This is a genomic window from Salmonella sp. SAL00672 (assembly GCF_046552175.1).
Classification (GTDB): Bacteria; Pseudomonadota; Gammaproteobacteria; order Enterobacterales; family Enterobacteriaceae; genus Salmonella; species Salmonella enterica.
In genome coordinates this window covers 115,220-229,260 of the sequence record NZ_JBGDUQ010000005.1, presented here as the reverse complement: position 1 = coordinate 229,260, position 114,041 = coordinate 115,220, and the positions used below count along the sequence as shown (strand labels likewise).

The 114,041-nt window shown below is 52.0% G+C and carries 112 protein-coding genes, 4 tRNA genes and 3 pseudogenes (1 of these 119 cut by a window edge); 52 read left to right on the top strand and 67 right to left on the bottom strand.

Features of this window, described 5'->3' with window-relative positions:
- A protein-coding gene (locus tag ACLJTG_RS15215) for a hemolysin family protein (protein WP_000934972.1) crosses the window boundary here: on the top strand, positions 1–997 show its 3' portion. Its footprint begins 347 nt before the window's first position; 997 of the gene's 1,344 nt are visible here — the last part of the coding sequence; its start codon lies beyond the left edge, outside the window; its stop codon occupies positions 995–997.
- 84 nt (positions 998–1,081) lie between these two features.
- Here ACLJTG_RS15215 and ACLJTG_RS15210 read toward each other — a convergent pair whose 3' ends face one another.
- Positions 1,082–1,288: a DUF1107 domain-containing protein gene (locus ACLJTG_RS15210; protein WP_000689229.1), complete on the bottom strand. Its 207-nt coding sequence runs from the start codon at positions 1,286–1,288 to the stop codon at positions 1,082–1,084.
- A 326-nt stretch (positions 1,289–1,614) separates the two neighbouring features.
- On the opposite strand from ACLJTG_RS15210, the gene ACLJTG_RS15205 reads away from it, so the two are divergent.
- On the top strand, positions 1,615–2,172 hold the full coding sequence (locus tag ACLJTG_RS15205) for a YtfJ family protein (protein ID WP_000175302.1): 558 nt from the start codon (positions 1,615–1,617) through the stop codon (positions 2,170–2,172).
- On the opposite strand, the gene cysQ is transcribed toward ACLJTG_RS15205, so the two are convergent.
- Positions 2,162–2,902 carry a 3'(2'),5'-bisphosphate nucleotidase CysQ gene (cysQ, locus tag ACLJTG_RS15200; protein WP_079951337.1) on the bottom strand — a complete coding sequence of 247 codons (741 nt, stop codon included), beginning with the start codon at positions 2,900–2,902 and terminating at the stop codon, positions 2,162–2,164. The two genes, ACLJTG_RS15205 and cysQ, sit on opposite strands and share 11 nt — an antisense overlap.
- A gap of 267 nt (positions 2,903–3,169) precedes the next feature.
- On the opposite strand from cysQ, the gene ACLJTG_RS15195 reads away from it, so the two are divergent.
- Positions 3,170–5,113, top strand: a complete 1,944-nt coding sequence (locus tag ACLJTG_RS15195; RefSeq protein ID WP_079951338.1) for a bifunctional 2',3'-cyclic-nucleotide 2'-phosphodiesterase/3'-nucleotidase — start codon at positions 3,170–3,172, stop codon at positions 5,111–5,113.
- Positions 5,114–5,170: 57 nt separating this feature from the next.
- Here the strand turns inward: ACLJTG_RS15195 and ACLJTG_RS15190 are convergent, their stop codons facing one another.
- Positions 5,171–5,557 carry a winged helix-turn-helix transcriptional regulator gene (locus ACLJTG_RS15190; protein ID WP_001201297.1) on the bottom strand — a complete coding sequence of 129 codons (387 nt, stop codon included), beginning with the start codon at positions 5,555–5,557 and terminating at the stop codon, positions 5,171–5,173.
- Positions 5,558–5,644: 87 nt separating this feature from the next.
- On the opposite strand from ACLJTG_RS15190, the gene ACLJTG_RS15185 reads away from it, so the two are divergent.
- From ACLJTG_RS15185 to ytfE, 3 genes are all read left to right on the top strand, one after another.
- Positions 5,645–6,493 carry an SDR family oxidoreductase gene (locus ACLJTG_RS15185; RefSeq protein ID WP_061379916.1) on the top strand — a complete coding sequence of 283 codons (849 nt, stop codon included), beginning with the start codon at positions 5,645–5,647 and terminating at the stop codon, positions 6,491–6,493.
- An 80-nt stretch (positions 6,494–6,573) separates the two neighbouring features.
- On the top strand, positions 6,574–7,539 hold the full coding sequence (locus tag ACLJTG_RS15180) for a DMT family transporter (protein ID WP_000623290.1): 966 nt from the start codon (positions 6,574–6,576) through the stop codon (positions 7,537–7,539).
- 102 nt (positions 7,540–7,641) lie between these two features.
- A complete protein-coding gene (gene ytfE / locus ACLJTG_RS15175; protein ID WP_000331471.1) occupies positions 7,642–8,304 on the top strand; it encodes an iron-sulfur cluster repair protein YtfE in 663 nt (220 codons plus the stop codon).
- 111 nt (positions 8,305–8,415) lie between these two features.
- On the opposite strand, the gene cycA is transcribed toward ytfE, so the two are convergent.
- Both cycA and fklB read right to left on the bottom strand, forming a co-directional pair.
- Positions 8,416–9,825, bottom strand: a complete 1,410-nt coding sequence (gene cycA, locus ACLJTG_RS15170; RefSeq protein WP_000228322.1) for a D-serine/D-alanine/glycine transporter — start codon at positions 9,823–9,825, stop codon at positions 8,416–8,418.
- Between the two features lie 295 nt (positions 9,826–10,120).
- On the bottom strand, positions 10,121–10,741 hold the full coding sequence (gene fklB / locus ACLJTG_RS15165; RefSeq protein ID WP_000235161.1) for an FKBP-type peptidyl-prolyl cis-trans isomerase: 621 nt from the start codon (positions 10,739–10,741) through the stop codon (positions 10,121–10,123).
- A 219-nt stretch (positions 10,742–10,960) separates the two neighbouring features.
- Here fklB and ACLJTG_RS15160 point away from each other — a divergent pair, with 219 nt between their 5' ends.
- Positions 10,961–11,596 (top strand): OapA family protein, encoded by a 636-nt coding sequence (locus tag ACLJTG_RS15160; RefSeq protein ID WP_001119448.1) that lies wholly within the window; start codon positions 10,961–10,963, stop codon positions 11,594–11,596.
- Positions 11,597–11,645: 49 nt separating this feature from the next.
- Here ACLJTG_RS15160 and ACLJTG_RS15155 read toward each other — a convergent pair whose 3' ends face one another.
- The 6 genes from ACLJTG_RS15155 to ACLJTG_RS15130 form a co-directional block, all read right to left on the bottom strand.
- Positions 11,646–12,572 carry a DMT family transporter gene (locus ACLJTG_RS15155; RefSeq protein WP_000381066.1) on the bottom strand — a complete coding sequence of 309 codons (927 nt, stop codon included), beginning with the start codon at positions 12,570–12,572 and terminating at the stop codon, positions 11,646–11,648.
- 147 nt (positions 12,573–12,719) lie between these two features.
- Positions 12,720–13,169, bottom strand: a complete 450-nt coding sequence (gene rplI, locus ACLJTG_RS15150) for a 50S ribosomal protein L9 (protein WP_001196059.1) — start codon at positions 13,167–13,169, stop codon at positions 12,720–12,722.
- Positions 13,170–13,210: 41 nt separating this feature from the next.
- Positions 13,211–13,438, bottom strand: a complete 228-nt coding sequence (rpsR, locus tag ACLJTG_RS15145; RefSeq protein WP_000135199.1) for a 30S ribosomal protein S18 — start codon at positions 13,436–13,438, stop codon at positions 13,211–13,213.
- Between the two features lie 4 nt (positions 13,439–13,442).
- On the bottom strand, positions 13,443–13,757 hold the full coding sequence (gene priB / locus ACLJTG_RS15140; protein ID WP_001519453.1) for a primosomal replication protein N: 315 nt from the start codon (positions 13,755–13,757) through the stop codon (positions 13,443–13,445).
- A gap of 6 nt (positions 13,758–13,763) precedes the next feature.
- Positions 13,764–14,159, bottom strand: a complete 396-nt coding sequence (gene rpsF, locus ACLJTG_RS15135; protein WP_001216673.1) for a 30S ribosomal protein S6 — start codon at positions 14,157–14,159, stop codon at positions 13,764–13,766.
- 70 nt (positions 14,160–14,229) lie between these two features.
- Positions 14,230–14,460: a hypothetical protein gene (locus ACLJTG_RS15130; protein ID WP_001600988.1), complete on the bottom strand. Its 231-nt coding sequence runs from the start codon at positions 14,458–14,460 to the stop codon at positions 14,230–14,232.
- Positions 14,461–14,629: 169 nt separating this feature from the next.
- Between ACLJTG_RS15130 and yjfY the strand changes: the two genes are divergently transcribed.
- Entirely contained in the window at positions 14,630–14,905 is a 276-nt protein-coding gene (yjfY, locus tag ACLJTG_RS15125; protein WP_001529484.1) for a DUF1471 family protein YjfY, read from the top strand.
- 128 nt (positions 14,906–15,033) lie between these two features.
- Here yjfY and ACLJTG_RS15120 read toward each other — a convergent pair whose 3' ends face one another.
- Genes ACLJTG_RS15120 through ulaA form a run of 6 tightly spaced genes read right to left on the bottom strand, consistent with a single transcriptional unit; the run spans position 15,034 to position 19,440 of the window.
- Entirely contained in the window at positions 15,034–15,720 is a 687-nt protein-coding gene (locus tag ACLJTG_RS15120; RefSeq protein ID WP_001170773.1) for an L-ribulose-5-phosphate 4-epimerase, read from the bottom strand.
- Positions 15,720–16,574: an L-ribulose-5-phosphate 3-epimerase UlaE gene (gene ulaE / locus ACLJTG_RS15115; protein ID WP_000949530.1), complete on the bottom strand. Its 855-nt coding sequence runs from the start codon at positions 16,572–16,574 to the stop codon at positions 15,720–15,722. The genes ACLJTG_RS15120 and ulaE overlap by 1 nt, the downstream gene beginning before the upstream one ends.
- 9 nt (positions 16,575–16,583) lie before the next feature.
- On the bottom strand, positions 16,584–17,234 hold the full coding sequence (gene ulaD / locus ACLJTG_RS15110; protein ID WP_000056761.1) for a 3-keto-L-gulonate-6-phosphate decarboxylase UlaD: 651 nt from the start codon (positions 17,232–17,234) through the stop codon (positions 16,584–16,586).
- Positions 17,235–17,247: 13 nt separating this feature from the next.
- Positions 17,248–17,712, bottom strand: coding sequence for a PTS ascorbate transporter subunit IIA (gene ulaC, locus ACLJTG_RS15105; protein ID WP_000776531.1), 465 nt, complete (start codon positions 17,710–17,712; stop codon positions 17,248–17,250).
- 9 nt (positions 17,713–17,721) lie between these two features.
- Complete coding sequence (gene ulaB, locus ACLJTG_RS15100; RefSeq protein WP_000218358.1) at positions 17,722–18,027, bottom strand: PTS ascorbate transporter subunit IIB; 306 nt, start codon at positions 18,025–18,027, stop codon at positions 17,722–17,724.
- A 15-nt stretch (positions 18,028–18,042) separates the two neighbouring features.
- Positions 18,043–19,440, bottom strand: coding sequence for a PTS ascorbate transporter subunit IIC (ulaA, locus tag ACLJTG_RS15095; protein WP_000404876.1), 1,398 nt, complete (start codon positions 19,438–19,440; stop codon positions 18,043–18,045).
- 362 nt (positions 19,441–19,802) lie between these two features.
- Here ulaA and ulaG point away from each other — a divergent pair, with 362 nt between their 5' ends.
- Together ulaG and ulaR are read left to right on the top strand one after the other, a co-directional pair.
- A complete protein-coding gene (gene ulaG, locus ACLJTG_RS15090) occupies positions 19,803–20,867 on the top strand; it encodes an L-ascorbate 6-phosphate lactonase (RefSeq protein ID WP_000049164.1) in 1,065 nt (354 codons plus the stop codon).
- A 104-nt stretch (positions 20,868–20,971) separates the two neighbouring features.
- Positions 20,972–21,727: an HTH-type transcriptional regulator UlaR gene (gene ulaR, locus ACLJTG_RS15085; protein ID WP_000133618.1), complete on the top strand. Its 756-nt coding sequence runs from the start codon at positions 20,972–20,974 to the stop codon at positions 21,725–21,727.
- Here ulaR and yjfP read toward each other — a convergent pair.
- On the bottom strand, positions 21,724–22,473 hold the full coding sequence (yjfP, locus tag ACLJTG_RS15080; RefSeq protein ID WP_000560304.1) for an esterase: 750 nt from the start codon (positions 22,471–22,473) through the stop codon (positions 21,724–21,726). The genes ulaR and yjfP overlap by 4 nt on opposite strands.
- Before the next feature lie 183 nt (positions 22,474–22,656).
- Here yjfP and bsmA point away from each other — a divergent pair, with 183 nt between their 5' ends.
- Both bsmA and yjfN read left to right on the top strand, forming a co-directional pair.
- Positions 22,657–22,986: a biofilm peroxide resistance protein BsmA gene (gene bsmA, locus ACLJTG_RS15075; RefSeq protein ID WP_000586836.1), complete on the top strand. Its 330-nt coding sequence runs from the start codon at positions 22,657–22,659 to the stop codon at positions 22,984–22,986.
- Positions 22,987–23,116: 130 nt separating this feature from the next.
- Entirely contained in the window at positions 23,117–23,392 is a 276-nt protein-coding gene (gene yjfN / locus ACLJTG_RS15070; RefSeq protein ID WP_001518964.1) for a DUF1471 family protease activator YjfN, read from the top strand.
- Between the two features lie 44 nt (positions 23,393–23,436).
- Here yjfN and ACLJTG_RS15065 read toward each other — a convergent pair whose 3' ends face one another.
- The 22 genes from ACLJTG_RS15065 to nnr form a co-directional block, all read right to left on the bottom strand.
- Positions 23,437–25,059 (bottom strand): isovaleryl-CoA dehydrogenase, encoded by a 1,623-nt coding sequence (locus tag ACLJTG_RS15065; RefSeq protein ID WP_000118979.1) that lies wholly within the window; start codon positions 25,057–25,059, stop codon positions 23,437–23,439.
- Between the two features lie 84 nt (positions 25,060–25,143).
- Positions 25,144–26,307: a glutathionylspermidine synthase family protein gene (locus tag ACLJTG_RS15060; RefSeq protein ID WP_000943930.1), complete on the bottom strand. Its 1,164-nt coding sequence runs from the start codon at positions 26,305–26,307 to the stop codon at positions 25,144–25,146.
- A gap of 2 nt (positions 26,308–26,309) precedes the next feature.
- Positions 26,310–26,948 carry a DUF1190 domain-containing protein gene (locus tag ACLJTG_RS15055; RefSeq protein ID WP_001085596.1) on the bottom strand — a complete coding sequence of 213 codons (639 nt, stop codon included), beginning with the start codon at positions 26,946–26,948 and terminating at the stop codon, positions 26,310–26,312.
- A 9-nt stretch (positions 26,949–26,957) separates the two neighbouring features.
- Entirely contained in the window at positions 26,958–27,356 is a 399-nt protein-coding gene (locus ACLJTG_RS15050; protein WP_000547737.1) for a DUF350 domain-containing protein, read from the bottom strand.
- A 17-nt stretch (positions 27,357–27,373) separates the two neighbouring features.
- A complete protein-coding gene (locus tag ACLJTG_RS15045) occupies positions 27,374–28,057 on the bottom strand; it encodes a YjfK family protein (RefSeq protein WP_000090294.1) in 684 nt (227 codons plus the stop codon).
- Positions 28,030–29,100: a potassium channel family protein gene (locus ACLJTG_RS15040; protein ID WP_000899675.1), complete on the bottom strand. Its 1,071-nt coding sequence runs from the start codon at positions 29,098–29,100 to the stop codon at positions 28,030–28,032. The genes ACLJTG_RS15045 and ACLJTG_RS15040 overlap by 28 nt, the downstream gene beginning before the upstream one ends.
- Positions 29,100–29,798: a PspA/IM30 family protein gene (locus ACLJTG_RS15035; protein WP_410959014.1), complete on the bottom strand. Its 699-nt coding sequence runs from the start codon at positions 29,796–29,798 to the stop codon at positions 29,100–29,102. Before ACLJTG_RS15035 ends, ACLJTG_RS15040 begins: the two co-directional genes overlap by 1 nt.
- A 14-nt stretch (positions 29,799–29,812) precedes the next feature.
- A complete protein-coding gene (locus tag ACLJTG_RS15030; RefSeq protein ID WP_064000621.1) occupies positions 29,813–30,217 on the bottom strand; it encodes a YjfI family protein in 405 nt (134 codons plus the stop codon).
- Between the two features lie 132 nt (positions 30,218–30,349).
- Positions 30,350–31,081 carry a 23S rRNA (guanosine(2251)-2'-O)-methyltransferase RlmB gene (gene rlmB, locus ACLJTG_RS15025; RefSeq protein WP_001293274.1) on the bottom strand — a complete coding sequence of 244 codons (732 nt, stop codon included), beginning with the start codon at positions 31,079–31,081 and terminating at the stop codon, positions 30,350–30,352.
- Between the two features lie 90 nt (positions 31,082–31,171).
- Positions 31,172–33,610 (bottom strand): ribonuclease R, encoded by a 2,439-nt coding sequence (gene rnr / locus ACLJTG_RS15020; RefSeq protein WP_410959013.1) that lies wholly within the window; start codon positions 33,608–33,610, stop codon positions 31,172–31,174.
- A 37-nt stretch (positions 33,611–33,647) separates the two neighbouring features.
- Positions 33,648–34,073, bottom strand: a complete 426-nt coding sequence (nsrR, locus tag ACLJTG_RS15015) for a nitric oxide-sensing transcriptional repressor NsrR (protein WP_001177632.1) — start codon at positions 34,071–34,073, stop codon at positions 33,648–33,650.
- 207 nt (positions 34,074–34,280) lie between these two features.
- Positions 34,281–35,579, bottom strand: a complete 1,299-nt coding sequence (purA, locus tag ACLJTG_RS15010) for an adenylosuccinate synthase (RefSeq protein ID WP_000527976.1) — start codon at positions 35,577–35,579, stop codon at positions 34,281–34,283.
- 102 nt (positions 35,580–35,681) lie between these two features.
- Complete coding sequence (locus tag ACLJTG_RS15005) at positions 35,682–35,879, bottom strand: DUF2065 domain-containing protein (RefSeq protein ID WP_001089290.1); 198 nt, start codon at positions 35,877–35,879, stop codon at positions 35,682–35,684.
- Between the two features lie 78 nt (positions 35,880–35,957).
- Positions 35,958–36,962, bottom strand: coding sequence for a protease modulator HflC (gene hflC, locus ACLJTG_RS15000; RefSeq protein WP_001232417.1), 1,005 nt, complete (start codon positions 36,960–36,962; stop codon positions 35,958–35,960).
- A gap of 2 nt (positions 36,963–36,964) precedes the next feature.
- Entirely contained in the window at positions 36,965–38,224 is a 1,260-nt protein-coding gene (hflK, locus tag ACLJTG_RS14995) for an FtsH protease activity modulator HflK (protein ID WP_000312505.1), read from the bottom strand.
- A gap of 214 nt (positions 38,225–38,438) precedes the next feature.
- Complete coding sequence (gene hflX, locus ACLJTG_RS14990) at positions 38,439–39,719, bottom strand: ribosome rescue GTPase HflX (RefSeq protein ID WP_198898282.1); 1,281 nt, start codon at positions 39,717–39,719, stop codon at positions 38,439–38,441.
- Between the two features lie 71 nt (positions 39,720–39,790).
- Positions 39,791–40,099: an RNA chaperone Hfq gene (gene hfq / locus ACLJTG_RS14985; RefSeq protein ID WP_001051875.1), complete on the bottom strand. Its 309-nt coding sequence runs from the start codon at positions 40,097–40,099 to the stop codon at positions 39,791–39,793.
- Between the two features lie 82 nt (positions 40,100–40,181).
- Positions 40,182–41,132, bottom strand: coding sequence for a tRNA (adenosine(37)-N6)-dimethylallyltransferase MiaA (gene miaA / locus ACLJTG_RS14980; RefSeq protein ID WP_001000734.1), 951 nt, complete (start codon positions 41,130–41,132; stop codon positions 40,182–40,184).
- On the bottom strand, positions 41,125–42,981 hold the full coding sequence (gene mutL / locus ACLJTG_RS14975) for a DNA mismatch repair endonuclease MutL (protein ID WP_001748746.1): 1,857 nt from the start codon (positions 42,979–42,981) through the stop codon (positions 41,125–41,127). Before mutL ends, miaA begins: the two co-directional genes overlap by 8 nt.
- Before the next feature lie 9 nt (positions 42,982–42,990).
- On the bottom strand, positions 42,991–44,310 hold the full coding sequence (gene amiB, locus ACLJTG_RS14970) for an N-acetylmuramoyl-L-alanine amidase AmiB (protein ID WP_079951346.1): 1,320 nt from the start codon (positions 44,308–44,310) through the stop codon (positions 42,991–42,993).
- Between the two features lie 16 nt (positions 44,311–44,326).
- Positions 44,327–44,788, bottom strand: coding sequence for a tRNA (adenosine(37)-N6)-threonylcarbamoyltransferase complex ATPase subunit type 1 TsaE (tsaE, locus tag ACLJTG_RS14965; protein WP_000981984.1), 462 nt, complete (start codon positions 44,786–44,788; stop codon positions 44,327–44,329).
- Positions 44,760–46,307, bottom strand: coding sequence for a bifunctional ADP-dependent NAD(P)H-hydrate dehydratase/NAD(P)H-hydrate epimerase (gene nnr / locus ACLJTG_RS14960; protein WP_000968670.1), 1,548 nt, complete (start codon positions 46,305–46,307; stop codon positions 44,760–44,762). Before nnr ends, tsaE begins: the two co-directional genes overlap by 29 nt.
- Between nnr and queG the strand changes: the two genes are divergently transcribed.
- Positions 46,306–47,445 carry a tRNA epoxyqueuosine(34) reductase QueG gene (gene queG / locus ACLJTG_RS14955; protein WP_001615111.1) on the top strand — a complete coding sequence of 380 codons (1,140 nt, stop codon included), beginning with the start codon at positions 46,306–46,308 and terminating at the stop codon, positions 47,443–47,445. The genes nnr and queG overlap by 2 nt on opposite strands.
- A 269-nt stretch (positions 47,446–47,714) precedes the next feature.
- Here queG and ACLJTG_RS14950 read toward each other — a convergent pair.
- From ACLJTG_RS14950 to ACLJTG_RS14940, 3 genes are all read right to left on the bottom strand, one after another.
- A tRNA-Gly gene (locus ACLJTG_RS14950) sits at positions 47,715–47,790 on the bottom strand.
- Between the two features lie 156 nt (positions 47,791–47,946).
- A tRNA-Gly gene (locus tag ACLJTG_RS14945) sits at positions 47,947–48,022 on the bottom strand.
- A 156-nt stretch (positions 48,023–48,178) separates the two neighbouring features.
- A tRNA-Gly gene (locus tag ACLJTG_RS14940) sits at positions 48,179–48,254 on the bottom strand.
- Between the two features lie 275 nt (positions 48,255–48,529).
- Here ACLJTG_RS14940 and ACLJTG_RS14935 point away from each other — a divergent pair.
- Positions 48,530–49,270: an arginine ABC transporter substrate-binding protein gene (locus ACLJTG_RS14935; protein ID WP_000727897.1), complete on the top strand. Its 741-nt coding sequence runs from the start codon at positions 48,530–48,532 to the stop codon at positions 49,268–49,270.
- Positions 49,271–49,331: 61 nt separating this feature from the next.
- Here ACLJTG_RS14935 and orn read toward each other — a convergent pair whose 3' ends face one another.
- Entirely contained in the window at positions 49,332–49,877 is a 546-nt protein-coding gene (gene orn, locus ACLJTG_RS14930; protein ID WP_001271546.1) for an oligoribonuclease, read from the bottom strand.
- Positions 49,878–49,983: 106 nt separating this feature from the next.
- Between orn and rsgA the strand changes: the two genes are divergently transcribed.
- From rsgA to mscM, 3 genes are all read left to right on the top strand, one after another.
- Entirely contained in the window at positions 49,984–51,036 is a 1,053-nt protein-coding gene (gene rsgA, locus ACLJTG_RS14925; protein WP_000041945.1) for a small ribosomal subunit biogenesis GTPase RsgA, read from the top strand.
- A gap of 91 nt (positions 51,037–51,127) precedes the next feature.
- Positions 51,128–52,096: an archaetidylserine decarboxylase gene (gene asd / locus ACLJTG_RS14920; protein ID WP_079951348.1), complete on the top strand. Its 969-nt coding sequence runs from the start codon at positions 51,128–51,130 to the stop codon at positions 52,094–52,096.
- Positions 52,097–52,114: 18 nt separating this feature from the next.
- Positions 52,115–55,441: a miniconductance mechanosensitive channel MscM gene (mscM, locus tag ACLJTG_RS14915; protein ID WP_001236749.1), complete on the top strand. Its 3,327-nt coding sequence runs from the start codon at positions 52,115–52,117 to the stop codon at positions 55,439–55,441.
- 66 nt (positions 55,442–55,507) lie between these two features.
- Here the strand turns inward: mscM and ACLJTG_RS14910 are convergent, their stop codons facing one another.
- The 3 genes from ACLJTG_RS14910 to epmA form a co-directional block, all read right to left on the bottom strand.
- Entirely contained in the window at positions 55,508–55,822 is a 315-nt protein-coding gene (locus ACLJTG_RS14910; RefSeq protein WP_000074655.1) for a YjeO family protein, read from the bottom strand.
- Between the two features lie 51 nt (positions 55,823–55,873).
- Positions 55,874–57,376 carry a glutamate/gamma-aminobutyrate family transporter YjeM gene (yjeM, locus tag ACLJTG_RS14905; protein ID WP_000149876.1) on the bottom strand — a complete coding sequence of 501 codons (1,503 nt, stop codon included), beginning with the start codon at positions 57,374–57,376 and terminating at the stop codon, positions 55,874–55,876.
- A gap of 225 nt (positions 57,377–57,601) precedes the next feature.
- Positions 57,602–58,579: an elongation factor P--(R)-beta-lysine ligase gene (gene epmA, locus ACLJTG_RS14900; RefSeq protein WP_000004794.1), complete on the bottom strand. Its 978-nt coding sequence runs from the start codon at positions 58,577–58,579 to the stop codon at positions 57,602–57,604.
- Positions 58,580–58,901: 322 nt separating this feature from the next.
- Between epmA and frdA the strand changes: the two genes are divergently transcribed.
- The 5 genes from frdA (at position 58,902) to ACLJTG_RS14875 (ending at position 62,840) form a co-directional block, all read left to right on the top strand.
- Positions 58,902–60,692, top strand: coding sequence for a fumarate reductase (quinol) flavoprotein subunit (gene frdA / locus ACLJTG_RS14895; protein ID WP_001192954.1), 1,791 nt, complete (start codon positions 58,902–58,904; stop codon positions 60,690–60,692).
- Positions 60,685–61,419 carry a fumarate reductase iron-sulfur protein gene (frdB, locus tag ACLJTG_RS14890; protein WP_000829509.1) on the top strand — a complete coding sequence of 245 codons (735 nt, stop codon included), beginning with the start codon at positions 60,685–60,687 and terminating at the stop codon, positions 61,417–61,419. Before frdA ends, frdB begins: the two co-directional genes overlap by 8 nt.
- Positions 61,420–61,429: 10 nt before the next feature.
- Positions 61,430–61,825, top strand: coding sequence for a fumarate reductase subunit FrdC (frdC, locus tag ACLJTG_RS14885; protein ID WP_000208749.1), 396 nt, complete (start codon positions 61,430–61,432; stop codon positions 61,823–61,825).
- A 10-nt stretch (positions 61,826–61,835) separates the two neighbouring features.
- Positions 61,836–62,195 (top strand): fumarate reductase subunit FrdD, encoded by a 360-nt coding sequence (gene frdD / locus ACLJTG_RS14880; protein WP_000609650.1) that lies wholly within the window; start codon positions 61,836–61,838, stop codon positions 62,193–62,195.
- Between the two features lie 111 nt (positions 62,196–62,306).
- Complete coding sequence (locus tag ACLJTG_RS14875; protein ID WP_001238396.1) at positions 62,307–62,840, top strand: lipocalin family protein; 534 nt, start codon at positions 62,307–62,309, stop codon at positions 62,838–62,840.
- A gap of 16 nt (positions 62,841–62,856) precedes the next feature.
- On the opposite strand, the gene sugE is transcribed toward ACLJTG_RS14875, so the two are convergent.
- A complete protein-coding gene (gene sugE / locus ACLJTG_RS14870) occupies positions 62,857–63,174 on the bottom strand; it encodes a quaternary ammonium compound efflux SMR transporter SugE (protein ID WP_000118469.1) in 318 nt (105 codons plus the stop codon).
- A 256-nt stretch (positions 63,175–63,430) separates the two neighbouring features.
- On the opposite strand from sugE, the gene ACLJTG_RS14865 reads away from it, so the two are divergent.
- Positions 63,431–64,018 (top strand): helix-turn-helix transcriptional regulator, encoded by a 588-nt coding sequence (locus ACLJTG_RS14865; RefSeq protein ID WP_000912957.1) that lies wholly within the window; start codon positions 63,431–63,433, stop codon positions 64,016–64,018.
- 30 nt (positions 64,019–64,048) lie between these two features.
- On the opposite strand, the gene ecnB is transcribed toward ACLJTG_RS14865, so the two are convergent.
- The 3 genes from ecnB to efp form a co-directional block, all read right to left on the bottom strand.
- Complete coding sequence (ecnB, locus tag ACLJTG_RS14860) at positions 64,049–64,195, bottom strand: lipoprotein toxin entericidin B (protein ID WP_000239598.1); 147 nt, start codon at positions 64,193–64,195, stop codon at positions 64,049–64,051.
- 107 nt (positions 64,196–64,302) lie between these two features.
- Positions 64,303–64,437, bottom strand: coding sequence for an entericidin A/B family lipoprotein (locus ACLJTG_RS14855; RefSeq protein WP_001595192.1), 135 nt, complete (start codon positions 64,435–64,437; stop codon positions 64,303–64,305).
- 60 nt (positions 64,438–64,497) lie between these two features.
- On the bottom strand, positions 64,498–65,064 hold the full coding sequence (gene efp, locus ACLJTG_RS14850) for an elongation factor P (RefSeq protein ID WP_000257282.1): 567 nt from the start codon (positions 65,062–65,064) through the stop codon (positions 64,498–64,500).
- 40 nt (positions 65,065–65,104) lie between these two features.
- Between efp and epmB the strand changes: the two genes are divergently transcribed.
- Both epmB and ACLJTG_RS14840 read left to right on the top strand, forming a co-directional pair.
- On the top strand, positions 65,105–66,133 hold the full coding sequence (gene epmB, locus ACLJTG_RS14845) for an EF-P beta-lysylation protein EpmB (RefSeq protein WP_000940484.1): 1,029 nt from the start codon (positions 65,105–65,107) through the stop codon (positions 66,131–66,133).
- 282 nt (positions 66,134–66,415) lie between these two features.
- The gene (locus ACLJTG_RS14840; protein ID WP_001229227.1) at positions 66,416–67,273 is read left to right on the top strand and encodes a YjeJ family protein; all 858 of its coding nucleotides are present in this window, start codon (positions 66,416–66,418) and stop codon (positions 67,271–67,273) included.
- A gap of 47 nt (positions 67,274–67,320) precedes the next feature.
- On the opposite strand, the gene ACLJTG_RS14835 is transcribed toward ACLJTG_RS14840, so the two are convergent.
- The 3 genes from ACLJTG_RS14835 to ACLJTG_RS14825 form a co-directional block, all read right to left on the bottom strand.
- Entirely contained in the window at positions 67,321–67,674 is a 354-nt protein-coding gene (locus tag ACLJTG_RS14835; RefSeq protein WP_000558210.1) for a DUF4156 domain-containing protein, read from the bottom strand.
- Positions 67,675–67,914: 240 nt separating this feature from the next.
- The gene (gene groL, locus ACLJTG_RS14830; RefSeq protein WP_000729126.1) at positions 67,915–69,561 is read right to left on the bottom strand and encodes a chaperonin GroEL; all 1,647 of its coding nucleotides are present in this window, start codon (positions 69,559–69,561) and stop codon (positions 67,915–67,917) included.
- Between the two features lie 43 nt (positions 69,562–69,604).
- Positions 69,605–69,898 carry a co-chaperone GroES gene (locus ACLJTG_RS14825; protein WP_000027827.1) on the bottom strand — a complete coding sequence of 98 codons (294 nt, stop codon included), beginning with the start codon at positions 69,896–69,898 and terminating at the stop codon, positions 69,605–69,607.
- A 275-nt stretch (positions 69,899–70,173) separates the two neighbouring features.
- Between ACLJTG_RS14825 and yjeH the strand changes: the two genes are divergently transcribed.
- Entirely contained in the window at positions 70,174–71,415 is a 1,242-nt protein-coding gene (yjeH, locus tag ACLJTG_RS14820; RefSeq protein WP_001670701.1) for an L-methionine/branched-chain amino acid transporter, read from the top strand.
- A gap of 58 nt (positions 71,416–71,473) precedes the next feature.
- Here the strand turns inward: yjeH and ACLJTG_RS14815 are convergent, their stop codons facing one another.
- Positions 71,474–71,950 (bottom strand): FxsA family protein, encoded by a 477-nt coding sequence (locus ACLJTG_RS14815; protein WP_001267291.1) that lies wholly within the window; start codon positions 71,948–71,950, stop codon positions 71,474–71,476.
- 340 nt (positions 71,951–72,290) lie between these two features.
- Between ACLJTG_RS14815 and aspA the strand changes: the two genes are divergently transcribed.
- The 6 genes from aspA to ACLJTG_RS14785 all read left to right on the top strand — a co-directional run bounded on the left by aspA (position 72,291) and on the right by ACLJTG_RS14785 (position 78,093).
- The gene (aspA, locus tag ACLJTG_RS14810) at positions 72,291–73,727 is read left to right on the top strand and encodes an aspartate ammonia-lyase (protein WP_000069440.1); all 1,437 of its coding nucleotides are present in this window, start codon (positions 72,291–72,293) and stop codon (positions 73,725–73,727) included.
- 114 nt (positions 73,728–73,841) lie between these two features.
- Positions 73,842–75,143 (top strand): anaerobic C4-dicarboxylate transporter DcuA, encoded by a 1,302-nt coding sequence (gene dcuA, locus ACLJTG_RS14805; RefSeq protein WP_000637595.1) that lies wholly within the window; start codon positions 73,842–73,844, stop codon positions 75,141–75,143.
- A 120-nt stretch (positions 75,144–75,263) separates the two neighbouring features.
- Positions 75,264–75,611, top strand: coding sequence for a divalent cation tolerance protein CutA (gene cutA, locus ACLJTG_RS14800; protein WP_000887832.1), 348 nt, complete (start codon positions 75,264–75,266; stop codon positions 75,609–75,611).
- The gene (locus ACLJTG_RS14795; RefSeq protein WP_000068893.1) at positions 75,587–77,290 is read left to right on the top strand and encodes a protein-disulfide reductase DsbD; all 1,704 of its coding nucleotides are present in this window, start codon (positions 75,587–75,589) and stop codon (positions 77,288–77,290) included. The genes cutA and ACLJTG_RS14795 overlap by 25 nt, the downstream gene beginning before the upstream one ends.
- 36 nt (positions 77,291–77,326) lie before the next feature.
- Entirely contained in the window at positions 77,327–77,902 is a 576-nt protein-coding gene (locus tag ACLJTG_RS14790; RefSeq protein WP_020839678.1) for a transcriptional regulator, read from the top strand.
- A gap of 115 nt (positions 77,903–78,017) precedes the next feature.
- A tRNA-Phe gene (locus ACLJTG_RS14785) sits at positions 78,018–78,093 on the top strand.
- Between the two features lie 79 nt (positions 78,094–78,172).
- On the opposite strand, the pseudogene ACLJTG_RS14780 reads toward ACLJTG_RS14785, so the two are convergent.
- Positions 78,173–78,250, bottom strand: a pseudogene (locus ACLJTG_RS14780) (helix-turn-helix domain-containing protein); the annotation flags it as partial.
- A 553-nt stretch (positions 78,251–78,803) separates the two neighbouring features.
- Here ACLJTG_RS14780 and ACLJTG_RS14775 point away from each other — a divergent pair.
- On the top strand, positions 78,804–79,556 hold the full coding sequence (locus ACLJTG_RS14775) for a non-specific acid phosphatase (protein WP_045900437.1): 753 nt from the start codon (positions 78,804–78,806) through the stop codon (positions 79,554–79,556).
- Between the two features lie 142 nt (positions 79,557–79,698).
- Positions 79,699–80,744: pseudogene (locus ACLJTG_RS14770) on the top strand (IS256 family transposase).
- Positions 80,745–80,832: 88 nt separating this feature from the next.
- Here ACLJTG_RS14770 and ACLJTG_RS14765 read toward each other — a convergent pair.
- Entirely contained in the window at positions 80,833–81,834 is a 1,002-nt protein-coding gene (locus tag ACLJTG_RS14765) for a DUF1202 family protein (protein WP_022544691.1), read from the bottom strand.
- Positions 81,835–82,171: 337 nt separating this feature from the next.
- Positions 82,172–83,054, bottom strand: a pseudogene (locus ACLJTG_RS14760) (IS3 family transposase).
- Between the two features lie 116 nt (positions 83,055–83,170).
- Here ACLJTG_RS14760 and ACLJTG_RS14755 point away from each other — a divergent pair.
- The 5 genes from ACLJTG_RS14755 to ACLJTG_RS14735 all read left to right on the top strand — a co-directional run bounded on the left by ACLJTG_RS14755 (position 83,171) and on the right by ACLJTG_RS14735 (position 85,332).
- Complete coding sequence (locus ACLJTG_RS14755; protein ID WP_021001044.1) at positions 83,171–83,392, top strand: hypothetical protein; 222 nt, start codon at positions 83,171–83,173, stop codon at positions 83,390–83,392.
- A 265-nt stretch (positions 83,393–83,657) separates the two neighbouring features.
- The gene (locus ACLJTG_RS14750) at positions 83,658–84,533 is read left to right on the top strand and encodes an AraC family transcriptional regulator (RefSeq protein ID WP_000921676.1); all 876 of its coding nucleotides are present in this window, start codon (positions 83,658–83,660) and stop codon (positions 84,531–84,533) included.
- On the top strand, positions 84,530–84,817 hold the full coding sequence (gene rtsB / locus ACLJTG_RS14745) for a transcriptional regulator RtsB (RefSeq protein ID WP_001269916.1): 288 nt from the start codon (positions 84,530–84,532) through the stop codon (positions 84,815–84,817). Before ACLJTG_RS14750 ends, rtsB begins: the two co-directional genes overlap by 4 nt.
- Before the next feature lie 22 nt (positions 84,818–84,839).
- Entirely contained in the window at positions 84,840–85,055 is a 216-nt protein-coding gene (locus ACLJTG_RS14740; protein ID WP_001595136.1) for a hypothetical protein, read from the top strand.
- 7 nt (positions 85,056–85,062) lie between these two features.
- A complete protein-coding gene (locus ACLJTG_RS14735) occupies positions 85,063–85,332 on the top strand; it encodes a hypothetical protein (protein ID WP_010989096.1) in 270 nt (89 codons plus the stop codon).
- A 293-nt stretch (positions 85,333–85,625) separates the two neighbouring features.
- Here the strand turns inward: ACLJTG_RS14735 and ACLJTG_RS14730 are convergent, their stop codons facing one another.
- Positions 85,626–86,531, bottom strand: a complete 906-nt coding sequence (locus tag ACLJTG_RS14730; protein WP_001268200.1) for an SdiA-regulated domain-containing protein — start codon at positions 86,529–86,531, stop codon at positions 85,626–85,628.
- A gap of 303 nt (positions 86,532–86,834) precedes the next feature.
- On the opposite strand from ACLJTG_RS14730, the gene ACLJTG_RS14725 reads away from it, so the two are divergent.
- Positions 86,835–88,235: a DUF1996 domain-containing protein gene (locus tag ACLJTG_RS14725; RefSeq protein ID WP_020839689.1), complete on the top strand. Its 1,401-nt coding sequence runs from the start codon at positions 86,835–86,837 to the stop codon at positions 88,233–88,235.
- An 83-nt stretch (positions 88,236–88,318) separates the two neighbouring features.
- Here ACLJTG_RS14725 and ACLJTG_RS14720 read toward each other — a convergent pair whose 3' ends face one another.
- From ACLJTG_RS14720 to ACLJTG_RS14705, 4 genes are all read right to left on the bottom strand, one after another.
- Positions 88,319–88,912, bottom strand: coding sequence for a molecular chaperone (locus ACLJTG_RS14720; RefSeq protein WP_020839690.1), 594 nt, complete (start codon positions 88,910–88,912; stop codon positions 88,319–88,321).
- 74 nt (positions 88,913–88,986) lie between these two features.
- Positions 88,987–89,760 (bottom strand): dimethyl sulfoxide reductase anchor subunit family protein, encoded by a 774-nt coding sequence (locus ACLJTG_RS14715; protein ID WP_020839691.1) that lies wholly within the window; start codon positions 89,758–89,760, stop codon positions 88,987–88,989.
- Positions 89,753–90,379 (bottom strand): DMSO/selenate family reductase complex B subunit, encoded by a 627-nt coding sequence (locus ACLJTG_RS14710; RefSeq protein ID WP_000816143.1) that lies wholly within the window; start codon positions 90,377–90,379, stop codon positions 89,753–89,755. The genes ACLJTG_RS14715 and ACLJTG_RS14710 overlap by 8 nt, the downstream gene beginning before the upstream one ends.
- 13 nt (positions 90,380–90,392) lie before the next feature.
- Entirely contained in the window at positions 90,393–92,822 is a 2,430-nt protein-coding gene (locus tag ACLJTG_RS14705) for a DMSO/selenate family reductase complex A subunit (RefSeq protein WP_021001041.1), read from the bottom strand.
- 355 nt (positions 92,823–93,177) lie between these two features.
- On the opposite strand from ACLJTG_RS14705, the gene ACLJTG_RS14700 reads away from it, so the two are divergent.
- The 5 genes from ACLJTG_RS14700 (at position 93,178) to fumA (ending at position 99,337) form a co-directional block, all read left to right on the top strand.
- Positions 93,178–94,809 carry a sensor histidine kinase gene (locus tag ACLJTG_RS14700; protein ID WP_000682894.1) on the top strand — a complete coding sequence of 544 codons (1,632 nt, stop codon included), beginning with the start codon at positions 93,178–93,180 and terminating at the stop codon, positions 94,807–94,809.
- A complete protein-coding gene (dcuR, locus tag ACLJTG_RS14695) occupies positions 94,806–95,525 on the top strand; it encodes a two-component system response regulator DcuR (protein WP_000611307.1) in 720 nt (239 codons plus the stop codon). Before ACLJTG_RS14700 ends, dcuR begins: the two co-directional genes overlap by 4 nt.
- 316 nt (positions 95,526–95,841) lie before the next feature.
- Positions 95,842–96,108: a hypothetical protein gene (locus ACLJTG_RS14690; RefSeq protein WP_001576548.1), complete on the top strand. Its 267-nt coding sequence runs from the start codon at positions 95,842–95,844 to the stop codon at positions 96,106–96,108.
- Positions 96,109–96,254: 146 nt separating this feature from the next.
- Positions 96,255–97,595, top strand: coding sequence for an anaerobic C4-dicarboxylate transporter DcuB (dcuB, locus tag ACLJTG_RS14685; RefSeq protein ID WP_000899149.1), 1,341 nt, complete (start codon positions 96,255–96,257; stop codon positions 97,593–97,595).
- A gap of 95 nt (positions 97,596–97,690) precedes the next feature.
- The gene (fumA, locus tag ACLJTG_RS14680) at positions 97,691–99,337 is read left to right on the top strand and encodes a class I fumarate hydratase FumA (RefSeq protein WP_000037202.1); all 1,647 of its coding nucleotides are present in this window, start codon (positions 97,691–97,693) and stop codon (positions 99,335–99,337) included.
- A gap of 97 nt (positions 99,338–99,434) precedes the next feature.
- On the opposite strand, the gene melB is transcribed toward fumA, so the two are convergent.
- Both melB and melA read right to left on the bottom strand, forming a co-directional pair.
- A complete protein-coding gene (gene melB / locus ACLJTG_RS14675; RefSeq protein WP_000028070.1) occupies positions 99,435–100,865 on the bottom strand; it encodes a melibiose:sodium transporter MelB in 1,431 nt (476 codons plus the stop codon).
- Between the two features lie 83 nt (positions 100,866–100,948).
- Positions 100,949–102,304: an alpha-galactosidase gene (melA, locus tag ACLJTG_RS14670; protein ID WP_020437593.1), complete on the bottom strand. Its 1,356-nt coding sequence runs from the start codon at positions 102,302–102,304 to the stop codon at positions 100,949–100,951.
- A gap of 268 nt (positions 102,305–102,572) precedes the next feature.
- On the opposite strand from melA, the gene melR reads away from it, so the two are divergent.
- From melR to pmrB, 7 genes are all read left to right on the top strand, one after another.
- On the top strand, positions 102,573–103,505 hold the full coding sequence (gene melR / locus ACLJTG_RS14665) for a transcriptional regulator MelR (protein ID WP_000106992.1): 933 nt from the start codon (positions 102,573–102,575) through the stop codon (positions 103,503–103,505).
- Between the two features lie 232 nt (positions 103,506–103,737).
- Positions 103,738–106,005 carry an arginine decarboxylase gene (gene adiA / locus ACLJTG_RS14660; protein WP_131044972.1) on the top strand — a complete coding sequence of 756 codons (2,268 nt, stop codon included), beginning with the start codon at positions 103,738–103,740 and terminating at the stop codon, positions 106,003–106,005.
- 296 nt (positions 106,006–106,301) lie between these two features.
- A complete protein-coding gene (locus ACLJTG_RS14655) occupies positions 106,302–107,063 on the top strand; it encodes an AraC family transcriptional regulator (protein ID WP_001217074.1) in 762 nt (253 codons plus the stop codon).
- Positions 107,064–107,202: 139 nt separating this feature from the next.
- Positions 107,203–108,540 (top strand): arginine/agmatine antiporter, encoded by a 1,338-nt coding sequence (adiC, locus tag ACLJTG_RS14650; protein WP_000093130.1) that lies wholly within the window; start codon positions 107,203–107,205, stop codon positions 108,538–108,540.
- A gap of 133 nt (positions 108,541–108,673) precedes the next feature.
- Positions 108,674–110,317 (top strand): phosphoethanolamine transferase EptA, encoded by a 1,644-nt coding sequence (gene eptA, locus ACLJTG_RS14645; RefSeq protein ID WP_000919290.1) that lies wholly within the window; start codon positions 108,674–108,676, stop codon positions 110,315–110,317.
- The gene (gene pmrA / locus ACLJTG_RS14640) at positions 110,314–110,982 is read left to right on the top strand and encodes a two-component system response regulator PmrA (protein WP_000697899.1); all 669 of its coding nucleotides are present in this window, start codon (positions 110,314–110,316) and stop codon (positions 110,980–110,982) included. The genes eptA and pmrA overlap by 4 nt, the downstream gene beginning before the upstream one ends.
- Positions 110,983–110,991: 9 nt before the next feature.
- A complete protein-coding gene (gene pmrB / locus ACLJTG_RS14635; protein ID WP_001212189.1) occupies positions 110,992–112,062 on the top strand; it encodes a two-component system sensor histidine kinase PmrB in 1,071 nt (356 codons plus the stop codon).
- 7 nt (positions 112,063–112,069) lie between these two features.
- On the opposite strand, the gene pmrR is transcribed toward pmrB, so the two are convergent.
- Both pmrR and proP read right to left on the bottom strand, forming a co-directional pair.
- Complete coding sequence (pmrR, locus tag ACLJTG_RS14630) at positions 112,070–112,159, bottom strand: LpxT activity modulator PmrR (RefSeq protein WP_000844399.1); 90 nt, start codon at positions 112,157–112,159, stop codon at positions 112,070–112,072.
- 69 nt (positions 112,160–112,228) lie between these two features.
- A complete protein-coding gene (proP, locus tag ACLJTG_RS14625) occupies positions 112,229–113,731 on the bottom strand; it encodes a glycine betaine/L-proline transporter ProP (protein ID WP_000919711.1) in 1,503 nt (500 codons plus the stop codon).
- Between the last annotated feature and the right edge of the window lie 310 nt (positions 113,732–114,041).

The following is a 114,041-nucleotide window of genomic DNA, read 5'->3' as shown; positions in this document are numbered from 1 at the left end:
CGCGGATTTAACCCCGAAACGCATCGGTATGATTGCGCCAGAAGCTGTGGCTTTGCGTATCATCAACCCGATGCGCTTCTGCCTGTTCGTTTTTCGCCCGCTGGTGTGGCTGTTTAACGGCATGGCAAACAACATCTTCCGCCTGTTCAAAATTCCAATGGTGCGGAAAGACGACATTACTTCTGATGATATTTACGCAGTGGTGGAAGCCGGCGCGCTGGCGGGCGTCTTGCGCAAGCAAGAGCACGAACTGATTGAAAATGTGTTTGAACTTGAATCCCGCACCGTACCGTCTTCTATGACGTCGCGCGAAAGTATCATCTGGTTTGATCTGCACGAAGACGAACAAAGCCTGAAGAAAAAGGTCGCCGAACATCCGCACTCAAAATTTTTGGTGTGTAATGAAGATATCGACCACATCATCGGCTATGTAGACTCCAAAGATCTGCTGAATCGCGTGCTGGCGAACCAAAGTATGGCGCTGAATAGCGGCGTGCAAATTCGCAATACCTTGATTGTGCCGGATACGCTGACCCTTTCTGAGGCGCTGGAAAGTTTCAAAACGGCGGGCGAAGATTTCGCGGTCATTATGAATGAATACGCGCTGGTCGTCGGTATCATTACGCTGAACGATGTGATGACCACGCTAATGGGTGACCTGGTCGGCCAGGGACTGGAAGAGCAAATTGTGGCGCGCGATGAAAATTCCTGGCTGGTTGACGGCGGCACGCCGATTGACGACGTCATGCGCGTGCTGGATATCGATGAGTTTCCGCAATCCGGCAACTATGAAACCATTGGCGGCTTTATGATGTTTATGCTGCGCAAGATCCCAAAACGCACTGATTCGGTGAAGTTTTCCGGCTACAAATTTGAAGTGGTGGATATCGACAACTACCGTATCGATCAGTTGCTGGTGACGCGTCTCGACAATAAAAGCAACGTACCGGCGCCGAAACTGCCCGATGCAAAAGACAAAGAAGACAGCGCGGCCTGAAATCCGTTTGCCAGAAACATCAACGGCTCCTGATTCAGGAGCCGTTTTTTTTTACTTTTTTAACCTACTGCATAGCACTTTTGGTTACGCCATCTCAGTTTGCAGACGCATAACCTGACGGTTAACTTCAGACATCACAGACAAGTGCTGCTTGTCTCTCACTTTTGGGATAAGAATCTTACCCTTATCGAACTCAAAAGCGCCAACATCCTTGATATATAACCGTCCACGGAACAGGATCTTCACGTACTTCGCCACCTGTAGCGGGTTGTAGCGTTGGAAAATTTTCATTGTTGTCTCCTGCAGAGTATTACGCCCTTGCGGTGCCACAATCAGCCCAACAGTTTTAAGGCGCAAATTTTAATGCCATATGACTATAGACCATATCTACGTCGTTTCCAGTGTGCATAAGTATATTTACCTTTTGATTACAGTTATTCAGAATTATCTAAACATCAGCTCATTTTTCTCAGTATATGCCTTCATTTTTCACAGGAAGTGTGCGCCCGCCCGCAAACTGGCATCCCCTTTGCGGGAAAAAGCATCAATCGCACATATGATTAACTATCGGCCCAAAGTGGTCGGATCACCTGCAAAAAAATAAAGAAGGAATGACCATGACCCTACGTAAAATTCTGGCGATGTCGTGTCTGCTACTCCCCATAATGGCTTGTGCGCATAACCTTGAAGTTAACCAACGGGTGCCGCCGGTAGGCATTGCCGACCGTGGCGAACTGACGTTGAATAAAGATGAGTTTAGTTATAAAAACTGGAATAGCGCGCAGCTGGCGGGAAAAGTGCGCGTCCTGCTGCACATTGCGGGTCGAACGTCAGCGAAGGAAAAAAACGCCACGCTGATTGAAGCGATTAAATCCGCCGGGCTTCCGCATGACAGATACCAGACGACCACAATTGTGAACACCGATGATGCGATCCCAGGCTCCGGTATGTTCGTGCGTAGCAGTATAGAAAGTAATAAAAAGCTCTACCCGTGGTCGCAATTTATTGTCGACAGCAATGGCGTGGCGCGTAACGCCTGGCAATTAAAAGAAGAGGGGTCCGCCGTCATCGTGCTTGACAAAGACGGTCGGGTTCAATGGGTGAAAGATGGCGCGTTAACCCAGCAAGAGGTACAGCAGGTGGTCGACCTGCTGCATAAGCTCCTCAGTAAATAGTCACCCGGAAGCCGGGGTTAAGGAACGACTCACGAGGGGTATAGTCCAGCGTTTTTCCCTGCCAGTCGTGAACGTGCGCCCCGGCTGCAACAGCAATGGCATGACCTGCGGCAGTGTCCCAGACGCTGGTCGGCCCAAATCTGGGGTAAAGCTGCGCCTGGCCTTCCGCCACAAGGCAGAATTTCAGCGAGGAACCAATAGAGGTTGTCTGATGTTCGCCAAGCTGTTGGAGATATTCGGTGAGTTCATCATCCGCATGCGAACGGCTAATCACCACCAGCGGCGGGCGGGCATCCCGGACCTGAATCTGCTTACGCACCCCGCACTCCTCTTTCCAGGCCTTACCTTCCGCCGCGTAGTACATCACTTTCAGCACCGGCGCATAGACCACGCCCAACACCGGTTTGCCCTGCTCAATCAGCGCGATATTGACCGTGAATTCGCCATTGCGCTTGATGAACTCCTTGGTGCCGTCGAGCGGATCGACCAGCCAGTAACGCTGCCAGTGCTGGCGCACTTCCCAGGCGGGCGGATCTTCTTCTGAAAGCACCGGAATATCCGGCGTGAGCGTGCGTAACCCTTCGAGAATCACGGTATGTGCGGCGATATCCGCCGCAGTGACTGGAGAATCGTCCTGCTTGCGGGCGTACTCCATCGGTTTGGCTCCATCATAAACCTGCATAATAGCATCACCCGCGTTCCGTGCAAGCTGGCATACTTGTTCTAACATTCTCCACCTCTTTATGACAGGGGCGTTAACTCGTTGTTTTACTTATACCCGATCGTTAAGGGTTCCGCCAACTGTGATACCGTCTGCGGTTTTGATAATACCTTTCATGGCATGATTCACCCTTCTGTGAACACTCGCAAAAAATCGGCCGGATGGGGCAGTTTCGCCTTCTTCTGGCGACGGTCGGAACGATATCGGGTTTCACTGTTTATCATCGCTATTTTTCACTATCCGGCTTTTCTATTGCGTTCTTAAAAGGTGCCTCTGATGATTAAGTTTAGTGCAACGCTTCTGGCTACGCTGATCGCCGCCAGCGTGAATGCGGCTACCGTCGATCTCCGTATCATGGAAACTACTGATTTACATAGCAACATGATGGATTTCGATTATTACAAGGATACCGCAACCGAAAAATTCGGATTGGTACGTACCGCAAGTTTGATTCATGCCGCCCGAAATGAAGTCAAAAACAGCGTGCTGGTGGATAACGGCGACCTGATTCAGGGGAGCCCTCTGGGCGATTATATGGCGGCAAAAGGGCTCAAAGACGGTGATGTTCACCCGGTCTATAAAGCTCTCAACACTCTGGATTACGCGGTTGGAAACCTCGGCAACCATGAGTTTAATTATGGTCTGGACTATCTGCATAACGCGCTGGCCGGCGCGAAATTCCCTTATGTTAACGCCAATATTATCGACGTTAAAACCCAAAAGCCGCTCTTTACGCCTTATCTGATTAAAGAGACGAGCGTTATTGATAAAGACGGCCACCCGCAAACTCTGAAAATAGGCTATATCGGCTTTGTTCCGCCGCAAATCATGATTTGGGATAAAGCGAATCTGAGCGGCAAAGTTACCGTCAATGACATTACGGAAACCGCCCGGAAATATGTGCCCGAAATGCGCAAGAAAGGCGCTGATATCGTGGTAGTCATTGCTCACTCAGGCCTTTCTGCCGATCCGTACCACAGCATGGCGGAAAACTCGGTTTATTACCTCAGCGAAGTTCCCGGCGTCGACGCGATTATGTTTGGCCACGCCCACGCCGTCTTCCCCGGTAAAGATTTTGCCGACATCAAAGGCGCGGATATCGCCAAAGGTACGCTTAACGGCATTCCTGCGGTAATGCCTGGCATGTGGGGCGACCATCTGGGAGTGGTCGATCTGGTGCTCAATAACGACAGCGGCAAATGGCAGGTTACGCAGGCGAAAGCGGAAGCGCGGCCTATTTACGACGCCGCCGCTAAAAAGTCGCTGGCGGCGGAAGACAGTAAGCTGGTCGGTATTCTGAAAGCCGATCACGATGCCACCCGCGAGTTTGTCAGCAAGCCCATCGGCAAGTCCGCCGATAACATGTACAGTTATCTTGCTCTGGTGCAGGACGATCCTACCGTACAGGTGGTGAATAACGCGCAAAAAGCGTATGTGGAACACTTTATTCAGGGCGATCCGGATCTGGCGAAACTGCCGGTGCTGTCCGCCGCCGCGCCGTTTAAAGTTGGCGGGCGTAAGAACGATCCTGCCAGCTTTGTCGAGGTGGAAAAAGGCCAGTTGACCTTCCGTAACGCCGCCGATCTTTATCTCTATCCGAATACGCTGGTGGTGGTGAAAGCCAGCGGCAAGGAGGTAAAAGAGTGGCTGGAATGTTCTGCCGGACAGTTTAATCAGATTGATATTCACAGCAACAAACCGCAATCGTTGATCAATTGGGATGGCTTTCGCACCTATAATTTCGATGTCATTGACGGCGTGAATTATCAAATCGATGTGTCACAGCCCGCCCGCTATGATGGCGAATGCCAGATGGTGAATCCGCAGGCGGAACGTATTAAAAACCTGACCTTTAACGGTAAGCCTGTCGACCCGAACGCTACGTTCCTGGTCGCCACGAATAACTATCGCGCTTACGGCGGCAAGTTTGCCGGCACGGGCGACAGCCATATCGCCTTTGCGTCTCCGGATGAAAATCGCGCCGTGCTGGCGGCATGGATTGGCGCAGAGTCAAAACGCGCGGGCGAAATCCATCCGGCGGCGGATAATAACTGGCGTCTGGCGCCAATCCACAGCGATACGACGCTGGATATCCGCTTTGAAACATCGCCAGGCGATAAAGCCGCGGCCTTCATTAAAGCGAAAGGACAGTATCCGATGAAGAAGGTTGCTGTCGATGATATCGGTTTTGCCATTTATCAGGTGGATTTGAGCAAGTAACGTGAGTCCCGCATGGCGCTGCGTTTATTCGGCCTGACTGGCAGGCCGAATAAAGCGCTAGCCGCCATCTGATAAACGCTCCCGCTGCGCCAATACCTGCGGCAAATTCAGTTCTATCCAGTCCGCCAGCGCGGCGACTTTATCGCTCACCTGCTCGCCAAGCGGCGTCAGGCTGTACTCCACATGCGGCGGAACAACTGGATATGACACCCGGTTGAGAAATCCGTCCTGTTCAAGCGCCTGTAACGACTGCGCCAGCATCTTTTCACTCACGCCTCCCATCTTGCGGCGCAGGTCGCTAAAACGGTGTGTACCGTCGCGTAACGCCACCAGAATCAGTACGCCCCAGCGACTGGTGACATGTTTTAACACCTCACGGGACGGGCACTGTTCAGCAAAGAGATTACCTTCACGCAACTGCCGGGAAAGAGTATGAGCGCGCATTGATACTTACCTTTCTGTACGTACTTACTAAAAGTAAGTTTAGGTGGTAGCGTAATAAAACACAAGACCAACACTGAGGAGTTCACCATGATTGCTATCACTGGCGCAACAGGCCAACTGGGCCAACACGTTATTGAAAACCTGCTAAAAACGACGCCCGCCAGTCACCTCGTCGCGATCGTCCGTAACCCGAAAAAAGCCGCCCCGCTCAGTCAGCGCGGGATTGCCGTTCGCCAGGCGGATTACGCTAACGAAGCCGCGCTGACCACCGCCTTACAGGGCGTTGATAAACTGCTGCTCATTTCATCCAGCGAAGTGGGACAACGCACCGCGCAGCACCGCAACGTTATTCAGGCCGCCATTGCCGCAAAGGTGAAATTCATCGCCTATACCAGCCTGCTACATGCGGATAAATCGCCGCTGGCGCTCGCCGATGAACATATTGAAACGGAAAAAATGCTGGCTGAGTCAGGTATTCCTCACACGCTATTACGTAACGGCTGGTATACGGAAAACTACCTGGCGAGCGTCCCTGCCGCGCTGAAGCATGGCGTCTTTATTGGCGCAGCGGGACAAGGGAAAATCGCCTCCGCAATGCGCGCTGACTATGCCGCCGCCGCCGCGCGCGTCATCTGTGAAGAGGGTCACGCCGGGAATGTCTACGAGCTGGCGGGTGATAACGCCTGGACATTAAGCCAGTTGGCGGATGAACTTACTCATCAGAGCGGAAAAAAAATCGTCTACCAGAACCTGAGCGAAGTCGATTTTGCCACCGCGCTGAAAGGCGCAGGACTGCCTGACGGACTGGCGGATATGTTGGCAAATTCTGACGCTGGCGCGGCGAAAGGCGGCTTGTTTGATGACAGCCATACGCTGCGTAAACTCATCGGTCGCCCGACGACGACGCTCACAGAAAGCCTTCGCTCCGTACTGTAAGTGTTAAAATTTAGTTAATTTATGTGGCATCCTCATAGACCTTCTCTGATAATGACGGAACGGTTTATGAGGAGAATCTGATGATTAGCGGCGTGCTATACGCCCTGCTGGCAGGGCTAATGTGGGGATTGATTTTCGTCGGCCCGTTAATCGTGCCGGATTACCCGGCCCTCTTACAGTCAATGGGACGCTATCTGGCGCTGGGGCTGATTGCCCTGCCGATTGCCTGGTTAGGCCGCACGCGGTTACGCCAGTTGACGCGCAAAGACTGGTCCACCGCCCTGTCGCTGACTTTGATGGGCAATGTAATCTATTACGCCTGCCTCGCCAGCGCTATTCAGCGAACCGGCGCGCCGGTGTCGACGATGATCATCGGGACATTGCCGGTCGTCATTCCACTTTTCGCTAACGTTCTCTATAGCCAACGAGACGGCAGATTATCCTGGCGGCGTTTAGCGCCCGCGCTGGCGCTTATCGGTTTTGGCCTGCTGTGCGTCAATATTGCTGAACTTAGTCAGGGATTATCCGATGTTAGCGGCTGGCGCTATGGTTCAGGCATTGTGCTGGCGCTGATTTCCGTAGCGTGCTGGGCATGGTATGCGCTGCGCAACGCCCGCTGGCTGCGGGAAAATCCCGACAAACATCCCATGATGTGGGCAACGGCGCAGGCGCTGGTTACGCTGCCGGTCTCGTTAATCGGCTATGCGGCGGTCTGTCTGTGGCTGAGTATCCAGAAACCGTTGTTTACCCTGCCCTTTGGCCCGCATCCCGCGCTGTTTATCGGTCTGATGATCGCCATCGCAGTGCTGTGTTCCTGGGTGGGCGCGCTGTGCTGGAATATCGCCAGCCAAAAATTGCCAACCGTTATTTTAGGGCCGCTGATTGTTTTTGAGACGTTGGCGGGACTGCTCTATACCTTCATTCTGCGCCAGGAAATCCCGCCATTCCTGACGTTAAGCGGCATTGCGCTCCTGGTGGCGGGCGTGGTCATTGCCGTGAGAGCGAAACCGGAAAAAGCGACCGTCGTTCCGGTCACGGAACGCTAATTTCATACTCGCTTAAATTATACGCCCCCCGAAAGAGTTATAGCCTCGCCTTAAAGATGTATTTAAAATACAACTTATATTATTGCAAATGAGGTAACGGCTATGGCTTATCGCGATCAACCTTTAGGCGAACTGGCGCTCTCTATTCCCCGCGCATCGGCGCTGTTTCGCCAGTACGATATGGATTACTGCTGCGGTGGAAAACAGACGCTGGCACGCGCCGCCGCGCGTCACGACGTCGATATTGACATCATTGAAGCGCAACTGGCGCAATTGGCTGAACAGCCCATCGAAAAAGACTGGCGCGCCGTTCCGCTGGCGGACATTATTGACCATATCGTTGTGCGCTATCATGATCGACACCGCGAACAACTGCCGGAGCTTATCCTGCAGGCAACCAAAGTGGAACGCGTTCACGCGGATAAGCCAAACGTCCCACGCGGCCTGACAAAATATCTCACCGCGCTGCATGAAGAGCTTTCCAGCCATATGATGAAAGAAGAACAGATCCTGTTCCCCATGATCAAACAGGGTATGGGTCGCCAGGCAACGGGCCCGATAAGCGTAATGGAAAGCGAGCATGACGAGGCGGGAGAGCTGGTAGACGTCATCAAACACGTCACCCAAAATGTAACGCCGCCGCCAGAAGCCTGCACCACCTGGAAAGCGATGTATAACGGCATTAATGAGATGATTGATGATCTGATGGAGCACATCAGCCTGGAGAATAACGTGCTGTTCCCACGCGCACTGGCCGGAGAATAATCGCCAGCCGGGCATTTTGCCGGATGGCGGCTGTAAACGGCGCCTTATCCGGCCTCCAAATCAACGCTACGCTGTAAGCCCGGTAAGCGCCAGCGCCACCGGGCAAAACAATTAACGCATTCCCGCCATCCGTTTCTTACCTATCAACAGCCAGCCCAGACCCAACGCGATAAACCACAGCGGCGTCACGATCAGCGCCTGGCGCGTATCGTCTTCCAGCGTCAGTAATACCAGCACGAACGCAAAGAACGCCATGCAGACCCAGCACATCAGCTTACCGAGCGGCATCTTATAGATGGATTTTTCATGCAGGTGGGGACGCTTTTTGCGGTACACCAGGTATGAACACAGAATGATGGTCCAGACAAACATAAACAGGATAGCCGAAACCGTAGTGATCATGGTGAATGCGCCAATCACGCTCGGGTTGACCATCAGCATAACCACGCCGCCCAGCAGGCAGATACAGGAGAAGGTCAGGCCTTTCGCCGGTACCGCGCGTTTCGATAGCTTAGCGAACGCTTTTGGCGCCACGCCTTCTTGCGCCAGGCCAAACAGCATACGGCTGGTCGAGAAGACGCCGCTGTTGGCGGAAGACGCCGCCGAGGTCAGCACAACAAAGTTGATCACGCTCGCAGCGGCAGGCAGACCCACCAGTACAAACAGCTCAACAAACGGGCTCTTATCCGGCACCACGGAACTCCACGGCGTCACCGACATAATGACAATCAGCGCAAAGACGTAGAACATGATGATACGGATCGGTATTGAGTTAATCGCGCGCGGCAGCGATTTTTCCGGATCTTTAGTTTCTGCGGCGGTAGTACCAACCAGCTCAATGCCCACGAAAGCGAACACTGCAATCTGGAAACCGGCAAAGAACCCGCTAATACCTTTCGGGAACCAGCCGCCGTCATTCCACAGATGCGCGAAAGACGCTTCAACGCCTGTCGGCGATTTAAAGTGCATCGCAATCATCACCAGCCCGACCACAATCAACGCCACAATGGCGACGATTTTGACCATAGCAAACCAAAATTCCATTTCACCAAACATTTTAACGGTGGCGAGGTTGAGGCTTAGCAGCAGGATCACTACCGCCAGCGAGGCGACCCAATCGGAAAGGCCGGGAAACCAGAACTGCGCGTAGGCGGTAATCGCCACCACGTCAGCCATACCGGTCACCACCCAGCAAAACCAGTACGTCCAGCCGGTGAAATATCCCGCCCAGGGGCCAAGCAGGTCGGAAGCAAAATCGCTAAACGATTTATATTCCAGATTCGAGAGCAGCAATTCCCCCATGGCGCGCATCACGAAAAAAAGCATAAAACCGATGATCATATATACAAAAATGATCGACGGTCCGGCGAGACTGATCGTTTTACCCGATCCCATAAACAGACCGGTACCAATAGCGCCGCCAATAGCGATAAGCTGTATATGACGGTTTGTAAGATTGCGCCGTAGCGACTGTTCAGCCGGAGCCTGTTCGTCGGCTGCGACTTTTACCTGATCTACCATGTTTTTCTTCCTGTACCTGTCTGTGTTGTGCGGGCTCTACGGCCTTTGGTCTATGATACGACGATCCTGTTATCAGGACTCATCGATATTAGGTAAGAATCGGCGGGATGAATACTCAGATTCAAATACAATGTTAATTTTATGTTTAAAATGAGTGTTATATCACTTTGATAATGCGAATTAGCTCACAAAAATACACGTAACGACGCCATTTGCAAAATAAAATATTGGCATCTACTGAAGTCAGGGTTGCCGGATAAGGCGTTTACGCCGTCATCCGGCAAACCCGGGGCGCTTACAGAATTTCCAGCAGTTCCACCTCAAACACCAGGGTGCTGAATGGCGGAATAGATGCCCCGGCCCCACGCTCACCATAGGCCAGCTCCTGGGGGATAGTCAGTTCCCATTTGGAACCTACCGGCATCAGAGTCAGCGCTTCAATCCAGCCGGCGATCACGCCATTTACCGGGAATTCAGCCGGTTCGCCGCGCGCGACGGAGCTGTCAAATACGGTGCCATCAATAAGCTTACCGGTGTAATGCACACGTACGCGGTCGGTACGCGCCGGAATCGCGCCTTCGCCCTGCGTCAGAACGCGGAACTGTAAACCAGATTCAGTACTGTTCACACCGTCTTTTTCGCGGTTTTCTTCCAGGTATTTCACGCCTTCGGCCGCCATCGCTTTGAAACGCTCACGACGCACCGCGTCCGCACGCTCATGAATTTCACGCAGCGCACGATGCACCACATCAACAGGAACCGCCGGGTGTTTACCTTCCAGCGCATCAGCAATGCCTGCAACCAGCGCTTCAGGCAACAGCCCTTCAAGACCGGATTCGCTGAGCTGCTGCCCTACCTGCAAACCAATGCCGTAGCTCGCTTGCGCTTCAATAGTGTCAAAAGTCGGGGTGGCCATTATTTTTCCTTCATCGGATATCAAAAAAGTAGCGGGCAGCATAACAGCCACGCTTCTTCTGGTAAAACTTTGTCTCAGGGAGGATGACAAATCGCAGGGAAAAAGAAACAATAGATTATCCGTATTGATGTCACGAAAGCGGATAGCACTACCAGTATCATAGCGTTAGCCATCTATACTCTATGATTAAGGAACGAGATGCGGAGCAGGAGGTAAACCATGCCCGGGCGCTTTGAATTAAAACCAACCCTGGCGAAAATCTGGCACGCGCCGGATAATTTTCGCATCATGGAGCCGCTGCCGCCTATGCATCGTCGTGGCATTATCATTGCCGCTATCGTGCTGGTGATCGGTTTCCTGCTGCCCGCCAGCGAGACCAGCGACTCACCTGTCGTCACGCGGGAAGCGCAATTGGATCTGCAATCGCAATCACAGCCGCCGACGGAGGCCCAGCTTCAGGCGCAGCTGGTCGCGCCGCAAAACGATCCGGATCAGGTGGCGCCCGTTGCGCCGGAACCTATCCAGGAAGGCCAGCCGGAAGAACAAAACCAGCCGCAAACGCAGCCTTTCCAGCAGGATAGCGGCATCGGTCAACAGTGGCGCTCGTACCGGGTAGAGTCTGGTAAAACTCTGGCGCAACTGTTCCGTGACCACGGGCTGCCCCCGACAGACGTTTATGCAATGGCGCAGGTAGAAGGCGCTGGCAAACCGCTGAGTAACCTCAAAAATGGTCAAATGATTAAAATTCGCCAGAATGCCAGCGGGGTGGTGACAGGTTTAACGATAGATGGCGATAACGGTCAACAGGTGCTGTTTACGCGTCAGCCTGACGGCAGTTTTATTCGCGCACAGTAACGTCGGCTGCGCCTTACCCCGCCTGTACCCTATTCGTTCAGGTGAAGCATTACCGCTTCACCTTATTCACCCACCAAATCCCCGAACATACCAGCACCAGCGCAATCATGTATTTCCACTCCAGAATATTCTCGCCGAGAAAAATAGCCGAAAGGGCCGCGCCGGAAACCGGGATCAGAAAGTTAAACGGCGCAATCATCCCCACGCGGTTATATTTGAGTAAAATGCTCCATAGCGCAAAAGCGACCGACGAGAGTAACGTCAGGTAGACTAAAATCGCCACCGACGAGAAGCCATGTATCGTCAGCGTACCGCCAAAAGCGTAACCGCCAATGACCAGTACCAGACCGCCAATCCCCAATTGATAGCCAGTCATGACCATCGGATCGACCGTCTGCGAGAGACGTTTGCCATACAATGTGGCCGCAGAAAGAATAAACGCCGCCAGCACCACGGAGCCTTCTCCCGGCAGATTAAAGCTGAAATCCAGGCCGTTGCTGACGTTCACCGCCATGACGCCCGCAAAGCCCAGAATACAGCCGAGCGTTTTGTTGTAGCTCAATCGGTCGTTCTGATAAATAAAGTGCGCCAGCAATACGCTGAAGAATGTGCCTGTCGCGTTCATGATTGAGCCTTTCACGCCGGAGGTGAACGCAAGGCCGATATAGAAAAAGAGATATTGCAGCGACGTCTGAGTCAGCCCCAGTAACGTTAACTGAGCAAACTGGCGCGGACGAAACCGACCAATCGGTTTACGCTGAAGCAGCGCGAACAGTAGCAGCAACCCACCCGCAAACAAAAAACGATAACCAGCAAAAACAATTTTAGAAGGGATATCGTCGGTGGCTATCTGAAAGAGGTCATAACCGCTTTTGATGGCTGGATAAGCGCTGCCCCATAGCAGGCAACAAAATGCGGCACACACATAAACGACGTTTTTGCGGGCAAACGGGGAGGCCTGGCGTTGGGTATCCATTCTTTCACCAAGAAATTAAAATAATGTTTTATTTTTGATTATCGCGAAAAGAGGGGGAGATAGCCAGTCGAAAAGCGATGGGGTTAAAAAAGCAAAACGTCGGCGCTGGGCCGACGTTTCGTTGCTAGCAAAAACGAGAATGCCTGATTACTCAGCAACCACGTTGATGATAACTTTTGCGAATACTTCGCTGTGAACCTGGAAGTTCACTTCGTGTTCGCCAGTGGTACGCAGAACGCCGTTCGGCAGACGAACTTCGCTCTTAGCCACGTCAACGCCAGCCGCAGTCACAGCGTCAGCGATGTCGCGAGTACCGATGGAACCGAACAGTTTACCTTCGTCGCCTGCTTTAGACGCGATAGTAACGGTTTCCAGGGCGTTGATTTTCTCTGCGCGTGCATTTGCAGCAGCCAGAACGTCAGCCAGTTTAGCTTCCAGTTCAGCGCGACGTGCTTCGAAGTATTCAACGTTTTTCTTGGTAGCCGGAACAGCTTTACCCTTTGGTACCAGGAAGTTACGAGCATAGCCCGCTTTAACGTTAACCTGATCACCCAGGCTACCCAGGTTTGCTACTTTATCAAGCAGAATAACTTGCATTACCTTATCCTCTCAAAGTCGTATTAATGGACCGTGACCGATTACTGATGGCGATCAGTGTACGGCAGCAGAGACAGGTAGCGAGCGCGTTTGATAGCGCGAGCCAGCTGACGCTGGTATTTTGCACGGGTACCGGTGATACGGCTTGGGACAATCTTACCGCTTTCGGTGATGTAGTTTTTCAGCGTAGCGATATCTTTATAGTCGATCTCTTGAACGCCTTCCGCGGTGAAACGGCAGAACTTGCGACGACGGAAATAACGTGCCATATGGCTAGTCTCCAGAATCTATCAATTCAATCTGCTCGGCATGCAGAACCATTTTGCTCAGACCGTTCTTTGCCTTGTGGCAAGAAATAAACCCCTGAACGGTTATGCGGCTGCCGACCGTTATACTGTGAGTAATGGCCTGGTTTTCGTGTCCGCTAACAATAACGGGCATTTGGCACCACGCCTGCCGGTGAAAGCCGGCTTCCTCTTGCACAGAACGATGCTCAAGCACGAACTGGCAATGCGGAATTCCTGATGGACTGACCTTTCGAAGGGGGGCCCTGCACACGGTGCCGGACAACGCCAGACGGTTGGTCATCAGAAATTACTCTTCAGAATCCCCAGCTTCAGCATCATCTGCGGTTTCGTTAGCGAAATCATCGCGACGCTCACGGCGCTCGTCTTTCGCTTTAACCATCGGAGAAGCTTCGGTAACAGCGTGCTTAGTACGCATAACCATGCTGCGGATAACGGCATCGTTGAAGCGGAAGGTAGTTTCCAGCTCATCGATCACTTCCTGCGGCGCTTCAACGTTCATCAGAACGTAGTGCGCTTTGTGCAGTTTGTTGATCGGGTAAGCCAGCTGACGGCGGCCCCAGTCTTCCAGACGGTGGATCTTGCCTTCTGCGCCAGTGATGGCAGCAGAGTAACGCTCGATCATGCCCGGAACCTGTTCGCTCTGGTCAGGATGGACCATAAAAACGATTTCGTAATGACGCATCGAATTGCTCCTTACGGATTATTCAGCCTCCTGTCTGGGTCAGCCGCAGCCCATGGAGGCAAGGAACGTGTTAAAGGTCGGCTGAAAAATGACGCGTTATAATACTGGCGCCTGCGGGCAAACTCAAGGTGATTGTACAATTATTTATCGTGCCGAACGTAACGCCTGTCCCGTCGCATTTTGCTGCTGAGATATTAACTTCATATCGCATGCCACTATAAACGGCCTGTTGCAGCAGAGAAATTGACACTGTGGTCAGCGTACTTTTTTGCCACTCAGGGTTTCTTAAACATAGCGGCATACATCAACGGGTTGTTAATCAGGTAAAAAACGACAATGCGATAATTTTTTGAACAACAGCATCAGAAAAGGTCGCCATCTCTGCGGCGGGTTATGGTTAAAATTAAACCAGAAGCGATTCACTAAAGGGGGATATCGCCAACCAGACCGCGCTGCTGAGGAGGTACTCTATGCGAGCCCGGATAATGTTATTTCTGGCTGCGCTTTTGCCTGGCATAACGGCAACGGCAGCCATCGAGTTAAATAATCACCAGGCCAGAAATATGGATGATGTGCGCAGCTTAGGCGTGATCTACATCAACCATAACTTCGCCACGGAAAGTGAAGCCAATCTGGCGCTGAATGAAGAGGCCGACGTGCGAAACGCAATGTATTATCACGTCATACTTATCCGGGAACCGGGTAGCAATGGCAATATACACGCCAGCGCGAATATTTATCGCTAGCATCAGGAAAACCAACGAAAAAGCCATAGTTGATTTGCCCCCTGAACAGGGGGCTTTTTTCGCGGAAAGATGGCTCCGGAATTAGACCTGTGACATCCCGATAATATTCACATTCCGGAGCTCATACTTCACTTCTGCCCGTAATACGCATTCGGGCCATGCTTACGCATGAAGTGTTTATTCATCAGATAATCGTCGATGGGATTCAGCGCCGGGTTAATACCGCGCGCAATCCACGCCATTCGCGCCACTTCCTCCATGACCACCGCGTTATGTACCGCATCGTGCGCATCTTTCCCCCAGGCGAACGGCCCGTGTTGATACACGACAATGCCTGGCGTATGCCGCGGTTCCACCTCGCCCAGCGTTTCGATGATCACCTTGCCGGTGTTCAGCTCGTACTCGCCCTGCACTTCTTCTTCGCTTAACGCTCTGGTACAAGGAATATCGCCAAAGAAATAGTCCGCGTGCGTGGTGCCGAGCGCTGGAATAGCCATCCCCGCCTGCGCCCATGCCGTGGCGTGGGTGGAGTGGGTATGAACGACGCCGCCAAGCGACGGATAGCGTTGATACAGCGCCAGATGGGTAGCGGTATCGGAAGAAGGACGATAACGTCCCTCCACCACTTTGCCATCCATATCCACCACCACCATATCATCTACCTTCATGGTTTCATAGGCGACACCGCTTGGCTTAATCACCACCAGCCCGCGTTCGCGATCGATAGCGCTGACGTTGCCCCAGGTAAAGGTCACCAGCCCATAACGGGGCAAATCCATGTTAGCGTCAAATACCTGCTGCTTGAGCTTTTGCATTAGGCTGCCTCCACCAGACCGGCGCTGGCCATGCGCGCTTTCACCCAGTCACGCGCTTTCGCTACCTCTGCCGCCGGGTTCTCTGCTGTTTCGCTCCACATCTCAATCAGATAGGGCCCGCAATAGCCACTCTGTTTGAGCGTTTCGAAGCAGCGTTCGAAATCGACAACGCCTTCGCCAAACGGCACATTTTTGAACACGCCGGGTTTAGTATCTTTGACGTGTACCGCGACGATATGCCCGATTCCCGCCTGTAGCTCCATCTGTACGTCGTTATCCCAGGCAGACAGATTGCCGATATCCGGATAGAGCTGGAACCACGGGTTATTGAGGTAGTGAGCATAGCCCAGCGCTTTACTGATGGAATTCATCAATGGATAATCCATGATCTCCATCGCCAGCGTCACCTGGGCGCGGCTGGCCATATCAACGCTCTCTTTTAACCCATCGCGGAAGCGGCAACGCGTTTCGTCGTTGGCCTGCTGATAGTAAACGTCGTACCCCGCCAGTTGAATGACGCGAATCCCGACGTCCTGCGCAAACTGAATCGCTTTACGCATAATCTCCAGCCCCTGCGCCCGTACCGCGTCATCTTCGCTACCGAGCGGAAAACGACGATGCGCGCTCAGACACATGGACGGCACGCGCACGCCGGTTTCAGCAACCGCGCTCACCAGCGCCAGGCGCTGCTCGCGACTCCAGTCGAGCCGCGCCAGTCGGGCGTCGGTCTCGTCCACCGACATTTCAACGAAGTCAAAACCCAGCGTTTTCGCCAGCCGCAGGCGCTCCAGCCAGCACTCCCCGGCAGGGAGCGCTTTTTCATAGATGCCGAGCGGAATTTGTTTCGACAGCATAGCCGCTCCTTAGCCCCACAGTTGGGCAATGGAGCGTTTGAACTGCCGTGCGGCTTCTACCGGCGATTCGGCATCGCGAATGCTGCGCCCCGCGATAAAGACATGGATCGGAATGCCTTTGAACAGCGGCAGGTCTTCCAGCGCCAGTCCGCCGGTCACGGTCACTTTAAAGCCCATATCGGACAGCCGCTTAATCGCGGTAATATCCGCCTCGCCCCACGCCACGCCTGCCGCCTGCGCGTCACGGCTGCGGTGATAAACCACTTGCTGAATACCCGCATCACGCCACTGCTGCGCCTGTTCCCAGGTCCAGTAACCGGTCAGTTCGATCTGCACGTCGCCGTTGAACTCTTTCGCCACATCCAGCGCGCCTTTTGCGGTGTTGATATCCGCACAGCAAATCACGGTCACCCAGTCCGCGTTGGCTTCGAAACACATACGGGAGAGGATTTTACCGGCATCGGCAATTTTGGCGTCCGCCAGCACAATTTTGTGCGGATAGAGCGCTTTCAGGTCGCGAACGGCACGCACGCCTTCGCCCACGCACAGAATGGTGCCCACTTCGATAATGTCGACTTCTTCGGCAATCAGGCGAGTGGTTTCATAGGCGCTATCCATAGTCTGGTTGTCCAGCGCGACCTGCAACATTGGTAATGACATTTTCAATTCCTTCTTAAGCTGCCGCGTTGGTGCGGTCAATGAGATCCAGGACTTCCTGCGCGGTGCGGCAGGCGCGTAAACGGTCAAAATTAGCTTCGTCTTCAAACAGGTTGACGATCTGCATGATGCCCACTTCCTGGTGAGTGTTGGCATCAACCGCCGCCATGGTGATCAGAATATCGACCGGGTCGTTATCTTCGTGGTTGAACTCCAGCGGCTTTTTCAGGGTCACCAGCGAAAAACCGGTTTTCTTCACCCCTTCTTCCGGGCGGCCATGCGGCATCGCCAGGCCGGGGGCAATCACAAAATAGGGGCCAAACTGCTCAACGCCATCGAGAATGGCCTGGTAATAGCGCGGCTCCACCACGTCGGCAGCCACCAGTAAATCGACGCCGATCTTGACGGCTTCCTGCCAGGTATTCGCTTCAGCCTGCAGGCGGATAGAATTATTCTCCGCCAGTGAATCACGTAATTTCATGTTGCATCCTTACTTCACGTCTTGCGGGAAATGTTCTTTGATCACTTCCAGCAGTTTCGGGCCGAAGTCAGCTGGAGAGAGCATGTTGCGCACGCCAACCACATATTTGTTGCCGGTCACGCTGATTTCGCCTGCAATATGGGTAGAAGCGATGATGATATCCGCGCCGCTCAACTCGCTTTTGTACTCGCCAACCGCGCAGCTGTTTACCGTGTGGTCAATGTTTGATTGGGTTAAAAACTGGTCCACTTTCATTTTCATGATCATGGAACTGCCCTGTCCGTTGCCACACACAGCCAGAATACGTACGGTCATAATCAAAACTCCTTATTAAGCAGACTGTTCTGCCAGTTGTTTTTCTGCATCTTCTTCTGCGCGCAGTGCGCGGCCAGCGAAGAACATATAAGCCAGTGCAATTACAATGATGACGGCCATAAAGGCGATACCGAGGGAGAAGAAGCCCTGCATCATCGGCGGTGCCAGAATCGACCAGTCCGCCATACCCATCCAGGCACTCATACCGGTGAGTTTCACCGCCCAGACGCAACCAAAGATTTCAATCATCCCCATCACCAGACAAATTTTCAGCGCCGCACGCCAGCCGCCGAAGTGGTTAGCGAACACGCCGATAGTGGCGTTAGAGAAGAACATCGGGATAAAGCCAGGAATAATCAGGATCGAGGAGCCGCAGGCAACCAGGATGCCAACCGCAATCAGCTGACCAATGGTGCCCCACATAAAGCCCCAGACCACCGCGTTCGGCGCGAAGCTATAAATAGCCGCACAGTCAATCGCCAGTACTGCGCCCGGAATCAGACGCTGGGAGATACCGTTAAAGGCCTCAGAGAGTTCTGCCACAAACATGCGCACGCCCTGAGTGATGATGAAGATCGCCACCGCAAAGGAGAAACCGGTTTGCAGGATGTAGACCGTCCAGTGCACTTTGCCCGCCATCGCCTGCACGGTGTCGATACCGAAGGAGAGCAGAATGGCACCAAAGAAGATGGTCATTACAATCGCCGTGGAGACGATGTTGTCGTGGAAAATGTTCAGCCAGCCCGGCAGTTTGAGGTCTTCAACGCTTTCCTCTTTTTTGCCCAGGAACGGCGCGACCTTATAGGCAATCCAGGAAGCAAACTGCTGCTGGTGACCGATGGAGAAACCACAGCCATCGGTCACTTCCTGAGTCGGCTTATACATCATGTTGGAGGTAATACCCCAGTACAGGGAAACCAGTATCGCCGTGCAGATAATGGTGGTCCACATGGAATAGCCGAAGATATAGAAAGAGACCGCAATCAGCCCCGCCTGCTGGAACATGATGTGCCCGGTCAACATGATGGTGCGAATACCGGTAATGCGTCGCAACAAGACGTAACAAATATTCAGCGCCAGCGCGAGCAACACCGCGTAGCCTACCCAACTATACGCATCACCCATCCGCTCGATCGTTGCCATCATCGAAGCATAGGTATCGGAAATCGCGCCGTTGATGCCGTAAACCTCAGACATTTTCGCCACCACCGGTTTAAAGGTGCTGGTCAGAATGCCGGACCCGGCCTGTAGCAGCATGAAGCCAATGATGGTTTTGATCGTCCCTTTGATGATCACGCTGACGCTTTTACGCAGCAGGATATAGCCCAGGCAGGTCACAATACCCAGTAATAGCGGGGCATTGGTCATTACCTGATTAAAGAAAATGGTAAAGATGTTGTAGAGGATCTCCATAACGATCTCCGGTAGACGAGGTTGCTGAGTCGCAGGCGCTCAGAATAATGTCCCTCCACTGTAATTTTCAAAAGTAATCACAACAAGATTGAATTTGATTAAATGTGACGTAGCGCGCAAATAATTAGCACACTTAATACATGGTTTACTTATAAATAACTCATTTCTTCATTAAAATAAGTAAAATCATAAAGATGAATACATCGCCATGACGCCAGAAAAGATTAAATTTTCTTCTGGCTGCGTTCTCCTCTACTCAAAAGTCAAAAAATAGCCCATTGCCTTCTTGAGAAAATAGTGTCAGGATTAATCAAAACAAATCACGTTTTGAACCATTTTGAACAAACATGAAGGTAAATGCGATGAGTAAAGTACAAAGCATCACGCGTGAATCATGGATTCTGAGCACGTTTCCGGAGTGGGGAAGCTGGCTGAACGAAGAGATTGAGCAAGAGCAGGTCGCGCCGGGTACGTTCGCTATGTGGTGGCTGGGCTGTACCGGTATCTGGCTAAAATCTGAAGGCGGCACTAACGTATGCGTCGATTTCTGGTGCGGTACCGGTAAACAGAGCCATGGTAACCCGTTGATGAAAACCGGCCATCAGATGCAGCGTATGGCTGGCGTCAAAAAATTACAGCCTAACCTGCGCACCACGCCGTTTGTTCTCGATCCTTTCGCTATCCGTCAAATTGACGCCGTACTGGCGACCCACGACCATAACGATCACATTGACGTCAATGTCGCGGCTGCCGTAATGCAGAATTGCGCCGATAATGTTCCGTTTATCGGCCCGCAGACCTGCGTGGATTTATGGGTTGGCTGGGGCGTGCCGAAAGAACGCTGCATCGTGGTAAAACCGGGCGATGTCGTGAAAGTGAAAGATATTGAAATTCATGCGCTTGATGCCTTTGACCGTACCGCATTAATCACCCTGCCCGCCGATCAGAAAGCCGCTGGCGTACTGCCGGACGGCATGGATGTACGCGCGGTTAACTATCTGTTTAAAACGCCGGGCGGCAATCTCTATCACAGCGGCGATTCTCACTATTCCAACTACTACGCGAAACACGGCAACGAACATCAAATTGATGTCGCGCTCGGTTCTTACGGTGAAAACCCGCGCGGTATTACGGACAAAATGACCAGCGCGGATATTTTACGCATGGCGGAATCGCTGAATACCAAAGTGGTGATCCCGTTCCATCACGATATCTGGTCGAACTTCCAGGCCGATCCGCAAGAGATCCGCGTGCTATGGGAAATGAAGAAAGATCGCCTGAAGTATGGTTTTAAACCGTTTATCTGGCAGGTTGGCGGCAAGTTTACCTGGCCGCTGGATAAAGACAATTTCGAATACCACTATCCGCGTGGGTTTGACGATTGCTTTACCATTGAACCCGATCTACCGTTCAAATCCTTCCTGTGAGCCGATATCATGCCGGGATTACCCGGCATTTTTTCCATTTACTTTAGTATTTCCAGGCTATTTCAAATATCATCTTTTCAAATCAATTTGTATCGGAATAGCTCATGACTGAAGCACAAAGACATCAAATACTGCTGGATATGCTGGCACAGTTGGGCTTTGTTACCGTCGAAAACGTGATTGAGCGTCTGGGGATCTCCCCGGCGACAGCGCGCCGCGACATCAACAAGCTCGACGAAAGCGGGAAACTTAAAAAAGTGCGCAACGGCGCAGAGGCCATTACCCAACAGCGGCCCCGCTGGACGCCGATGAATCTGCACCAGGCGCAAAACCACGATGAAAAAGTACGCATCGCGAAAGCGGCGTCGCAGCTGGTAAACCCGGGTGAAAGCGTAGTGATTAACTGCGGCTCCACCGCTTTCCTGCTGGGGCGCGAAATGTGCGGGAAGCCGGTACAGATCATTACCAACTATCTGCCGCTGGCGAATTATCTGATCGATCAAGAGCATGACAGCGTGATTATCATGGGTGGTCAGTATAATAAAAGCCAGTCGATTACCCTGAGCCCGCAGGGAAGTGAAAACAGTCTCTATGCGGGCCACTGGATGTTTACCAGCGGAAAGGGCTTAACCGCGGATGGCCTGTACAAAACCGATATGCTAACCGCCATGGCGGAACAAAAAATGCTCAGCGTCGTCGGGAAACTGGTCGCGCTGGTCGATAGCAGTAAAATTGGCGAGCGCGCGGGAATGCTGTTCAGCCGCGCCGATCAGATCGCTATGCTGATTACCGGCAAAAATGCCAATCCGCAGGTTTTGCAACAGCTTGAAGCCCAGGGTGTAAGCATACTCCGCGTTTAAAGATGCTGTCGGAAAAACGCTACCGTCGCCGACAACGCTTCTGGCGTAATGCGATGCCGCACGCCTGCGGCCCATAAACAGGTCACATGCTTATCCAGCTTCGCCCCGGCGAGTGCCTGCTGGAGCCGGAAGGTTTCGATAGCAGGCACCACGTCATCCTCCTGACCATGCCACAACAGAAGCGGCCTGTCGGCCAGTCGCTCTAACTGGTGTGTGACTTCCCATTCACGTAGCGGCGCGATGATATTGTCGAATTCCGCCTGCTGTGCCGGGTTCTGCGGGGATAACGGCGGGAAAAGCGTCCGGGCAAGCCCGGTAAAATAGCCCGACCCCATTAAACTGGCCCCGCATTTTACCTCTCGGTGACGCGTCATAATGCCCAGCGCCGTCATACCGCCCATGGATGCGCCGCCCACCGCCAACCGCCCGTCAAGTAGCCAATTTTCCGCCTGAATCGCCGCACGTAACGTCGTAAATTCCTGCATGTTTTGGTGCAGAATCTGCCAGAATCGGTGTATCCGTCCCTGTGAGTCGCCGCCAAAGCGAGCACCATGCTCCGGCGCATCCGGCATGACTACCCGGAATCCTGCCTGTGCCAGGGCAACGGCAAAATAACTATAAACCAGGCTGGAGGAGGTGAAGCCATGATAGAACACCACACAGGGAAGCGGCACGGCGCGTTTCCCTTCCGGGAAGGCATGTAGTACGACGCCTCCGGCTAATTGCCGTGTTTCAATCGCTATCATTATTCTCTCCTTTTTATCCGGTATGCCACGGAGAAATACTTAACGCAAGTTTATGGATAGCGCAATAATTCATAATGTTTGAGAACTGGGTTACGCTTTCGCAACGTTTTCATTCGAAAATCGCGTGACAGGTAACACTTCGGGAACATTCCCCCTAAAGGGAAATCAATAAGGCATTACACTATGATTATCAGGAAACGAGATAGAGTTATGCGTCGGTTTGCTTCATTGATAGCAGCGCTGTTATTAAGCGCGTGTAGCGTGCTGCAGGGTACGCCGCAACCTGCGCCGCCTGTCGCCGATCACCCGCAGGAAATCCGTCGCGATCAAACGCAAGGACTACAGCGGATGGGGACCGTAAGCGCGCTGGTTCGGGGCTCCCCGGATGATGCAATAGATGAAATCAGAGCGAAAGCCGTCGCTGCGAAAGCCGATTATTACGTTATCTTAATGGTTGATGAAACGGTTGTAACCGGCCAGTGGTATTCACAAGCCATTTTGTATCGTCAATAACAGTAGATTGATTTTTAGTCAGTTTTACATTGCTTTGCGCCCCTATGCGTTTACCTGTGCACAATACACAAACAGGTTTACCGTGATGGAGCGTCCTGTTAAATGCGGGGTATGTAATAAGGAGCTGACGATGAAACAAGAACTTGCCTTATCCTCACTGCTGCTTTCTGCCGGACTGGTGAGTACGACGGCACAGTCTGCCGAATTCGCCAGTGCTGACTGCGTAACGGGTCTGAATGAAATCGGCCTGATCTCGGTCAGTAATGTTGCAGGAAACCCACAGGATGTGGAGCGGATTATCGCCCTGAAAGCCGATGAACAGGGTGCGTCCTGGTACAGAATTATTCAAATGTATGAAGAACAACAGTCGGATAACTGGCGCGTACAGGCGATACTCTATGCCTGATGCCGCGTGGCTCGCGCCGGATGGCATGTACTACAGGCCAAACGTTACCGCAGTCCCCCGGTCGCCCTTAACAGTAAATCATTTTGCACTTGGGCAGGCAGCGGCATTTCGCCGCGTGTATCCAGCATCATCTGACACCACGCTTGCGCCAGCGGCGGCGAGGCATGACGCAGCATTTCCGCTCCGCACCCCAGCAAGAAAAGCTGCTGCGTAATCTCTCTGCCCATTGCTTCGTCCGGTTTGCGTAAACGTTGCTGTAGCTGACGTACCGCGCGGTCGTAATGGCGATCCTGACCTTTGACTTCCGCAAAAGCTTCACTCAATACGTCATAGACGCCGTGTTGTTTTGTCAGCACCCGAAGTACATCCAGACACATGATATTGCCGGAACCTTCCCAGATACTGTTCACCGGCATTTCACGGTACAGGCGCGGGAGTTCGCTCTCTTCGCAATACCCCATCCCGCCGAGAACCTCCATCGCCTCAGCCACAAAAGGGATTCCCTGCTTACAGATGGCGAATTTCGCCGCTGGCGTGAATAATCGCGCCCATAATGCCTCTTTCGCCTCGCGACGTTGCTCCCAGGCGCGCGCCAGCCGAAACAAAAGCGCCGTCTGCCCCTCCAGGCATAGCGCCATACGACTTAAGGTTTGTCGCATCAACGGTTGTTCGATCAGCGGCTTACCAAAAGCCTGACGCTGATGAGCATGGTAAATGGCGACTGAAAATGCGCGCCGCATTAAGCCATGACTCCCGAGCGCGCAATCAAGACGCGTCATACCGCCCATCTTTAAGATATGCCGAATCCCTTCGCCCTCTTCTCCCAGCCGCCAGCCGACGGCATCCTGAAACTCGACTTCGGCGCTGGCATTAGATCGATTACCGAGTTTATCTTTCAGGCGTTCAAGACGAACAGAGTTCCGTTGCCCGTCTGGCAGGAAACGCGGCACAAAGAAACAGGATAGTCCTCCTTTTGCCTGCGCCAACACGAGGTGCGCATCACTTTGCGGCACAGAGAAAAACCATTTATGTCCCACCAGCCGATATGAATCATCCGCCAGCCGCTCCGCGTGGGTCGTATTACTGAGTACGTCAGATCCGCCCTGCTTTTCCGTCATTCCCATGCCGATGAGCAGGCCCCGTTTTTGCCCGCCCGGCAGCAAATGCGAATCGTAGCGATCGCTGCGCAGCGGCGCCAGCCAGTCATGGAAAGTGGTGGGAAGCATCTGCAATAGCAACGGTGTCGCGGCAAAGGTCATCGTGACAGGACAGAGTGTTCCCGCTTCTACCTGAGCATGTAATACAAAACGCGCCGCCCGGGCGACAAAACTTCCCGCCCTTGCCTCTTCCTCCCAGGCCAGGTTATGTACCCGATTAGCGCAAAGCCCCTGCATCAACAGGTGCCAGGCGGGATGAAAGCGAACGTCATCCAGACGCTGTCCCTGGGGATCGTAACGTAGCAACTCAGGAGGATGCGCGTTCGCCAGACGCCCCAGTTCCAGTGATTCTGCCGTTCCCAGTTGTTGGCCAATGCTGGCGAGAAGATCGCTATCCCATCCCGCGCCTTCCCGGGAAACCGCTTCACACAGCGCGCCATCAGACAGGAATAAGTTACTGTTATTGAGCGGAGCAGGTTGATTAAAGACGGTATGTGTTTGCCAGGACATGGTGTCTCCCTCCTTCAATGGCGCTGAAGTCAAGTATGGTCATGACTGCGCCATTGACGCCAGAGCAAGATCACAAAAGTATGATTAACCGGCAATATAATGTGGGACGAAACGGGAGGTGTCTTTGGTAATTAGCGTATTGTCCTCGCGAATCCCCATCCCGGAGGCTTCATCGTCAATGATCCAACTGCCAATCAGCGTATAGCTATCGCCAAAGCGCGGCAAAGGCTGAAACGCCTGGTAAATCATCGGCTCGTCAGCGTAGTCGCCGTCGGCATGATCGATAACATTTTGCCGCTCATCGAAAATCGTGACGTTGCCGCCTTCACGTGAATAAATCGGCTTCCGCACGCTGCTTTCACCTGGCGCTGCGAGCGATTTTTCGCCCTCAAACCAGGCCGGCAGCAGATTCGGATGGCCAGGGAAAAAGCGCCACAATAACGGCAACAGCCCTTTGTTACTCAGAATACTTTTCCACAATGGCTCAATCCATTGCTCACGACGTTTTCGCAACAGCGGGCCGTTGTCGTCGCGCATCATCCACTCCAGCGGGTAGAGCTTAAAGGCGCGGCGAATCACGTTATCGTCCAGATCGGTCAGCACGCCGCCTACGCCAAGCCCCAGTTCTTCAATATAGATAAATCGCGTTTCCTGGCCCGCCTGCTGCGCGCAATCCTGAAGGTACAGCACCGTCGTGCGATCTTCGTCGGTATCTTCACAACAGCAAAAGTAGAGCGGTTCCCGACTGTACAGCTCGCTGAAGCGGGCGATCAGCCGCTCCTGTATCGCGTTGTATTGATCGGCATCACGCGGGATGGCGCCGCTACGACGGGCATCCTCCAGCCATAGCCATTGAAAGTAGGAGGACTCATAGAGCGACGTCGGCGTATCCGCATTGTATTCCAGCAATTTAACCGGATCTTTGCCGCACCAGACGAAATCCATCCGCCCGTAAAGCGAAGGATCGCGGCTGCGCCAACTTTCGGCGATGACATCCCAGTACAATGGCGGGATCGCCAGCTGCTGCATGATCTGCTCATCCCGGACGGCCCGCTCGACAATCTCCAGACACATCTGATGAAGCTCTGCGGTCGGTTTTTCGATCTGTTCTTCAATTTGCCGTAATGTAAAACGGTAGGCCCGGCTTTCATCCCAGTAAATTTCGTTATCGATAACATGAAAGTCAAAACCGTGATCGCAGGCGATCTTATCCAGATCCCGGCGTATCGGTACGTTGTGTCGTAGCATGGTTAGCCTCCCCAGTGCCCGCGGGCGCTGGAAGAACGGCCATAGCCGCCGCGGGAGACGGTGGACGCTTTCCGTGTGATATAACCAGGGCTGGTCACGGTATCGCTTTTCCCTGTGCCGCTGCGCCACGCATAATCGCCGGATGTGGTGCGCCAGACGGGACGGGAGACGTAAGATGAACCGCCGCTGCTATAGATGTATTGTTCATCACGGTTCTGACGAATCGCGCGGCTGAGTAAAAAGCCGCTTAATACCGGAACCCAGCTCCGCTCGGTGATATCAAAGTAGCAATCGCCAAACTGCGACTGACAGCGCTCCTGCGTCAATTGCTTAGGCACATTAGCGTAAAATTCTGTTTTCGCATTATTCCAGCCGTCAGCGCAAACGCTGGCGCTGTTGCCATCGTCGATACAGTCGTTCACCGTGGCGTAAAACGTCCCATCGCCGTCGTTGTCAGTATTGCCGCCATCACCGCACCCTTTCAGGAGAAAAAAGGCCGCTCCACCCATAATCGCCAGCGTCAGGCATTTTGGCGTGTAGCGATTTCGTTGCCGCTCAAAGGGATTAACCGGTTCGGCTATTCGTCTTATTGCCGAATGGCCTACGCCGGATGTGCTTCTGGATTTTCGTTTTTTTGCCATGATCTTCCGTTACCATGTCATACAGGCAGCGTTAAAAATACCGCCAGCCAGCGCTGCGGTTCCCATAAATAGCCCCGCCGCCACGTTGTGATGAATAATTTTTTCGCTCAGCGTAGGCATGTATAACCTTACGCAACCATAAATCAGCAGTTGAATCACCAGCGCAATGCCGCCCCAGGCAAAATAGTCCGGGATACTGACCGAGTTTATCGCCGCGCTGGATAAGGGGATGACATAGCCCAGCAACGTACCGCTAAAGGCCAGCGATGCCGCAGTATTGTTATTTTTTATCAGCTGCCATTCATTATGCGGCGTTATCTTTGAGTAAATAAAAAGAAATACAATGACCATTGCCGCGCCAATAAAAAAATAGGCGCAGAAAGCCAGTAATGCGTCCAGTATATGCATAATTTCCCTGTATGTGCTTAACCAATAACCGTCAGTGAAGTGAGCGGGATATCCACGCCAAGGGCGCGTGAAAACACCCATTCAGGCTCACCGCGCTCGTTAAATGATTCTTCCCCGTTCAATAGAAGATACTCCCAGGCGTCATCCGTCACCTGGCGCTGGAAGCCCATCGTAAAATTGTGAACGTCCCATTTCTCTGCCTGCTGATTTTCAACCTTTTCCAGCATGTAGACAGGTTCAATATTGCCCGGCTCTTCATGGTTAAAAAAACGCTGCCAGCGCCGTTCTTGCCAGTTGAGCGTCATCGGCCCTATTGCCGCTGGCGCAATGGCTGAACGCCAGTGACGTTCCTCGTTAATACCGAAACTTTCCTCATATACAAAAAGTTTGATGTCATCAATGTCGTCAACATCCGTGCCGCCAGTGGTGTTAATTTGCAAAAACTCATCGCCAGAGGTGTAGTAGCGAAAAATCTGACTGCCGCCGCCTAAATCTATACGACTCGCTGCCGCGACAGTGTATTTTTCACCCGGTAGCTCCACCAGCAACGACGACTCCAGTAGCCGGAATGCCAGCGTATCCAGCGTGAAACCGGCGTTAAGATGTAATCCTAATGGTCCGCGAATCGGCGCTGGCGCGCTTGTTTTACCGAGCAAACGCTGAAAAAATTGCATCATAGGGGAACCTCTATCTCTTGCCATGCGACCTCTTCAGCCAGAATGCGATTATTACCGACCAGATGTAGCCACATACCGCCTCTGACTTCAGTTGAAATCACCGGATTCAATTCCATACCACGACCATTCTTGCAGTGACTGATCCCCAGCACCGTCGCGTCATGATGAAGCTTCATATAACGCATTAGCGCGCCGTATCGCATAGGCGCGACAGAAGCCGGGACAGGCAGCGCGAATCCGGTATCGCCCAGCATCGGATTCATAATGGAAGCGACAGATTGCGATGATCCTGGGTCCTGAATGGAACGGGAAAGTTGTTCAGCGGAAAGGTTACGGACTATCTCCATGCGCGGGCAGTGGGTTTCCAGTAATCCGGCATAACGCTCGTCTTCCAGATAAACCACAATATGGCACTGCGCGGGTACATAGTCTGCCAGCGAGAGCGCCGCCGTGAAGGTCTGCTCATCGGTACGAGCGAAAATAATCACGCTCTGGCACTGCTCCAGCCCCATGCGCTGGTGTTCCTGCGGATCGTTAAAGTTGCTGATGCGGATAAAATCCACCCAGTTATTACCCGGCAGCGGATGCTGAATATCTTCCAGTTCGCACAGCAGAACCCGTTCAAAGGCACGCCGCTTGTCATATAGCAGCAAGGAGATCATCTTTTCGGTTTGATGACCCCGCCAGCCAATCACCAGCATATGATGGTGTAAATGGCGATAATCGCCCATGCCCGTTATTCCTTTCGCTAACATTCCCTGTACCTGCGCAATCACTTTTCCCATTAACGCGCCGAACAACCCGACGCTAACCGGAATTTGCCACAGCGCGGTGAACAGACGTCCTGGCGCCGTCTGCGGGCTAAGATCGCCAAAACCTAATGTGGAACCCACCACCGAGCAGTAATAGATAAAATCGCTTAACTGGCTCACCAACGCGCTTTCGCGCAACAGGCGCAGCACCAGATAACAAAGCAGATACTGCCCGATAAACAGGCCCAGCAAAGCGGGCCAGGTCAGTCTGGACAAATGACGCTGGCAGGTTTTGACAATCCACGTAAAGAGCATTATTCGCCTTGTTGACGCTGTAAACGCGCCAACACATCCTGAGCATTGCTTTTATTGGTTGCGCCAATACCGGCCTGCGCCAGTTTTTCATCCAGGTCGCGTCCATTGGCGACTTTTTCCAGCTGCGCGGCGGCATCCAGCCGGGCCTGGCGTTCAGCCTGACGCGTTTGTAAACGTTTAAGCGACTCCGCCGCCGTAGACACATTCGACGCGGCTCCGACGGTCGAGGTCGTCACCGCCTGCTGCGCGCGCTGCATGGCTTCTGTCGCCTTAACCACTTCAAGTTGCTGCTCAAACTGCGCAATCCGCTGGCCTGTCGCCGTTACGGCCTTCTCCACCGCATCGCGAGAGGCTTCCAGATTAGTCAGCACCTGTTCTTCGGCAAGAATGGCATTTTCCAGACGGGCTATTTCTTCCGCCACTTCGTTGAGTAAAGCGGCGTCGACATTCTTACTCATTGCCGCCAACGCCCGTGTTTCAAGGCTGGCTTTACGCTCACGTAAATCATTCAGCTTGTCATGGCTTAGCTTCACCCGCGCCAATAAATCCACTCTGGATTTACCCGCTTTATCCAGCTCGGCTTTTGCGTCGCGAATATGCTGCTCCAGCATACGTACACCCTGTGCTTCATCAATGGCTTCCTCTGCCTGAGCAACGAATGATTTACCTAACGTGAACAAACTTTTTAAAATTCCCATGTAAGCCGCCTGTATTATTCCTGTGAATAGACTTGTGTTATTTCAGCGATATCCAACGCATTTTCTACAAGCGTGGTGATTTCCAGCATCACGTCGGCAAGCGACGAATTTAACGACAGCGCGCCAAAAGCGACATAATATTCCTCCTGTTTTACCTGAGTAATACCGACCGAAGACAGCGGTAAAACCTTCTGATTTCTCAGCAAGAAAAGATTAAATTCCGCGGTATCTCTAATCGTATTTACCGGACAGATATAAGTCTCGATAACTATTTGTTGCGAGGTAAATAAAACCGTCAGTGGTAAATCGCCATAATCATTCATTTTTATTATTAATGAAGATTCATTATTTTCTATATCAATATCTAATTCGGCGATGTTGTTTAACGCATCCGCCAGCGTCCGTGGAGTCCATGCCATATTATTATCTCTATCTCTTTTTTATAAATAAAGGGAGTTACAGGGTAGGTTTTGCTTTTTATATTACCAGCCAAAGATAAAAAAAAACCATCCGATTATGGATGGTTATTTTCTTAAAAAATACTATTAGCGTCAGGTTCGCTGGCGAACGGCTTCAAACAGACAAATCCCGGTCGCCACAGAGACATTCAGCGACGACACGCTACCAGCCATAGGAATGCTGATCAGCTCATCGCAGTGCTCACGGGTCAGACGACGCATACCTTCACCTTCTGCGCCCATGACCAGCGCCATGCGGCCAGGCATTTTGCTCTGATACAGCGTATGGTCAGCCTCGCCCGCCGTCCCGACAATCCAGATATTCTCTTCCTGCAACATGCGCATCGTGCGCGCCAGGTTGGTGACGCGGATCAACGGCACGCTTTCCGCTGCGCCGCAGGCGACTTTCTTCGCCGTCGCGTTAAGTTGCGCGGAGCGGTCTTTCGGCACGATTACCGCATGTACGCCAGCGGCATCGGCGCTGCGCAGACAGGCGCCAAGATTATGCGGATCGGTGACGCCATCGAGGATCAACAAAAAAGGGCGATCGTGTAATGCGATCAGATCCGGCAGATCGTTTTCCTGATACTGCCGGCCTGGTTTCACACGAGCGATAATGCCCTGATGCACGGCACCGTCGCTTTTCTCGTCGAGATATTGGCGGTTTGCCAGCTGGATAACCACGCCCTGGGACTCAAGGGCGTGAATCAGCGGCAACAGACGTTTATCTTCACGGCCTTTTAAAATAAAGACTTCCTGAAAACGTTCAGGGGCGCGCTCCAGCAGGGCCTGCACTGCGTGGATGCCGTAAATCATTTCGCTCATTAATGTACTCATTGTTTACGTTTTGCCGGGGGCGCTACGCTTGCCCGGCCTACAGATAATTCACCCTCTTCTGTTTGAAGAGGGTATTGCTCACTCTGCCGCTTTTTTCTTCGCCGCACGCTTCGCTTTGGTCGCTGCGGCTATTTTCTGCGTTTTAGCCGATGGCTTTTTTGCTTTTCTCGCGTCTTTCTTCGCTGCTTTCGGCTTCGCTTTTTTCTCGCCGCGGAAGGCGCTATCAGGCTCGAAGTTAACTTTTTTACCTACCTGACGACGTTTACCGGCGTTTTTACTTTCACCTTTTTTCGCTTTTTCACGCGCCGTTTTGCCGACGTTACGCGGTGCGCGCTCGCTGGAGATCAGGCTAAAGTCAATTTTCCGTTCGTCCATATTCACCGCTTCGACGCGTACCTCGACCCGGTCGCCCAGGCGATATGTCTGCCCGCCGGACTCGCCAATCAGACGTTGCCCTACCTGATCGAAGCGATAGTAATCGTTATCCAGTGAGGAAACGTGTACCAGCCCATCGATAAACAGTTCATCAAGACGGACAAAGAAGCCGAAACCGGTGACGCTGGCAATCACGCCCTTAAAGACGTTGCCTACCTGATCCAGCATAAAGTCACATTTCAGCCAGTCGGAGACATCACGCGTCGCTTCATCAGCGCGGCGTTCCGCCATCGAACAGTGCTGACCGAGCTGCAACATCTCTTCCATCGAGTAGTGATAACCGCCCGTTTCTGTGGTGTTGCCCTTGTTCCCTTGCTCTTTCGCCAGCAGGTACTTAATGGCGCGGTGCAAAGAAAGATCCGGATAGCGGCGAATCGGCGAGGTAAAGTGCGCATAAGACTGCAACGCCAGGCCAAAGTGCCCGCGGTTTTCCGGATCGTAAATCGCCTGCTTCATTGAACGCAGCAGCATAGTTTGCAGCATTTCGGCGTCCGGCCGGTCGGCAATCGATCCAAGCAGTTCGGCATAATCGCGCGGTTCCGGTTTATTTCCGCCCGGCAGCTCCAACCCCAGCTCCGCCAGTACGGAGCGGAATGAGGTGATCGCTTCGGTGGTGGGCTTATCATGAATACGGAATAGCGCCGGCTCTTTAGCTTTTTCGACAAAGCGCGCCGCCGAGATATTCGCCATGATCATGCACTCTTCGATAAGCTTATGCGCGTCATTACGCTGGGTCTGTTCGATACGCTCAATGCGACGTTCGGCGTTAAAGATAAACTTCGCCTCTTCGCTCTCAAACGAGATCCCCCCGCGCTCTTCACGCGCTTTATCCAGCACTTTGTAGAGGTTGTGCAGCTCTTCAATATGCTTCACCAGCGGCGCATATTGTTCACGCAGATCCTGATCGCCCTGCAGCATATGCCAGACTTTGGTATAGGTCAGACGCGCATGGGAGCTCATCACCGCTTCATAGAATTTGTAGCCGGTCAGCCGACCTTTCGCCGAGATGGTCATTTCACAGACCATACACAGCCTGTCAACCTGCGGGTTTAGCGAACACAGGCCGTTGGAGAGCACCTCCGGCAACATTGGGACAACCTGTGACGGGAAGTAAACCGACGTGCCGCGATTGCGCGCCTCGCGATCCAACGGCGTTGGCGGCCGTACATAATAGCTCACGTCAGCAATAGCGACCCACAAACGCCAGCCGCCGCCGCGTTTTTTCTCACAGTAAACCGCGTCGTCAAAGTCACGGGCATCTTCGCCATCAATAGTGACCAGCGGCAAATCGCGCAGATCGACACGACCGACTTTCGCCTCTTCCGGCACCTCTTCTTTCAGCCCGGCGACCTGCTGCTCTACCGCCTGCGGCCAGATGTAAGGTATTTCATGGGTACGCAGCGCCATATCAACCGCCATACCGGTGCCCATATTGTCGCCCAGCACTTCGACGATTTTCCCTACCGCTTTAGTACGGCGAGTTGGACGTTGGGTCAGTTCAACCACGACCACGAACCCCATCCGCGCGCCCATGACGTCTTCTGGCGGGATAAGAATGTCGAAGCTGAGACGGCTGTCGTCCGGCACTACAAAGCCGACGCCCGCATCGGTGAAATAACGCCCGACTATCTGACTGGTTTTCGGTACCAGTACACGGACGATACGCGCTTCGCGGCGACCTTTACGATCGGCGCCCAGCGGCTGCGCCAGCACCTGATCGCCATGAATACAGGTTTTCATCTGCTCGCTGGAAAGATACAGATCGTCTTTGCGGCCTTCGACACGTAAGAAACCGTAACCATCACGATGACCGATCACGGTGCCTTTCAGCAGGTCGAGGCGTTCCGGCAGCGCATAGCACTGGCGGCGAGTAAAGACCAGTTGTCCATCGCGCTCCATCGCGCGCAGGCGGCGACGCAAGGCTTCAAGCTGCTCTTCGCCTTCAATATTCAGTTCTACGGCCAGTTCTTCGCGACTGGCCGGTTTTTCACGTTTCGTTAAATGTTCGAGGATAAATTCCCGGCTCGGGATAGGATTCGCGTATTTTTCTGCTTCGCGTTCCTGGAAAGGATCTTGTGACATTGAGGTTCCTCCATTGTCATCTCTAATGAAGTTTACTTCACTCCACCAGTAATAATTTATAAAGCGGTTGATTCTCTTCAACCAAATCGGCAAGCGTGTAGTTATCCAGCTCCTTGAGAAAACTCTGCACGGCCTTAGAAAGCGCCTGTTTCAGACGACAGGCAGGGGTGATGTGGCAAAATTCGCTGCTACAGTTGACCAGTGATAAGGGTTCCAGCTCACGCACCACATCGCCAATACAAATAGTATTAGCCGGTTTACCCAGGCGGATACCGCCATTTTTTCCCCGAACGGCGGTGACAAAGCCCGCCCGGCTAAGCTGATTGATAATTTTGACCATATGATTACGGGACACGCCGTAGACTTCTGTCACCTCAGAAATGCTGGTCATTCGTCCATCTGGTAACGACGCCATATAGATTAGCGCACGTAAGCCGTAATCGGTGAAACTCGTTAACTGCACATCAACCTCAGGAAAAGGGAAAACGGGATATAACTTATCTGTATTGATGATAAACCAGCCACAAGCTGTGTCGCTAATTTATTTCAGTTCGGGGAAGGAAAAAAGCGAGGATTTAGCACTGTGTCGGATAGCGTAATGGCTTACCCGACACAGCAATGTATCACACTGTTAGCCCGGCAAGCAAAATATCTGCCAGGCGTACCAGATTTACGCGTCGAACGGGTCGCGCAGAATCATCGTCTCAGTACGATCGGGGCCGGTAGAAATAATATCAATCGGCACGCCGGTCAGTTCTTCGATACGTTTGATGTAGTTCAGCGCCGCCTGCGGCAGGCCGCTACGATCTTTCACGCCGAAGGTGGATTCAGACCAGCCCGGCATGGTTTCGTAAATCGGCTCTACACCTTTCCAGTCGTCAGCTGCCAGCGGAGTGGTAGTCACTTCGCGACCATCCGGCATACGGTAAGCCACGCAGAGTTTCACCTCTTTCAGGCCATCCAGCACGTCCAGTTTGGTCAGGCAGAAGCCAGACAGGGAGTTCAGCTGTACCGCACGACGAACGGCAACGGTGTCCAGCCAGCCGGTACGACGACGACGGCCGGTAGTGGCGCCGTATTCGTTACCCTGCTTGCAGAGGAACTCGCCGGTTTCATCAAACAGTTCGGTCGGGAACGGACCTGCACCTACACGAGTGGAGTAAGCTTTGAGGATACCCAGAACGTAATCAACATAACGCGGGCCCAGGCCGGAACCGGTCGCCACGCCACCTGCTGTGGTGTTAGAAGAAGTTACGTACGGATAAGTACCGTGGTCGATATCCAGCAGGGTACCCTGCGCACCTTCAAACATGACGAAATCGCCACGCTGACGCGCCTGGTCGAGCAGGTCCGAAACGTCAACAACCATAGAAGTCAGGATGTCGGCAACAGCCATCGTATCATCCAGAACTTTCTGGTAATCAACCGCTTCAACTTTGTAGTAGTTAACCAACTGGAAGTTGTGATATTCCATCACTTCTTTCAGTTTTTCAGCGAAGGTTTCTTTGTCGAAAAGGTCACCAACACGCAGACCGCGACGTGCCACTTTATCTTCATAAGCAGGCCCGATTCCACGCCCGGTGGTGCCGATCGCTTTCGCGCCACGCGCTTTCTCACGCGCGTTATCCAGCGCAACGTGATAATCAAGGATCAGCGGACAGGCTTCAGACAGCAGCAGACGCTCACGAACGGGGATGCCACGGTCTTCCAGTTCTTTCATCTCTTTCATCAGCGCGCTCGGAGACAGCACAACACCGTTACCGATGATGCTGGTTACATTCTCGCGAAGAATACCTGATGGAATAAGATGGAGAACGGTTTTTTCACCGTTGATTACGAGAGTATGGCCTGCGTTGTGACCGCCCTGGTAGCGTACAACATATTTAGCCCGTTCAGTCAGAAGATCGACGATCTTTCCTTTACCTTCGTCACCCCATTGGGTGCCCAGTACGACGACGTTGTTACCCATTTTTCAAAATCACCGTTTGCTTAAAAATGGATTCTACCATCGCTTTTTCAGATATACAGCACTTTTTGCACTCAATCTGCGGCAAATCCGACCACTTTTTGCTCAGCCAATCGTTTTCCTCAACATGTAGTAGACCACAACTCCCGCGACCACAAGTCCGCCGCCAAAACGACGTAAAACATTTTCCGGCAGTTGCGCCAGTGCCGAAACCATTTTTTTCCATGCGCCGGGATACAGCATCGGTCCCAGCCCTTCGAGGACTAATACCAGAGCAAGCGCCAACCAGATTGTTGAATTCATTTATCGCCCTTATAAAAGAAAACCACCGGCATCCTTTGGATGCGGTGGTTTTGCTGGTCTAAAACCGCTGACGCTATTTTAGCGTGTCGTCGAACTCGGTGTCTTCATGTAGCGGAAGAAATCGCTGTCCGGGCTCAGTACCATCACGTCCTGATTACCTTCGAAGCTCTTCTCGTAAGCGCGCAGACTACGAATGAACGCGTAGAAATCAGGGTCCTGGCTGAACGCGTCGGCAAACAGCTTCGCGGCTTCAGCATCACCTTCACCACGCATGATACGCCCCTGACGCTCGGCTTCCGCCAGAGTTTTCGTCACCTCATAGTCAGCAGCCGCACGCAGTTTTTCCGCTTCTTCCTGACCTTGTGAGCGATGACGACGCGCGACCGCTTCACGCTCGGCGCGCATACGGTTGTAAATCGCCTCAGAAACCTCGGTCGGCAGGTTGATCTGCTTAATACGCACATCGACCACTTCGATACCCAACGCCGCCATACTGTTCGGGTTGATGACCGGTACTTTACCTTTGGTTTCCGCCGTGACGCGTTCCGCCGCTTCGGCAATCGCGTCATCCGCCGCCGGGGTCGCTACTTCATCATCGGTACCGGCTGAACCGGAGTTCAGCGCGTCGCGCACCTCCAGAGTCAGACGACCACGAGAATCGGTCACGATGTCTTTTACGTCCAGGCGACCAATCTCAGAACGCAAACGGTCCGAGAACTTACGTTTTAACAGCACTTCGGCTTGCGAAATATCGCCGCCGCCGGTCGCCAGATAGTAACGGCTAAAGTCGCTGATACGCCATTTGATGTAGGAGTCGACAATCAGGTCTTTCTTCTCTTTAGTCACAAAGCGATCGGCCTGGTTATCCATCGTCTGGATACGCGCATCAAGCATTTTCACTGATTCAATAAACGGGATCTTAAAGTGCAGACCCGGCGCGTAAACCAGCGGTTTGTTCTCATCGTCACGCAGAACTTTACCAAAACGCAGCGTAATGCCGCGCTCGCCCTCTTTGACCACAAAGACGGACATGTAGAGCACTACCAGCACGATGATGATAATCGCAATAACTGACTTACGCATCGTTATTCCCCCTGACGCTGGTAGTCGTTACGCTGCGCATTCGCGCGGCGTTGGTCCATAATATCGCCCTGATTTGAGGACGACGTGTTGCTTGCTCCGCTGGCGTTAGACTTTGTGGACGGCGGCAGGCGCAGCAGGTTGCTGGCGCTATTGTCGCTCTTTGCCGCCGGCGCATTCCCGCCTTTCAGCATCTGATCTAACGGCAGCACCATTAAATTACCGCTCTTGTCGTTAACCAGTACTTTACGGGTATGGCTCAGCACTTTTTCCATCGTTTCAATATACAGACGCTCGCGTGTAATCTGCGGCGCGGCTTTATATTCCGGCAAAATCTTCGCAAACCGGGCGACTTCACCCTGCGCTTCCAGGATAGTCTGGGTTTTATAGGCGCGTGCCTCTTCCAGAATACGCTGCGCCTGACCGTTGGCGCGCGGCTGAACTTCGTTGGTATACGCTTCCGCTTCACGAATGTACTGCTGCTCGTTTTCACGTGCGGCAATCGCGTCGTCAAAGGCGGCTTTCACCTCTTCCGGCGGGCGCGCAGCCTGGAAGTTCACGTCCAGCAGGGTAATCCCCATGTTGTACGGTTTGATAGTCTCTTCCAGCTCGCGTTGGGTATCGCTACGAATAACGGTACGACCTTCGGTCAGGATGCGATCCATCGTGTATTTACCAATGACGCCACGCAGCGCGCTGTCGGTGGCCTGACGCAGGCTATCGTCCGGGCTGGTCACGCTAAACAGATATTTCTGCGGATCGGTGACGCGGTATTGCACGTTCATTTCAACGCGCACGACGTTTTCATCAGACGTCAGCATCACGCCTGACGCCGCCAGTTCGCGCACCGCTTCGACGTTCACCGGCGTAACGTCGTCAATAAATGTCGGCTTCCAGTTCAGACCTGGCTCTACCAGATGGCTGAATTTACCAAAACGCGTCACAACGCCGCGCTCGGCTTCTTTAATGGTATAAAAACCGCTGGCCGCCCAGATAATGACTACTGCCGCCGCCGCGATGGCGACAATACGGCCTCCCAGTTGCGGACGCGGGCCTTGCGATGAGCTACCGCCGCCGGAACCGGTGCCTTTACCGCCCCCAAAACCACCGAGTTTTTTACTCAGCTTACGGAAGATATCATCCAGATCGGGAGGTCCCTGATCGCGGCCACCTTTGTTTCCATTTCCCCCAGAGTTGCTGCCAGGTTTGCTGCTTCCCCACGGGTCGCGGTCCTGTCCGTTATTACCGGGCTGATTCCACGCCATGTTTGTGCTCCATATTTGTTATGCGGTGATCCCCGTTGTCTTTCGACCTCAGAGGATAAGGCGAAATTACTCCATGCTTCAGACGAACCGCCGTTACAGACATCATCTTTCAGGCTGCGTCTTGAGTGGCGGCTTTTTTACCCCAGGTCACTTCGTTGTGAGCTCCTGAAATTCTCTCAGCTACCGCTTCAATACGACCTGAATGACTTCGCGTCTAGATCACGTATTCGATCAACTCCGGTTCTTGTTTACAGAGGCGACGCCAGTCGACAATCGGCATTCGTACCTGCAGACTGACGCTACCGTCTTCCTCCATCCACTCTTTTTCTATTGCCTGAAGCTGATAAAACCGGCTTCTCAGACGCCCTTCCTGCGGCGGCAAACGCAGCGTATGCTGCGCCACCTCGCCGGAAAGACGCTCCGTCAAAGCCTGAAAAAGCTGTGGTATTCCCACGCCGCTTTGCGCTGAAAGCCAAACGCGGATGGGTTTATTCTCTTCATCTCTGTCGATACGCGGTTCAAAGTCGTCCAGCATATCGATTTTGTTCATCACCATTAAGGTGGGGATTTCGTGAGCGTCAATCTCTTCAAGAACGGTGTTTACCGCCTCGATGTTTTCCTGCACACGAACATCCGCCGCATCGACCACATGCAGCAGCAGCGTCGCCTGACGCGTCTCCTGCAGGGTAGCTTTAAAGGCAGCCACCAGGTCGTGCGGTAAATGGCGGATAAAGCCTACCGTATCCGCCAGAACGGTTTCACCGACATCCGCTACATCAATACGACGTAACGTGGGGTCCAGCGTCGCAAATAGCTGATCTGCCGCATAGACCCGCGCTTCAGTGATCTGATTAAAAAGGGTGGATTTTCCGGCGTTGGTATAGCCCACCAGCGATACCGTCGGAACGTCGGCCTTGATGCGCGACTGCCGCCCCTGCTCACGTTGCTTCTCAACTTTCTCCAGGCGCGACTGAATCTGCACAATGCGATTACGCAGTAAACGACGGTCGGTTTCGAGCTGGGTTTCACCCGGACCGCGCAAACCAATCCCGCCTTTCTGACGTTCAAGGTGGGTCCAGCCACGCACCAGACGCGTAGCCAGATGGCGTAGCTGTGCCAGCTCAACCTGCAACTTACCTTCATGGGTACGCGCACGTTGGGCAAAAATATCTAAGATAAGACCGGTGCGATCGATAACCCGGCACTCGCACAAACGCTCCAGGTTTCGCTCCTGGGCTGGACTCAATGCATGATCAAACAATACGACCGCTGCGCCAGTCGCTTTCACGGCTTCCGCAATTTCAACTGCCTTACCTTCACCTACAAAGTACTTCGGGTGCGGTGCTTTACGGCTACCGGTAATCACCTGCATTGCTTCGACACCGGCGGAAGAGACCAGAGATTCAAACTCCTGGAGGTCTTCCATATCTTTGTCTTGCGAAAAATAGATGTGTACCAGTACCGCCTGCTCACCGGCATCATAACGGTCAAACAAGCGTAAACCCTCTTAATAACCAGCGGGGGCGATTATCCGACGCCCCCGACATGGATAAACAGCGCGTGAACTTATTCAGTCTCTTCGCTGTCCTGTTGCGCAGTAGAACCCTGCGCGTTGCTACCGTGATGGTAGTTATTGCTGGCGCCGCCACCGGCATTGTTGCTGTGATGGGAAACCGGGCGAGACGGGACAACAGTAGAAATCGCGTGCTTATAAACCATCTGGCTGACCGTGTTTTTCAACAGGATCACGAACTGATCAAAGGACTCGATTTGACCTTGCAGCTTAATACCATTCACCAAATAAATAGAAACTGGAACACGTTCCCGACGCAATGCGTTCAGGAACGGGTCTTGTAAAGATTGCCCCTTAGCCATTCTCTTTTCCTTATATGCTTATTTGTACTTTGAACCTTTCGATTCTGAAAAATTGCGCACGATACGTCTCAATTGTACACATTCAGTCTGCGATAGCACCAACAACCTGTAATACTTCTTTTCGCGCCCGATCGGGATTCTCACTGTCAAGCCAGCGCACCCCTTCCCAACCGCGCAACCAGGTCATCTGGCGCTTCGCCAACTGTCTCGTGGCGCAAACACCTCTATAAACCATTTCATCATATGAGATTTCGCCCTCAATGTATGACCACATCTGGCGGTATCCCACACAACGGATGGAAGGCAAGTCCGTATGCAAATCTCCTCGGGCAAAAAGCGCCCGGACTTCTGCTTCAAAACCTGAAGCCAACATCTGATGAAAACGCAGTTCAATGCGCTGATGGAGCAGTTCACGGCTCGCCGGGGCGATAGCGAACTGATGCACCTGGTACGGTAGCGCGTCTCCTGACGTTTGCGTTAGCTCCGTTAAAGTTTTACCCGAAATGAAAAAAACTTCCAGTGCCCGGGAAAGTCTTTGCGGATCATTTGGATGAATTCGCGCGGCGGCAACCGGATCTATCTCCTGAAGTTGCTGATGCAACGCCTCCCATCCAAGCTCCGCTGCTTGCTGCTCTATCCGGGATCTGACTTCCGGATCTGCTGAAGGCAGCGGCGATAACCCTTCCAGCAATGCCTTAAAATACAGCATGGTACCGCCCACTAACAGCGGGATACGCCCCGCAGCGGTGATCTCCGCCATTTGCGCTAACGCGTCGCGGCGAAAATCCGCCGCCGAATACGCCTGCGACGGGTCGCGTATATCCAGCAGTCGATGCGGCGCCGCTTTCAGCTCATCGGCATTCGGCTTAGCCGTGCCAATATCCATTCCCCGATAAATGAGGGCGGAATCAACGCTTATCAACTCTACTGGCAAAACTTTACGCAGTTCTATCGCCAGCGCCGTTTTGCCGGAGGCCGTCGGCCCCATCAAAAATATCGCCTTAGGCAGGCTCGCCTTGCTTACATCATTCATGCTTCAGGGCGTTCATCGCCGAATGTAAATCAACAGGTTGTAACAGGCCACCCGGCGGCGCTTTTACCAGCTGCGGACATAGCCGCTCAACATCCGCCAGCAGCGATATGGCCTGCGCCATCGACCACTGCGGATGTTCGCTCTGCACATTACGCGCTATCCATTGTGCAATATTGACCGTTGCAAATGTGGTCTGCTGCGCCAGGTAGCCTATCAGTTCAGGAATCAAGATTTGTAAATTTTGTTGTCGTAAGGGTAAAGGCACCGCCCGAATGGTCACATGCTGCGCATCTGACTGAAATTCAATACCCAATTCTCCCAACAAAGATTGGGCTTTTTGCAGCGCGGCTTTTTCATCGGCGCTCACTTTTAAACGCAGCGGAATCAGCAACGGCTGCGCGCAAACCGGACTTTGACCCGGTGTAAGCTGCGCCTGACGCAGCCAACGCTCCGCAACCGGCAGCGACAAGAGCTGGATAGTCCCCGCGTGTTCCAGCAACGCGCAGTCACCGCCGACTATCGTCAGTACGCGACCGAAACTCTGGCTATGTCCGTCAAGCGCAGGCGCAACCGGCTCCGGCGCGGGGCTCGTCGCCGGCGTCTGTAAAAGCGCGCGATAAACCTCGCCCTGCTGCTTCTGATAACCTGGCTGCGCGTGCGGCCAACCACCTGCGGACTGACGCCCGCCGTTGCCGCCCGATGCGCCGCCGGAATAACGCGGTGTCGCGGGCTCGCGCGCCGCAGTTGGCTCGGCGGGTACAGCAAAATGGTTGCGCCCGGCGGCGATACGGTTTTCCGGGACATGCCGCGGCGCTGGCGCAATCTCCTCCAGCGGCAGCGTCGTTTCCGTCTGCTGTTGTAGAACGCTCAGCACCCCTTGATAGATGAAGTCGTGCACCAGCCGGGATTGATGAAAACGCACTTCGTGCTTGGCGGGATGAACATTGACATCCACCTGATGCGGGTCAATCTCCAGATACAACACAAACGCAGGCTGTTGGTCCGCGCCCAGTTTATCTTCACAGGCCTGGCGAATGGCATGGTTGATCAAGCGGTCGCGCATCATGCGGCCATTCACATAACAGTACTGGATCTCCGTTAACGCCGTGGTGGTGTGATTCGGATCGGCGACCCAGCCGCGCAGGGTCAGATCGCCATGCTGCCACTCGATCGCCAGTGCATGTTCGAGAAACGGCGTGCCGCAGATGGCGCCTAACCGGCGCTCTTTTTGCCCGTCCTTTGCGACAGCGCGATACTGCCGTACCAATTTGCCGTTGTGCGACAGGTTAAGCGTGACGTCAAAACGGGCCAATGCAATACGACGGATGATCTCATCGATATGATTAAATTCCGTTTTTTCGGTACGCATGAATTTGCGCCGGGCGGGCGTATTATAAAAGAGATCCAGAACTTCCAGGGTGGTGCCGACCGGGTGCGCGGCGGGTTTTACCGTCACGTCCATGTCGCGCCCTTCCGCATACGCCTGCCAGGCTTCCGCCTGCTCCGCCGTGCGCGACGTTAGCGTCAAACGCGAGACCGAACTGATACTGGCCAGCGCTTCGCCGCGAAATCCCAGACTGATAATCGCTTCCAGATCGTCAAGCGAGGCGATTTTACTGGTGGCATGACGGGCCAGCGCCAGCGCCAGCTCCTCTTTTTTAATGCCGCAGCCATTGTCGCGAATACGAATAAGCTTCGCGCCGCCACGCTCGATGTCGATATCAACGCGGGTAGCGCCTGCATCCAGACTATTCTCTACCAGCTCTTTAACAACCGACGCAGGGCGTTCCACCACTTCGCCAGCGGCGATTTGGTTCGCAAGCTGCGGCGGCAGAACCTGAATCGGCATGAAATCTCCTTAATTCGCGGCAGTTATGGCGCCAGGCTGGTTGGTACTGGCCGTCTGGCCTGGGCTGCCCTGCGGCGCAGACTGGATCGGATGCGCTGCAAAGTACTTACGCAACCCCCGGTATATAGCGTCAGCAATCTGCTGCTGATAGCGTTCGCTCGCCAGCAATCGTTCTTCGCCGTGATTACTGATAAAACCCGTCTCCACCAAAATGGACGGGATATCCGGCGAACGCAGCACGCCCAGGCTCGCGTGTTCCGGGCGACGTTTATGCAGCGCCCCCACGCCGTCCAGTTGGCTTAGTACGTTCGTCGCCACATCATACCCTACCCGCTGCGAATGACCGAATTGCAAATCCAGTACCGCCTGGCTCAGGTAAGGGTCTGACTGACTGTTCGCCAGCACATCGCCAGCGCCGCCTAACAGTTCGGATTGCTTCTCATGCTGCTCAAGCCAGTTTGCCATTTCGCTGTTCGCGCGACGATTGGACAATACCCAGACGGAGGCACCGGTGGCGTCGCGATTTGGCGCGGCATCCGCATGAATAGAGACAAGGAAGTTGGCGTTTTGCTTACGCGCCACGTCAGACCGCCCCATCACCGAAATAAAATAGTCGCCGTCACGCGTCAGCACGCCTTTAAACATCGGATCGTTATTCAGTAATGTGCGTAACTTACGCGCGATGGCGATGGTGACATTTTTCTCGCGCGTACCGCCCGGGCCTATCGCACCGGGATCCTGGCCTCCATGTCCGGCATCAATAGCAATCACCACTTTATCGCCAGCGCCTGCCGACGCGCGCGCCGCAGGCCGCGTAACGGTATTGCTGCTGGTTACGCCGGTCAGGCGATCATCAGAAGATTTAAACGGATTACGGGCCGGCTCCGTCGGGCGAGGCGCGCTTTCAACCCGTTTCGCGACGACAGGCGGCGGTGGCGGCGGAACATCGGCATTAATGGTGAAAACGACCGTATAGTTGCCGCCGTTTTGCCGCTTCACCGCCTCGGTTTTACCATTTTCCGTCAGATCGACAAGCAACCGTAAAGATTGCGCATCTTTCGGCGTTCCAGCACGGATCGTTTTTACCAGATTGTTACCGCTAAACTGAAGCGGCAGCCCCTGAATCACGCCGGTCTGCCTGATATCCAGCGCCACGGTACGTTTACCGTCCTGTGAGTAAGCATATTCCGGCTCGCCGATAAAACTCAGCGTAATGCGCGCCTGCTGCTCGCCGTTGGAAACCTGAATATCAGAGAGACTGGCGGCGCCCGCCTGCGCGCACAGCAGGATTAAGGCTGCTATTACGGCATTTTTGATGCGATAAATCATCCCGCCACCTTTATAGCTAATCGGCTAAACGCGCCAGTAACGAATGACCCGATGAGGATACCGCGCTTACGCGAGCCTCACGCCCCTGCGCCTGGTAATCAATATGGATTTCGACGTCCGGGTCGGGGAGAACGCCTTTACCTTGTTGCGGCCACTCCACCAGACAAATGGCGTCGTTGGCGAAATAATCGCGAATGCCCATAAACTCCAGCTCCTCCGGGTCCGCAAGACGGTATAAGTCGAAGTGATATACCATCATGTTATCAAGCGCATAAGGCTCTACCAGCGTATAGGTGGGGCTTTTTACATTACCGTTATGGCCTAACGCCTGTAAAAATCCCCGGCTAAACGTCGTTTTACCGGCACCTAAATCGCCATACAGATAAATAACGGTCGCGCCATCGCAGGCGTTGGCTACCCGTTGCCCCAGGTCTAGCGTCGCCTGTTCGTCAGGTAGCGGAATTACTCGATTCATCATGGTTTACGTCAATCACATCAGGGTTAACAATACGCCGCAGCGTAGTAAAAAGATCGGTCGCCAACATGCCGCGAGCGCCATAACGCGCTGCCAGTAAGTCCGCCGCCGCGCCGTGAGCCACACATCCCACACATGCCGCATCATACGGGGTAAACTTCTGTCCGAGCAATGCGCCGATGATGCCGGACAGGACATCGCCCATCCCGCCGCTCGCCATCCCTGCATTACCAGCGTCAATGATAGCCAGAGGGTGGTGTTCAGCGGCGATAATCGTTCCTGCGCCTTTTAACACGACCACGCCTCCATACCGTTTTACCAGACGCTGTGCTGAAAGTAAGCGATCACTTTCAATTTCTGCCACAGAACATCCTAACAGGCGGGCCGCCTCTCCCGGATGCGGCGTAATCACGCGATTGTGACGTTTATCAGGATTGATTGCCAGTAGGTTCAACGCATCCGCATCCCACAGCATAGGTTTACGGACGTTTTCTACTTTCTGTAAGGCTTTTTTGCCCCATTCCTGCTGTCCAAGCCCCGGGCCGATCACCACAACGTCAGCCCAGGTCAGGCTCTCTTCCAGCGACTGAGGCGTGAGTTCATGTACCATCAGTTCCGGGCGGGCCGTCAGCAACGGCGCGATGTTTTCACCGCGGGTCAGTACTCTGACCAAGCCAGCTCCCGTACGCAGCGCCGCCTCGCCAGCCATCCGAATTGCGCCCGCTGTTCCCTGGTCGCCTCCAATAATCGCCAGACGACCATGATCGCCCTTATGCGAGGTCGGTCGACGCGGCGTTAGCCATTGCCCCAACTGCGTCGCGTCAAAACGCCGGAGCGGCGGCGTCTGGCTCGCCAGCCAGCCTTCCAGTCCCAACGCGTCATAATGCAATATGCCGGTAACGTCACGCGCTTTGCCGGTCAGCAGGCCTGGTTTCAGGGCGATAAACGTGACCGTATGCGCGGCGCTTATCACCGCGCCAGGCGTGGCGCCCGTTTGCGCCAGCAGGCCTGACGGGATATCGACGGCGACAACCGGCGCAGGATGGGCGTTCGCCTGTTCAATCAGACCGGCTACCGGGTCGCGCGGCGCCTGGGCTATACCGGTGCCAAGCAGCGCGTCGATAATTAGATCCGTCGCTTCCGGCCAGATAATATCGGCAGCATGGATAATGCCGCCGGCATTCAGCCAGGCATCGCGCGCCTGCGCCGCTTCTTCAGGCAACGGTTTGTCGCTCTCCTGCGCCAGCAACGTTACGCTAATGCCCGCCGCTTGCGCTAGTCGCGCCACGACGTAACCATCGCCGCCGTTGTTGCCATGACCACACAACACCAGCCAGTGTCGGGCGTCAGGGTAACTGTCACGGGCTACCCGAAATGCCGCGTCGCCAGCGCGCAGCATCAATTCATAGAGTGTGAGTCCGAAGGCATCCGCCGCATCGCGTTCCAGCCGTTTGATGTCATCGGCGGGCCAAATGGAGTGTGGTATACTTACAGGGTTTTTCTTCATGTTATGGTCCATCATGTCAAAGCCCCTCGATCTCAATCAGTTAGCGCAAAATATTAAGCAGTGGGGGCTGGAGCTGGGCTTTCAGCAGGTCGGTATTACTGATACCGATCTGCGCGCATCCGAACCTGCGCTGCAGGCGTGGCTGGACAAACAATACCACGGCGAGATGGCATGGATGGCGCGCCACGGTATGATGCGCGCCCGGCCTCATGAACTCTTACCCGGTACGCTACGTGTCATCAGCGTGCGCATGAACTATCTGCCCGCCAACGCCGCGTTTGCCAGTACGTTGAAGGATCCCACGCTGGGCTACGTTAGCCGATATGCGCTGGGGCGTGATTATCACAAGCTATTACGCAGCCGCCTTAAAAAACTGGGCGAGCAGATCCAGCAGTACTGCGGTTCGCTGAATTTTAGACCGTTTGTCGACTCTGCGCCTATTCTTGAACGCCCATTAGCGGAAAAAGCCGGACTTGGCTGGACAGGTAAGCACTCACTTATCCTTAATCGGGAGGCGGGCTCATTCTTTTTCCTGGGGGAACTGCTGATTGATTTACCGCTGCCGGTCGACCAGCCGGTCGAGGAAGGTTGCGGCAAATGCGTCGCCTGTATGACCATTTGCCCGACCGGGGCGATTGTCGAACCGTATACGGTGGACGCGCGGCGCTGTATTTCTTATCTCACCATTGAGCTGGAAGGCGCTATTCCGGAAGCATTTCGCCCACTGATAGGTAACCGTATTTACGGCTGCGATGACTGCCAGCTTATCTGTCCGTGGAATCGTTACTCTCAGTTGACCGACGAAGCAGATTTTAGCCCACGCAAGGCGCTGCATAACCCAGATTTGGTTGAGTTGTTTAGCTGGAGCGAAGCGCAGTTTCTGAAAGTCACTGAAGGTTCTGCGATTCGGCGCATTGGTCATTTACGCTGGCTGCGCAATGTTGCCGTCGCGCTGGGGAATGCGCCGTGGAGTAATGCCGTCATTACGGCGCTGGAAAGCCGCAAGGGTGAGCATCCACTTCTTGATGAGCATATCGAATGGGCGATTGCGCAACAAATTGAAAAGCGCAACGCCTGCATCATTGAAGTGCAGCTACCGAAAAAACAGCGCCTGGTCAGGGTGATTGAAAAAGGGCTGGTGCGCGATGCCTGAATTATTCACAGGCTGTGTATAAAAATAAAAACACATTGCGATTCAAGAGGGAAAAAAGGAATAGTCAATAACGCTAACGTTTTGAAATCTTATTTTTTCTATATTTTTCAGTAAATTATAAAAATTCTACGCGTCAGGTATAATTTTTTGCATTCCAGGAGTAATGGGCCGCCCTGTGGATAAGTCTGTTTACAAGGATCTGACGAAAGCGGAACAAAACGTGCCCCAACGCGATATTCGTTGTGGATAATTTTACTGTAGATAAGAATTGGAGCGGGAAACGAGACTCGAACTCGCGACCCCGACCTTGGCAAGGTCGTGCTCTACCAACTGAGCTATTCCCGCATAATCTTCGTCTTTCGAACCGCTACTGCGTTGGCTGCCTTCACTCGCCTGAGTCACTTACTTCAGTAAGCTCCTGAGGACTCATTCAGTTGCCGCCTTGTCGCAATTCGAAATCCTGCGATTGGTGGTCTGTGCTTAACAAGCACTTTCAAATTTTGGAGCGGGAAACGAGACTCGAACTCGCGACCCCGACCTTGGCAAGGTCGTGCTCTACCAACTGAGCTATTCCCGCATAATCTTCGTCTTTCGAACCGCTACTGCGTTGGCTGCCTTCACTCGCCTCAGTCACTTACTTCAGTAAGCTCCTGAGGACTCATTCAGTTGCCGCCTTGTCGCAATTCGAAATCCTGCGATTGGTGGTCTGTACTTAACAAGTACTTTCAAATTTTGGAGCGGGAAACGAGACTCGAACTCGCGACCCCGACCTTGGCAAGGTCGTGCTCTACCAACTGAGCTATTCCCGCAAATTTGTTGCTGTCGTAATTCGCATTTCTGCGTCGTTACGGGAGGCGCATTATACGAGAAATCCATTTAGCTGCAAGCCCCTGAACGCATTTTTTCGCGATTTTTGTTTGAATGCTGATTAAATCACCAAACAAGACAAAAAACGAGCAAAGCGTGCGCTATGCAACAAAAAACTTTTCACGCCACGCCTAAAGGCACAGAATCAGAATAGCACCCTGCGCCAAAAAAAGAATAGCACGGTGACCACAACATCCAATTGATATCAGGGATCAAGATGAAAAAAAAACTTATTGTCATGCTGTTAGCCAGCCTCTCCGTTCACGCCGCTTCCGTTTCCGCCAGAACATTACATTTTGGCACCTCCGCCACCTATGCGCCCTATGAGTTTGTCGATGCCGATAATAAAATTGTTGGTTTCGATATTGATGTCGCCAACGCGGTCTGCAAAGAGATGCAAGCGGAGTGCTCATTTACTAACCAGAGCTTTGATAGTCTGATCCCCAGCCTACGCTTCAAAAAGTTTGATGCGGTGATCGCCGGTATGGATATGACGCCCAAACGTGAGCAGCAGGTCTCCTTTAGCCAACCCTATTACGAAGGTTTATCGGCGGTAGTCGTCACGCGTAAAGGGGCTTATCACACTTTTGCCGATCTGAAAGGCAAAAAAGTCGGTCTGGAAAACGGTACAACGCATCAGCGCTATTTGCAGGATAAACAACAAGCTATCACACCTGTCGCCTATGACAGCTATCTAAACGCCTTTACCGATCTGAAAAACAACCGTCTTGAGGGCGTGTTTGGCGATGTCGCCGCGATTGGTAAGTGGCTAAAAAACAATCCGGATTACGCCATCATGGATGAACGCGCCAGCGATCCTGACTACTACGGAAAAGGGTTAGGCATTGCGGTACGCAAAGGCAACGACGCGCTATTGCAAGAAATTAATGCCGCGCTCGACAAGGTGAAAGCGTCGCCGGAATATGCGCAAATGCAAGAGAAATGGTTTACGCAGTAATTCAGTGGCGGGAGAGCTGCCGGATGAGACGCTCTGGCGTTGCCATCCGGCATGTTACGCCTCACAGCTTAATGAAATGCTCGCGGTAGTAAGCCAGCTCCGCCACCGACTCGCGAATATCATCCATCGCCTGGTGCGTGCCCTGCTTGGTAAAGCCGGCCAGAATCTCCGGCTTCCAGCGGCGCGCCAGTTCCTTGAGCGTACTGACATCCAGATAGCGATAGTGGAAGTAGGCCTCCAGTTCCGGCATATATTTAAACAGAAAACGACGATCCTGACCGATGCTGTTACCGCAAATCGGCGACTTACCCGCAGGCACCCACGTTTTCAGAAATTCAATCGTCGCCAGTTCAGCGTCTCGTTCGCCCATCGTACTTGCCTTAACGCGATCTACCAGGCCGCTACCGGTATGGGTGCGCACGTTCCAGTCATCCATTAACGCCAGTTGCGCATCGGATTGATGTACCGCAATCGTCGGCCCTTCCGCCAGAATGTTCAGGCTGGCATCCGTCACCAGCGTGGCTATCTCAATAATGCGATCGCGCTCGGGGTCCAGACCTGTCATCTCCAGATCGATCCAAATCAGGTTGTTTTCATCGGCACTCATGCTATTTTCCACCCTTCAGAGGTCACATTCACTGTGACTATATTCATCTACAATTGCGTGTATCATAGATGTTTTGCCCACTATGGGCGACCAGGAGCCAGTACGATTGAGCAAAAATAAACTCTCCAAAGGCCAGCAGCGCCGTGTGAACGCCAATCACCAGCGTCGTTTAAAAACGTCCGCGGAGAAAGCCGACTACGATGACAACCTGTTTGGCGAGCCTGCAGAAGGTATCGTCATTAGCCGTTTTGGTATGCATGCCGATGTGGAGTCTGCTGACGGCGAGGTTCACCGTTGCAATATCCGCCGCACTATCCGTTCGCTGGTGACGGGCGATCGCGTCGTCTGGCGTCCGGGCAAAGCCGCCGCAGAGGGCGTCAACGTAAAAGGCATCGTTGAAGCGGTGCATGAGCGCACCTCGGTATTGACGCGCCCGGACTTCTACGACGGCGTGAAGCCTATTGCCGCCAACATTGACCAAATCGTTATCGTCTCCGCGATTTTGCCGGAGCTGTCGCTGAATATCATCGATCGCTATCTGGTCGGCTGTGAAACCCTACAGGTTGAGCCGCTTATCGTACTCAATAAAATTGATCTGCTGGACGACGAAGGTATGGACTTCGTTAATGAGCAGATGGATATCTACCGCAATATCGGCTATCGCGTGCTGATGGTCTCCAGCCATACGCAGGATGGTCTGAAACCGCTGGAAGAGGCGTTAACCGGTCGCATCAGTATTTTTGCCGGGCAGTCCGGCGTCGGAAAATCCAGTCTGCTAAACGCTCTACTCGGCTTACAGAACGAGATTCTGACGAACGATGTGTCGAATGTCTCCGGTCTGGGTCAACATACCACTACCGCTGCTCGTCTGTATCATTTCCCGCATGGCGGCGATGTCATTGATTCCCCCGGCGTGCGCGAGTTCGGCTTATGGCATCTGGAGCCGGAACAAATCACCCAGGGCTTTGTCGAATTTCATGACTATTTGGGACATTGCAAATACCGGGACTGCAAGCATGACGCCGATCCAGGCTGCGCCATTCGCGAAGCGGTAGAGAACGGCGCTATTGCGGAAACCCGTTTCGAAAATTATCACCGAATTCTTGAAAGTATGGCGCAGGTAAAAACGCGTAAAAACTTTTCTGATACGGACGACTGACAGATACGCTAGGCGTCGTTAGAATCGTCCCCTTTTTTCAGGATACCGGTATAACTGCCGGTTCAGGAACAACAATGGCCTGGAGGCTACCTTGTTAAACTCATTTAAACTTTCGCTACAATACATTCTGCCGAAACTATGGCTCACTCGCCTGGCGGGCTGGGGCGCAAGCAAACGAGCAGGATGGCTGACAAAACTGGTTATCGATCTCTTCGTAAAGTATTACAAAGTCGATATGACCGAGGCGCAAAAACCCGATACCGCCAGCTATCGTACGTTCAATGATTTCTTTGTTCGTCCGCTGCGTGATGACGTGCGTCCGCTCAATACCGATCCTAACATCCTGGTGATGCCTGCTGACGGCGTGATAAGCCAGTTGGGTCGTATCGAAGAAGAGAAAATTTTGCAGGCCAAAGGCCATAATTACAGCCTTGAAGCGTTGCTGGCGGGTAACTACCTGATGGCGGATAAGTTCCGCAACGGCACGTTTGTGACCACTTACCTCTCCCCTCGCGACTACCATCGCGTGCACATGCCATGCAACGGCATCCTGCGTGAAATGATCTACGTACCGGGCGATCTGTTCTCCGTTAACCATCTGACCGCGCAAAACGTCCCCAACCTGTTTGCCCGCAACGAGCGCGTTATCTGTCTGTTTGATACCGAGTTCGGTCCTATGGCGCAGATTCTGGTCGGCGCAACAATTGTCGGCAGTATCGAAACCGTCTGGGCGGGGACCATTACCCCGCCGCGCGAAGGCATCATCAAGCGCTGGACCTGGCCAGAAGGCGAACATGAAGGGTCTGTCGCCTTGTTGAAAGGCCAGGAGATGGGACGCTTTAAACTGGGTTCCACGGTCATCAACTTATTTGCGCCGGGGAAAGTGAATCTGATCGCGTCGCTGGCAAACCTGTCCGTTACCAAAATTGGCCAACCGCTGGCTACGTCGACCGAAACATTCGTCGCGCCGGAGGTGGAACCTGCTCCGCTGCCGGCAGAAGAAATTAAAGCTGAACACGACGCCAGCCCGCTGGTTGACAATAAAAAAGACGACACCTAATCAAGAGAGAATGCTGACGTGCGCCTGATTATCGCTTTTCTGATGGCCTGGTGCCTCAGCACGGGGGCGTTCGCCGCAACGGCCCCCGACGCCAAACAAATCACGCAGGAACTGGAGCAGGCAAAAGCGGCGAAGCCCGCTCAGCCGGAAGCCGTTGAGGCGCTCCAGACTGCGTTAAACGCGCTTGAAGAGCGAAAAGGCTCGCTTGAGCGCGCGAAACAATATCAACACGTTATTGATAATTTCCCTAAGCTATCCGCCACCTTGCGCGCCCAGTTGAATAATCTGCGCGATGAACCTCGCAGCGTACCGCCAGAGATGTCCACCGAAGCGTTAAATCAGGAGATCTTGCAGGTTAGCAGCCAGCTACTGGATAAAACCCGCGAGGCGCAACAGGAGCAGGAGCGCGTCAGGGAGATCGCCGACTCGCTCAGCCAGCTTCCCCAACAGCAAAACGACGCCCGCCGCCAGCTTAATGAGATTGAGCGACGGCTCGGCGCCGCAGGCGGAAGTGCCGCGCTTAGCCAGGCGCAAAGTCTCAATATGCAGGCGGAGTCCGCCAAACTAAAAGCGTTAGTCGACGAACTGGAGTTGGCGCAACTGTCCGCCAACAACCGACAGGAACTGGCTCGTCTGCGTTCCGAGCTGGCGGAAAAACAGAGTCAGCAATTGGATGCGTATCTTCAGGCGCTGCGCAATCAGCTCAACAGCCTGCGCCAACGTGAAGCGGAACGCGCGCTGGAAAGTACTGAGCTGCTGGCGGAAAACAGCGCCGGTTTGCCGGAAGGCATCGTCGAACAATTTAAAGTCAACCGCGAGCTGTCACAGGCGCTCAATCAACAAGCGCAGCGGATGGATCTGGTCGCCTCGCAGCAGCGACAGGCCACCAGCCAAACGTTACAGGTGCGCCAGGCGCTCAATACGCTGCGGGAGCAGTCGCAATGGCTTGGCGTGTCCAACATGCTTGGCGAAGCGCTGCGCGCGCAGGTCGCCCGTCTGCCAGAGATGCCTAAGCCGCAGCAGCTTGATACGGAAATGGCGCAGCTACGCGTTCACCGAATGCGCTATGAAGAGTTACTCAATAAGCAGCCGCAGCTACGGCAAATACGTCAGGCCAATGGACAGCCGCTGACCGCCGAGCAAAACCAGATTCTTGACGCCCAGCTTCGCACTCAGCGCGAGCTGCTCAACTCGTTGTTACAGGGCGGCGATACGCTGATCCTGGAGCTGACCAAACTGAAAGTCTCCAACAGCCAACTGGAGGATGCGCTTAAAGAGGTTAATGAAGCGACCCACCGTTATCTGTTCTGGACCGCTGACGTTAGCCCGCTATCGCTCTCCTGGCCTGTTGATTTGGTTCAGGATTTACGCCGGCTTATCTCATTAGATACGTTTAATCAGTTAGGTAAAGCCAGCATCATGATGCTGACCAGCAAAGAGACGCTACTGCCGTTATTCGGCGCGCTGGCGCTGGTCGGGTTTAGCCTCTATTCACGTCAACACTTCAACCGGTTCCTTGAGCGCTCGGCCTCGCGCGTCGGGAAAGTCACCCAGGATCACTTCTCGCTGACGCTGCGAACGGTGTTCTGGTCAATTCTGGTCGCCTCGCCGCTGCCCGTCTTATGGGCGACGCTCGGCTATGGTCTACAGGAAGCCTGGCCGTATCCGCTGGCCGTCGCCATCGGCGATGGCGTGACGGCGACAGTACCGCTGTTGTGGGTAGTCATGATTTGCGCCGCTTTTGCCCGCCCTAATGGCCTGTTTGTGGCGCATTTCGGCTGGCCGCGAAACCGGGTAGCGAAAGCGATGCGCTACTACCTGATGAGTATTGGGCTGATCGTGCCGCTCATTATGGCAGTGATCATGTTTGATAATCTTAACGATCGGGAGTTTTCCGGCTCGTTGGGCCGACTTTGCTTCATCCTGATATGCGGCGCGCTTGCGCTGGTCACGCTGAGTCTGAAAAAAGCGGGCATCCCGCTCTATCTTGATAAAGAAGGCAACGGCGACAACATGGTCAACAGCCTGCTGTGGAATATGTTGATGGGCGCGCCGCTTATCGCGATTCTGGCGGCGGCGGTGGGTTATCTGGCCACGGCGCAGGCGCTACTGGCGAGACTGGAAACCTCGGTCGCCATCTGGTTCCTGTTGCTGGTCATTTATCACGTCATTCGCCGCTGGATGCTGATCCAACGACGCCGACTGGCTTTTGACCGCGCCAAACATCGTCGGGCGGAAATGCTGGCGCAGCGCGCGCGCGGCGAAGAAGAACCGGCGCACTCCTCCAGCCTGGAAGGCGCGGTCGACATCGATGAAAGTGAAATCGATCTTGACGCTATTAGCGCTCAGTCGCTGCGTCTGGTCCGCTCAATTCTGATGCTTATCGCCCTGCTATCGGTAATTGTACTGTGGTCGGAAATCCACTCGGCATTCGGCTTCCTGGAGAATATTTCGCTGTGGGATGTCACCTCTACGGTGCAAGGCGTGGAAAGCCTGGAGCCGATTACCCTCGGGGCGGTGCTCATTGCGATTCTGGTCTTTATCATCACCACGCAGTTGGTGCGTAATCTGCCTGCGCTGCTGGAACTGGCGTTATTACAGCATCTCGATTTAACGCCTGGTACCGGTTACGCCATCACGACCATCACCAAATATCTGTTAATGCTGATTGGCGGGCTGGTCGGTTTCTCGATGATCGGCATTGAGTGGTCGAAGCTACAATGGCTGGTGGCCGCGCTCGGCGTTGGGCTTGGTTTTGGCCTGCAAGAAATTTTCGCTAACTTTATCTCCGGCCTGATTATTTTGTTTGAAAAGCCGATTCGTATCGGCGATACGGTGACCATTCGCGATCTCACCGGCAGCGTGACCAAAATCAATACCCGCGCCACCACCATCAGCGACTGGGATCGTAAAGAGATTATCGTGCCGAATAAAGCCTTTATCACCGAACAGTTTATCAACTGGTCGCTGTCTGACTCCGTTACGCGCGTGGTGTTAACCATCCCGGCGCCAGCGGATGCCAATAGCGAAGAGGTGACGCAAATTCTGCTGACGGCGGCGCAGCGCTGTTCTTTGGTGCTGGACAACCCGCCGCCTGAAATCTTTCTGGTGGATCTCCAGCAGGGTATTCAAATTTTCGAACTGCGTATCTATGCCGCGGAAATGGGACACCGTATGCCATTACGCCATGAGATCCACCAATTGATTCTGGCGGGCTTCCGCGAGCACGGTATTGATATGCCGTTCCCGCCGTTCCAGATGCGTCTGGAGAGCCTCGGCGGTAAACAAACGGGGAGAACGTTAACGTCAGCGGGTAAAACCAGCCGCCCGGCGGGCAGTTTGTAAACGCAATGGCGCCGGATGACGCTAAAAGACTCGATGACATAGGCTTATCAGGTCTTTTAGCATAGATCACACACAAAACTGATAGCGCAGGAAGAATTGCCAGGACCAGTAAGCAAATATCACCAACGCGACACAGTACAAAAACCAACTACGTATTTTCTTATACACAGTAACGTAAAAAAACGGGAAAAACAGGGGCAGCGTCATCATCGCGCCAAAACCTCTGGAATCATCATTTTCGACAGTTCTCATCACATCACAAATGTTGTTTATCCCACTCTCGCCAATCATCCACTCTTTATCCAGGACTGAAAATACAGCGATGAGTGGGATAGCCAGTAAAATCCAGATAGCGCACAATGCAAACATTTTCGGACTCATTATAAATATCCTTTTCATAAAGCCGATGAGCTAACGCTATCCGGACAAAGATTACTCCGCCGCCCACTCCGGATCGGCGCTCATGCGGCTGCTGTAATTCTGATAAATCGCCATCGCCAGCAGCGAGAAGAAGATCGGGCCGCCGATCATCCACAAGGCGCTGTCCCAGTCCCCAGCTTCAATCACTGGCTGGATGATGGTAAAGACGTTGGCAAACGTCACCACCAGCACCACAACACCCGTCGCGACCAGGGTAGAGGCTTTGGTTTTAAAGAGAACAAATGGCCGCTCCAGATCCTGACGCGCTTTAAAGAAGGGAAATGCCAGCGCAAGGAACAGGTATGGCAAGGTCATTGAGACGTTCGCCATCAGAGTGAGTTTGTTATAAAACGCCGATGCGGTGTCACCGCCAAAAGAGACCAGCAAAATAAACAGACTCACCAGCACGCACTGTAGCCACATAGCGGTCGCCGGCATACCGTTAGCGTTCAGTGTCGTCATCGGCGCGGGCCACAACGCTTTTGGCGTCCCCTGAATAATGGCTTTCAGCGGTGAATAGCTCAACGTAAAAAACGCGCCGGTATAAGCCAGAAACATAGAAAGGCCGGTGATACGCGCAAACCAGACGCCCACCGTCATCGCAGCTTCCGGAGAAAGGTTTAACGCGTTACCTAATGTCGTGCCTAAACTCGACATCAGAATGTAGGTGATATTCCCTAAGTTAACGGCGCTATTACTTAATATCTGTTGCCAGTTAGTACTGACGCCCCATAAAAAGATCGCCAAAGAATAACCAATTGAAATCACAATGGCCGCGAAAACAATACCTTTCGCAAAATTCTTTTCCGGTTTCTCGGTTTTATCCACCAGTCCGCCGACAGCCTCAATACCGCCGTAAGCAAAAATAGCAAATACCACAAATGACAACATTGCCAGGCCGGAGTGATAACCCGGATTCGGTGACGAGGTAAAATTAATCTCTTGTGCAAAATGCCCACCATTTAATAACAAAATAGCGACACTCACTAACAATAAAACTAAATTAAGACACATTACGGCAATACCCCCGACCGCCGTAATTCGCGCAATTTTATTGATCCCTCTGGCGGCGACACACGTCACCAGAATCATCCAGCCGACGGCGAGCAGCCCGACAACCTGCGTAGGCTCAAGCCCTGCAATACGCCAGTGCTGCGTCATATCGGCGCCAAAAACAAAAGTAGAAAACGGTACCCAAATTTTTGCCGCCGTACTTACCATCCATATGACATACGATGAAAACCACATAAACGTGCCAATAAACGCGTAACGTGGCCCCACGCTATTATTCATCCACGAATAGATCCCGCCCTCTTCTTTGCGATAAGCGGAACCCATTTCAGCCATCATTAAGGCGAATGGAATAAAAAACAGCAAGGCAGAAAATATATACCATGGGATTGCGCTATACCCCATTAAATAAAACGCCGACGGGCTATTCGCAAAACCAAAAACAGAAGTAAAAATCATCAGGATAAGCCCAATAAGGCTCATCTTTTTTATCGTGTGGGTCATTCAACCATCCCTTACGCTCGAGCGCGTTTGCCAGACGCCGCTCACCGATTGACGCCGCCTTCTTTTTTACGAAGGTCAGCGATAAAAAAATCAACACAGGATTGATACCTAAATGGCATCAAAGTTCCAGCCTTATGTTGTGGAAAACAGAGGATAATTGAAAAAATATGCTACAAAATGGCGCTTATTGCGCCATTTTATCTCGCGAAAGAGTGAATTTCAGATTTACGCCCGATCGACCGTAAAAGCAATCACGTCCGCCAGGCTTTCTGCTCCCAGCGCCAGCATCACCAGACGATCAACACCCAGCGCCACGCCGGAACAATCCGGTAGACCGGCGGCCAGCGCATCCAGTAGATTTTGGTCAATCGGCTGCTGCGGCAGACCGCGCGCGGCGCGCTTACGATTGTCCTGTTCAAAGCGCTGTTGTTGCTCACGTGCGTCCGTCAGTTCGTGGAAACCATTCGCCAGCTCAATACCTTTGTAGTACACCTCAAAGCGCTCGGCGACGCGATGATCCTCGGTACTGATTTGTGCCAGCGATGCCTGACTTGCCGGAAAGTGATAAATAAAGGTCGGCTTTTCTTTACCTATATGCGGCTCAACCCCCATCGTGAACAACAGTTGCAGCAACGTATCACGGTCTTCTTCCGTATCGGCGATATTGCTTAAATCAAGCTTTGCCGCCGCCTCACGCAGTTGCGTTTTATCTGCTGATAACGGGTCAATCTCCAGATGGCGCTGAAACGCCTGTTGATAGGAGAGACTTTCCGCAGGTTGACAATCCAGCACTTGCTGAAGCAAATCATCCACTTCATTCATCAGGCGGTACATATCGTAATGCGGGCGATACCACTCCAGCATGGTGAATTCCGGATTATGATGTCGTCCCATCTCTTCATTACGGAAACTGCGGCATAGCTGGAAAACCGGACCGCACCCTGCCGCCAGCAGGCGTTTCATATGGTATTCCGGACTGGTCATTAAATAGAGGTTGATCCCCTGGGAATGGCCAGGTCCGACGAAACGCGTTTCGAACGGGAACAGATGAATGTCTGTGACCGTCGCCTGACTCATGCAGGGCGTCTCAACCTCAAGCACTCCACGATCGGCAAAGAAACGACGGATTTCCGCCATAATCGCCGCACGTTTTAATAAATTGGGGATGGACGCGCTCGGCTGCCAGGTTGCCGTTTCGCTCATGATTCTTTCTCCAGTTTAAGACAAGGTCACGAAGTCTACTCGCAACGCGCGGGCGAAACAAATTTTGCGCAGGCGTATCGGGCGCCTTCTGGAGGGTAAAAAAAGTGATTTCAGATGGTTTAGTAATTAAATTAATCAAAATCAATGATAATTCATCCCTCTGATACGCTAAAAAAATCGAACACGTCAAATTTCCCTCACATCCCTGAGACTATACTGTTGTACCCATAAAGGAGCAGTGGAAACGCATTCATACTTCGCAGAACCCAGAGGCTTTATCTGGCTGCGCGAGGGTGAAATTACAATAATCTGGAGGAATGTCGTGCAAACCTTTCAAGCCGATCTTGCCATTATAGGCGCCGGTGGCGCGGGATTACGTGCTGCAATTGCTGCCGCACAGGCGAATCCCAATGCTAAAATCGCACTGATCTCAAAAGTGTACCCGATGCGCAGCCACACCGTCGCTGCCGAAGGGGGTTCAGCCGCTGTCGCCCAGGATCATGACAGCTTTGACTACCATTTTCACGATACGGTAGCAGGCGGAGACTGGCTGTGTGAGCAGGATGTCGTGGATTACTTTGTCCACCATTGTCCCACTGAGATGACGCAGCTGGAGCAATGGGGCTGCCCGTGGAGCCGCCGTCCGGACGGTAGCGTTAACGTGCGTCGCTTCGGTGGTATGAAAATCGAGCGTACCTGGTTCGCCGCGGATAAAACCGGCTTCCATATGCTGCATACTCTGTTCCAGACTTCCCTGCAGTTCCCACAAATCCAGCGCTTTGACGAACATTTTGTGCTGGATATTCTGGTTGATGACAACCATGCGCGCGGCCTGGTGGCAATGAACATGATGGAAGGCACGCTGGTGCAAATCCGCGCCAACGCCGTGGTCATGGCGACAGGCGGCGCAGGCCGCGTATACCGCTATAACACCAACGGCGGCATCGTCACCGGCGACGGGATGGGCATGGCGCTGAGCCACGGCGTTCCGTTGCGTGATATGGAATTCGTTCAGTATCACCCGACCGGCCTGCCAGGTTCCGGTATCCTGATGACTGAAGGTTGCCGCGGCGAAGGCGGTATTCTGGTCAATAAAAATGGCTACCGTTATCTGCAAGACTACGGCATGGGCCCCGAAACGCCGCTGGGCGAGCCGAAAAACAAATATATGGAACTGGGGCCGCGCGACAAAGTATCCCAGGCTTTCTGGCACGAATGGCGTAAAGGCAACACCATCTCCACGCCGCGCGGCGATGTGGTTCACCTCGACCTACGTCATCTCGGCGAGAAGAAACTGCATGAACGTCTGCCGTTCATTTGCGAACTGGCGAAAGCCTATGTCGGCGTCGATCCGGTTAAAGAACCGATTCCAGTACGTCCGACCGCACACTACACCATGGGCGGCATTGAAACCGACCAGAACTGTGAAAGCCGTGTCAAAGGGCTGTTTGCCGTTGGCGAATGCTCCTCTGTTGGCCTGCATGGCGCGAACCGCCTCGGTTCCAACTCACTGGCGGAACTGGTGGTGTTTGGTCGTCTGGCTGGCGAACAAGCAATGGAACGCGCTGCTACGGCAGGCGCCGCAAATAGCGCCGCGCTCGACGCCCAGGTTGCCGATATTGAACAACGTCTGAAAAATCTGGTGAACCAGGAAGGCAACGAAAACTGGTCGAAGATCCGCGATGAGATGGGTCTGTCTATGGAAGAAGGTTGCGGTATTTACCGTACCCCGGAACTGATGCAGAAAACCGTTGATAAACTGGCCGAGCTTCAGGAACGTTTCAAACGCGTACGTATCTCCGATACTTCCAGCGTGTTCAACACTGACCTGCTGTATACCATTGAACTGGGTCATGGTCTGAACGTGGCGGAATGTATGGCGCACTCTGCGCTGGCGCGTAAAGAGTCCCGCGGCGCGCATCAGCGTCTGGATGAAGGCTGTACCGAGCGCGACGATGTGAACTTCCTCAAGCACACCCTCGCCTTCCGCGATGCTGATGGCACGACCCGTCTGGAATACAGCGACGTGAAAATCACCACCCTGCCGCCAGCCAAACGTGTTTACGGCGGTGAAGCGGAAGCAGCCGATAAGAAGGAGAAGGCGAATGGCTGAGATGAAAAACCTGAAAGTTGAGGTGGTGCGCTATAACCCGGAAACCGATACCGCGCCGCACAGTGCTTTCTATGAAGTTCCTTATGATGAAACAACATCGCTACTGGACGCGTTGGGCTACATCAAAGATAACCTGTCGCCAGACCTGAGCTACCGCTGGTCCTGCCGTATGGCGATCTGCGGCTCCTGCGGCATGATGGTCAACAACGTCCCTAAACTGGCGTGTAAAACCTTCCTGCGCGATTACACCAACGGTATGAAGGTGGAAGCGCTGGCGAACTTCCCGATTGAGCGCGATCTGGTTGTCGATATGACGCACTTTATCGAAAGCCTGGAAGCGATTAAACCGTACATTATTGGCAACTCTCGCACGCCAGATCAGGGGCCGAATGTCCAGACCCCGGCGCAAATGGCGAAGTATCACCAGTTCTCCGGTTGCATCAACTGTGGTCTGTGCTACGCCGCGTGCCCGCAGTTCGGTCTGAATCCTGAGTTTATCGGACCGGCTGCGATTACGCTGGCGCATCGCTATAACGAAGATAGCCGCGATCACGGTAAGAAGGAGCGTATGGCGCAGTTGAACAGTCCGAACGGCGTATGGACCTGTACTTTCGTGGGCTACTGCTCCGAAGTCTGTCCAAAACATGTCGATCCGGCTGCGGCCATTCAGCAGGGTAAAGTGGAAAGCTCGAAAGACTTTCTTATCGCTACCCTGAAACCACGCTAAGGAGTGCAACATGACGACTAAACGCAAACCCTATGTGCGGCCGATGACGTCCACCTGGTGGAAAAAACTGCCGTTTTATCGCTTTTATATGCTGCGCGAAGGCACAGCGGTGCCGGCAGTCTGGTTCAGTATTGAACTGATTTTCGGTCTGTTTGCGCTCAAACACGGCGCGGAATCCTGGATGGGATTCGTCGGCTTTTTACAAAACCCGGTGGTAGTGATCTTAAACCTGATCACCCTGGCGGCCGCGCTGCTGCACACCAAAACCTGGTTTGAACTGGCGCCGAAGGCGGCCAATATCATTGTAAAAGACGAAAAAATGGGGCCAGAGCCAATCATCAAAGGGCTTTGGGTGGTCACTGCGGTAGTCACCGTAGTCATTCTGTATGTTGCCCTGTTCTGGTAAGGAGTCCCGGATGATTAATCCAAACCCAAAACGTTCTGATGAACCCGTATTCTGGGGACTGTTTGGCGCAGGCGGTATGTGGGGCGCGATCATCGCGCCGGTGATCGTGCTACTGGTTGGCATCATGCTGCCGCTGGGGCTATTTCCGGGCGATGCCCTGAGTTTTGAGCGCGTACTGACGTTCGCCCAAAGCTTTATTGGTCGCGTTTTTCTGTTCCTGATGATCGTGCTGCCGCTATGGTGTGGCCTACACCGTATGCACCACGCGATGCATGACCTGAAAATCCACGTGCCTGCGGGCAAATGGGTCTTCTACGGTCTGGCGGCAATCCTGACCGTTGTGACGGCGATTGGCGTTATCACTCTCTAAGTTGCCACGACGCCCTCTTATCTACCCGATAAGAGGGCATTTTTTCTTTTCCTGCCTCTCATTTTCCCGCCAGGTTCTACACTTAGAAAAAACACTGGAAGGAAAAACGCTATGCGCTTGCTGCCCGTCGTTGCTGCGGTTACTGCGGCATTTTTGGTTGTCGCCTGTAGTTCGCCTACCCCGCCTAAAGGCGTTACCGTGGTAAATAACTTTGATGCCAAACGTTACCTCGGCACCTGGTATGAGATCGCACGCCTCGATCATCGATTTGAACGTGGACTGGAACAAGTCACGGCCACCTATAGTCTGCGTGACGATGGCGGGATTAATGTCATCAATAAAGGCTATAACCCGGATCGGGAAATGTGGCAAAAAACAGAAGGCAAAGCGTATTTTACCGGTAGTCCAAACCGCGCCGCGCTCAAGGTCTCTTTTTTCGGCCCGTTCTACGGCGGCTATAACGTGATTGCGCTTGACCGGGAATACCGTCATGCGCTGGTGTGCGGCCCGGATCGCGACTATCTGTGGATACTCTCTCGCACGCCAACGCTTTCTGAGGAAATAAAACAGCAAATGCTGGCCGTCGCGACCCGGGAGGGGTTTGACGTCAATAAATTAATTTGGGTAAAACAATCAGGTTCGTAGCAATGTCAGCGACGAATTAATGCGCACTGAGTTTTAGCCCAATGATACCCGCGACGATCAAGCCAAGACTGAGCAAACGCGCCGGTGAGGCAGACTCGCCCAGCAGAAGGATACCGGTGATTGCCGCCCCAACGGCGCCGATGCCGGTCCAGATGGCGTACGCCGTTCCAACGGGCAGCGTTTTCATTGCCCAGGAAAGTAACGCCATACTGATAACCATGGCCGTAATGGTGATGATACTGGGGGTCAGACGAGAAAAACCGTGGGTATACTTCAGGCCGACAGCCCATACCACTTCAAGTAAACCAGCGATTAATAGAATGATCCAGGACATAGCAGGCTCCAGATAATTAATGGGGCCGTCCCCGGTGAGAATAGCGTTTACAGGTCGTCCTGTAACGTATACGGATGAAGAGCCATTCTTGCCTGAGAGAAAATGAATTTCAACCTTTTTATTTTTTTCCGTCTAAAGGCGGGAATTGGCCCTTTTAAGCCGCGTAGTTTTCGCATTTAGCGCCCACAGGAGTTCTCTATGATGGAACGCCTTCTGGGAAAGAAAGTGCTTTATCTACTTCCGGGTGCAAAAAACTATGTTGAAAATTTTAGTGATAGACCGATGCCACTTTACCCGTACGGGCATGGAGGCCTGGCTTAATCACACTGATGTGCTCAGTTCTTCACTGCTGGTATCCGGGATGAATAACCTTATACTGGCGAAAGAACATATTCTGCAATGGAAGCCCCACCTGGTTATCGCTGATTTATATGGTTTTCTCAACGATGCCTTACCCGAACAGCCTATCAATGCATTTTTTGCCGCCTGCAGGATGACGCCGTTGGTATTATTACAGTCAGGGAATATGCCGTACAGACCGCAATATGCCAGTCATGCGGTGTTATCTAAACACACGCCTTTACATGAGCTTGCACAACGAATTAAAGGAGCGCTACATACTCATCCACTGCAGGAAGCGCCGGAAAGCGCCACGCCATTGCTCTCTCCGCAGGAGGAAAAAGTGCTCGCGATGTGGACGGAAGGCACCAGCAATAAAGAGATTGCGTATGCGCTTGGCATTCACGGGAAAACGGTTTACACCTATAAACGTAATATCCGTATGAAACTTCATATGGATAACCGGTATTCTCCCTTTCTTATGCTTCCGGAGAAAATCGATTAACGGTACGACGCCATGCCGTACCGTTGATGATTACTGCTGAGCTCTGGTTGCAGCGCCAGAGATCGCACTACCACCGTCCGAGATGTCCTCGCCCACGCCGCGCGTGGTATTACAAGCAGTTAATACAGTGGAAAGTACCAAAACAGAAAAGATCGCTGCAATTGTCTTTTTAACCATAATGTCTTCCTTTTCTAGCCAATGTTGTTTGTGTATAGCAACTTAATAATAGACAACATCCCAGAAAATGACGGGCGATCGACTAATTTTAGGAAGACGAGAAGCGATTAGCTGGCTGCGCGGGAGATGGCGTGGCCAAGATGCTGAATATCTTCGCCGAAGCCGCGGGCGGTATTACATGCCGTTAATAATGTGCTGGTAAGAAGAACCAGCGCGACAAGGCTGATAAAGCGTTTCATCATTGAGGCGCGAAAAAAAGGATGGCGCAGCATACGCTGCACCATTTTTCCCGATAACGTAAATTATTTTACGCGGGATACGTATTCGCCGGAACGGGTATCGACTTTGATCACTTCGCCAATCTGCACGAACAGCGGAACTTTAACCACTGCGCCAGTAGACAGCGTGGCTGGTTTGCCGCCAGTACCTGCGGTATCGCCCTTCAGACCTGGGTCGGTATCAACAATTTCCAGTTCAACAAAGTTCGGCGGAGTGACAGAGATAGGCTGACCGTTCCACAGGGTTACGATGCATTCCGCCTGATCCAACAGCCATTTTGCGTTGTCGCCGATAGCCTTGGCATCTGCAGACAGCTGCTCGAAGGTTTCGTTGTTCATGAAATGCCAGAACTCACCGTCGTTGTACAGGTAAGTCAGGTTCATATCGACTACATCCGCGCCTTCAGCGGAATCGGTCGATTTGAAGGTTTTCTCAACGCGCGTGCCGGTCAGCAGACGGCGCAGCTTAACGCGGGCAAACGCCTGGCCTTTACCCGGTTTCACGAATTCACTGGATTCAACCGCATAAGGTTCGCCATCCAACATGATTTTAAGACCGGAACGAAAATCGTTGCTATAGTAAGTCGCCATAAGGCCCTCTGAAATTGTTAACTGGTAGCTAAGCCACAAAATGGCGCATATTGTAACCCTAAATACCCCATTGCGAGAAGATTGGTTAGCGCAACTTGCCGATGTTGTGACCAATCCCGACGAACTGCTGCATCTTTTACAGATTGAAGCTGATGAAAACCTCCGGGCAGGACAGGACGCCAGGCGCTTGTTTGCCCTCCGCGTGCCGCGCGCTTTTATTGCGCGCATGGAGAAGGGCAACCCTGACGATCCTCTTTTACGTCAAGTGCTGACGTCCCGGGATGAATTTATTGTCGCCCCCGGTTTCTCCACCGACCCGCTGGAAGAGCAACACAGCGTGGTGCCAGGATTATTGCATAAATACCAAAACCGGGCGCTATTGCTGGTAAAAGGCGGATGTGCGGTAAATTGCCGCTACTGTTTCCGTCGTCACTTCCCGTATGCAGAGAATCAAGGCAATAAGCGCAACTGGACAGTCGCGCTGGAGTATATCGCCGCACACCCGGAACTGGATGAGATCATCTTTTCCGGCGGCGATCCGCTGATGGCGAAAGATCATGAGCTGGACTGGCTGCTCACGCAACTGGAAGCCATTAAGCACGTCAAGCGGCTACGCATCCACAGTCGGTTGCCTATCGTCATCCCGGCACGCATTACTGACGAACTGGTCGCCCGCTTTGACCAGTCACGTCTGCAAATTTTGTTGGTGAACCATATCAACCACGCTAATGAAGTGGACGAGGCGTTCGGCCTGGCGATGAAGAAACTGCGCCACGTGGGCGTCACGCTTCTCAACCAGAGCGTCCTGCTGCGTGGCGTGAATGATAACGCGCGAACGCTGGCGAATCTGAGCAACGCGCTATTTGACGCCGGCGTGATGCCCTATTACCTGCATGTGCTGGATAAAGTGCAGGGCGCCGCGCATTTTATGGTCACCGATGACGAAGCCCGGCAAATCATGCGCGAACTGCTCACGCTGGTATCCGGCTATATGGTGCCAAGACTGGCGCGTGAAATCGGCGGCGAACCGAGCAAAACACCGCTGGATTTACAGCTTCGGCAGTGCTAATTCTCGCGGGCGCGTCAGGGACGACGAAAAATATTACCGCGCAATATCACGAGGAGATTCCCCCCGCGATTCTCCTCACCCTCTGGAGAGGATAAACTAACCTTCGTTAAATACACCTTTCCGATACTCTCTTTTCAATAAAGTCCGTTTTAGGACTCGCTTAGCGTGTACTGCATTTTCGAATTATACTGGTTCTCCTTTTTATAGGACGGCATAAACAATTTATATATCAAATACATTTCAGTAAAACATTTAATTATTTTATATTTGTGGAGAATTGACATGGCCTTAACGATTAAGGGACTAAATACCGGCGTTATTCGTCACAATGATAAGTTTATCGCGCTGGCGCTTAAGGTGAAGTCACTGAGAAATAAAGAAACACTGCTTTTCTTTCCTGTGCTCGCGCTGCGAGACTTGTTGATCGGCCTTGAACACCGGCTTTATTTACAACACTCGCTGCCGGAACAAGAGCAGGAAAAACGCCAGAAAGCCAAAAGCAGTCATGTGCTTAAAATGCATGAGAATATTCCGGCAATACTCCGTGAAGAGCTGGAAAACGCCGATGTTAATCAGCGTGTTGAATCTTTAGCGTTGAGCGATAATACAGAAAAAGTATTAACCTTTACGTTAAAGTTGCACAATGGTAGCCATCTTGATTTACAGGTCGGTGAGTGGCAGGTTGAAGTTCTGGTGATGGCTATTATTCACGCCATTAATAATGCCGAAATGCGTGAGCTCGCATTGCGTATTTCTTCAATGCTGGACTTTTTACCATTATACGATGCTGACTGCCTGGAAAACGGTAATATCGAATTCGATACCTATAACCAGCCTGACTGGAAACATAATCTGTATAACCATTATTTAGCGCTCGTTTATCGTTATACGGATGAGGCAGGACAATCGCATGATTGCGGCACCATCATTAAGACCCGTAGTCAGTCAGGCTCTAAAGAAGCTGAAGCAATATCACGCCGCTTGCTGAATTTCAGCCCGCGTCTTAAAAAGCTGGAAGGAAAACCGTGTAAGGTTTTTGTCAGAACGCTTGGAACCGGTAAAGCAGCGCGTCTGACGCAAGATCAATGCATGCGCGCGTTGCATAATCTACGCATGGCATCATCGCAGGAAAAACGCTAACCATATCGCCCTCTGAATCTTTCAGAGGGCGTTACGATTCAGACATATCAATTCGGACATTTATAAACCTGGCCGTTCATCTCGCTGGCCGTCGGGACAAAACTGGACAACATGCCCTGTGACGGACTACTTACGCCATACAGCACGTTTCCACCCATCGCGGCTGCCTGATTACGCAGATCGTTCGCTGCGCCACGCATTGAGCCACCCTCTTCGCCGTGCTGGCCTGAAAACCAGTTACTCTGTTTACCAGTTGCCGTACCAATAAGCTGGCATTCCGCGCCCGGCTTATCTTCGACAAAGCGTACATTTTGGCCGGCAGCGGTGAGTTCGTTGCTGGAGCTACAACCCGCCATCAGCAGCGCGGCGCCAACGATCCCTGCTAAATATTTCACGTGCATGTTATTCCCCATAATCAATGAGCTGGACGTTTTGTCCGTATCTGAATCTTATACTAAAAAGATGACTAAAAGAAAAACCCCCGGTCATTTCTGCCCGGGGGTTTCTCAATTCTGGGAGATAAGCACCCAAATCATTCTGGTTGCAGGAAGGCGGCCAGTTTGTTAATCCCCAGTCACTTACTTGAGTAAGTGACTGGGGTTAGCCAACGCATCTGCAGTCTGAAGAATGCAGGGGGGCAATTACATCATGCCGCCCATACCACCCATACCACCCATGCCGCCAGCAGCGCCTAAATCAGGAGCATCGCTTTTCGGCAGGTCGGTCACCATGCACTCGGTAGTGATCATCAGACCAGCCACAGAAGCCGCGTACTGCAGCGCAGAACGGGTAACTTTGGTTGGGTCCAGGATACCCATATCGATCATGTTGCCGTATTCTTCAGTTGCTGCGTTGTAACCGTAGTTACCGTCGCCGCCTTTAACGGTGTTAGCGACAACAGACGGCTCTTCGCCGCAGTTCAGCACGATCTGACGCAGCGGAGCTTCCATTGCGCGCAGCGCAACTTTGATACCCACGTTCTGGTCTTCGTTCTGGCCTTTCAGGTCAGCAATTTTAGAAGCAACGCGGATCAGCGCAACGCCACCACCAGCAACCACGCCTTCTTCTACCGCAGCACGGGTCGCGTGCAGGGCGTCTTCAACGCGTGCTTTTTTCTCTTTCATTTCAACTTCGGTCGCAGCGCCAACTTTGATTACCGCAACGCCGCCTGCCAGTTTCGCTACGCGCTCCTGCAGTTTTTCACGATCGTAGTCGGAGGTCGCTTCTTCAATCTGCTGACGGATCTGAGCAACACGGCCCTGGATGGCAGCTTCTTCACCCACGCCATCAATGATGGTGGTGGTGTCTTTGTTGATCACAACGCGTTTCGCCTGACCCAGGTCTTCCAGGGTTGCTTTTTCCAGCTCCATACCGATCTCTTCAGAGATTACGGTACCGCCGGTCAGGGTAGCGATATCCTGCAGCATCGCCTTACGACGATCGCCGAAGCCCGGTGCCTTAACCGCAGCCACTTTCACGATGCCACGCATGGTGTTAACAACCAGGGTAGCCAGCGCTTCGCCTTCAACATCTTCAGCGATGATCAGCAGCGGTTTGCCTGCTTTTGCAACGGCTTCCAGAACCGGCAGCATTTCACGGATGTTGGAGATTTTCTTATCAGCCAGCAGGATGAACGGGCTTTCCAGCTCTACTGCGCCAGTTTCCGGCTTGTTGATGAAGTAAGGAGACAGGTAGCCGCGGTCAAACTGCATACCTTCAACCACGTCCAGTTCGTCCTGCAGACCGGTACCGTCTTCAACGGTGATGACGCCTTCTTTACCGACTTTATCCATCGCTTCCGCGATCAGTTTACCTACGGTTTCGTCGGAGTTAGCGGAGATAGTACCTACCTGAGCAATCGCTTTAGAGTCGGAGCACGGTACGGACAGCGCCTTCAGCTCTTCAACCGCAGCAGCAACCGCTTTGTCGATACCACGTTTCAGGTCCATCGGGTTCATGCCCGCAGCAACGGCTTTCAGGCCTTCGGTAATGATGGACTGCGCCAGTACGGTCGCGGTGGTGGTGCCGTCGCCTGCAGCGTCGTTAGCTTTAGAGGCAACTTCTTTCACCATCTGCGCGCCCATGTTTTCAAACTTGTCTTCCAGTTCGATTTCACGCGCTACGGAAACACCATCTTTAGTGATAGTCGGCGCACCGAAAGATTTATCCAGAACCACGTTACGGCCTTTCGGACCGAGGGTTACTTTCACTGCATCTGCCAGTACGTTTACGCCGCGCAGCATTTTCACACGAGCGTCGTTACCGAATTTTACGTCTTTAGCTGCCATTTTCTCTTTCCCTTAAATTCGTATGTTCAGTGTCGTTCGCGGATTACGCTTCAACAATTGCCAGAATGTCGCTTTCAGACATGATCAACACTTCTTCATTGTCGATCTTTTCAGATTTCACACCGTAGCCATCGTTAAAAATAACGATGTCGCCAACTTTCACGTCCAGCGGCTGTACAGTACCGTTGTCCAGGATGCGACCCTTACCGACAGCGATGATTTCGCCACGAGTTGATTTACCCGCTGCGGAACCGGTCAGTACGATGCCGCCAGCAGATTTGGACTCAACTTCTTTACGTTTGACGATCACACGATCATGTAACGGACGAATACTCATTGATAGCTCTCCTTTGAGAAAGTCATTATCAGTTATGGGTGACGCCGGCCCGTAAACGGTTTCCCGGCTGGTGACCAGAGAGATGGGGATGGGGTTTTGCCCCTTCAAGGGGGGAGATGAAAAAAAATTCTTCTGAGCGAAAAAAGCGGTAAAAACGCTACTTATCTCACGTTTACCCAAGGTTTAGAACATCCTGCTATAAGAAAAGGCGTGTGTGATACGCTTAAAAATGCCTGTCGTCACCTGACGTTACAATGCCGCCGGATAATGAGCTGATGAATGAACTAAAAAAAGAGCTTGGGTTGGTTCAGGGCGTTATCTTGTTAACCACATCATTATTAGGGACTGGCGTTTTTGCGCTTCCGGAGCTGGCTGCGCTGGCGGCAGGCGACATCAGCCTTTGGGCATGGCCGCTGCTCATTATTTTGATTTTCCCTATTGCGATTGTCTTTGCTGTGCTGGGGCGCCATTTTCCACACGCTGGCGGCGTAGCGCATTTTGTCGGGATGGCATTTGGCCCGCGTCTGCAACGGGTGATCAGTTGGCTGTTTTTATCAGTCATTCCTGTTAGTTTTCCCGCAGCCTTGCATATTGCGGTGGGTTTCGGCCAGGCGCTGTTTGGCTGGCAAAGCGAACAGCTCTTATTTGGGGAGCTGGGTACTCTAGGTTTGCTATGGTTTATGGGATCGCGCGGCGCCAGCTCCAGCGCCAACCTGCAAGCCATTATCGCTGGATTAATTATCGCGCTTATTGCCGCCATTCTGTGGAAAGGCGCGATTAAACCTGCGGATATCACCTTCCCAGCCGCAAACGAAATCACCTTTTCCCGGCTGTGTACCGCCCTGGCGATCATGTTCTGGGGATTTGTGGGAATTGAGGCGTTTACGCATTTGTCGTCTGAATTTAAAAATCCTGAACGTGATTTTCCGCGCGCATTGATCATTGGCCTGATGCTGGCCGGCTCCATTTATTGGACCTGTACCGCCGTGGTGCTGCATTTTGGCGTCTATAGCGACAAGATAGCGGCAACAGCATCGCTACCGCTTATTATTGTTCATCTCTTCGGTATCCAGGCGTTGTGGATAGCCTGCATTATTGGTTATCTCACCTGCTTTGCCAGCCTGAATGTGTATGCTCAGAGTTTTGCGCGTCTGATATGGACGCAAATGCAATATCAGCCTGATCACTATCTGGCTCAACTCTCTCCCGGGCGCCTTCCCTTGCACGCGTTAAACGTTATTCTGGCCTGTTGTTGCGTGAGTTCCCTGGTCGTCTACGCCCTGAAGATTAACCTCAATGCGCTGATCGTCTATGCTAACGGTATTTTTATTATGCTCTATCTGCTTTGTATGCTGGCGGGCTGTCGACTATTGAAAGGGCGCTGCTATGCACTGGCGGTGACGGGTTGTCTACTGTGCCTGTTATTGCTGGTAATGCTGGGGTGGAAAAGCTTATATGCCATTATCATGCTGGCAGCATTATGGCTGTTTTTACCGAAGCGAAAACGCATGGCGTAAGACGTATCTGTTGGCCGGATAACGCCTCACGCGACTTATCCGGCCAGCATCTCTACCTTTAATCCCGACGATCGTCTTTATGTTCAATACGATCGCGATCGTCATCTTTACGCTGATACTCGCCGTCAAATGTTTCGCCACCGCCAGTACCCGCGCTAAACCCGCCGCCCGGCATCCGGGAAAAACGTAAATGCGGCAGCAACTTCAGCGTCAAATGTTTTTGCACTGGCGGTAACAAAAGGAGAAGGCCGAGAAAATCGGTGAAAAATCCCGGCAACAGGAGCAGTAAGCCAGCGATGATCAGCGATACACTCTTAATCATTTCTGCCGCCGGGCTCTCACCGGCCGCCATTTTTTGTTGCATCAGCAAAAAGTTTTTAAAACCCTGGTTACGTACCAGCGACATACCGATAACAGACGTAAAAATCACCAGGATTAACGTCATCAGGACGCCAAGCACATGGGCGACCTGGATAAAGATAGAAATCTCAATGTAAACATAGAGAAAGACAGCTAAAAAGGGTATCCAGCGCAAAGGACTCTCCTGTAAGTCATGGCCGTCTGCGACGACCATTTGAATGGGGTTGCGATTCGCATCGATTCGATATGGTGGTGCGTAGCAAAATTTCAAGTGGTTTGTACACCTATTTTAGGTAGTAATACTAAAGCGGTGACCTATTTCACAAAATAATAAATAAGGGGTAAATTCCCACACTTTAAGTGATCCAGATTACGGTAGGAATTCTGAACCAGCATATGATCTCGTTTATCAGGCCGATGGAGGGGATAATCGTCGGTCAGAAAACATTCGAAATCACATATATCCTGTGTGTTTTAAAGTAAAAATCATTGGCAGCTTGAAAAAGAAGGTTCACATGTCAAACAACATTCGTATCGAAGAAGATCTGTTGGGTACCAGGGAAGTTCCAGCTGAAGCCTACTATGGTGTTCACACTCTGAGAGCGATTGAAAACTTCTACATTAGCAATAACAAAATCAGCGACATCCCTGAATTTGTGCGTGGCATGGTTATGGTAAAAAAAGCGGCGGCGCTGGCCAACAAAGAGCTGCAAACCATTCCTAAGAGTGTGGCGAACGCCATCATTGCCGCATGTGATGAAGTCCTTAACAACGGTAAGTGCATGGACCAGTTCCCGGTAGATGTCTATCAGGGCGGCGCGGGCACTTCCGTCAACATGAATACCAACGAAGTGCTGGCCAACATCGGGCTGGAACTGATGGGTCATCAGAAAGGTGAATATCAGTACCTGAACCCGAACGACCACGTGAATAAATGTCAATCCACTAACGATGCCTATCCGACAGGCTTCCGTGTAGCGGTTTACGCCTCTATCGTCAAACTGATCGATGCCATCAACCAGTTGCGTGAAGGTTTCGAACGTAAAGCGGTTGAATTCCAGGACATCCTGAAAATGGGTCGTACCCAGTTGCAGGACGCCGTACCGATGACGCTTGGTCAAGAATTCCGTGCGTTCAGCATCCTGCTGAAAGAAGAAGTGAAAAGCATCGAGCGTACTGCTGAGCTGCTGCTGGAAGTCAACCTTGGCGCAACGGCAATCGGTACTGGTCTGAACACGCCGAAAGAATACTCTCCGCTGGCGGTGAAAAAACTGGCTGAAGTCACTGGTTTCGCCTGTGTTCCGGCTGAAGATCTGATTGAGGCGACATCTGACTGTGGCGCATATGTTATGGTTCACAGCGCGCTGAAACGTCTGGCAGTGAAGATGTCCAAAATCTGTAACGACCTGCGCTTGCTCTCTTCTGGTCCTCGTGCCGGCCTGAACGAGATCAACCTGCCGGAACTGCAGGCGGGCTCTTCCATCATGCCAGCCAAAGTGAACCCGGTAGTACCGGAAGTCGTAAACCAGGTATGCTTTAAAGTCATCGGTAACGACACCACCGTTACGATGGCGGCGGAAGCCGGTCAGTTGCAGTTGAACGTTATGGAGCCGGTTATCGGTCAGGCGATGTTCGAATCCATCCACATTCTGAGCAACGCGTGCTACAACCTGCTGGAAAAATGCGTTAACGGCATTACCGCGAATAAAGAAGTGTGCGAAGGGTACGTTTATAACTCCATCGGTATCGTCACTTACCTCAACCCGTTCATCGGCCACCACAACGGCGACATCGTCGGTAAAATCTGTGCTGAAACCGGTAAGAGCGTACGTGAAGTTGTGCTGGAGCGCGGCCTGTTAACGGAAGCCGAGCTGGACGATATTTTCTCCGTACAGAACTTGATGCACCCGGCTTATAAAGCTAAACGTTATACTGATGAAAGCGAACAGTAATCGTACAGGGTAGTACCAAAGAGGCACGTCACGATGACGTGCCTTTTTTCTTACAAGAAGTTACCAAATAACAACAATTTAATATCAACTTGTTAAACAACAAGGAAGGCTAATATGATAGTTGTCGAACTTATCATTGTTTTGCTGGCAATCTTTTTGGGCGCCAGACTTGGGGGCATCGGTATTGGATTCGCAGGTGGGCTGGGTGTTCTGGTACTTGCCGCCATCGGCGTGAAGCCAGGGACAATTCCATTCGATGTCATTTCCATCATCATGGCGGTTATCGCCGCGATCTCTGCTATGCAGGTCGCGGGCGGTCTGGATTATTTGGTAAACCAGACGGAAAAACTGCTGCGTAAGAACCCGAAATACATCACTATCCTCGCACCGATTGTGACCTATTTCCTGACTATTTTTGCTGGTACCGGGAACATTTCCCTGGCAACGCTGCCGGTTATTGCTGAAGTCGCGAAGGAGCAGGGAATCAAACCTTGCCGTCCGCTCTCGACCGCCGTGGTATCCGCGCAGATTGCGATTACCGCCTCGCCGATTTCTGCGGCCGTGGTGTATATGTCTTCTGTTATGGAAGGTCATGGCATTAGCTACATTCACCTGCTGTCCGTGGTTATCCCCTCTACGCTGCTGGCGGTGCTGGTGATGTCCTTCCTGGTCACGATGCTGTTCAACTCCAAACTGTCGGACGACCCGATTTACCGCAAGCGTCTGGAAGAAGGGCTGATTGAACTGCGTGGTGAAAAGCAGATTGAAATCAAACCGATGGCAAAAAATTCCGTCTGGCTGTTCCTGCTGGGCGTTATCTGCGTGGTTGTTTATGCGATTGTCAACAGTCCGAGCCTCGGCCTGGTTGAGAAACCGCTGATGAACACCACCAACGCTATTTTGATCATCATGTTGAGCGTCGCAACGCTGACCACCATCCTGTGTAAAGTGGAAACTGACGCCATCCTCAACTCCAGTACCTTTAAAGCAGGGATGAGCGCCTGTATCTGTATTCTGGGCGTGGCGTGGCTGGGCGATACTTTCGTATCCGCTAACATCGACTGGATCAAAGACACTGCGGGTAGCGTCATCCAGGGTCATCCGTGGCTGCTGGCCGTCATCTTCTTCTTTGCTTCCGCGCTGCTCTACTCTCAGGCGGCAACGGCGAAAGCGCTGATGCCGATGGCGCTGGCGCTGAACGTCTCTCCGCTGACGGCAGTCGCTTCCTTCGCCGCCGTTTCCGGCCTGTTCATTTTGCCGACCTACCCGACTCTGGTTGCGGCGGTACAGATGGATGACACCGGTACAACCCGTATCGGTAAATTCGTCTTTAACCACCCGTTCTTCATCCCAGGCACCCTGGGCGTCGTTCTGGCTGTCTGCTTCGGCTTCCTGCTGGGCAGCTTTATGCTGTAAGTGTTTCACCCGCGGGGCGTATCACGCCCCGCATTCTCCCGCCCTTTGACTAACATCCTGCCCTCGTCCGTTGTATAGTGACCGTTCACTTGCGGGTCTTTTTGTTCTTTCGAGGTGTTTATGCTTGATGTTAAGAGTCAGGATATTTCCATCCCCGAGGCCGTTGTGGTGCTTTGTACCGCCCCGGATGAAGCTACCGCCCAGGATCTGGCCGCCAAAGTGCTGGCGGAAAAACTGGCCGCCTGCGCCACCCTCCTCCCCGGCGCGACATCGCTGTACTACTGGGAAGGCAAACTGGAGCAGGAGTATGAAGTTCAAATGATCTTAAAAACCACCGTTTCACATCAGCAAGCGCTTATCGACTGCCTGAAGTCTCATCACCCGTATCAAACGCCTGAACTTCTGGTTTTACCTGTTACTCACGGAGATACTGATTACCTCTCATGGCTCAACGCATCTTTACGCTGATCCTGCTGCTGTGCAGCACATCCGCCTTCGCCGGATTATTCGACGCGCCGGGTCGCTCGCAGTTCGTCCCGGCAGACCGGGCGTTTGTTTTTGATTTTCAGCAAAATCAACACGATCTTACCCTCTCCTGGCAGGTAAAAGAGGGTTACTACCTTTACCGTAAACAAATCAGTATCACGCCGACGAAAGCGGATATCGCCGCAGTCCAACTCCCGGCAGGCGTCTGGCATGAAGATGAATTCTACGGAAAAAGCGAAATCTACCGTAAGCGGCTAAACGTTCCGGTAACGGTTAACCAAGCGGCGGCTGGCGCGACATTAACGGTAACGTACCAAGGGTGCGCCGATGCGGGATTCTGTTATCCGCCGGAAACGAAAACGGTGCCGCTAAGTGAAGTTGCCGCGGCAATAGACGCCACGCCGACGCCTGCTGTCACCCAGACGGGAGAGACGTCAAAACCCGCCGCCCAGCTACCTTTTTCCGCGCTCTGGGCGCTACTGATCGGCATAGGTATCGCCTTTACGCCCTGCGTTTTACCCATGTATCCGCTGATTTCCGGTATTGTCCTGGGGGGAAGGCAACGTTTGTCGACGGGGCGCGCACTGCTGCTGGCCTTTATCTATGTACAAGGGATGGCGCTGACCTATACCGCACTGGGTCTGGTCGTCGCCGCGGCGGGATTACAGTTTCAGGCGGCGCTGCAGCACCCTTATGTGTTAATCGGCCTTGCCATCGTGTTCACCCTGCTTGCGTTGTCGATGTTTGGCCTGTTTACACTACAGCTCCCCTCCTCACTGCAAACCCGGCTGACATTAATGAGTAATCGTCAGCAAGGCGGTTCGCCCGGCGGTGTTTTTGTTATGGGGGCGATTGCCGGATTAATTTGCTCGCCCTGTACTACAGCGCCGTTAAGCGCGATCCTGCTTTATATCGCTCAGAGCGGCAACATGTGGCTGGGCGGCGGTACGCTGTATTTGTATGCATTAGGTATGGGTCTGCCGCTAATGCTGGTCACCGTGTTTGGCAACCGCCTGCTACCGAAAAGCGGCCCGTGGATGGCGCATGTTAAAACCGCTTTTGGTTTCGTGATCCTCGCGTTACCGGTCTTTTTACTGGAGCGGATTATTGGCGAGGCTTGGGGTTTACGTCTGTGGTCGCTGCTGGGCGTCGCTTTCTTTGGTTGGGCCTTTATCACCAGCCTTCAGGCCAGACGAGCGTGGATGCGTATCGTACAGATTATCCTGCTGGCGGCAGCGCTCATTAGCGTGCGGCCTCTACAGGATTGGGCGTTCGGATCGCCATCCGCGCAAGCTCCAGCGCACCTCAATTTCACGGCTATTTCTACCGTGGACGAACTCAATCAGGCGCTGGCACAGGCCAAAGGCAAACCCGTTATGCTGGATTTCTACGCCGACTGGTGCGTGGCCTGTAAAGAGTTTGAAAAGTATACCTTCAGCGATCCGCGGGTCCAGCAGGCGCTCGGCGACACGGTGCTCTTACAGGCTAACGTCACCGCTAACAATGCGCAGGACGTCGCGCTGTTAAAGCATCTGCAAGTCCTCGGGCTGCCCACCATTCTGTTCTTTAATGCCCAAGGCCAGGAACAGCCGCAATCGCGAGTCACCGGCTTTATGGACGCCGCCACCTTTAGCGCGCATTTGCACGATCGCCAACCGTGAGCGACACTTGCAAAAGCAAAGACGGAGGAGAATACCGTGCAACGTGAAGATATTCTGGGAGAAGCCCTAAAATTACTGGAGACGCAAGGGATAGCCGATACTACGCTGGAAATGGTGGCGGAGCGCGTAAATCGCCCACTCGACACATTACAGCGTTTCTGGCCAGATAAAGAAGCCATTTTATATGACGCGCTACGTTATCTGAGTCAGCAGGTAGATATCTGGCGACGCCAGCTTCTTCTTGATGAGCAGCTTTCTGCTGAACAAAAGCTGCTGGCACGCTACAGCGCGCTCTCGGAATGTGTCAGTAATAACCGTTATCCTGGTTGCTTGTTCATTGCCGCCTGTACGTTTTATCCCGATCCAACCCATCCTATTCACCAACTGGCTAATCAACAAAAACGCGCGGCACATGATTTTACCCATGAACTACTGACCACGCTGGAAATTGACGATCCGGCGATGGTTGCAAGGCAGATGGAGCTGGTGCTGGAAGGTTGTCTCAGCCGAATGCTGGTCAACCGCAGTCAGGCTGATGTAGATACCGCTCAGCGGTTGGCGGAAGATATTCTGCGTTTTGCACAGTGCCGTCAGGGTGGAGCGCTCACCTGACGGGTACTGATTTTATGCATTTTGCCTGAAAAGCAGGCAGTCAGCGCGCTTTTATCACTTTTTTCGTGTAAAGCCGTTGACGACCGCGCCCCTTTACGGTTTAATGCGCCCCGTTGCCCGGATAGCTCAGTCGGTAGAGCAGGGGATTGAAAATCCCCGTGTCCTTGGTTCGATTCCGAGTCCGGGCACCACTTATTCAGAAAACCCAGCCTATGGCTGGGTTTTTGCTTTTCTGGGAATGGAAATCCGTAGCCCCCATCTCTGGCCTGACTAGCTATAACGAGAAGGCCAGATTTTCTCTGGCGCAACGCCCAGCGCTTCGTCGATCAGCCGCTCACCTTTGGGCCAAGGTCAAAAGCTTACTTAGCTACAGGGAGATTATTACCAGTAATAACGCCTATCACTTCATCTGACGGTTCGCTAACCCCGACAAGTGAGTCCAATATCTCCGCCATGAACTTTTTCATCACTGAAAACAATAATCCCTTCGCCAGTTTTGGCATTTTTTCTTTGTCGGCTTCTTTATTCTTAAATACTGTTTCCGACTCTTGTTCATAATCATAAATTAATACTCAGCACATCATGACTGATGGTAGTTACCGGGGTAACAGAGCACATAGTTTAAAATACTTATTCATAGTTTGTTATTACGGAAAGATTTTAACCTAATGCGTGTCAGTCAGGCACGCAGATAAAAAACAACCGGGGAGAAAATTTAAACAAAATGCTGTTAGCCGGAAGTACCGGTATTGTTCTGTTGTCCGCTGCAGTCAGTCCGGTATGGACAGACGATAATGCCAGTACAGCGTCCTGCTTTTTTACCTGTATGTTGAATAACCATTGCAATAAATCATTATAGGATTACATCTGTTTATTATTGCCTGATCCGGAGTGAGTCTTTATGAAAAGTCGTTATTTAGTATTTTTTCTACCACTGATCGTAGCTAAATATACATCAGCAGAAACAGTGCAACCCTTTCATTCTCCTGAAGAATCAGTGAACAGTCAGTTCTACTTACCACCACCGCCAGGTAATGATGATCCGGCTTTCCGCTATGATAAGGAGGCTTATTTCAAGGGCTATGCGATAAAGGGTTCCCCACGATGGAAACAAGCTGCTGAGGATGCAGATGTAAGCGTGGAAAATATAGCCAGAATATTCTCGCCAGTAGTGGGTGCTAAAATTAATCCCAAAGATACGCCTGAAACCTGGAATATGTTACAGAATCTTCTGAAAATGGGCGGCTACTACGCTACTGCTTCGGCAAAAAAATATTATATGCGTACTCGCCCCTTTGTCTTATTTAATCATTCCACCTGCCGTCCTGAAGATGAGAATACTTTGCGAAAAGATGGCTCTTACCCTTCCGGGCATACTGCTTATGGTACACTTCTGGCATTAGTATTATCCCAGGCCAGACCGGAACGCGCGCAGGAGCTCGCCAGACGAGGATGGGAGTTCGGGCAAAGCAGAGTGATATGTGGTGCTCACTGGCAAAGTGATGTTGATGCTGGCCGTTATGTGGGAGCAGTAGAGTTTGCAAGGCTGCAAACAATCCCGGCTTTTCAGAAGTCACTGGCAAAAGTCCGTGAGGAGCTGAACGACAAAAATAATTTATTGAGTAAAGAAGATCACCCCAAACTTAATTACTGAAGGTGAAAGTCTTCCCGCAAACTGGACACAGCAAATGAAAGGAAGTGCAACTGCGTAGGGGCGACCGGGCGTGAGACTGTAATTAAAATTGTGTAAGTGCCTGTTTTTGATATGTTCACTCCAACAACAGAGACAGGCAATTATGGACGAAAAGAAACTTAAAGCCCTTGCGGCTGAAGTGGCTGAAGGCCTTAAAACCGAAGCCGATCTCCATGCTTTTTCCCGCATGTTGACGAAGCTTACCGTCGAAAAAGCGCTCAATGCGGAGCTGGCTGACCACCCCGGGTATGAGAAAAATGCGCCCAAAACAGGCTCAAACACCCGCAATGGCTACTCGTCAAAAACGGTGTTATGCAATAACAGCGAGATCGAACTGAACACGCCGCGTGACCGTGAAAATACCTTCGAACCACAGCTGATTAAGAAGCACCAGACGCGCATTACGCAGATGGACAGACAGATTTTATCCCTCTGCGCCAAAGGCATGACTACCCGCGAAATCGTTGCCACCTTCAAAGAAATGTACGACTCCGATGTGTCGCCAACGCTGATATCTAAAGTCACCGACGCCGTAAAAGAGCAGGTCACTGAGTGGCAAAACCGACAAATGGATACGCTGTATCCCTTTGTTTATATGGACTGTATGTTGTCAAAGTTCATCAGAATGGCAGTGTGATAAACAAAGCAGTTTTCCCTGCGCTGGGGATCAATACCGAAGGTCAGAAAGCGTTGCCGGCATGTGGCTGTCCGGAAATGAAGGCACAAAGTTCTGGCTAAGCGTGCTGACGGAGCTGAAAAAGCGGGGCCTTCAGGACATCCTGATTGCCTGTGTGGACGGTCTGAAGGGCTTCCCGGATGCGATAAACAGCGTCTTCCCGAAATATCCGCAAATCAGCAAAAGCTGGCGTGTGCACTGGGAAAACCTCAATACGCTCTTCAGTTATCCGCCGGATATCCGCAAGACCATCTACCATCTACACTACAAACGCAGTCGAATCCCTGAACAGTGTGATCCGTGCCGCGATTAAGAAACGCAAAGTGTTCCCGGCGGATGACTCGGTACGAAAGGTTATTTATCTGGCAATCAAGGAGGCATCAAAAAGATGTAGTATGCCGATCCAGAACTGGCGGCTGGCGATGAGTCGCTTTATTATCGAGTTCGGTGACCGCCTGAGCAATCACCTTTAATATATTAGCAGTTACATAGAATTACTGACAGGCTCAAAAAAAGAGACCAGATTTCAGTCTCTTTTTTATCACTCATAATAATAGTCAGTTATTTTCTTTTATTTAGCTCTTCCATAAAATTTACCCAATTTTTATATTGATAATCAAGATTGCGAATCTCGTCTGAGATGGTTGATTGCTGCTGTATGAGACCACGTTTCTTTGCTATCAACTCTTGTAAACCATCATCGAGCGCCTTCATTTTCGCTTTTATCTTCTCATTAATTTCATTATATTTTACGGAGTATTCTTCTTTATGTTTTTCTAATACAGCACGTTTCTCCGCCCTTATGTCATCAAAATCACTCAACCTGTAATTCTTTAATTTTTCCCGGCGAGCCTTCATTGCTGGGTCGAAAACTTCAGCATTGTACTTCTTCTCAAAATAATAAGGAGCATTTTCTTTATTAAAGAGTTCCAGCTCTTTATTCAAATCACGCTGAACAAAATAACGGCTTTGTGTTTTTCCATCTTCCCCTTTCCCCCAATACTCATCGATTTCTTTATTAATAACTAATATATTAGTTTTAACTTTTGCGATATCATTATTTAATTCGTTTAGTTTTGATTTCTTCCTGGCATATTCATCTTTAATTGCATTTATTTTATCATCAAAACCTGCTCCATCCATGATGATATATTTACCGTCAGTTTCAACATTAGGAATTGGATTGCCTTTTGGTGTTTCTGACATTTGTAATGAAGAAAATATTGTTTTCCATCCAGTATCTTTATTACCAAGACTGTTCAAAGTTGCTGAGAATTTAATATCTTTGCCTTTATCCCACGATTTTTGAACAACAATATAATCAGTTAACGAGGCAACTGGCGTATACAGATCGTAGCCAGTAGAAAGTAAGCCATCAGCAGCATATGTTCTCTTATTTCCATCAACCGATGTTTCCTTGATATCAATTGAATCAAGGATAAGACGCCCATGAAATTGATTACTAAATTGTTCTTTCAAGACTTTCTCTGTAGGGGTGTTATCGTCACCGCATCCGCTAATTAATAGCGAAACCAATAAACCACACAAAAATTTTCCATTCATAACATTCATCCCAGAAATTAATAATATGCAATAAAATCATTTCAGCATCACACAACGAGTTAGCAAATTCAATATTTAATGATGTGTTATTTTTATTATAATACTGTGTCTTTATTTTTAAACCACCAGGACTCGCTATCTTAATGAAAGACAATACCTCTAATAAATCAGATAGTTGGAAAGCAATTTTTTAATGGGCTGGCTGAAGCCATTAAAATGATTTTTTCAATCATCCTTACTGTAGCCGGAGGTAAAGCTGTTACTTCAACTGACGATGAAGAACAACAGGCAGACTACAGAAATGGACTGATCCTACCCGCGTAATATGGACACAACCCTAAGCAAGGTTCTGGTTTTCAAATTGTTCCGGACTGAGACTGCCACAGGCACTGTGACGACGCCATTGATTGTAATCACACTCGATATCATTAAACACTGCTGTCCGCATTATTTCCCAGCTGGCAAAGCCCTCTCCGTGGATACATTCCACCTTCAGCGTGTGAAAGAAGCTTTCTGCACAGGCATTGTCATAACAACAGCCTCTGGTGCTCATACTCCCCCGCAGATTATGTCGTTTCAGTAAGCGCTGCTAATCCGTTGAATAGTACTGACCACCTCTGTCTGTATGCACGCTGACTTTCCCAGTCGTTTACGCCGCCATTGCACCATCTGTAACGCATCGCAGGCTGGCCGCCACGGTTTTTATGTTATACATCCGTCAGGCGTGGCGCACCATAGCGCTGTTTGCGTCACTGAATGCCTCCCGGGCGACGTTATCACAGACAAGGCGGAACTGCTGACGCTGGTTTATCTGATGACGACGCTGATGCCAGACGTACCAGCCACTACGGGCAACCTGAAGTACACGGCACATGGCTTTGATACTGAATTCAGCCTGATGTTTTTCGATGAAGACATACTTCATTTCAGGCGCTTCGCGAAGTATGCCGCGGCCTTCTGGAGAATGGCCAGTTCCTCATCCCCTTCTGCCAGTGGACGTTTTAGATGGGCGATCTCTGCGGGCATCGCCTGTTCGCGGTCAGAAGAAGAGAGCTGATTTTGCTGTTTGCTTCGTCAGTTGTAGAGCAGTGATTCATACAGGCTAAGCTCGCGGGCGGCAGCGGCCCCCCCAATGCGTTCAGCCAGTTTCAGGGCTTCCTGCGAAATTCAGGCGTGTGCTGCTTGCGTGGCTTTTTGGTGGTTGATGCTGGTTTTTTCATATGAGTCACCTCTTGCTTGAGAGTTTACTCACTTAGTCACGTGACCACTATTGCTGGGTAAGATCAAAGAACCTCAATAACGTGTTACACCGTTTTTCATAAAGCCAACCATACGATTGAATGTTTCCCCTCCCCTCAAACTTCCGGATATCGCTACACCGTCTACCCGCCGCAGTATATATTTACCGCGTTGTATGCCTTTCCTGGCCGAGAGCGTTAATATTTACATCCAGGATAAACCTTATCACAAATTAACATCAGATCTTATACCTCATGCTAACTACCTCCATGAAATTAAAGAGCTATTCTCTAAAAGATTAAAGGCAATTATTACTTAATTCAAATTTTAAAGAGATAAATTGATAATAACATGAGCCAATTCTTGTAAATTTCCATCTTTTTTTTATACGCGACATAGTTTTTTAACGATACTATAATATGTAGAAATGCAATATAAAATAGCATTTCCCATAGAAAATGAAAAGATCGCCACCTGATACCTTAAGTTCGCAAATAATTATATAGCTATATATTAGTTTTCTTTTGAAATATTTTTCAGAATAATTTTTGATTTACACGCACATTTAATAAAAGGAAATTATCATGCTAAAAGTATTTAATCCCTCACCTGTCCAGGTGGGGAGCATTGAATGTTTACAATCAGCGCAAAACTGGCAGAGGAAATCCTTATCACTTCAGGGATTAAATTTACTGCAGTCCGTACTCATCAAGCTCACCACGGGTAAAATTTCAATTACGACATCGTCCGGGGAGTATATTACGGCATCAGGGCCAATGTTAATATTTTTAGCTAAAGATCAAACTATTCATATCACTATGGAAGAGACTCATGAACAGTTAAATTATAATTTAATTGAATTAGATTCTGCGTCAATAAAAAATGCTTATAATTTTTTTCTGTATGAACATGCAGACTTTTCGGCCCCATTAACAAAACCGACGACAAAACATCTGTTAGCGCCAATAGAAACAGGCGTAGCAAGAGTATTCAACCTTTTACACTCTTCAAATAAAAGCCAGAAATTATCCCAAGATAAAAAGGAATACTTAATAAGATTTCTACTTTCAGAGTTCATCTATGAACCTGAAGCATTTGCCCTCTTTAGAGAACTATCGCAAAATACATTAGCCGAAAATATCTATAATATTATTATAAGCGACATAAGTCGAAAATGGGCGCTCAAGGATATTTCTGACTCACTCTATATGAGTTGTTCCACATTAAAAAGGAAATTGAAACAAGAGAACACCTCATTCAGCGAAGTTTACCTTAATGCGCGAATGAATAAAGCGACAAAACTTCTACGCAATAGTGAATATAATATTACTCGAGTGGCTTATATGTGTGGTTATGATAGTGCTTCTTATTTTACATGCGTTTTTAAAAAACATTTCAAAACTACACCATCGGAATTTTTAGCGTTTTTATCTTCCTCTCGTCATCAATATGTTAATTGAGATATCTGACAATGCAGTATAAGAACAAAGCAAAACATATTAATATAAGAGATGGGATTCTGTTGCTCGCTAAAAAATTCGACCTAACATTGAGCGAAAAAAAAGTTATTTATTACGTGGCAGCAGGATTATCTGTTAAAAGTTGCTCAAATTTATTAGATCGAAATATAAAAACGATTTCAACACAAAAGAGATCAGCCTATAAAAAAATGGATATTACTACTGATGTTGAATTAATCCATTTGATGTTGAATGAGTTTTACATATCAGTCGATATTACGTAATTTTTCCTAAAATGTTGGTAGAGTGGTAGGCAAGGCAACTCTGGATATCATCTTCAGAGATCGTTCCGCAAACGCTATGGATAATTCTTCGCTGTCTATCGGCTGGCTGACGATAGACTCTACACCGCCAGTACGTTCCATGGAGGATAATAGTGATATCGGCGCCGGAGGCGATAATATCACTAACATCAATACACCGACCTTTATCGGGTCGCTTAGAAGCTCACGCAACAATTAAGCTGACTATGGATACACAACCGTCCGCCGAACCAACGTTGGGATCGACTGTTAGCAGTCTGGATAACACCGTCACCCTTAAGGGAGTCGTGGAGGCGCATCAGGATATTCAGGTGAAGGTCACGGTCAACGATACGGACTATACCGCCAGTGGAACATTTACAGGCACATCGCCGACGAAAAACCCGGTTAACAAGAGTTCCGGCGTAGATGAAATGATTTCGCTTAGCGAGGCGACATGGCATTCGGTAAGTGTTGATGAAGAAAATCATGCCTGATAACTAAACATCACCATGCGAGGTCTCTTCGGAGGCCTGCTGAAAAAACAGAATAATATTCATTGTCTGTTAATTATTACAGAGAGAGTTAATTTATAAAAAAAAGCGGCAGACTACGCTGCCGCAAATATGAGGAGGACAATTACCGTTACGCTACACCACAAAGTAATCCGTTACTGAGGTAAGTAAAACATAAATATCCCCAACAATGAATCAACGAATCAAACAATCGTCAAATCATGGTATTAATAACCTTGTTCTGTTTTAGCATACTGTGACAGTAAAAATAGATTTTAGTCATTCTGTATATCACACGAAAATTTATAAAACAGATTTGGTTCACTCACAATATACAAATTATTTTCATTATCCATGGCAATCCCTTCTGGCTGGGGGATATCGTCTCTGAGCCCTGACCACTCCGCCGTCAGGAACAATCGATCGCGCACCCGCCACTCGGAACTGACCTCAAGAATCATTTTTGACTCGTCCGACAACACCAGCAGCGAATCCGTTGGGGCATGGTATTCAAGTCCGGAGACATCGCTCACACTCGCAGTGATGGCAGAAGGCAACGCTCTGGTGATACCATTTTTGCTCATCTCTACTTCTTTGATCATAATGGGTTTTCTTTCTTTTGCGGCATATAATCTCTCATTTTTCGCATCCCATGCCGTACCTTCCAGCCCTTTATTTTTTGCTTTGTCATAGCCCTCAAGCTTCACCATGGAGATTATCTGCATGGTGCCGCGCTGAATATCCACCTGTGTTTTATAGACCGCGCCATCTTTCTCACTGCCTATCTGGAACTGGTTGCCCCCACTCCATGCAATAGACTCCGGGTCGTGGATGCCCTGCAGCGGCATCCGTCCTACCAGCTGCCCTTCTGTCGTTAACCAGACCAGTTCAGGGGGATTATTAATAACGGCGAAAAGCATCCTGTCTTCGGCGGAGTAGGTCAAACCTGAAAGGTTACTCTTAACTCCTGCGACTGGTTTTTGCTGAATAACCGCTTTATAGCTACTCAGTGCCAGCGCCGAGGGTTTATCACCATATTTGAGGATCAGTTGATAAACATAGCGTATATCGTCCCTGACCATAAATAAAATCACGCCCAAGAGTACAACCACAATAACGCGTTTTAGTAATCTCATAAAAAATCCATAGCAGATCGCGTCACGACTGATGTCGTAACGCATTTCTTAAAAATAAAGCCGATGTCCGATAGAATCGTTATTCGGTTATGGCGAGCGCCATTAGCATAGGCAAAATGAAATAGTGAGGGTTATCACAAAAAGCCCGATTTTAATCACTAACGTACCCTTTTTGTAAATTGACATAATCAAGAGGAGGGTAGTTTCGGCTAATTATTTAAATAGTACGTCTGCAAATTCGCCCCTGTATGCAGGGCAAATGACAAAAAGTGATAATTAATGAGATGTAACACCGCAATTTGATCTGCTATTGCTGCTCCCACTTCTATTCAACCGGGCAGCAAAAAAATGAAACTCAACCTTATTACCGTCAGCCTGGCTACGCTCGTTGCCGCTGGCGCATTCCCGGCCCATGCCGGTCCTCAGGCGCATGTCGTGTGCGGCTATCACCACACGCTGGGCGATGACGCGATTATGATGTTTGGTAAAGCGAATCAGGCGATGTGGCATGACTTTTTTGGCAACACCCACACCGATGCGGTCTCTACCTACCAGACGTTGCGCGCGCAACCCGATACCACCTGTGATAATAAAGCCGACAGCTCCGCTTACTGGGCGCCGTCCATGAAATTACCTGATGGTGAAATCGTAAATCCGGCCTACCAAAAGACCTATTATCAATCCACAAATGTAGCGCAATATCCGCTCCATCCATTCCCGGCCGGGCTGGAGTTACTGGCAGGCGATCATCACGGTACTGGCCCCAGTTCCGCAATCACCTTTTTATGTGCCAACGGCAAAGGTTACACCAACAAGGTAGGCGAAATATGCGGCCTGCGTAAAGCGGGCGATGCCGTCCAGTTTAATATCGGGATCGCTTTCCCCAACTGTTGGGATGGCGTCAACCTGAAACCAACCCATAGCCACAATAACGCTATCTATGCCGACCACGGGAAATGTTCCGCAGACTATCCGGTCAAAATCCCGACGGTTAATATGAACATCGCCTGGGTACTCCCGCAGATCTCCTCGCTGGATACGTCCAAAGTAGAATTGTCGATGGACCCGGTAATGCATGGCGAAACCCGGGAAGAGCGCTGGGGAAGTCTTTATACCGCCCATGCCGATTTTATGAATGGCTGGACGGAAGATGGCGCGCAGTTTATGACGGATCTGTGTATGAATCAGGGACTGGATTGCGGCACTACGGTTCCTTACGCCTACAGTAAAGCGGAAGAAAATACCTGGGTAAGCAGCGAAGACGACAAGCCTCATGCCAGCGTCGATACCTTGTACGTACAGGATGACTGGACAAATGGCGGACGCACGCAGCACCCGGAAACGCTCACGCTGGTGAAATTTAAGATCCCGCCCCTGCCTGGCAATATGGACGCTTCGCTATTCAAATACCGTATTCGCCTTTTTGGCGGCAAAACGGAAGCGAACGGCGCCGATCAAATTTTCTTTTACCCGACCAGCAGTGACTGGCACGTCAGTACCGTGTCCTGGAACAATAAACCGGCGATCAACTACCGTTCCGATGCCGTGTTATATCTGGACCATTCACATGAGTATCGCATGGTTGATGTCGATAAAGCGGTGCGCAAAGCGCTGGCGGAAGGGAAAACGGAAATATCCTGGTATATCGGCGGCGACCGTCAGGGAAATCACTACGACTTCACGCCAGCGGACTCAAAACAGAGCCTGGTGCTGATGCTGACCGGTTTCAAAAAGACGCCGGAGCTGTAATAGTAAACTGTGCCCGCTGACGCAACAGCGGGCACAATGGCGGCACAAGTATTACGGCACGTCATCAAAACCTGACCAATACCTCAGAAAAACAACCGTTTATTCTCAAGCTGTAGTCCCTGTTGCTGCTGAACATCCTGCAGATAACAGGTCGCTACGACGGCAAGCCGGGCATAGAAGGCGCTAACGGTATTGCGTTGCAGCAATTCCAGATAGCGGAATCCCCAGGGCAGCAGATGCGCCTGCAGTAACCGGTTGGCCGCCACGTTGTCGCCTCGTGCCAGCAGATCGCTACAGGCCAATAGCATCAGGCCAAACTGATCTTCCGGCTCGCGTTCACGGTCAGTGAATACCATGCCCTGCGACTGTAAAAAAGCTCGATAATCGGCGGTAGTTTCCCCCATCAACAAATTATCTTTTTCCAGATAGACCGATCCCCAGGGTGGGACGGGCATCTTTCCCTGGCCTTCAAACAACACAGAAAATTGCCATGTAAGCGCATCATCATCCGGTAGCGACCATGACGCACACAGTGATTCAATATGTCCGCGATCGCGCCAGGGGTAAAGCTCAGGCAACGTTGGCAAACAATCGAACAACGCTTTCACCTCCGGCCTCTCAGGGGAGTAGTAAAACAGTGCGCCGAGGATACGCGGCAAAACAGCACGGGTAGGCATAGCAATAGCTCCTGAAATATCTCGCCTGATGACGCTACGCTGATCAGGCTTACATGGCACAAGCCGGGCAAAAACTACATTGGCAGCGTCCACAGATTGTAAAACGCAATCCTACCCGCCAACTCCGCCGCGATAACCACCACAGCCGTCATGGCCAGCACAGTAGCACTCGATTTCAGGCGCGCGCAGACCACCACCCCGACCACACCCGCCGCCAGCAATATCGCCTGGGCGGTAAACCAGCTATGTTGCGCGGCGGTCAGAGCGCTATCGGCGCTCATCAGCGTCGCCATATAGCCCGGGCGCAGACAAAAGCTCACCAAAATCGCCAACACGCTGACCAGTAGCCCCAGACGGCGCACGCCAAACAATGCCGCCAACGCGCCACCGCCAATCAACGGCGTCAATATCATCATTGCCGTGGTGTAAGATGAACGCCAGGTCGCCACCGTCGGCAGTTGGTAAATCTGCGGAACGGCGTATAAGAAGACAACTCCGACTATCGCCGCCAACCATACCAACGCGTTACACAGCGGCGTCGCCCGGTTCAGCAACAAACCGAGCGCCCCCAGCCCGCCGAGCGCCGCAAAAGCCGCCGACAAGACAATCTCGTTACTCATCGGCGAATGTCCGACGCGCAGCAGCATATTCAGCGCACGCAGCGGTTGCCCGACGTGGAAGGTGCCGACAATGACGCCAAGCCCAAACAGGCACATCACCGAGAACAGACCAATAGCCTTGCGCCGCGGCGCGACCAGCCCCATTGCGCCGCCAATCAGCAGCAGAATAAACGCGCCGACCGCGCTCTGGGTAAAGACCGTAAAAAAGACCAGCGGTAACTCATGCATGGCGCACCTCCCGAATGTTCATGATTGCGCCTTCCGTATCGCCCGTGGGTCTCGCTTTCGGATGCGGTTTAATAATGAGGTTAGGATGGGTGAACGACGCCGAAGGCAGCGGCGCGATTTGATTCTCCGTGCCATATTTTGCCCGTAATTCATCGACAGGGCCGAAATCCAGCGCTCGCTGCGGGCAAGAATCCACACAAATAGGGCGCAGATTGTTCTCCAGTCGGTCAAGACAACCGTCGCATTTACGCATCACGTTTGCTTGCGTATCAAACTGCGGCGCGCCGTAGGGGCAGCGCATTTCACAATAGCGACAGCCGACGCATACGCTGTCATCCACCACGACCAGACCATCTTCTTTGCGTTTATGCATCGCCCCGGTCGGACAGCCGGAGACACATACCGGCTCATCGCAATGGTTACAAGCAATAGAGAGGTAGTAGGTAAAGGTGTCGTGATGCCAGCTTTCCCCCTCTTTCACCCAGCTTCCGCCGCCATATTCATAGACGCGGCGCAGTTTCGGACCGACATCCAGATCTTTATTATCCTTGCAGCTTACCTGGCAGGTTTTACAGCCTGAACAGCGCGAGGAGTCAACATAAAAGCCATACTGTTTCATCGTACATCACTCCTTAAGCGCGTTTAATTTCAACCAGATTGGTATGCTGCGGATTGCCTTTCGCCAACGGCGAAGGGTGGTGGCTGGTCAGCGTATTGATACAGCCGCCGACATCAACGCCGTTGCCGTCAAGCCGCGTCCACGCGCCCTGCGGCATCGCCGCCACGCCGGGTAAAATGCGCTGGGTCACTTTACAGGGAAGCTCCACCACGCCGCGGTCATTGAATACATGCACCCGATCGCCGGACTTCAATTGGCGAGCGCTGGCGTCAATCGGGTTAATCCAGACTTCATCCGGCACCGCCTCATGCAGCATCAGCACATTGCTGTAGGTCGAGTGGGTATGCCCTTTGGTATGGAAGCCGCTTAACTGCAACGGATACTTCGCCGTCAGCGCTTTGTTAAGATGCGACTCTTTCGCCGGACAAAATTCCGGCAATGCGGGAATTCGCTCGCCTTCTGGCAACGTCCACGCTTGCGCCAGATCCGCCAGCGCCTGGGAGTAAATTTCAATTTTGCCCGACGGTGTGGAGAGTGGATTAGCCTCGGCGTCGGCGCGGAAATCGGCAAACGCAAGGCTCTGCTGCTCGGTAGCGATACGCTGGTCAATCACGCCCATCTCTTTCGCCACGCTCCACTCCGGCAGGTATGGACGTTTTTCACGGATCTGCTGATAGTGCATCTCCGCCCACTGCGCCTGAGTTCGGCCCTCGGTATATTGCTCGCGCAGTCCAAGATGCCCGGCGATATCCGCGCAGATGTCATACGTGCTGCGCACTTCCCACATCGGTTTAACGGTTTTCTGAATCGCAATCATATAGTTATGCGATCCCGCCGCATAGGAGCTGTCCACCAGGTCTTCCGCCTCAAGATAGCTGGTCTCCGGCAACAGCAGGTCCGCATACATCGCGCTGGGCGTCATATGGTTTTCAATCACGATAATGGTTTCACACAGCGATTCATCCGCGAGAATTTGTCGGGTGCGGTTCGTTTCGCCGTGCTGATTCAGCAAGGTATTACCGGCCTGGTTGAAAAACAGCTTAATCCCGGTTTTTAGCCTGTCCGCGCCTTTCACCCCCATTGTCGTCGCGGTCATTTTCTCCGGATGCTGAATGGCGTCCGTCCACAGATAGCAAGGAATAGAGGTTGTGATCGGATTCTTACCGACAGGCAACAATGGCACGCCATACGGCGTACCGTAAGGCCAGTTGCCATTGTTGGTGCCGGGCCGCCCGAAGTGGCCTGTTAACGCTGGCAGCGTCTGAATAGCACGCACGGTTTGTTCGCCGTTGGCATGACGCTGCGGCCCCCAGCCCTGGCAAATATAGCAGGCGCGCGCCGAGGCGATTTCGCGCGCCAGTTGGCGAATACGCGTTGCCGGAATACCGGTGATATCCGCCGCCCATTCCGGGGTTTTCGCGATACCGTCATCGCCCGTGCCAAGAACATAATCTTTATAGCTGGCGTTAGGCGCAGCCGTGTCCGGCAAGGTGCTACGGTCATAACCGACGCAATAGCGGTTTACCAGCGCCTCGTCGAGAAGCTGTTCGGTAATCAGCGTATGCGCTATGCCGGCGACTAACGCAGCGTCCGTGGTTGGGCGAATCGGTAGCCATTCGGCGTGTTCGGTAATCACCGAATCGGTATAGCGCGGATCGATAATAATGACTCGGGCTTTCGAGGTTTCCAGCGCCCGGCGCAGCTCTTCAACCTGACCGCCGCCGGACATCCGCGTTTCTGAGAGATTCAGGCCAAATAGCACCACCAGATCGGAATGCGCGATCTGCGTAAAATGGCTACCGACATAGGTACCATGCATATAGGGCGTTGCCGTCGCGATTTGCGCGGTCGAGTAGGTATTATGGTAATTTAAATAACCGCCGGTGAGATTTAGTAATCTTATCCAGGCGGGTCTACCCTGCGTGTGATAATACGCGCCGGATTGATAATTATAATAAATAGCTTCCCGGCCATATTTTTCGCTAACGCGCGTTAATTCCGCCGCAATAAAGGCCGTGGCCTCATCCCATGAAATACGTTTAAATTTTCCTTCGCCGCGTTTTCCCACTCTTTTCATCGGATACTTAATGCGATCCGGGCTATAGACCCGCCAGCGACTGGAACGCCCGCGCAGGCAGGGACGAATCTGATGCTCGCCGAATACCGCGTCATCTTTCGCGTCTTCCGGTTCAATACGCACAATGCGATCATTTTTCACGATAACCTTAAGCGGGCATCGGCTGCCACAGTTGACCAGACAGGCGCTGTGCCTGACGGTTTCGCCGTTGGCATCCTTCGGTATCGGGGTATCCTGCGCCTGGGCAGTGGTAGCAAAAGGCAGCGTAATCGCCTGACTTAGCGTCACCGCCGCCCCTACTTTTGCAGTAGCGACAATAGCATCACGTCGGGTTATGGTTGTGTTCAGCCATTTTTTTATTTCCATTTTTTATTTCTCACATTGCTTCCATAATTATTAATAATATGTAATGAAAACTAATCATAATAGATTAAATATTAGCGCTGATTGATTGTGATCAAACGCATTCTGAACGTCAGTAAAAATAAAATGTGATACCGCATACGTTATTATAAAAATTAATGAAAAATTATTTTATGTAATTCTGATGAAAATAAATTACCCATCACGGTATCCGGCGATATTAATTAACGACATGAGCAGGTAGCGCCCCCTGCAAGGCAAGACGGGCTTTTCAACACTGGAGCAACATCGCCTATGCCTTTGAATTAGACGCCTCATCAGGGATAATAACCTTACGATTCGTCCGCTCAGGTCCACTATGAAACACTCCCTGCCATGCCGGGCGTTACGCAAACGCCCCATGAAACTCGGCACTACCGTCATTCTGATGGTCAGCGCCGTTTTGTTTTCGGTGCTCGTTGTGGTCCATCTGATCTATTTTTCGCAAATCAGCAGCATGACGCGCGACGCGCTGGCAGATAAAGCGCTGGCGGTGGCTCGCTCGCTGGCGGACTCTCCGGCAATTCGCGAGGGGCTGAAAAAACCGCCTGCGGAAAGCGGCATTCAGCCGCTCGCCGAAGCGGTGAGCCAGCATAATGGCTTTTTGTTTATTGTGGTGACCAATATGCAGGGCATCCGTTATTCGCACCCAGAAACGCAGCGAATCGGCCAACCGTTCAAAGGCGATGATATTCTGCTCGCGCTGCAGGGAAAGGAAAACGTTGCCATTAATCGCGGCTTTCTTGCCAAAGCGCTGCGCGTTTTCACACCGGTTTATGATGAACGCCACCGGCAGATCGGCGTGGTAGCGATTGGCCTGGAACTCAGTCACGTTACGCAGCAGATCAACAATAGCCGCGGCAGTATTATCTGGTCCATTCTGTTCGGCGCTCTGGTGGGGTTATTAGGCACGTATGCGCTGGTCAAGGTGCTGAAACGTATCCTGTTTGGCCTCGAACCCTATGAGATCTCAACCCTGTTTGAACAACGCCAGGCGATGCTGCAGTCAATCAAAGAGGGCGTTATCGCCGTGGATGATAGCGGCGAAGTCACGTTGATTAACCATGCGGCGCAGGCGCTGCTTGATTATCGAAAAACGCAGGATGACGCCAGATTATCCACCCTGAGCCATGCCTGGTCGCAGGTAGTGGACATTAGCGAAGTGTTGCGTGACGGTACGCCGCGCCGCGATGAAGAGATCATCGTCAAAGGCCGCCTGCTGCTGGTGAATACCGTTCCGGTGCGCAGCAACGGCGAAATTATCGGCGCGATATCCACCTTCAGGGATAAAACAGAAGTTCGCCAACTGATGCAGCGGTTGGACGGGATGGTGAACTACGCGGATGCGCTCCGTGAACGATCCCACGAATTCATGAACAAATTACATGTGATTCTGGGATTATTGCACCTGAAGAGTTATAAGCAGCTTGAAGCGTATATTATCAAGACGGCCAATAACTATCAGGAAGAGATCGGTTTGCTGCTGGGTAAAATAAAGTCGCCGATTATCGCTGGCTTTTTGCTCAGTAAGATTACTCGTGCCTCTGATTTCGGGCACAGCCTGGTGATAAGCAGCGACAGCCAGTTACCGGATAATAACAATGAAGATCAGGTTACGGTGCTGATTACGGCGCTGGGTAATTTGATTGAAAACGCTCTGGAAGCGTTGAGCCAGGAATCCGGCGGCGAAATCAGCGTCTCGTTACACTACCGTCATGGCTGGCTGCATTGCGAAGTGAGCGATGACGGTCCGGGTATCGAACCTGAGCGCATCGAGGCGATTTTTGAAAAAGGCGTCTCGTCGAAAGGCGCCGAACGCGGCGTCGGTTTAGCGCTGGTTAAACAGCAGGTTGAAGCACTTGGCGGCGTAATTTCCGTGGAGTCCGAGCCTGGGATCTTCACACAATTTTTTGTACAGTTACCCTGGGATGGAAAAAGGACCAGCCTATGATCAATGTATTAATTGTCGATGACGATGCGATGGTCGCGGAGTTAAATCGCCGCTATGTCGCGCAAATCTCCGGTTTTCATTGTTGTGGAACCGCTTCGACGCTGGAAAAAGCGAAAGAGTTTATCTTCAACAGTGAAAATCACATTGACCTAATCCTGCTGGATATCTATATGCAGCAGGAAAACGGATTGGATCTGCTGCCTGTCCTGCACAGCGCAGGCTGCAAAAGCGACGTTATTGTCATTTCTTCTGCCGCTGACGCCGCCACCATTAAAGATTCGCTTCACTACGGCGTGGTGGATTATCTGATCAAGCCTTTTCAGGCCACGCGCTTTGAAGAAGCGTTGACCGGCTGGCTACGTAAGAAAACGGCGATGGAAAAACGCCAGTATTACGAACAGTCTGAGCTTGACCTGCTCATTCACGGTAATTCATCCAGCGAGCAGGAGCCTCGTCGGCTACCAAAAGGGCTGACGCAGCAAACGCTACGCACCTTATGTCAGTGGATTGATGCGCATCAGGAGCAGGAATTTTCTACCGACGAGTTGGCCAACGAAGTGAATATCTCGCGCGTCTCCTGCCGTAAATATCTCATCTGGCTGGTGAATTGCCATATCTTGTTTACCAGTATTCATTACGGCGTGACCGGCAGGCCGGTTTACCGCTACCGCGTTCAGCCGGAACATTACTCTTTACTGAAACAATATTGTCAGTAAGGATACCGCATAAAGCCGACGCGAAGCGTTATATCCTGGTAACATTTATTATAACAATGCCAATAAAAACGCTATCACATTAATAACAAACCTGGGAAATTGTGTCAGATCAAATATACTCACCCCAGGCCTGTTAACGTTATTTTCTATTATTACAGCGCTCTGCGCTGTTTTTAATTTCAAAACGCTAACAAAAGTTAATTAAGTATTATCCCATGCCGAGAGTGTGTATTTTTATTAAAAAAGGGATTTGTCCGGAATTTTCCTGACACTTAAATAAAATTATGTTTGTAGCAATGGAGCTTGTGCTACGCCTATGGACAATACGTATATTGGTGAGCAGATACGCGTCTCCACACGCCATACTAATAATTTAAAAAAATGGCGTGACAATGATCACATAAGTCACATTCTGTTCGATTTATCTCGTGATTTACCTGATGGCGAGACACAAAAATTAAATAATAAACGCCTGTTTTTAAAACAGACAAATCATAATTTACTGCTCTCGCTGACTCCACCTGCCCATCGCCAGAGGGTACGCCCCTCTGAACATCACTATCGCAAGAAAATAATTACTTAAAGCAACTCTGTAAAAAGCTTAATCGTTAATCGTCGCCACTGGCGCATTGAATATTCGCCATTTCCTGATGCTCATTCACACAAATCAGAAGATGGCTGTGATCCATTTATCAAAATTGACTGGGTTTATCGCGAGGATAAATAAAAATGTTATTTAGTATACAGCTTCTCATAATATTAATATGTCTGTTTTATGGTGCCCGAAAGGGCGGGATCGCGCTCGGGTTGTTGGGCGGTATCGGTCTGGTCATTCTGGTGTTTGTTTTCCATCTCCAGCCAGGTAAACCGCCCGTTGACGTAATGCTGGTCATTATCGCGGTAGTCGCCGCGTCGGCAACGTTGCAGGCGTCAGGCGGACTGGATGTGATGTTGCAGATTGCCGAAAAGCTGCTGCGCCGCAACCCCAAATACGTCTCTATTGTGGCGCCGTTCGTCACCTGTACCCTGACGATTCTGTGTGGGACAGGCCACGTGGTCTACACCATTTTGCCGATTATCTATGACGTGGCGATCAAGAATAATATCCGTCCGGAACGTCCAATGGCGGCCAGTTCTATCGGCGCGCAAATGGGCATCATCGCTAGTCCGGTTTCCGTCGCCGTGGTTTCTCTGGTAGCGATGCTGGGCAACGTGACATTTGACGGAAAACATCTGGAGTTCCTCGATCTGCTGTCGATCACCATCCCGTCTACCCTGCTCGGTATCCTGGCAATCGGTATTTTTAGTTGGTTCCGCGGTAAAGATCTGGATAAAGACGAAGCGTTTCAGAAATTTATTTCCGTACCGGAAAACCGTCAGTACGTGTACGGCGATACCGCGACGCTGCTGGATAAAAAACTGCCGAAAAGCAACTGGCTGGCGATGTGGATCTTCCTGGCGGCGATTGCCGTGGTCGCTCTCCTGGGCGCGGACTCCGACTTACGTCCAACCTTCGGCGGCAAACCGTTGTCGATGGTGCTGGTCATTCAGATGTTCATGCTGCTGACCGGGGCGCTCATTATCATCCTGACCAAAACCAATCCTGCGTCTATCTCAAAAAACGAAGTTTTTCGTTCCGGTATGATTGCGATTGTCGCGGTATACGGGATCGCCTGGATGGCGGAAACCATGTTCGGCGCGCATATGTCGGAAATTCAGGGCGTGCTGGGCGAAATGGTCAAAGAGTATCCGTGGGCCTATGCCATCGTTCTGCTTCTGGTCTCCAAGTTTGTTAACTCCCAGGCGGCGGCGCTGGCGGCGATTGTTCCCGTCGCGCTGGCTATCGGTGTCGATCCGGCGTATATCGTGGCCTCTGCGCCGGCATGTTATGGCTACTATATCCTGCCGACCTACCCAAGCGATCTGGCGGCGATTCAGTTTGACCGTTCCGGCACAACCCGTATTGGCCGCTTCGTCATTAACCACAGCTTCATTCTGCCGGGTTTGATTGGCGTGAGCGTCTCCTGCGTCTTTGGCTGGATCTTTGCCGCAATGTACGGATTCCTGTAATGGCCGCGCGCGCCGCCCGGTTATGCGCGGCGCGCGACTTAGAGCCTGGCCCGTGAGGCTCTTAATACATTTTCTTACTATTAGGCTGGAAGCACATGTCGAAAAAAGAGTTTATCTATCAGGCGCCTTTCCCGATGGGAGAGGACAAAACAGAGTATTATCTGCTCACCTCCGATTATGTCAGCGTCAGTGAATTCAATGGAGAATCTATCCTCAACGTTGAGCCGCAGGCGTTAACATTGCTGGCTCAGCAAGCCTTCCATGATGCGTCTTTTATGCTCCGTCCTGAACACCAGCAGCAAGTCGCCGCCATTCTCCATGACCCCGAAGCCAGCGAAAACGACAAATATGTGGCGTTGCAATTCCTGAGAAACTCCGAAATCGCCGCCAAAGGCGTTCTGCCGACCTGCCAGGATACCGGCACGGCGATTATCATGGGTAAAAAAGGCCAACGCGTCTGGACGGGCGGCGGCGATGAAGCCGCGCTCTCCAAAGGCGTGTTTAATACCTATATCGAAGATAACCTGCGCTACTCGCAGAACGCGCCGCTGGATATGTACAAAGAGGTCAATACCGGCAGCAACCTGCCAGCGCAAATCGATCTCTATGCCGTCGACGGCGACGAGTACAAGTTCCTTTGCGTGGCGAAAGGCGGCGGTTCAGCAAACAAAACGTATCTCTATCAGGAGACCAAAGCGCTGCTCACCCCAGGCAAGCTGAAAAACTTCCTCGTTGAGAAAATGCGCACGCTGGGCACCGCGGCCTGTCCGCCATACCATATCGCCTTTGTCATTGGCGGCACCTCGGCGGAAAGCACGCTGAAAACCGTTAAACTCGCCAGCACCCACTATTACGACGCGCTGCCGACGGAAGGTAACGAGCACGGCCAGGCATTCCGCGATCTCCACCTGGAACAGGAACTGCTGGAAGAAGCGCAAAAACTTGGCCTCGGCGCCCAGTTCGGCGGGAAATATTTCGCCCACGATATTCGCGTAATTCGCCTGCCGCGTCACGGCGCTTCCTGTCCGGTGGGGATGGGCGTCTCCTGCTCGGCAGACCGTAACATCAAAGCGAAAATCAACCGCGAAGGCATCTGGATCGAAAAACTGGAACACAATCCGGGCCAGTATATTCCGCCAGCACTGCGTCAGGCGGGCGAAGGCGACGCGGTAAAAGTCGATCTCAACCGTCCGATGAAAGAGATCCTCGCCCAGCTATCGCAGTACCCGGTCTCGACTCGCCTGTCGCTGACGGGCACCATTATCGTAGGTCGCGATATCGCCCACGCGAAGCTAAAAGAGCGTATTGAATCCGGCGAAGACCTGCCGCAGTATATTAAAGACCATCCCATCTATTACGCAGGTCCGGCAAAAACCCCGGCAGGTTATCCATCTGGCTCATTAGGCCCCACCACCGCAGGCCGAATGGACTCTTATGTCGATCTACTGCAATCCCACGGCGGCAGTATGATCATGCTGGCGAAAGGCAACCGTAGTCAGCAGGTCACGGATGCCTGTAAAAAACATGGCGGCTTTTATTTGGGCAGTATCGGCGGCCCGGCGGCGGTACTGGCACAGCAGAGCATTAAGCATCTGGAGTGTGTCGAATATCCGGAACTCGGCATGGAAGCTATCTGGAAAATTGAAGTAGAAGATTTCCCGGCCTTTATCCTGGTGGATGACAAAGGCAACGATTTCTTCCAGCAGATTGTCAGCAAACAGTGCGCTAACTGCGCGAAATAACCTGGCAGGCCCGGCGTTCTCCCGGGCCGCGTTATCGGTTAATTGCCGGATGGCGCTACGCTTATCCGGCTTATCCGGCCTGCACGAGAGAACATGCTCACGCTTTTACATCGCTGGTCGCTACCACAGAAATCGCCGGGCTATCCGGCTGTTCGACGAATGGCGGCGTTTTCCGGTATTTATCCAGCAGGTGGATCTGAATCTTGCGCAGCATGTCGCCATTCAAACGGTAGTAGCGGAAGTAGAGAACCAACGTCATCATGAAAAACAGTACCGGCAGGACAATCATAATAAACTGCATCCCCTGCAGGGTTTGCGCAGACTGCGCCACGTTCGGCGTGTAGCCAATCAGCCCCAGCACCAAAGCGATAAAGAACGCCGCAAACGCCGAGCCGCCCTTCACGACCATCGTCTGTACGGAATAAGCGATACTCTCGCAGCGAATATTGAGCTTAAATTCCCCATAATCGACCGTATCCGCCACCATGATTACCTGAAGCACCCAAAAGAGCGCGGTCCCGATATTCAGGAAAATACCCGCCGCCACGATTAAAGCGGCATTATGGACATCCGCCAACGCCATCGCGAAGAGCCCTGCGCAACTCAGAACGGGCATCACGGAGGCGCCCGCCCACAATATCCGCCGCGATAACATTTTCACCAGCCGGGGGAAGACAATCAGCGTCAGCAGATTCGCCGCGCCGGCGTAAGAAAGGTAATAGGGAAAAAGATCGGCATCGCCAATCACATAGGTGAAGTAGTAGATCGCAAAGCCATTGATAATATTGGAGGCAATGTTATACGCCAGCGCCATTCCCAACAGGCAAGAGAGCTGATCGTTTTTGTATATCAATCCAACGATCGTTTTTAACGTCAGATGTGGGCGGCCCGCCGTTACACCGTTATCGGAGGAGTACACCTCATGGACGTTGCGTAATGTCACGATAGTCGAGGCGATAAAGAACGCAATTAGCACCAGCGTAAACATCTGAAAGCCGAACCCACGATCCGCTCCGCCAACGTAGTTCACAAACGGCAGCGTTATACCGGCAGTGACGAAGCCAGCCAGACTGGCGAAGAAACGCGGGAACGGCACCAGTTGTTCGCGTTCTCGCTTATCAAGCGTAATGGTCGGCACCAGCGACCAAAATGGGATATCCATAATGGTATACGTCATGCCCCACAGGATGTAGGTTACGCAGACAAACACAACCTGCGCGGTTCCCTCAAAAAGATGAGCGCTGAACAGCAGGAAAAGCACCAGCGAATTGGTTAAGGTGCCGATCAATATCCACGGCTTAAATTTCCCCCACCGCGAACGCGTGGCGTTGACAATCCAGCCCATGATGGGATCGTTTATCGCATCCCAGATTCGCGCGACCAGAAAGAGGGTGCCGACGAGGCCGACCGAGAGTCCCACCACATCGGTGTAGTAATACATCAGGTACATATACACAATGCCGATGGCGAAATCCTTACCAAACGCACCGAACCCGTAACTCAGCTTTGTTGTCAGAGAGATGCTCATAGGGTACCGGGTCGCTGTTACCAGCGCCCGCCTTCTGTTAGTAGAGGTTAAACGCCGGATCTGCCGTCCAGCGCGGCTGGAGATTAACGGCGTAACCAGGCCGGAAGCCAGTCGCCATGCGCGGCGATCAGATCGTCAACCAACGCATAGATTTCTTCGATACCCAGCACCGCTGCGGTATGAGGGTCCATCATCGCCGCGTGATACACGCGATCGCGGTTTTCCGTGAGGATGGCTTCGGTCAACAGCGTTTGCACGTTGATGTTGGTCTGCATCATCGCCGCCAGATGGGAAGGGATCGTCCCCACCTTCGTCGGTTGAATGCCGTTGGCATCCACCAGACAAGCCACTTCCACGCAGCTTCCCTGCGGCAGGTTATCAATCAGCCCCTCGTTACGCACATTGCCGTAAATCACGCTCGGCTCGCCGGTCCACAGAGCGTTCATAATGGTGCTGGCGTACTCGCGGGACGGTTTGATGTCGATACGCTCGGCGGTTTTATACTCCTCCAGCTCTTTATGCCAGTTCGCCAGTTGTTCTACGCAGCGTTTCGGATATTCATCCAGCGGCACCTTGTAGCGCGCAATCAGATCTTCGCGTCCCGGTTTAATAAACCACGGCGTGTACTCGGCAAAATGCTCTGATGATTCGGTGACGAAGTAGCCCAACTTTTTGAACATCTCATAGCGCACAATGTTCTGGCAGCGTTCATTGCCGTGAATATTGGGCTTCGGCGCCTGTCCGGCGTCATAGGCCGCCAGCAATTCAGGATAGAGATTGACATAAGTCCCGTCAGCCGTTTTGCGCTCCAGTTCGAGGTAAAACGCCATGTGGTTAATGCCGGCGCAGCGGTAGCGCAGCGAGGTGGGATCGATATTCAGGTCGCGCGCCAGTTCTTCCGCCGTTCCCTGTACCGAATGGCACAGGCCGACCTGTTTGATATGCGGATAACGGGCATACATCGCCCAGGTATTCATCGCCATCGGGTTGACGTAATTGAGCATGGTGGCCTTCGGACAGACTTCCGTCATGTCTTCGCAAATCCGCCACAGATGCGGGATGGTCCGCAGCGCGCGCATGATGCCGCCCGGCCCCAGCGTATCGGCGATCGTCTGTTCCAGGCCATGACGCTTACAAACCTCAAAATCGGTCACGGTGCAGGGTTCATAGCCGCCAATCTGAAAGGCGACCACCACGAAATCCGCATCCTGTAGCGCCGCTTTCTGGTGGGTATGGCAGGTAATCCGGCCAGAAGCGCCCGCTGAGTCCATCAGTTTCCGTACCACAATGTGCGACTCTTCCAGCCGGGTTTCGTCAATATCCATCAGGGCGACATGCGCTGACTTTAGCGCCTCGCGGTGAAACACATCGCCGAGGATATTTTTGACGAAAATCGTAGAACCTGCGCCGATAAAGGTAATTTTGGGTGCCGTCATCATGACTCTCCAGAACAGTAGTGAACACCTTCATGGTGGCACGCGTTCCCGGTGAAAACCTCCGTCTTCCCCGATGAGCATTCCCGAAAACTCAGATCGTATGCTGGCGCGCGGGAGATCTGAGTTTTTGGGACAAAATGGCGTAAAAAGCAGAGTATTCGGCCTGATAGTCAGGCTACGCTCTACAATATCGACGGATTCTGTGTCCGGATTCCCGGTTTCCTCCCGGCTAAAGGGGCATAATTCTGATAATTCAGGAAATGGAGTGACGATGAGTACGCAAGCAATATCCCTCCTCCCGCCCGACCCGCACATGTGCAACGGCGATGAAAAGCAAACCCGTAGCCCGCTGTCGCTCTATTCCGAATATCAACGACTGGACGTTGAACTGAGGCCGCCGCACAGAATGGCCAGCAGTCACTGGCATGGACAAGTAGAAGTGAATGTTCCGTTTGACGGCGATGTGGAGTATTTAATCAACAATGAAGTCGTGCAGATAAAGCAGGGGCATATCACCCTGTTTTGGGCCTGTACGCCACACCAGCTTACCCGCCCCGGCAACTGCCGCCAGATGGCGATTTTCAGTTTGCCGATGCACCTGTTTCTCTCCTGGCCGCTGGATCGCGATCTTATCAACCACGTCACGCACGGGATGGTGGTTAAATCACTGGCGACCCAGCAGCTTAGCACCTTTGAAGTGTTGCGCTGGCAGCAGGAAACAAGCAGCCCGAATGAGCAAATTCGCCAGTTGGCGATCGATGAAATCGGCCTGATGCTTAAACGCTTTAGCCTTTCCGGCTGGCAGCCCATTTTGCTCAATAAAACATCACGCACCCACAAGAATAGCGTCTCACGCCATGCGCAGTTTTACGTAAGCCAGATGCTGGGATTTATTGCCGATAACTACGATCAGGCGCTAACCATTAACGACGTCGCGGAGCATGTCAAACTCAATGCTAACTACGCGATGGGGATATTCCAGCGGGTTATGCAATTGACGATGAAGCAGTACATCACGGCGATGCGCATCAATCACGTACGTGCCTTATTGAGTGATACTGACAAAACGATCCTCGATGTCGCTCTGACTGCCGGGTTCCGATCCAGCAGCCGTTTTTACAGTACTTTTAGCAAATTTGTCGGTATGTCGCCGCAACAATACCGCAAGCTAAGCCAGCAACGACGCCAGACGATGCCCGGCTAAAGCCGGATACCACTATCAGCCAAAAAAATAATTCACCTGTCGATAAACGGCGGGTGAAATCGCTCGCTATCAATAATTAACCCTTTGTTTATTAAATAATAATATCAATAACTGACCATTATTCCATCACTTTACACCCCCTATTTGACGGGGTAATACTTGCCCACGTCACATTCATACGGCGGGTCGGCAAGGCGTAAATTGCACGGCCTCCACAACCGGGTAAAAGATGATGAAAGTATTAATTGTTGAAAGTGAGTTTCTGCATCAGGACACCTGGGTTGGCAACGCGGTTGAGCGTCTGGCGGATGCCTTGAGCCAACAAAATGTTACCGTCATTAAATCGACATCCTTCGATGACGGCTATGCCATCTTGTCCGCGAACGAAGCCATTGACTGTCTGATGTTTAGCTACCAAATGGAACAACCGGATGAGCACCTGAGCGTCAGGCAATTGATCGGTAAGCTTCACGAGCGTCAGCAAAACGTGCCCGTTTTCCTGTTAGGCGACAGGGAAAAAGCGACGGCATCGCTGGACCGCGACCTGCTGGAGCTTGTCGATGAATTCGCCTGGATTCTGGAAGACACCGCTGACTTTATCGCCGGACGCGCCGTTGCCGCCATGACCCGGTATCGCCAGCAACTGTTACCGCCGCTGTTTAACGCGTTGATGAAATACAGCGACATTCATGAATATTCATGGGCGGCGCCGGGACACCAGGGCGGCGTCGGTTTCACTAAAACGCCTGCCGGTCGCTTTTATCACGATTATTATGGCGAAAACCTGTTCCGCAGCGATATGGGGATTGAGCGTACCACGCTCGGTTCACTCCTCGACCATACCGGCGCGTTTGGCGAAAGCGAGAAAAACGCCGCCCGCGTATTCGGTGCTGACCGCTCCTGGTCCGTGGTTGTCGGGACCTCCGGTTCTAACCGTACTATTATGCAGGCCTGTATGACGGATAATGATGTCGTTGTACTGGATCGTAACTGCCATAAATCCATCGAGCAGGGGCTGATCCTCACTGGGGCCAAACCGGTATATATGGTGCCAAGCCGTAACCGTTACGGCATTATCGGGCCAATCTACCCGCAGGAAATGCAGCCTGAAACCTTGCAGAAAAAAATCAGCGCCAGCCCGCTGACCAAAACCAAAGCCGGACAGAAACCGTCTTACAGCGTAGTGACCAACTGTACCTATGACGGCGTATGCTATAACGCCAAAGAGGCGCAGGATCTGCTGGCAAAAACCAGCGATCGCATTCACTTCGACGAAGCATGGTACGGCTATGCGCGCTTCAACCCGATCTATTTCGATCACTACGCGATGCGCGGCGAGCCAGGCGACCATAACGGTCCGACCGTGTTTGCCACCCACTCCACGCACAAACTACTGAATGCGCTTTCACAAGCTTCCTACATTCACGTCCGTGAAGGCCGTGGCGCGGTGAATTTCTCCCGCTTCAACCAGGCCTATATGATGCATGCCACCACCTCTCCGTTATATGCCATCTGCGCATCCAACGATGTGGCGGTATCGATGATGGACGGTAACAGCGGCCTGTCCCTGACTCAAGAGGTGATTGACGAAGCGGTTGATTTCCGTCAGGCGATGGCGCGTCTTTATAAAGAGTTTACCGATGAAGGCGACTGGTTCTTTAAACCGTGGAATAAGGACGTCGTCACCGATCCACAAACCGGTAAAACGTATGACTTCGCCGACGCGCCGGCAAAACTGCTAGCCACTGACCAGAACTGCTGGGTCATGCGCCCCGGGGAAACCTGGCACGGCTTTAAAGACCTGCCGGATAACTGGAGTATGCTGGACCCGATTAAAGTCAGTATCCTGGCGCCGGGTATGGGCGACGATGGCGAACTGGAAGCATCCGGCGTACCTGCTGCGCTGGTCACAGCATGGCTTGGCCGCCACGGTATCGTGCCGACCCGCACCACCGACTTTCAGATTATGTTCCTGTTCTCTATGGGGGTAACTCGCGGGAAATGGGGAACGCTGATCAACACGCTGTGCTCCTTCAAACATCATTACGACGCGAATACGCCGCTGGCGCAGGTGATGCCGGAACTGGTGCAGGATTATCCTGACACTTACGCGAACATGGGTATTCATGACCTGGGCGATAAAATGTTTGCCTGGCTACGTGAAAATAACCCGGGCGCCCGTCTCAACGCCGCCTATTCCACCCTGCCGGTTGCGGAGATTACCCCGCGCGACGCCTACAACGCGATTGTGAACAACAATATTGAAATGGTGGCGATTGAAAATCTACCGGGTCGCATTGCGGCGAACTCCGTTATTCCTTACCCGCCAGGCATCCCAATGCTGCTCTCCGGCGAAAACTTTGGCGATGAAAACAGTCCGCAGGTGGGTTACTTACGCTCACTGCAATCCTGGGATCATCACTTCCCTGGCTTTGAGCATGAAACCGAAGGCACGGAAATTATTGATGGCGTATATCACGTTATGTGCGTGAAAGCCTAATCACAAAGAGTCTTTTTTTGAGGATGGCATGTATTCCCTGAGTATTGCTGCAAAACAATAATACTGTCATACCTTTTTGCGCGGGCCCCATCCCGCGCTTTTTTTATACAAAAATGACAAGTTTCCACTCGCGTACAACTTTTTGTACACCCTAATTCATCGTACAAATATTGTAATATTATTCAGGAAAGTTATTTTAGTGCAGTTTCAATTCATCACACAATTGACTCAGTCCCCGTTATCTCTCCCGTTTGGCGAGATCCGGTATTTTATGTTCATATTCCAGGAGTTCGGGTATGAGGATTTGCAGCAACGAACCTTGCATAGTGTTATTAACCGAAAAAGATACATGGTTACGAGTAAATGGTAAGGAGCCAATCAGCTTAAAAGCGAATCATATGGCCATTCTGGCTTGTGAAAATAACGTTATTGACATTTCATCATTAAATAGCGTGCTAGTAATACAAGTGAGTCGCAATAATATTAAAGACTATTTACAATTCCTGAATAAAGATCTCTCACACCTTCCCGTCTGGCAACGCAACGCCGATCCCTTATTGACCGCCAACTGTCTGACGCCGGATATCTTCAGGGTCGCCGCCCGCTACAGCGCGATGGAAGCACCGGATGAAATTGTTAGTGAACGTACCCGTGCGCTCCTTTTCACCGTTTTATCCCGCTTTCTTGACCACAAAAAATTTATTTCTTTGTTAATGCACATGCTGCGCAGCCGCATCAGTGACAGCGTTTACCACATCATTCAGAGCGATATTCATAAAGACTGGAATCTGAGCGCCGTTGCCAGCTGCCTGTGCCTGAGTCCAAGCTTGTTAAAGAAAAAGCTCAAAAACGAGAATACCAGTTATAGCCAAATAATCACGACCTGCCGAATGCGTTATGCCGTAAACCAATTATTAATGGACGGAAAGAATATCTCTCAAGTCTCACAGCTGTGTGGGTATAACAGCACATCGTACTTTATTTCCGTGTTTAAAGAGTTTTATGGTATGACCCCCCTGCATTATGTTAGCCAACATCGGGAACGATCGGCTGCCTAATTTTTCTACACTCAACGATAAGACACGATAATAACAGCATTGGCGATAACCCGTCTCCGACATAATTCAGCGGCATTCTGAGGGGGTATGATACGACGTAATTTATCGTAACGAAGTCACCTTTTCAGGAGTCCAAATTATGTCTTCGGATGCTGATGCTCACAAAGTGGGCCTAATCCCCGTCACCTTAATGGTATCGGGGAATATTATGGGTTCAGGGGTATTCTTACTCCCTGCCAACCTGGCGGCCACTGGCGGGATTGCAATCTACGGATGGCTGGTCACTATCATCGGCGCCCTGGCGCTGTCGATGGTTTATGCCAAAATGTCGTCCTTAGATCCCAGTCCCGGCGGTTCTTATGCCTACGCACGCCGCTGCTTCGGGCCGTTTTTGGGCTATCAAACGAACGTGCTGTACTGGCTGGCATGCTGGATCGGTAATATCGCGATGGTCGTTATCGGCGTCGGCTATCTGAGCTATTTCTTCCCGATTCTGAAAGATCCGCTGGTATTAACGCTTACCTGCGTCGCGGTGCTGTGGATTTTTGTTCTGCTGAACATCGTCGGGCCGAAAATGATTACCCGCGTACAGGCCGTCGCCACCGTACTGGCGCTGGTGCCTATCGTAGGGATTGCGGTCTTCGGCTGGTTCTGGTTTAAAGGCGAAACCTATATGGCGGCCTGGAACGTGAGCGGCATGAATACCTTCGGGGCGATTCAAAGCACGTTGAACGTCACGCTATGGTCATTCATCGGGGTAGAAAGCGCCTCCGTTGCGGCCGGTGTGGTCAAAAACCCGAAACGCAACGTGCCTATCGCCACCATCGGCGGGGTACTGATCGCCGCCGTCTGCTATGTGCTCTCCACAACGGCGATTATGGGGATGATCCCCAACGCGGCGCTGCGTGTGTCGGCATCGCCTTTCGGTGACGCGGCGCGTATGGCGCTGGGCGATACCGCAGGGGCTATTGTTTCCTTCTGTGCGGCAGCGGGTTGCCTGGGCTCTCTCGGCGGCTGGACGCTGCTTGCCGGTCAAACCGCAAAAGCGGCGGCGGACGATGGTCTCTTCCCGCCGATCTTCGCGCGGGTTAATAAAGCCGGTACGCCAGTGGCTGGGTTGCTTATCGTCGGCGTGCTGATGACTATCTTCCAGTTCAGCAGTATGTCGCCGAACGCCGCGAAAGAGTTTGGTCTGGTCTCCTCCGTGTCGGTTATCTTCACCCTGGTGCCTTATCTTTACACCTGTGCCGCGCTGTTACTGTTGGGCCACGGTCACTTTGGTAAAGCGCGCCCGCTGTATCTGCTGATTACCTTCGTCGCGTTTGTGTATTGCATCTGGGCGGTCATCGGTTCCGGCGCCAAAGAAGTGATGTGGTCGTTCGTCACGTTGATGGTGATCACCGCGCTGTATGCGTTGAACTACAACCGCATTCACAAAAACCCGTATCCGCTGGATGCGCCGGTTAAACAGGATTGACCACGTGTAGTTAATGTTATCGCAACAGGCCGGATAGCGCAGGTTATCCGGCCGCCACCAACATTAAGTTCTTAAGGTTCACTTAATTTTACTTTGTCACGATTAGCGTCACCGAATCGATGGACGCATCAACATGTTAAAGCGCTTTCTTAAAAGACCTGTTCTTGGGCAAATCGCCTGGCTTCTGCTTTTTTCCTTTTATATTGCCGTCTGCCTGAACATTGCGTTCTACAAGCAGGTACTACAAGACCTACCGTTAAACTCGCTGCGCAATGTGCTGGTGTTTATTTCCATGCCGGTCGTCGCGTTTAGCGTGGTCAATAGTGTGCTGACGCTGGCCTCATTTATTTGGCTAAACCGACTGCTGGCCTGCGTTTTTATTCTGGTCGGCGCTGCCGCGCAGTATTTTATTTTGACTTACGGCATCATCATCGATCGCTCCATGATCGCCAATATGATGGATACCACGCCCGCGGAAACCTTTGCGCTGATGACGCCGCAAATGGTGCTGACGCTGGGATTAAGCGGCGTTCTGGCAGCCGTGATTGCCTTCTGGGTCAAAATCCGTCCGGCGACGCCGCGCTTACGTAGCGGGCTTTACCGCCTGGCCAGCGTCCTGATCTCTATTTTATTAGTTATTCTGGTCGCCGCCTTTTTCTATAAAGATTACGCCTCGTTATTTCGAAATAATAAACAGTTGATCAAAGCATTAAGCCCATCGAACAGTATTGTCGCCAGTTGGTCATGGTATTCACATCAACGGCTGGCGAATTTGCCGCTGGTACGCATTGGCGAGGATGCCCATCGCAATCCATTAATGCTGAAAGGCGATCGCAAAAACCTGACGATTCTCATCGTTGGCGAAACCTCGCGCGGCGATGATTTCTCTCTTGGCGGCTATCCGCGCGACACCAATCCGCGGCTGGCGAAAGACGATGTGATCTACTTCCCGCATACCACCTCTTGCGGTACGGCGACCGCGATCTCCGTTCCCTGCATGTTTTCTGATATGCCGCGCAAACATTATGACGAAGAGCTGGCGCATCACCAGGAAGGGCTGCTGGATATTATCCAGCGCGCGGGGATTAACGTACTGTGGAATGATAATGACGGCGGCTGTAAAGGCGCATGCGATCGCGTTCCGCATCAAAATGTCACCGAGCTAAACCTGCCCGGACAATGTATCGACGGCGAGTGCTACGATGAAGTGTTATTTCACGGTCTGGAAGACTATATCGACCATTTGAAAGGCGATGGCGTTATTGTATTACATACCATCGGCAGCCACGGCCCAACCTATTACAACCGTTATCCACCGCAGTTTAAAAAATTTACCCCAACCTGTGACACTAACGAAATTCAGAACTGTTCCCAACAGCAGTTGATCAACACCTATGATAATACCGTGCTGTACGTGGACTATATTGTAGATAAAGCCATTAACCTGCTGAAATCTCATCAGGATAAATTCACCACCAGCCTGGTCTATCTTTCCGATCACGGCGAATCATTGGGTGAAAATGGCGTTTATTTACACGGTTTGCCGTATTCCATTGCGCCGGATACGCAAAAACATGTCCCGATGCTCATTTGGCTTTCTAAAGATTATCAACAGCGTTATCAGGTGGATCAGGCCTGCCTGCAAAAACGGGCGAGCACGCTGGATTATTCACAGGACAATCTTTTCTCAACCATGCTGGGATTAACCGGCGTACAAACGACGTATTACCAGGCCGCAGATGATATTCTGCAACCGTGCAGGAGACTAAGCGAATGAAGATACTGATTGTTGAAGACGACACGCTATTATTACAGGGGTTAATACTCGCCGCGCAAACCGAAGGCTATGCGTGTGATGGCGTTTCGACAGCGCGTGCCGCCGAGCATAGTCTGGAGTCTGGTCATTACAGTCTGATGGTGCTGGATTTAGGGCTGCCCGATGAGGATGGCCTGCATTTCCTGACGCGAATCCGACAGAAAAAATATACCCTGCCGGTACTCATTCTGACCGCCCGCGATACGCTCAATGACCGCATTACCGGGCTGGATGTCGGCGCAGATGATTATCTGGTTAAACCCTTCGCCCTGGAGGAGCTGCACGCCCGCATCCGCGCGCTGCTGCGCCGCCATAATAACCAGGGTGAAAGTGAACTGACGGTTGGCAATCTGACGCTCAATATAGGCCGCCATCAGGCATGGAGGGATGGACAGGAACTGACCCTGACGCCTAAGGAGTACGCGTTGCTCTCACGGTTGATGCTCAAGGCAGGCAGTCCGGTGCACCGGGAAATTCTTTATAACGATATCTACAACTGGGATAACGAACCCTCGACCAACACTCTGGAAGTGCATATACATAATTTGCGCGACAAAGTCGGCAAGTCGCGCATTCGCACGGTTCGCGGGTTTGGCTACATGCTGGTTGCCACTGAGGAAAGCTAAGTGAGCCTGATGCGTTTTCAGCGAAGAGCGATGACCCTTCGCCAGCGTTTAATGCTGACAATTGGTCTTATTCTGCTGGTGTTCCAGTTAATCAGTACCTTCTGGTTATGGCATGAAAGCACTGAGCAAATCCAATTGTTCGAGCAGGCGCTGCGGGATAATCGCAACAACGATCGCCATATCATGCACGAAATTCGCGAGGCGGTCGCCAGCCTGATCGTCCCCGGCGTATTTATGGTTAGCCTGACGCTGCTAATTTGTTACCAGGCGGTACGGCGTATTACCCGTCCGCTCGCCGAACTGCAAAAAGAGCTGGAAGCGCGGACGGCGGATAATCTGGCGCCGATCGCCATTCACAGCTCCACGCTTGAGATTGAGTCCGTCGTCTCGGCGATCAATCAACTGGTTACGCGTTTGACCACCACGCTCGACAATGAACGCCTTTTTACCGCCGATGTGGCCCATGAGCTACGCACGCCGCTGTCGGGGGTGCGTTTGCACCTGGAATTATTGTCAAAAACCCACAATGTTGATGTCGCGCCGCTTATCGCCCGTCTTGACCAGATGATGGATAGCGTCTCCCAGCTTCTGCAACTGGCGCGCGTGGGCCAGTCATTCTCTTCCGGGAATTATCAGGAAGTAAAACTGCTGGAAGATGTGATCCTCCCCTCCTACGATGAGCTGAACACCATGCTGGAAACGCGCCAGCAAACTCTGTTGCTGCCGGAAAGCGCGGCGGACGTGGTGGTGCGCGGTGACGCGACGTTACTGCGTATGCTGCTGCGAAATCTGGTGGAAAACGCGCATCGCTATAGCCCTGAAGGAACCCATATCACTATCCACATTAGCGCCGACCCCGACGCTATTATGGCGGTCGAAGACGAGGGGCCGGGTATTGATGAAAGCAAATGCGGGAAGCTAAGCGAAGCGTTCGTGCGGATGGACAGCCGTTATGGCGGAATTGGCCTGGGGCTGAGTATCGTCAGCCGCATCACCCAACTACATCAGGGACAGTTTTTCCTGCAAAACCGTACGGAAAGAACAGGCACCCGTGCCTGGGTGCTGTTGAAAAAGGCATAACAGGCGTTTAATACGTCGTGACCCACACATAGATAAAACTGCTGACAATCAGCACACTACACAGGGTCGTCAAACTTTTATAAATATAGCTTTTCATGACGCTCTCCTCCAAAGGTATGGAGGAGAGTATGCCCGCGAGAGATTAAGCGAACCTTAAGCGCGAAATTTATTCATCGATACGCGGATGTTGCTGTACCAGACGCGAACGTTTGACCTGCAACTCCGCAATTTCCTGATCGATGTCGTCGATTTTCTGCTCAATATTATCGTAATGCTCACCCAGAATTTCCTTCGCTTCCTGGATGTCCGACGCCGCTGGCGTTGCGCCTTTTAGCGGACGATTGGCCGTCTCTTTCATGGAAATACCGGTAACCAAGCCTATCACCGCGATGACCATCAAATAATACGCCGGCATCATCAGATCCTGCGAGCTTTCCACCAGCCAGGCCGCCAGCGTTGGCGTCAGACCGGCAATCAATACAGAGATATTAAAAGCCGCCGCCAGCGCGCTGTAACGAATATGCGTCGGAAACATCGCCGGCAATGTCGAGGCCATCACCCCGGTAAAGCAGTTCAGAATCACCGCCAGCATCAACAAACCGGCAAAAATCAGGCCAATAACGTTACTGTTAATCAGGATGAAGGCCGGGATCGCCAGCGCGAACAGCGCAATGCTGCCCATAATCACAAATGGACGTCGACCGAAACGGTCGCTCAGCAGCCCCATCACCGGCTGCACAAACAGCATCCCGATCATAATGGCGATGATAATCAACACGCCGTGATCTTCAGAATAGTGCAGGTTATGCGACAGGTAGCTCGGCATGTAGGTGAGCAGCATGTAGTAGGTCACGTTGGTGGCAATCACCAGACCGATACATGACAACAGGCTACGCCAGTGTTTGGTGGCAATCTCTTTAAAGGAGACTTTCGGCCCATCCTGCAACCCTTCGCGGTCGCCCTGCTCCAGTTTATCCACGTGCTGCTGAAACGCTGGCGTCTCTTCCAGCGCATGGCGTAAGTAGAGACCGATAATTCCCAATGGCAAGGCGATAAAGAACGGAATACGCCAGCCCCACTCCAGGAAATTCTCCTCGCCGACAATCGTTGAGATTAAGACCACCACGCCCGCGCCCAGCACGAACCCGGCGATGGAACCAAAATCCAGCCAGCTTCCCATAAATCCGCGTTTACGATCCGGCGAATATTCCGCGACAAAGATCGACGCGCCGGTATATTCCCCGCCAACCGAGAAGCCCTGCGCCATTTTACACAGCAACAACAGTATTGGCGCCCAGATACCGATCGTCGCGTAAGAGGGGATTAACCCGATACAGAAGGTACTGATCGACATAATCACAATCGTGATCGCCAGGATCTTCTGGCGCCCGTATTTATCGCCGAGCATACCAAAGAATAACCCGCCGAGCGGACGAATCAGGAAGGGAACGGAAAACGTGGCCAGCGCGGCAATCATTTGGACGCTGGGATCGGCGCCGGGGAAAAAGACTTTACCCAACGCGTAGGCAACAAATCCATAAACACCAAAATCAAACCACTCCATCGCGTTGCCCAGCGAGGCGGCGGTAATCGCTTTGCGAAGTTTACCATCATCAATGATGGTCACATCGCCCAGTGTAATCGGTTTTATTTTTTTCCTTTTCAGCATAGCTGTCCTCATAGGCTAAGCCCTGTAGCGCTATATACGGCGGGCACTGGCATACCGCGCCAGCGTCGCCGTCGAGCGGAGGGAGGGGCGCGAACGCTATCCCTCATACAAGCGTAGCAGGTTTACTTACACTGTCCGGTTACGGACTGTACAACCGAACCTGTTGACGCCTGAATGGGCAGTTAATGACCTTTTTACCCTAACAGGGTTTAAATATGTGATCAACTTCACACATATATGTCAATTCGGTCAAAAGGTGTAAATAAGGACGCCCTAATGCGCTGTGGTGACAGTAAAAAAGCGGTTATTT

Bases quoted from the DNA above. Each gene is read 5' to 3' on its own strand.
- ACLJTG_RS15210 (WP_000689229.1), bottom strand. From the start codon at position 1,288: ATGAAAATTTTCCAACGCTACAACCCGCTACAGGTGGCGAAGTACGTG.
- ACLJTG_RS15205 (WP_000175302.1), top strand. From the start codon at position 1,615: ATGACCCTACGTAAAATTCTGGCGATGTCGTGTCTGCTACTCCCCATA.
- cysQ (WP_079951337.1), bottom strand. From the start codon at position 2,902: ATGTTAGAACAAGTATGCCAGCTTGCACGGAACGCGGGTGATGCTATT.
- ACLJTG_RS15195 (WP_079951338.1), top strand. From the start codon at position 3,170: ATGATTAAGTTTAGTGCAACGCTTCTGGCTACGCTGATCGCCGCCAGC.
- ACLJTG_RS15190 (WP_001201297.1), bottom strand. From the start codon at position 5,557: ATGCGCGCTCATACTCTTTCCCGGCAGTTGCGTGAAGGTAATCTCTTT.
- ACLJTG_RS15185 (WP_061379916.1), top strand. From the start codon at position 5,645: ATGATTGCTATCACTGGCGCAACAGGCCAACTGGGCCAACACGTTATT.
- ACLJTG_RS15180 (WP_000623290.1), top strand. From the start codon at position 6,574: ATGATTAGCGGCGTGCTATACGCCCTGCTGGCAGGGCTAATGTGGGGA.
- ytfE (WP_000331471.1), top strand. From the start codon at position 7,642: ATGGCTTATCGCGATCAACCTTTAGGCGAACTGGCGCTCTCTATTCCC.
- cycA (WP_000228322.1), bottom strand. From the start codon at position 9,825: ATGGTAGATCAGGTAAAAGTCGCAGCCGACGAACAGGCTCCGGCTGAA.
- fklB (WP_000235161.1), bottom strand. From the start codon at position 10,741: ATGGCCACCCCGACTTTTGACACTATTGAAGCGCAAGCGAGCTACGGC.
- ACLJTG_RS15160 (WP_001119448.1), top strand. From the start codon at position 10,961: ATGCCCGGGCGCTTTGAATTAAAACCAACCCTGGCGAAAATCTGGCAC.
- ACLJTG_RS15155 (WP_000381066.1), bottom strand. From the start codon at position 12,572: ATGGATACCCAACGCCAGGCCTCCCCGTTTGCCCGCAAAAACGTCGTT.
- rplI (WP_001196059.1), bottom strand. From the start codon at position 13,169: ATGCAAGTTATTCTGCTTGATAAAGTAGCAAACCTGGGTAGCCTGGGT.
- rpsR (WP_000135199.1), bottom strand. From the start codon at position 13,438: ATGGCACGTTATTTCCGTCGTCGCAAGTTCTGCCGTTTCACCGCGGAA.
- priB (WP_001519453.1), bottom strand. From the start codon at position 13,757: ATGACCAACCGTCTGGCGTTGTCCGGCACCGTGTGCAGGGCCCCCCTT.
- rpsF (WP_001216673.1), bottom strand. From the start codon at position 14,159: ATGCGTCATTACGAAATCGTTTTTATGGTCCATCCTGACCAGAGCGAA.
- ACLJTG_RS15130 (WP_001600988.1), bottom strand. From the start codon at position 14,460: ATGCCGCTATGTTTAAGAAACCCTGAGTGGCAAAAAAGTACGCTGACC.
- yjfY (WP_001529484.1), top strand. From the start codon at position 14,630: ATGCGAGCCCGGATAATGTTATTTCTGGCTGCGCTTTTGCCTGGCATA.
- ACLJTG_RS15120 (WP_001170773.1), bottom strand. From the start codon at position 15,720: ATGCAAAAGCTCAAGCAGCAGGTATTTGACGCTAACATGGATTTGCCC.
- ulaE (WP_000949530.1), bottom strand. From the start codon at position 16,574: ATGCTGTCGAAACAAATTCCGCTCGGCATCTATGAAAAAGCGCTCCCT.
- ulaD (WP_000056761.1), bottom strand. From the start codon at position 17,234: ATGTCATTACCAATGTTGCAGGTCGCGCTGGACAACCAGACTATGGAT.
- ulaC (WP_000776531.1), bottom strand. From the start codon at position 17,712: ATGAAATTACGTGATTCACTGGCGGAGAATAATTCTATCCGCCTGCAG.
- ulaB (WP_000218358.1), bottom strand. From the start codon at position 18,027: ATGACCGTACGTATTCTGGCTGTGTGTGGCAACGGACAGGGCAGTTCC.
- ulaA (WP_000404876.1), bottom strand. From the start codon at position 19,440: ATGGAGATCCTCTACAACATCTTTACCATTTTCTTTAATCAGGTAATG.
- ulaG (WP_000049164.1), top strand. From the start codon at position 19,803: ATGAGTAAAGTACAAAGCATCACGCGTGAATCATGGATTCTGAGCACG.
- ulaR (WP_000133618.1), top strand. From the start codon at position 20,972: ATGACTGAAGCACAAAGACATCAAATACTGCTGGATATGCTGGCACAG.
- yjfP (WP_000560304.1), bottom strand. From the start codon at position 22,473: ATGATAGCGATTGAAACACGGCAATTAGCCGGAGGCGTCGTACTACAT.
- bsmA (WP_000586836.1), top strand. From the start codon at position 22,657: ATGATTATCAGGAAACGAGATAGAGTTATGCGTCGGTTTGCTTCATTG.
- yjfN (WP_001518964.1), top strand. From the start codon at position 23,117: ATGAAACAAGAACTTGCCTTATCCTCACTGCTGCTTTCTGCCGGACTG.
- ACLJTG_RS15065 (WP_000118979.1), bottom strand. From the start codon at position 25,059: ATGTCCTGGCAAACACATACCGTCTTTAATCAACCTGCTCCGCTCAAT.
- ACLJTG_RS15060 (WP_000943930.1), bottom strand. From the start codon at position 26,307: ATGCTACGACACAACGTACCGATACGCCGGGATCTGGATAAGATCGCC.
- ACLJTG_RS15055 (WP_001085596.1), bottom strand. From the start codon at position 26,948: ATGGCAAAAAAACGAAAATCCAGAAGCACATCCGGCGTAGGCCATTCG.
- ACLJTG_RS15050 (WP_000547737.1), bottom strand. From the start codon at position 27,356: ATGCATATACTGGACGCATTACTGGCTTTCTGCGCCTATTTTTTTATT.
- ACLJTG_RS15045 (WP_000090294.1), bottom strand. From the start codon at position 28,057: ATGGCAAGAGATAGAGGTTCCCCTATGATGCAATTTTTTCAGCGTTTG.
- ACLJTG_RS15040 (WP_000899675.1), bottom strand. From the start codon at position 29,100: ATGCTCTTTACGTGGATTGTCAAAACCTGCCAGCGTCATTTGTCCAGA.
- ACLJTG_RS15035 (WP_410959014.1), bottom strand. From the start codon at position 29,798: ATGGGAATTTTAAAAAGTTTGTTCACGTTAGGTAAATCATTCGTTGCT.
- ACLJTG_RS15030 (WP_064000621.1), bottom strand. From the start codon at position 30,217: ATGGCATGGACTCCACGGACGCTGGCGGATGCGTTAAACAACATCGCC.
- rlmB (WP_001293274.1), bottom strand. From the start codon at position 31,081: ATGAGCGAAATGATTTACGGCATCCACGCAGTGCAGGCCCTGCTGGAG.
- rnr (WP_410959013.1), bottom strand. From the start codon at position 33,610: ATGTCACAAGATCCTTTCCAGGAACGCGAAGCAGAAAAATACGCGAAT.
- purA (WP_000527976.1), bottom strand. From the start codon at position 35,579: ATGGGTAACAACGTCGTCGTACTGGGCACCCAATGGGGTGACGAAGGT.
- ACLJTG_RS15005 (WP_001089290.1), bottom strand. From the start codon at position 35,879: ATGAATTCAACAATCTGGTTGGCGCTTGCTCTGGTATTAGTCCTCGAA.
- hflC (WP_001232417.1), bottom strand. From the start codon at position 36,962: ATGCGTAAGTCAGTTATTGCGATTATCATCATCGTGCTGGTAGTGCTC.
- hflK (WP_000312505.1), bottom strand. From the start codon at position 38,224: ATGGCGTGGAATCAGCCCGGTAATAACGGACAGGACCGCGACCCGTGG.
- hfq (WP_001051875.1), bottom strand. From the start codon at position 40,099: ATGGCTAAGGGGCAATCTTTACAAGACCCGTTCCTGAACGCATTGCGT.
- miaA (WP_001000734.1), bottom strand. From the start codon at position 41,132: ATGAATGATGTAAGCAAGGCGAGCCTGCCTAAGGCGATATTTTTGATG.
- mutL (WP_001748746.1), bottom strand. From the start codon at position 42,981: ATGCCGATTCAGGTTCTGCCGCCGCAGCTTGCGAACCAAATCGCCGCT.
- amiB (WP_079951346.1), bottom strand. From the start codon at position 44,310: ATGATTTATCGCATCAAAAATGCCGTAATAGCAGCCTTAATCCTGCTG.
- tsaE (WP_000981984.1), bottom strand. From the start codon at position 44,788: ATGATGAATCGAGTAATTCCGCTACCTGACGAACAGGCGACGCTAGAC.
- queG (WP_001615111.1), top strand. From the start codon at position 46,306: ATGTCAAAGCCCCTCGATCTCAATCAGTTAGCGCAAAATATTAAGCAG.
- nnr (WP_000968670.1), bottom strand. From the start codon at position 46,307: ATGATGGACCATAACATGAAGAAAAACCCTGTAAGTATACCACACTCC.
- ACLJTG_RS14935 (WP_000727897.1), top strand. From the start codon at position 48,530: ATGAAAAAAAAACTTATTGTCATGCTGTTAGCCAGCCTCTCCGTTCAC.
- orn (WP_001271546.1), bottom strand. From the start codon at position 49,877: ATGAGTGCCGATGAAAACAACCTGATTTGGATCGATCTGGAGATGACA.
- ACLJTG_RS14910 (WP_000074655.1), bottom strand. From the start codon at position 55,822: ATGAGTCCGAAAATGTTTGCATTGTGCGCTATCTGGATTTTACTGGCT.
- yjeM (WP_000149876.1), bottom strand. From the start codon at position 57,376: ATGACCCACACGATAAAAAAGATGAGCCTTATTGGGCTTATCCTGATG.
- epmA (WP_000004794.1), bottom strand. From the start codon at position 58,579: ATGAGCGAAACGGCAACCTGGCAGCCGAGCGCGTCCATCCCCAATTTA.
- frdB (WP_000829509.1), top strand. From the start codon at position 60,685: ATGGCTGAGATGAAAAACCTGAAAGTTGAGGTGGTGCGCTATAACCCG.
- frdC (WP_000208749.1), top strand. From the start codon at position 61,430: ATGACGACTAAACGCAAACCCTATGTGCGGCCGATGACGTCCACCTGG.
- frdD (WP_000609650.1), top strand. From the start codon at position 61,836: ATGATTAATCCAAACCCAAAACGTTCTGATGAACCCGTATTCTGGGGA.
- ACLJTG_RS14875 (WP_001238396.1), top strand. From the start codon at position 62,307: ATGCGCTTGCTGCCCGTCGTTGCTGCGGTTACTGCGGCATTTTTGGTT.
- sugE (WP_000118469.1), bottom strand. From the start codon at position 63,174: ATGTCCTGGATCATTCTATTAATCGCTGGTTTACTTGAAGTGGTATGG.
- ACLJTG_RS14865 (WP_000912957.1), top strand. From the start codon at position 63,431: ATGTTGAAAATTTTAGTGATAGACCGATGCCACTTTACCCGTACGGGC.
- ecnB (WP_000239598.1), bottom strand. From the start codon at position 64,195: ATGGTTAAAAAGACAATTGCAGCGATCTTTTCTGTTTTGGTACTTTCC.
- ACLJTG_RS14855 (WP_001595192.1), bottom strand. From the start codon at position 64,437: ATGATGAAACGCTTTATCAGCCTTGTCGCGCTGGTTCTTCTTACCAGC.
- efp (WP_000257282.1), bottom strand. From the start codon at position 65,064: ATGGCGACTTACTATAGCAACGATTTTCGTTCCGGTCTTAAAATCATG.
- epmB (WP_000940484.1), top strand. From the start codon at position 65,105: ATGGCGCATATTGTAACCCTAAATACCCCATTGCGAGAAGATTGGTTA.
- ACLJTG_RS14840 (WP_001229227.1), top strand. From the start codon at position 66,416: ATGGCCTTAACGATTAAGGGACTAAATACCGGCGTTATTCGTCACAAT.
- ACLJTG_RS14835 (WP_000558210.1), bottom strand. From the start codon at position 67,674: ATGCACGTGAAATATTTAGCAGGGATCGTTGGCGCCGCGCTGCTGATG.
- groL (WP_000729126.1), bottom strand. From the start codon at position 69,561: ATGGCAGCTAAAGACGTAAAATTCGGTAACGACGCTCGTGTGAAAATG.
- ACLJTG_RS14825 (WP_000027827.1), bottom strand. From the start codon at position 69,898: ATGAGTATTCGTCCGTTACATGATCGTGTGATCGTCAAACGTAAAGAA.
- yjeH (WP_001670701.1), top strand. From the start codon at position 70,174: ATGAATGAACTAAAAAAAGAGCTTGGGTTGGTTCAGGGCGTTATCTTG.
- aspA (WP_000069440.1), top strand. From the start codon at position 72,291: ATGTCAAACAACATTCGTATCGAAGAAGATCTGTTGGGTACCAGGGAA.
- dcuA (WP_000637595.1), top strand. From the start codon at position 73,842: ATGATAGTTGTCGAACTTATCATTGTTTTGCTGGCAATCTTTTTGGGC.
- cutA (WP_000887832.1), top strand. From the start codon at position 75,264: ATGCTTGATGTTAAGAGTCAGGATATTTCCATCCCCGAGGCCGTTGTG.
- ACLJTG_RS14795 (WP_000068893.1), top strand. From the start codon at position 75,587: ATGGCTCAACGCATCTTTACGCTGATCCTGCTGCTGTGCAGCACATCC.
- ACLJTG_RS14775 (WP_045900437.1), top strand. From the start codon at position 78,804: ATGAAAAGTCGTTATTTAGTATTTTTTCTACCACTGATCGTAGCTAAA.
- ACLJTG_RS14765 (WP_022544691.1), bottom strand. From the start codon at position 81,834: ATGAATGGAAAATTTTTGTGTGGTTTATTGGTTTCGCTATTAATTAGC.
- ACLJTG_RS14750 (WP_000921676.1), top strand. From the start codon at position 83,658: ATGCTAAAAGTATTTAATCCCTCACCTGTCCAGGTGGGGAGCATTGAA.
- ACLJTG_RS14735 (WP_010989096.1), top strand. From the start codon at position 85,063: ATGGATACACAACCGTCCGCCGAACCAACGTTGGGATCGACTGTTAGC.
- ACLJTG_RS14730 (WP_001268200.1), bottom strand. From the start codon at position 86,531: ATGCGTTACGACATCAGTCGTGACGCGATCTGCTATGGATTTTTTATG.
- ACLJTG_RS14725 (WP_020839689.1), top strand. From the start codon at position 86,835: ATGAAACTCAACCTTATTACCGTCAGCCTGGCTACGCTCGTTGCCGCT.
- ACLJTG_RS14720 (WP_020839690.1), bottom strand. From the start codon at position 88,912: ATGCCTACCCGTGCTGTTTTGCCGCGTATCCTCGGCGCACTGTTTTAC.
- ACLJTG_RS14715 (WP_020839691.1), bottom strand. From the start codon at position 89,760: ATGCATGAGTTACCGCTGGTCTTTTTTACGGTCTTTACCCAGAGCGCG.
- ACLJTG_RS14710 (WP_000816143.1), bottom strand. From the start codon at position 90,379: ATGAAACAGTATGGCTTTTATGTTGACTCCTCGCGCTGTTCAGGCTGT.
- ACLJTG_RS14705 (WP_021001041.1), bottom strand. From the start codon at position 92,822: ATGGAAATAAAAAAATGGCTGAACACAACCATAACCCGACGTGATGCT.
- ACLJTG_RS14700 (WP_000682894.1), top strand. From the start codon at position 93,178: ATGAAACACTCCCTGCCATGCCGGGCGTTACGCAAACGCCCCATGAAA.
- dcuR (WP_000611307.1), top strand. From the start codon at position 94,806: ATGATCAATGTATTAATTGTCGATGACGATGCGATGGTCGCGGAGTTA.
- ACLJTG_RS14690 (WP_001576548.1), top strand. From the start codon at position 95,842: ATGGACAATACGTATATTGGTGAGCAGATACGCGTCTCCACACGCCAT.
- dcuB (WP_000899149.1), top strand. From the start codon at position 96,255: ATGTTATTTAGTATACAGCTTCTCATAATATTAATATGTCTGTTTTAT.
- fumA (WP_000037202.1), top strand. From the start codon at position 97,691: ATGTCGAAAAAAGAGTTTATCTATCAGGCGCCTTTCCCGATGGGAGAG.
- melB (WP_000028070.1), bottom strand. From the start codon at position 100,865: ATGAGCATCTCTCTGACAACAAAGCTGAGTTACGGGTTCGGTGCGTTT.
- melA (WP_020437593.1), bottom strand. From the start codon at position 102,304: ATGATGACGGCACCCAAAATTACCTTTATCGGCGCAGGTTCTACGATT.
- melR (WP_000106992.1), top strand. From the start codon at position 102,573: ATGAGTACGCAAGCAATATCCCTCCTCCCGCCCGACCCGCACATGTGC.
- adiA (WP_131044972.1), top strand. From the start codon at position 103,738: ATGAAAGTATTAATTGTTGAAAGTGAGTTTCTGCATCAGGACACCTGG.
- ACLJTG_RS14655 (WP_001217074.1), top strand. From the start codon at position 106,302: ATGAGGATTTGCAGCAACGAACCTTGCATAGTGTTATTAACCGAAAAA.
- adiC (WP_000093130.1), top strand. From the start codon at position 107,203: ATGTCTTCGGATGCTGATGCTCACAAAGTGGGCCTAATCCCCGTCACC.
- eptA (WP_000919290.1), top strand. From the start codon at position 108,674: ATGTTAAAGCGCTTTCTTAAAAGACCTGTTCTTGGGCAAATCGCCTGG.
- pmrA (WP_000697899.1), top strand. From the start codon at position 110,314: ATGAAGATACTGATTGTTGAAGACGACACGCTATTATTACAGGGGTTA.
- pmrB (WP_001212189.1), top strand. From the start codon at position 110,992: ATGCGTTTTCAGCGAAGAGCGATGACCCTTCGCCAGCGTTTAATGCTG.
- pmrR (WP_000844399.1), bottom strand. From the start codon at position 112,159: ATGAAAAGCTATATTTATAAAAGTTTGACGACCCTGTGTAGTGTGCTG.
- proP (WP_000919711.1), bottom strand. From the start codon at position 113,731: ATGCTGAAAAGGAAAAAAATAAAACCGATTACACTGGGCGATGTGACC.